The 115,343-nt window shown below is 35.6% G+C and carries 100 protein-coding genes, 1 tRNA gene and 2 pseudogenes (2 of these 103 running past the window's edge); 56 read left to right on the plus strand and 47 right to left on the minus strand.

All coding sequences use genetic code 11. From position 1 onward, the window contains the following. The 17 genes and pseudogenes from GM921_RS00710 to GM921_RS00785 all read left to right on the plus strand — a co-directional run. Positions 1 to 1,399, plus strand: the 3' portion of a protein-coding gene (locus tag GM921_RS00710; RefSeq protein WP_182920693.1) for an ATP-dependent nuclease. 605 nt of this gene lie to the left of the window's left edge; only the last 1,399 of its 2,004 coding nucleotides appear in the window; its start codon lies off the left edge, out of view; the stop codon is at positions 1,397 to 1,399. Beyond that, positions 1,396 to 3,375 carry a UvrD-helicase domain-containing protein gene (locus GM921_RS00715; RefSeq protein WP_182920694.1) on the plus strand — a complete coding sequence of 660 codons (1,980 nt, stop codon included), beginning with the start codon at positions 1,396 to 1,398 and terminating at the stop codon, positions 3,373 to 3,375. The genes GM921_RS00710 and GM921_RS00715 overlap by 4 nt, the downstream gene beginning before the upstream one ends. A 34-nt stretch (positions 3,376 to 3,409) precedes the next feature. Then, positions 3,410 to 4,318, plus strand: a complete 909-nt coding sequence (locus tag GM921_RS00720; protein ID WP_182920695.1) for an HNH endonuclease — start codon at positions 3,410 to 3,412, stop codon at positions 4,316 to 4,318. Between the two features lie 40 nt (positions 4,319 to 4,358). Beyond that, positions 4,359 to 5,279: a hypothetical protein gene (locus GM921_RS00725; RefSeq protein ID WP_182920696.1), complete on the plus strand. Its 921-nt coding sequence runs from the start codon at positions 4,359 to 4,361 to the stop codon at positions 5,277 to 5,279. 1,098 nt (positions 5,280 to 6,377) lie between these two features. Beyond that, a complete protein-coding gene (locus tag GM921_RS00730; RefSeq protein WP_182920697.1) occupies positions 6,378 to 6,794 on the plus strand; it encodes a type IV pilin protein in 417 nt (138 codons plus the stop codon). 1 nt (position 6,795) lies between these two features. After that, positions 6,796 to 7,323, plus strand: coding sequence for a hypothetical protein (locus GM921_RS00735; RefSeq protein WP_182920698.1), 528 nt, complete (start codon positions 6,796 to 6,798; stop codon positions 7,321 to 7,323). A 1-nt stretch (position 7,324) separates the two neighbouring features. Next, positions 7,325 to 8,752 carry a GspE/PulE family protein gene (locus GM921_RS00740; protein WP_182920699.1) on the plus strand — a complete coding sequence of 476 codons (1,428 nt, stop codon included), beginning with the start codon at positions 7,325 to 7,327 and terminating at the stop codon, positions 8,750 to 8,752. After that, the gene (locus GM921_RS00745; protein ID WP_182920700.1) at positions 8,749 to 10,689 is read left to right on the plus strand and encodes a type II secretion system protein GspD; all 1,941 of its coding nucleotides are present in this window, start codon (positions 8,749 to 8,751) and stop codon (positions 10,687 to 10,689) included. Before GM921_RS00740 ends, GM921_RS00745 begins: the two co-directional genes overlap by 4 nt. A gap of 1 nt (position 10,690) precedes the next feature. Continuing rightward, positions 10,691 to 11,881: a PilN domain-containing protein gene (locus GM921_RS00750; RefSeq protein WP_182920701.1), complete on the plus strand. Its 1,191-nt coding sequence runs from the start codon at positions 10,691 to 10,693 to the stop codon at positions 11,879 to 11,881. Positions 11,882 to 11,883: 2 nt separating this feature from the next. Further along, positions 11,884 to 12,417: a hypothetical protein gene (locus GM921_RS00755; protein WP_182920702.1), complete on the plus strand. Its 534-nt coding sequence runs from the start codon at positions 11,884 to 11,886 to the stop codon at positions 12,415 to 12,417. Between the two features lie 134 nt (positions 12,418 to 12,551). Then, the gene (locus tag GM921_RS00760) at positions 12,552 to 16,037 is read left to right on the plus strand and encodes an RHS repeat domain-containing protein (protein ID WP_182920703.1); all 3,486 of its coding nucleotides are present in this window, start codon (positions 12,552 to 12,554) and stop codon (positions 16,035 to 16,037) included. 7 nt (positions 16,038 to 16,044) lie between these two features. Further along, positions 16,045 to 16,554, plus strand: a pseudogene (locus GM921_RS17600) (DUF6443 domain-containing protein); the annotation flags it as partial. 141 nt (positions 16,555 to 16,695) lie between these two features. Continuing rightward, positions 16,696 to 19,329, plus strand: a complete 2,634-nt coding sequence (locus GM921_RS17565) for an RHS repeat domain-containing protein (protein WP_182920704.1) — start codon at positions 16,696 to 16,698, stop codon at positions 19,327 to 19,329. 30 nt (positions 19,330 to 19,359) lie between these two features. Further along, positions 19,360 to 19,833 carry a hypothetical protein gene (locus tag GM921_RS00770; protein ID WP_182920705.1) on the plus strand — a complete coding sequence of 158 codons (474 nt, stop codon included), beginning with the start codon at positions 19,360 to 19,362 and terminating at the stop codon, positions 19,831 to 19,833. Between the two features lie 757 nt (positions 19,834 to 20,590). Then, entirely contained in the window at positions 20,591 to 20,851 is a 261-nt protein-coding gene (locus GM921_RS00775) for a hypothetical protein (RefSeq protein ID WP_182920706.1), read from the plus strand. A 320-nt stretch (positions 20,852 to 21,171) separates the two neighbouring features. Beyond that, on the plus strand, positions 21,172 to 21,555 hold the full coding sequence (locus GM921_RS00780) for a response regulator (protein ID WP_182920707.1): 384 nt from the start codon (positions 21,172 to 21,174) through the stop codon (positions 21,553 to 21,555). 12 nt (positions 21,556 to 21,567) lie between these two features. Further along, a complete protein-coding gene (locus tag GM921_RS00785) occupies positions 21,568 to 21,999 on the plus strand; it encodes a LytR/AlgR family response regulator transcription factor (protein WP_182920708.1) in 432 nt (143 codons plus the stop codon). On the opposite strand, the gene GM921_RS00790 is transcribed toward GM921_RS00785, so the two are convergent. The 7 genes and pseudogenes from GM921_RS00790 to GM921_RS00820 form a co-directional block, all read right to left on the minus strand. Further along, positions 21,996 to 23,141 carry a type II secretion system F family protein gene (locus GM921_RS00790; protein WP_182920709.1) on the minus strand — a complete coding sequence of 382 codons (1,146 nt, stop codon included), beginning with the start codon at positions 23,139 to 23,141 and terminating at the stop codon, positions 21,996 to 21,998. The genes GM921_RS00785 and GM921_RS00790 overlap by 4 nt on opposite strands. A gap of 2 nt (positions 23,142 to 23,143) precedes the next feature. Continuing rightward, entirely contained in the window at positions 23,144 to 23,608 is a 465-nt protein-coding gene (locus tag GM921_RS00795; RefSeq protein ID WP_182920710.1) for a prepilin-type N-terminal cleavage/methylation domain-containing protein, read from the minus strand. Beyond that, positions 23,595 to 23,957, minus strand: a complete 363-nt coding sequence (locus GM921_RS00800) for a pilus assembly FimT family protein (RefSeq protein ID WP_182920711.1) — start codon at positions 23,955 to 23,957, stop codon at positions 23,595 to 23,597. The genes GM921_RS00795 and GM921_RS00800 overlap by 14 nt, the downstream gene beginning before the upstream one ends. Then, positions 23,945 to 25,189: a hypothetical protein gene (locus GM921_RS00805; RefSeq protein ID WP_182920712.1), complete on the minus strand. Its 1,245-nt coding sequence runs from the start codon at positions 25,187 to 25,189 to the stop codon at positions 23,945 to 23,947. The genes GM921_RS00800 and GM921_RS00805 overlap by 13 nt, the downstream gene beginning before the upstream one ends. Further along, on the minus strand, positions 25,186 to 25,818 hold the full coding sequence (locus tag GM921_RS00810) for a toxin-antitoxin system YwqK family antitoxin (protein WP_182920713.1): 633 nt from the start codon (positions 25,816 to 25,818) through the stop codon (positions 25,186 to 25,188). The genes GM921_RS00805 and GM921_RS00810 overlap by 4 nt, the downstream gene beginning before the upstream one ends. After that, positions 25,790 to 26,275, minus strand: a complete 486-nt coding sequence (locus GM921_RS00815; RefSeq protein ID WP_182920714.1) for a hypothetical protein — start codon at positions 26,273 to 26,275, stop codon at positions 25,790 to 25,792. The genes GM921_RS00810 and GM921_RS00815 overlap by 29 nt, the downstream gene beginning before the upstream one ends. A gap of 1,487 nt (positions 26,276 to 27,762) precedes the next feature. Next, positions 27,763 to 28,116, minus strand: a pseudogene (locus tag GM921_RS00820) (sensor histidine kinase); the annotation flags it as partial. 368 nt (positions 28,117 to 28,484) lie between these two features. On the opposite strand from GM921_RS00820, the gene GM921_RS00825 reads away from it, so the two are divergent. The 10 genes from GM921_RS00825 (at position 28,485) to GM921_RS00870 (ending at position 37,053) form a co-directional block, all read left to right on the plus strand. Beyond that, entirely contained in the window at positions 28,485 to 29,084 is a 600-nt protein-coding gene (locus tag GM921_RS00825; RefSeq protein WP_182920716.1) for a TPM domain-containing protein, read from the plus strand. A 180-nt stretch (positions 29,085 to 29,264) separates the two neighbouring features. After that, positions 29,265 to 29,816, plus strand: a complete 552-nt coding sequence (locus tag GM921_RS00830; RefSeq protein WP_182920717.1) for a hypothetical protein — start codon at positions 29,265 to 29,267, stop codon at positions 29,814 to 29,816. 85 nt (positions 29,817 to 29,901) lie between these two features. Next, a complete protein-coding gene (locus GM921_RS00835) occupies positions 29,902 to 30,399 on the plus strand; it encodes a cupin domain-containing protein (RefSeq protein WP_182920718.1) in 498 nt (165 codons plus the stop codon). 154 nt (positions 30,400 to 30,553) lie between these two features. Then, complete coding sequence (locus GM921_RS00840; protein ID WP_182920719.1) at positions 30,554 to 31,282, plus strand: acyl-CoA desaturase; 729 nt, start codon at positions 30,554 to 30,556, stop codon at positions 31,280 to 31,282. Positions 31,283 to 31,383: 101 nt separating this feature from the next. Further along, on the plus strand, positions 31,384 to 31,716 hold the full coding sequence (locus tag GM921_RS00845) for a DUF1475 family protein (protein ID WP_182920720.1): 333 nt from the start codon (positions 31,384 to 31,386) through the stop codon (positions 31,714 to 31,716). Positions 31,717 to 31,769: 53 nt separating this feature from the next. After that, positions 31,770 to 32,567 carry a DUF1295 domain-containing protein gene (locus tag GM921_RS00850; RefSeq protein WP_182920721.1) on the plus strand — a complete coding sequence of 266 codons (798 nt, stop codon included), beginning with the start codon at positions 31,770 to 31,772 and terminating at the stop codon, positions 32,565 to 32,567. Between the two features lie 68 nt (positions 32,568 to 32,635). Beyond that, positions 32,636 to 33,664 (plus strand): SAM-dependent methyltransferase, encoded by a 1,029-nt coding sequence (locus GM921_RS00855; RefSeq protein ID WP_182920722.1) that lies wholly within the window; start codon positions 32,636 to 32,638, stop codon positions 33,662 to 33,664. A 3-nt stretch (positions 33,665 to 33,667) separates the two neighbouring features. Continuing rightward, the gene (locus GM921_RS00860; protein WP_182920723.1) at positions 33,668 to 34,912 is read left to right on the plus strand and encodes an NAD(P)/FAD-dependent oxidoreductase; all 1,245 of its coding nucleotides are present in this window, start codon (positions 33,668 to 33,670) and stop codon (positions 34,910 to 34,912) included. A gap of 86 nt (positions 34,913 to 34,998) precedes the next feature. Beyond that, complete coding sequence (locus GM921_RS00865) at positions 34,999 to 35,805, plus strand: DUF1365 domain-containing protein (RefSeq protein ID WP_262890398.1); 807 nt, start codon at positions 34,999 to 35,001, stop codon at positions 35,803 to 35,805. 9 nt (positions 35,806 to 35,814) lie between these two features. Further along, positions 35,815 to 37,053, plus strand: a complete 1,239-nt coding sequence (locus tag GM921_RS00870) for an SAM-dependent methyltransferase (RefSeq protein ID WP_182920725.1) — start codon at positions 35,815 to 35,817, stop codon at positions 37,051 to 37,053. Positions 37,054 to 37,198: 145 nt separating this feature from the next. Here GM921_RS00870 and GM921_RS00875 read toward each other — a convergent pair whose 3' ends face one another. From GM921_RS00875 to GM921_RS00885, 3 genes are all read right to left on the minus strand, one after another. After that, positions 37,199 to 38,557, minus strand: coding sequence for a DEAD/DEAH box helicase (locus GM921_RS00875; protein WP_182920726.1), 1,359 nt, complete (start codon positions 38,555 to 38,557; stop codon positions 37,199 to 37,201). A 412-nt stretch (positions 38,558 to 38,969) separates the two neighbouring features. Continuing rightward, entirely contained in the window at positions 38,970 to 40,307 is a 1,338-nt protein-coding gene (locus GM921_RS00880; RefSeq protein ID WP_182920727.1) for an MFS transporter, read from the minus strand. Positions 40,308 to 40,316: 9 nt separating this feature from the next. Continuing rightward, the gene (locus GM921_RS00885; protein ID WP_182920728.1) at positions 40,317 to 41,672 is read right to left on the minus strand and encodes an APC family permease; all 1,356 of its coding nucleotides are present in this window, start codon (positions 41,670 to 41,672) and stop codon (positions 40,317 to 40,319) included. Between the two features lie 263 nt (positions 41,673 to 41,935). Between GM921_RS00885 and GM921_RS00890 the strand changes: the two genes are divergently transcribed. Together GM921_RS00890 and GM921_RS00895 are read left to right on the plus strand one after the other, a co-directional pair. Next, positions 41,936 to 43,840 (plus strand): DNA topoisomerase IV subunit B, encoded by a 1,905-nt coding sequence (locus GM921_RS00890; RefSeq protein ID WP_182920729.1) that lies wholly within the window; start codon positions 41,936 to 41,938, stop codon positions 43,838 to 43,840. A 124-nt stretch (positions 43,841 to 43,964) separates the two neighbouring features. Further along, a complete protein-coding gene (locus GM921_RS00895) occupies positions 43,965 to 46,088 on the plus strand; it encodes an ATP-binding protein (RefSeq protein ID WP_182920730.1) in 2,124 nt (707 codons plus the stop codon). 3 nt (positions 46,089 to 46,091) lie between these two features. Here the strand turns inward: GM921_RS00895 and GM921_RS00900 are convergent, their stop codons facing one another. From GM921_RS00900 to GM921_RS00910, 3 genes are read right to left on the minus strand one after another with little or no spacing between them, the layout of a single operon-like run. Continuing rightward, positions 46,092 to 47,075 carry a YihY/virulence factor BrkB family protein gene (locus tag GM921_RS00900; protein ID WP_182920731.1) on the minus strand — a complete coding sequence of 328 codons (984 nt, stop codon included), beginning with the start codon at positions 47,073 to 47,075 and terminating at the stop codon, positions 46,092 to 46,094. A gap of 4 nt (positions 47,076 to 47,079) precedes the next feature. Further along, on the minus strand, positions 47,080 to 49,398 hold the full coding sequence (tamL, locus tag GM921_RS00905) for a translocation and assembly module lipoprotein TamL (protein WP_182920732.1): 2,319 nt from the start codon (positions 49,396 to 49,398) through the stop codon (positions 47,080 to 47,082). After that, complete coding sequence (locus GM921_RS00910) at positions 49,382 to 54,367, minus strand: translocation/assembly module TamB domain-containing protein (protein ID WP_182920733.1); 4,986 nt, start codon at positions 54,365 to 54,367, stop codon at positions 49,382 to 49,384. The genes tamL and GM921_RS00910 overlap by 17 nt, the downstream gene beginning before the upstream one ends. A 155-nt stretch (positions 54,368 to 54,522) precedes the next feature. Here GM921_RS00910 and GM921_RS00915 point away from each other — a divergent pair, with 155 nt between their 5' ends. Further along, complete coding sequence (locus tag GM921_RS00915) at positions 54,523 to 55,011, plus strand: cytidine deaminase (protein ID WP_182920734.1); 489 nt, start codon at positions 54,523 to 54,525, stop codon at positions 55,009 to 55,011. A 229-nt stretch (positions 55,012 to 55,240) separates the two neighbouring features. Then, a complete protein-coding gene (locus GM921_RS00920) occupies positions 55,241 to 58,111 on the plus strand; it encodes a DNA gyrase/topoisomerase IV subunit A (RefSeq protein WP_182920735.1) in 2,871 nt (956 codons plus the stop codon). Positions 58,112 to 58,177: 66 nt separating this feature from the next. Here the strand turns inward: GM921_RS00920 and GM921_RS00925 are convergent, their stop codons facing one another. The 5 genes from GM921_RS00925 to GM921_RS00945 form a co-directional block, all read right to left on the minus strand. Continuing rightward, positions 58,178 to 59,551: a thioredoxin domain-containing protein gene (locus GM921_RS00925; RefSeq protein WP_182920736.1), complete on the minus strand. Its 1,374-nt coding sequence runs from the start codon at positions 59,549 to 59,551 to the stop codon at positions 58,178 to 58,180. A gap of 79 nt (positions 59,552 to 59,630) precedes the next feature. Then, a complete protein-coding gene (locus GM921_RS00930; RefSeq protein WP_182920737.1) occupies positions 59,631 to 60,665 on the minus strand; it encodes a hypothetical protein in 1,035 nt (344 codons plus the stop codon). 126 nt (positions 60,666 to 60,791) lie between these two features. Then, positions 60,792 to 61,679 carry a class I SAM-dependent methyltransferase gene (locus GM921_RS00935; protein WP_182920738.1) on the minus strand — a complete coding sequence of 296 codons (888 nt, stop codon included), beginning with the start codon at positions 61,677 to 61,679 and terminating at the stop codon, positions 60,792 to 60,794. 14 nt (positions 61,680 to 61,693) lie between these two features. After that, positions 61,694 to 62,446, minus strand: a complete 753-nt coding sequence (locus tag GM921_RS00940; RefSeq protein WP_182920739.1) for an ABC transporter ATP-binding protein — start codon at positions 62,444 to 62,446, stop codon at positions 61,694 to 61,696. After that, positions 62,443 to 63,177 carry an MlaE family ABC transporter permease gene (locus tag GM921_RS00945; RefSeq protein WP_182920740.1) on the minus strand — a complete coding sequence of 245 codons (735 nt, stop codon included), beginning with the start codon at positions 63,175 to 63,177 and terminating at the stop codon, positions 62,443 to 62,445. Before GM921_RS00945 ends, GM921_RS00940 begins: the two co-directional genes overlap by 4 nt. 143 nt (positions 63,178 to 63,320) lie before the next feature. On the opposite strand from GM921_RS00945, the gene GM921_RS00950 reads away from it, so the two are divergent. The 5 genes from GM921_RS00950 (at position 63,321) to ispG (ending at position 68,527) form a co-directional block, all read left to right on the plus strand. Beyond that, positions 63,321 to 64,010: an SDR family oxidoreductase gene (locus GM921_RS00950; protein WP_182920741.1), complete on the plus strand. Its 690-nt coding sequence runs from the start codon at positions 63,321 to 63,323 to the stop codon at positions 64,008 to 64,010. A gap of 25 nt (positions 64,011 to 64,035) precedes the next feature. Further along, a complete protein-coding gene (locus GM921_RS00955) occupies positions 64,036 to 64,701 on the plus strand; it encodes a PspC domain-containing protein (RefSeq protein ID WP_182920742.1) in 666 nt (221 codons plus the stop codon). Positions 64,702 to 64,794: 93 nt separating this feature from the next. Continuing rightward, positions 64,795 to 65,760, plus strand: a complete 966-nt coding sequence (locus GM921_RS00960) for a LiaF transmembrane domain-containing protein (RefSeq protein WP_182920743.1) — start codon at positions 64,795 to 64,797, stop codon at positions 65,758 to 65,760. 122 nt (positions 65,761 to 65,882) lie between these two features. Then, positions 65,883 to 66,485, plus strand: coding sequence for an RDD family protein (locus GM921_RS00965; RefSeq protein ID WP_182920744.1), 603 nt, complete (start codon positions 65,883 to 65,885; stop codon positions 66,483 to 66,485). Between the two features lie 47 nt (positions 66,486 to 66,532). After that, positions 66,533 to 68,527, plus strand: a complete 1,995-nt coding sequence (gene ispG / locus GM921_RS00970; RefSeq protein ID WP_182920745.1) for a (E)-4-hydroxy-3-methylbut-2-enyl-diphosphate synthase — start codon at positions 66,533 to 66,535, stop codon at positions 68,525 to 68,527. Positions 68,528 to 68,686: 159 nt separating this feature from the next. Here ispG and GM921_RS00975 read toward each other — a convergent pair whose 3' ends face one another. Then, the gene (locus GM921_RS00975; RefSeq protein WP_182920746.1) at positions 68,687 to 69,019 is read right to left on the minus strand and encodes a cupin domain-containing protein; all 333 of its coding nucleotides are present in this window, start codon (positions 69,017 to 69,019) and stop codon (positions 68,687 to 68,689) included. A 77-nt stretch (positions 69,020 to 69,096) separates the two neighbouring features. Here GM921_RS00975 and GM921_RS00980 point away from each other — a divergent pair, with 77 nt between their 5' ends. Then, complete coding sequence (locus GM921_RS00980) at positions 69,097 to 69,417, plus strand: hypothetical protein (protein ID WP_182920747.1); 321 nt, start codon at positions 69,097 to 69,099, stop codon at positions 69,415 to 69,417. A 7-nt stretch (positions 69,418 to 69,424) separates the two neighbouring features. Here the strand turns inward: GM921_RS00980 and GM921_RS00985 are convergent, their stop codons facing one another. Further along, the gene (locus GM921_RS00985; protein ID WP_182920748.1) at positions 69,425 to 70,249 is read right to left on the minus strand and encodes an alpha/beta hydrolase family protein; all 825 of its coding nucleotides are present in this window, start codon (positions 70,247 to 70,249) and stop codon (positions 69,425 to 69,427) included. 175 nt (positions 70,250 to 70,424) lie between these two features. Between GM921_RS00985 and hemA the strand changes: the two genes are divergently transcribed. The 14 genes from hemA to GM921_RS01055 all read left to right on the plus strand — a co-directional run bounded on the left by hemA (position 70,425) and on the right by GM921_RS01055 (position 84,424). Then, positions 70,425 to 71,651 carry a glutamyl-tRNA reductase gene (hemA, locus tag GM921_RS00990; protein ID WP_182920749.1) on the plus strand — a complete coding sequence of 409 codons (1,227 nt, stop codon included), beginning with the start codon at positions 70,425 to 70,427 and terminating at the stop codon, positions 71,649 to 71,651. An 82-nt stretch (positions 71,652 to 71,733) separates the two neighbouring features. After that, complete coding sequence (hemC, locus tag GM921_RS00995; RefSeq protein WP_182920750.1) at positions 71,734 to 73,305, plus strand: hydroxymethylbilane synthase; 1,572 nt, start codon at positions 71,734 to 71,736, stop codon at positions 73,303 to 73,305. A 104-nt stretch (positions 73,306 to 73,409) separates the two neighbouring features. Further along, complete coding sequence (gene hemB, locus GM921_RS01000) at positions 73,410 to 74,375, plus strand: porphobilinogen synthase (protein ID WP_182920751.1); 966 nt, start codon at positions 73,410 to 73,412, stop codon at positions 74,373 to 74,375. Positions 74,376 to 74,464: 89 nt separating this feature from the next. Further along, positions 74,465 to 75,835 (plus strand): glutamate-1-semialdehyde 2,1-aminomutase, encoded by a 1,371-nt coding sequence (hemL, locus tag GM921_RS01005; protein WP_182920752.1) that lies wholly within the window; start codon positions 74,465 to 74,467, stop codon positions 75,833 to 75,835. Further along, entirely contained in the window at positions 75,835 to 76,701 is an 867-nt protein-coding gene (locus tag GM921_RS01010; protein ID WP_182920753.1) for a sensor histidine kinase, read from the plus strand. Before hemL ends, GM921_RS01010 begins: the two co-directional genes overlap by 1 nt. A gap of 1 nt (position 76,702) precedes the next feature. Further along, the gene (locus GM921_RS01015; RefSeq protein WP_182920754.1) at positions 76,703 to 77,410 is read left to right on the plus strand and encodes a response regulator transcription factor; all 708 of its coding nucleotides are present in this window, start codon (positions 76,703 to 76,705) and stop codon (positions 77,408 to 77,410) included. Next, a complete protein-coding gene (locus GM921_RS01020) occupies positions 77,410 to 77,928 on the plus strand; it encodes a hypothetical protein (protein WP_182920755.1) in 519 nt (172 codons plus the stop codon). Before GM921_RS01015 ends, GM921_RS01020 begins: the two co-directional genes overlap by 1 nt. A 6-nt stretch (positions 77,929 to 77,934) precedes the next feature. After that, positions 77,935 to 78,960, plus strand: a complete 1,026-nt coding sequence (hemE, locus tag GM921_RS01025) for a uroporphyrinogen decarboxylase (RefSeq protein ID WP_182920756.1) — start codon at positions 77,935 to 77,937, stop codon at positions 78,958 to 78,960. A gap of 35 nt (positions 78,961 to 78,995) precedes the next feature. After that, complete coding sequence (locus tag GM921_RS01030; protein ID WP_182920757.1) at positions 78,996 to 79,547, plus strand: CopD family protein; 552 nt, start codon at positions 78,996 to 78,998, stop codon at positions 79,545 to 79,547. A 79-nt stretch (positions 79,548 to 79,626) separates the two neighbouring features. After that, complete coding sequence (locus tag GM921_RS01035) at positions 79,627 to 80,754, plus strand: hypothetical protein (protein ID WP_182920758.1); 1,128 nt, start codon at positions 79,627 to 79,629, stop codon at positions 80,752 to 80,754. Between the two features lie 341 nt (positions 80,755 to 81,095). Further along, positions 81,096 to 81,665, plus strand: a complete 570-nt coding sequence (locus GM921_RS01040) for an RNA polymerase sigma factor (protein WP_182920759.1) — start codon at positions 81,096 to 81,098, stop codon at positions 81,663 to 81,665. After that, positions 81,655 to 82,377, plus strand: coding sequence for a hypothetical protein (locus GM921_RS01045; RefSeq protein WP_182920760.1), 723 nt, complete (start codon positions 81,655 to 81,657; stop codon positions 82,375 to 82,377). The genes GM921_RS01040 and GM921_RS01045 overlap by 11 nt, the downstream gene beginning before the upstream one ends. A gap of 93 nt (positions 82,378 to 82,470) precedes the next feature. Then, the gene (locus GM921_RS01050) at positions 82,471 to 83,274 is read left to right on the plus strand and encodes an outer membrane beta-barrel protein (protein ID WP_182920761.1); all 804 of its coding nucleotides are present in this window, start codon (positions 82,471 to 82,473) and stop codon (positions 83,272 to 83,274) included. Between the two features lie 157 nt (positions 83,275 to 83,431). Further along, the gene (locus GM921_RS01055) at positions 83,432 to 84,424 is read left to right on the plus strand and encodes an ABC transporter ATP-binding protein (RefSeq protein ID WP_182920762.1); all 993 of its coding nucleotides are present in this window, start codon (positions 83,432 to 83,434) and stop codon (positions 84,422 to 84,424) included. A gap of 9 nt (positions 84,425 to 84,433) precedes the next feature. On the opposite strand, the gene GM921_RS01060 is transcribed toward GM921_RS01055, so the two are convergent. The 18 genes from GM921_RS01060 to atpD all read right to left on the minus strand — a co-directional run bounded on the left by GM921_RS01060 (position 84,434) and on the right by atpD (position 103,882). Further along, positions 84,434 to 84,841, minus strand: coding sequence for a hypothetical protein (locus tag GM921_RS01060; RefSeq protein ID WP_182920763.1), 408 nt, complete (start codon positions 84,839 to 84,841; stop codon positions 84,434 to 84,436). 99 nt (positions 84,842 to 84,940) lie between these two features. After that, the gene (locus tag GM921_RS01065) at positions 84,941 to 85,582 is read right to left on the minus strand and encodes an HPP family protein (protein ID WP_182920764.1); all 642 of its coding nucleotides are present in this window, start codon (positions 85,580 to 85,582) and stop codon (positions 84,941 to 84,943) included. Positions 85,583 to 85,595: 13 nt separating this feature from the next. After that, on the minus strand, positions 85,596 to 86,843 hold the full coding sequence (gene ilvA / locus GM921_RS01070) for a threonine ammonia-lyase IlvA (protein ID WP_182920765.1): 1,248 nt from the start codon (positions 86,841 to 86,843) through the stop codon (positions 85,596 to 85,598). Between the two features lie 245 nt (positions 86,844 to 87,088). Next, positions 87,089 to 88,249 carry a 2-isopropylmalate synthase gene (locus tag GM921_RS01075; RefSeq protein WP_182920766.1) on the minus strand — a complete coding sequence of 387 codons (1,161 nt, stop codon included), beginning with the start codon at positions 88,247 to 88,249 and terminating at the stop codon, positions 87,089 to 87,091. Between the two features lie 4 nt (positions 88,250 to 88,253). Then, positions 88,254 to 89,348, minus strand: a complete 1,095-nt coding sequence (gene leuB, locus GM921_RS01080; RefSeq protein ID WP_182920767.1) for a 3-isopropylmalate dehydrogenase — start codon at positions 89,346 to 89,348, stop codon at positions 88,254 to 88,256. Beyond that, a complete protein-coding gene (locus tag GM921_RS01085; RefSeq protein WP_182920768.1) occupies positions 89,348 to 90,823 on the minus strand; it encodes an ATP-binding cassette domain-containing protein in 1,476 nt (491 codons plus the stop codon). The genes leuB and GM921_RS01085 overlap by 1 nt, the downstream gene beginning before the upstream one ends. Next, positions 90,823 to 91,407: a 3-isopropylmalate dehydratase small subunit gene (leuD, locus tag GM921_RS01090; protein WP_182920769.1), complete on the minus strand. Its 585-nt coding sequence runs from the start codon at positions 91,405 to 91,407 to the stop codon at positions 90,823 to 90,825. Before leuD ends, GM921_RS01085 begins: the two co-directional genes overlap by 1 nt. A gap of 27 nt (positions 91,408 to 91,434) precedes the next feature. Beyond that, on the minus strand, positions 91,435 to 92,196 hold the full coding sequence (locus tag GM921_RS01095) for a class I SAM-dependent methyltransferase (RefSeq protein WP_182920770.1): 762 nt from the start codon (positions 92,194 to 92,196) through the stop codon (positions 91,435 to 91,437). A gap of 80 nt (positions 92,197 to 92,276) precedes the next feature. Beyond that, positions 92,277 to 92,579 carry an antibiotic biosynthesis monooxygenase family protein gene (locus GM921_RS01100; RefSeq protein ID WP_182920771.1) on the minus strand — a complete coding sequence of 101 codons (303 nt, stop codon included), beginning with the start codon at positions 92,577 to 92,579 and terminating at the stop codon, positions 92,277 to 92,279. 2 nt (positions 92,580 to 92,581) lie between these two features. Next, entirely contained in the window at positions 92,582 to 93,985 is a 1,404-nt protein-coding gene (gene leuC, locus GM921_RS01105) for a 3-isopropylmalate dehydratase large subunit (protein ID WP_182920772.1), read from the minus strand. A 56-nt stretch (positions 93,986 to 94,041) separates the two neighbouring features. Next, the gene (ilvC, locus tag GM921_RS01110; RefSeq protein ID WP_182920773.1) at positions 94,042 to 95,523 is read right to left on the minus strand and encodes a ketol-acid reductoisomerase; all 1,482 of its coding nucleotides are present in this window, start codon (positions 95,521 to 95,523) and stop codon (positions 94,042 to 94,044) included. A 171-nt stretch (positions 95,524 to 95,694) separates the two neighbouring features. Then, positions 95,695 to 96,075, minus strand: a complete 381-nt coding sequence (locus tag GM921_RS01115) for a glyoxalase superfamily protein (protein ID WP_182920774.1) — start codon at positions 96,073 to 96,075, stop codon at positions 95,695 to 95,697. A gap of 21 nt (positions 96,076 to 96,096) precedes the next feature. Next, complete coding sequence (gene ilvN, locus GM921_RS01120; protein WP_182920775.1) at positions 96,097 to 96,732, minus strand: acetolactate synthase small subunit; 636 nt, start codon at positions 96,730 to 96,732, stop codon at positions 96,097 to 96,099. Between the two features lie 23 nt (positions 96,733 to 96,755). Further along, positions 96,756 to 98,507, minus strand: coding sequence for a biosynthetic-type acetolactate synthase large subunit (gene ilvB / locus GM921_RS01125; protein ID WP_182920776.1), 1,752 nt, complete (start codon positions 98,505 to 98,507; stop codon positions 96,756 to 96,758). 44 nt (positions 98,508 to 98,551) lie between these two features. Then, the gene (ilvD, locus tag GM921_RS01130; protein ID WP_182920777.1) at positions 98,552 to 100,237 is read right to left on the minus strand and encodes a dihydroxy-acid dehydratase; all 1,686 of its coding nucleotides are present in this window, start codon (positions 100,235 to 100,237) and stop codon (positions 98,552 to 98,554) included. 58 nt (positions 100,238 to 100,295) lie between these two features. Then, positions 100,296 to 101,186: a branched-chain amino acid transaminase gene (locus GM921_RS01135; protein WP_182920778.1), complete on the minus strand. Its 891-nt coding sequence runs from the start codon at positions 101,184 to 101,186 to the stop codon at positions 100,296 to 100,298. A gap of 831 nt (positions 101,187 to 102,017) precedes the next feature. After that, positions 102,018 to 102,263, minus strand: coding sequence for an ATP synthase F1 subunit epsilon (gene atpC / locus GM921_RS01140; RefSeq protein ID WP_182920779.1), 246 nt, complete (start codon positions 102,261 to 102,263; stop codon positions 102,018 to 102,020). A gap of 116 nt (positions 102,264 to 102,379) precedes the next feature. Then, positions 102,380 to 103,882 (minus strand): F0F1 ATP synthase subunit beta, encoded by a 1,503-nt coding sequence (gene atpD / locus GM921_RS01145; RefSeq protein WP_182920780.1) that lies wholly within the window; start codon positions 103,880 to 103,882, stop codon positions 102,380 to 102,382. A 467-nt stretch (positions 103,883 to 104,349) separates the two neighbouring features. Between atpD and GM921_RS01150 the strand changes: the two genes are divergently transcribed. The 5 genes from GM921_RS01150 to obgE all read left to right on the plus strand — a co-directional run bounded on the left by GM921_RS01150 (position 104,350) and on the right by obgE (position 107,721). Beyond that, positions 104,350 to 105,258, plus strand: a complete 909-nt coding sequence (locus GM921_RS01150; RefSeq protein WP_182920781.1) for an SDR family oxidoreductase — start codon at positions 104,350 to 104,352, stop codon at positions 105,256 to 105,258. Between the two features lie 106 nt (positions 105,259 to 105,364). Beyond that, entirely contained in the window at positions 105,365 to 105,829 is a 465-nt protein-coding gene (locus GM921_RS01155) for a redoxin domain-containing protein (RefSeq protein WP_182920782.1), read from the plus strand. Between the two features lie 110 nt (positions 105,830 to 105,939). After that, a tRNA-Arg gene (locus GM921_RS01160) sits at positions 105,940 to 106,016 on the plus strand. Positions 106,017 to 106,079: 63 nt separating this feature from the next. Further along, the gene (locus GM921_RS01165) at positions 106,080 to 106,649 is read left to right on the plus strand and encodes an adenylate kinase (RefSeq protein WP_182920783.1); all 570 of its coding nucleotides are present in this window, start codon (positions 106,080 to 106,082) and stop codon (positions 106,647 to 106,649) included. A gap of 73 nt (positions 106,650 to 106,722) precedes the next feature. Then, positions 106,723 to 107,721, plus strand: a complete 999-nt coding sequence (obgE, locus tag GM921_RS01170) for a GTPase ObgE (protein ID WP_182920784.1) — start codon at positions 106,723 to 106,725, stop codon at positions 107,719 to 107,721. On the opposite strand, the gene GM921_RS01175 is transcribed toward obgE, so the two are convergent. The 9 genes in view from GM921_RS01175 to GM921_RS01215 are tightly spaced (at most 20 nt apart) and all read right to left on the minus strand, a layout consistent with a single transcriptional unit that may run on beyond the window. Next, the gene (locus GM921_RS01175) at positions 107,722 to 108,276 is read right to left on the minus strand and encodes a WcaF family extracellular polysaccharide biosynthesis acetyltransferase (protein WP_182920785.1); all 555 of its coding nucleotides are present in this window, start codon (positions 108,274 to 108,276) and stop codon (positions 107,722 to 107,724) included. Next, a complete protein-coding gene (gene xrtY, locus GM921_RS01180) occupies positions 108,269 to 108,871 on the minus strand; it encodes an exosortase Y (protein WP_182920786.1) in 603 nt (200 codons plus the stop codon). The genes GM921_RS01175 and xrtY overlap by 8 nt, the downstream gene beginning before the upstream one ends. A 20-nt stretch (positions 108,872 to 108,891) precedes the next feature. Further along, on the minus strand, positions 108,892 to 109,752 hold the full coding sequence (locus GM921_RS01185) for a glycosyltransferase family 2 protein (RefSeq protein WP_182920787.1): 861 nt from the start codon (positions 109,750 to 109,752) through the stop codon (positions 108,892 to 108,894). A 3-nt stretch (positions 109,753 to 109,755) separates the two neighbouring features. Beyond that, positions 109,756 to 110,379 (minus strand): class I SAM-dependent methyltransferase, encoded by a 624-nt coding sequence (locus GM921_RS01190; protein ID WP_182920788.1) that lies wholly within the window; start codon positions 110,377 to 110,379, stop codon positions 109,756 to 109,758. Beyond that, entirely contained in the window at positions 110,380 to 111,534 is a 1,155-nt protein-coding gene (locus GM921_RS01195; protein WP_182920789.1) for an XrtY-associated glycosyltransferase XYAG1, read from the minus strand. It abuts the gene before it with no gap. Beyond that, on the minus strand, positions 111,497 to 112,954 hold the full coding sequence (locus GM921_RS01200; protein WP_394354289.1) for an exosortase Y-associated Wzy-like protein: 1,458 nt from the start codon (positions 112,952 to 112,954) through the stop codon (positions 111,497 to 111,499). The genes GM921_RS01195 and GM921_RS01200 overlap by 38 nt, the downstream gene beginning before the upstream one ends. Further along, on the minus strand, positions 112,941 to 114,104 hold the full coding sequence (locus GM921_RS01205) for a glycosyltransferase family 4 protein (protein WP_182920791.1): 1,164 nt from the start codon (positions 114,102 to 114,104) through the stop codon (positions 112,941 to 112,943). Before GM921_RS01205 ends, GM921_RS01200 begins: the two co-directional genes overlap by 14 nt. Further along, complete coding sequence (locus tag GM921_RS01210; protein WP_182920792.1) at positions 114,097 to 114,918, minus strand: FkbM family methyltransferase; 822 nt, start codon at positions 114,916 to 114,918, stop codon at positions 114,097 to 114,099. Before GM921_RS01210 ends, GM921_RS01205 begins: the two co-directional genes overlap by 8 nt. 1 nt (position 114,919) lies before the next feature. Then, a protein-coding gene (locus tag GM921_RS01215) for a glycosyltransferase (protein ID WP_235969755.1) crosses the window boundary here: on the minus strand, positions 114,920 to 115,343 show its final stretch. 863 nt of this gene lie beyond the right edge of the window; only the last 424 of its 1,287 coding nucleotides appear in the window; the start codon falls outside the window, past its right edge; it ends in the stop codon at positions 114,920 to 114,922.

The raw sequence follows: 115,343 nt of genomic DNA on the forward strand, positions 1-115,343 counted from the left end.
CTCCGGAGGCAGGCGCACCGCCCTTTCCGAACTGGCAACCGACTATTTCAATAGCGAGAACAAATTCGCAAGGGAAGCCTTCGGAAAGATCAATGACCAGATGCTGGAAATGGACGCCAGCCTGAACGAGACCTACGAAAAGCACTTCTCCCCATACTTCGAAAATGTGAGGCAGTTCGTAGACGGAAAGCTGAATGTCATCTCCAACCTGGAATCCAAGGCCATACTAGCCAATTATTCCAAGGTCATCTATGGGGAGACCGACGGCTACCTTCCCGAAACGATGAACGGGCTGGGCCACCTGAACATTCTTTTCTTGCTGCTGCAGATCGAGGTCAAGCGAAAGTATTTCGAACAGGAGGCACGCAGCATCAACATTCTTTTCATCGAGGAACCAGAGGCACATACCCATCCGCAGATGCAGTACGTCTTCGCCCGCAAGATCAAGGAAATACTCAAACTGATCCCGAATGTACAGACCTTCATCACCTCGCACTCCTCCCACATCGTCTCCCAATGCGACTTCAAGGACCTGCGGTACTTCAGGTTGAAGGAGGGGAATATCGAAGTAAAGAATTTCCACCAGGCGCTGAGAAAGAAGTACGAAGGGGAGGAGGAACATTTCAAGTTCCTCAAGCAGTACCTTACATTATATGCGTCCGAACTTTTCTTTGCCGAAAAGATCATCTTCATCGAGGGAACTTCAGAAAAGATACTTCTGCCGTACTTTATCAAACAATATGATATTTCTCGGGAGTCCGAACCTGATTATGTTCCCCTGACCTCGCAGAACATCTCCATTTTGGAGGCCGGCGCCAATGCCAAGGTGTTCCGCCATTTCATCGAATTCCTGGGCATACGCACCCTGATCCTTACCGATCTTGACGGCACCGAAATCGTGCAGGGGGATAAGAAGCGCACCTGGAGCGCATGTCAAACCGACAGAGCATTGAATACCAGCAACGTGACCATCAAATATTTCTTTGCCGCACCGGAGCTTCCGGCAATGGATGAGAGGGAGACCGAAGCCGAAAAGCTGAAGAAGTTCGACGGTTGGTTCAAAACCATCAAAGCTTGCACCGCAGAAACGATCAGCCCGGATATAGCGGTCGCCTACCAGTCTCCTGAAAACGGCCACCATGCCAGGAGCTTCGAGGATGCGTTTATGAGTACGAACCTCGATCAGATCGTGGTAAGCCAAGATGACATCAATGGACTTGAGAACAAATCAGGACTCAAGGCCGATCGCAAGGACTACTACGAGCTGACTGGCAAGGTGCTCAAAAGCAGCGGCAAGTCTGATTTTGCTTCATCCATCCTCTACCTTGCGTTGACAAAAGACATCAAGTGGAATACGCCCAAGTACATTTCAGAGGGGCTTAAATGGATCGCACAATGAGCCAGGCGATAACAACCATCAAACAGATCATCGACGCCAACCATTTAAAGGCGGATGATTTCACCAACTTCGTCCTGCAGGGCGGAGCCGGCAGCGGGAAGACCGAATCCCTTAAGGAGATTATCGGCTATATCTCCTCGACTTATCCCGACAAAAAGATAGCCTGTATTACCCATACCAATATCGCCGTCGACGAGATCATTGTAAGAGTGGGCGATTACTATGAAATCTCTACTATTCACTCTTTCCTTAACAAACTGATCAGGAACTACCGCAAAAACATCAAAGAAGTGATCGGGCAGATCTTCTACCTCCAGCAGCCGACAGTTCCGGGACACGAAGAATACAAGAAAGTCTACACCAAGTACGCCACAAAACTGTTCTCAATCACAGGAGAGACCGCTGCGAAAGTGACCGGTAAAAGGGAATATGACAAAAGCCCCGCCAGCTTTGATGCACAACTGCAGGACGACATCCAAGCCCTGAACCAGGTCATTGCGAACATCATAGAAGCTCAGCACCACAGCCAGATACACTATAACGAATCAAGGTTCGATTCGCTAAAGGAGCTTAGCTTCTCCCACGATTCCCTGCTTATCATTTCCTGCGCGCTGTGCGAAAGGTTCCCATTGCTCCCAAAGATCATCAGCGACAAATATGATTTCATCTTCATCGACGAATACCAGGATTCCGCGCCCGAAGTAGTCCGCATCTTTCTGGAATTGCTGCCAAAGAACCGCAACACAACAATAGGTCTGTTCGGCGATTCCATGCAGGGCATCTATGATGACGGCATAGGCGACGTTCAGTATTATGTTGACCAAGGACTACTCAGGAAAGTGGAAAAGGAAGATAATTTCAGGTGCTCGCAGGGCGTGGTGGACTACATCAACATCCTGCGCAACGATGGTATAGAACAGGAAGTCGCACTAAAGGACGGCGAAACAGCCGAGCAGCGAAAAGGAGAGGTAAAAGTATTTTTTCGCGGTTACGGTGCCAAGCCCGGACCCTTCTCACCTGGTGACCAAAAGGCGGCCTATGCCGATGCCCTAAATGAACTTATCGCCCAAAGCCTGGCTCAGTTCGACCATCCAGATACCAAGGTACTGATGCTCACCAACAAGTCCATATCTTCCGAAGTGGGATTTAAGAAGCTTTATAAACTCTTCGACGATCGTTACACAGAGGTAAAGGAGGAGATCGAGAAGGAACTGGCGAAGATCCAGGTTTCCGAACTTGTCGAACTTTGCCGGGCATACTCGGCGCAGGCATATAATCCGCTCATGGTCGCACTGAAGAAAAGGGGATTTGTTATCCGCTCGGTCAAGGACAAACAGGTACTCAGTGACCATTTCAAATATCTACTGGAAAGTGGGCTCAGTATGCAGGGGGCTTTGGCCTATGCCCTCGAAAAAAAGCTCATCAGAAAATCCGAACGCCACACGAACTATCTTGTAGCGCGAATACAGCTTCTTGCCGAGCTGGAGGCGGACGGAGATTTTAAAGTATTAGAAAATCTCTATAACGGTGGATCGAATACCCGTGCCAGACTCTTAAGTAACCATGATATTGCCATCACAGACGAAGAATTCGACAATTTTCATCAACAGTTGAAAAGGAAGAATTTTGCGATCGGTTTCCTTTCAGATGACATCCCCTTCGAGGAGGTGCTCAACTATTACAGCTACCTGAACGAGGAGACCGGATACATTACGATGCACAAGACCAAGGGCTCTGGCATCAAAAATGTTATCGTGGTACTTGATGAATATCTTTGGAACAAGTACAACTTCAAAAGTGTATATGATACCCATACAGACCCGAACGCCAGACTTAGGAACCAGAAACTCTTTTATGTCGCCTGTTCAAGGGCTATATCCAACCTTGCCATCGTGAGGATGATAGTTGACCAAGAAGAAGAGGAACTGATGAAAGAATATTTCAGCCACTGTGACTTCATTCCGTTACCACAATAGAACCTGATGATTTTTCAAAACTACCGAACCCGTTATGCAAGAATACAATTTCCACGACCTGATTTGGACTAAGAATATCACTCGTGACGATGGCAACGCATGGGCATACATGGAACACGAAATCGGAGCTGTCTTCGAATTGAACTTCTCATCGAAAATGGGTGCCTCCAACGCAAGGCTGGCAAAAAAAAACGATCTGATCCTGCTCGTCCAGAGCGTAAGGAGCCCCAACAGCTCTAAGAAACCTACCTACCTCACGCACATCGTCGCACCCATCAATGACGAGCTCACCTTTGATGATCCGCCGGGCAGCCACGCGATCAAAAGACTTGTAACTGTTGTTGCAAGGAATCTTAGGCCTCTAGTCAAGCCGGAATCTCTGGACTTCAAGAGACCAAATCGGGGCAAGGTATGCACCATCGACCTGATCATCCCTTTTCTGCGGACGGGACTTGTTATAGATCTTTCCCAGAAACAGCGACTGCTATGGGAACTGTTCACCGTAAAGGACCTATCGGTAAAGGAGATCATCTCCGAACTGGATGAAACCCTAAAAGATCCTAACACCCAGGCCGAGGAGGGTAAGGAACTCTACTGGGAGGGGAAACACAAGTACTATGAACGCGACCGCAAGCTCATCGAAAAAAAGAAGAAACAGGCAATTCAAAACGGTAAACTCTTCTGCGAGGTATGCAACATCGACTTTGAGAAAAAATACGGCCCGATCGGCGAAGGATTTATGGAATGCCACCACCTGTACCCGATTGCAAAAAGCGGAATAAGAACGAACACTTTGGATGATCTCGCCCTGGTCTGCGCGAACTGCCATCGGATGCTGCATAAGAAAACGTTGGATGGCCAATACCTTTCCATTCGGGAACTGAGCGACCTACTAGTTCAACATGTGAAAAAATCTAGCAAACTTAGGATATCATCCCATTAATCAACCAGAACAACATTAAATATTAAGTTAACACATGCCCATGACAACAGAAGCTACGAAACCGCGATATGAATTTTCACAGAATACTAAGGACAAGATCAAGATGGCTGCTGCATTCATCTGCGCAAACCCGGACTGCCACTTGGTAACAATCGGGCCATCCGGATCCGATGAAAACCGGATCCAATACAACGGCAAGGTATCCCACATCTTGCCCGCTTCGGTAGGCGGACCGCGTGATCGTGAAAAGGTAACGCCGGAGGAACGCATGGCGATCGAAAATGCCATTTTCCTGTGCAGCAGCTGCGGAGACCTGATCGATAAGAACAACGGCATCGACTATCCGGAATCACTTCTGAAAAAATGGAAGGAGGACCACCACCAGTGGACCAAATCAAACCTCAACAAACCCTACAACGGCAAACAGACAATCAACATCGGAGCAATTCTGAACAATTCTCCCGTAGCCGTGCAGAACATCTACACTGGACAGGTTCCCGAAGACAAAGAAATCGCGCATGACCTAGAAATCTTCAAAAAGCTGGAAGAAATTGCCGACGAACCCCTGTTGATGCTCATCTGGAATTCACTAAAGGACTATTTCAGGCTGATGAGCAGCCAGCAGCATAAGCTCGACGATGTCAGGGATTTTTTTGAGCTTTCCAAAAATGATTTTTTGAACGATAACATTCAGCAGGCCGCATTAAACTATAAGGCCAGCCTTGAAAAACTGGATGTCATCCTAAGTTACGATTTCGACAAATATCCAGCCAATCAGGGAACAAGGGATTATCGACTGGAACTACTGCCCTACAGTATCCATTATACTGGAAGGGAGCTCAATGCCACCGATCATGCCAAATTTGAAAAAGGAGCAGAAAAGATGAGGACCATTATGCCGGAACTAATCGACAATTACCGGAAGTTCAGGCTCGAAATCAAAAGAGCATTGGCCTATTGATCCCAATTCCTATCATAAAGACCCCATTGCCAAATGTGCAAGGGTGATCGCTATAATTTGATCATCGATCATATCCTTAACATTGATGTCTTATAAATTTCGCTCAGATGTATAATCTCCACTAGGGATGTTTTATTTTGGAACGTCTCTAGTGGGGACATTGAATGCATCCATAGTGTACATTTCTTGAGAAATAAGGATTATACAACACCCGCCAATTTCTTCAAATCATACATAAAATATTTTGAGAATTGTTCAGTTAAGACCACTTAAACACATAATAGATTGATCATCAAATTGTTATGTGTTTTTTTTTGTTTAATGTTGTGGCTGAGTCATGACTTTTTCTAACTGAAATGGCCTTTTATTCTATCTGTGACTGCGAAAATCATAATGTTGTGGAGAATATTGCATTTCGCTCATTATAGATTAATGGATTGAACAGTAATGTTAAACCTTCATCTCAACATTTAAATCAGCCGAAACTCAGCCTCCCTCATATTTTGTCAAAAATAATTTGGATGCTAATAATTATACCATTCACCAGTATCGCGTAAAGGTAGAGTTCAGATGACTTGAATATGATGTATCAGCTTCAGCAAAATCGATCGAAGATAGTCCACTTCCTAATGAATTTGGCAATGCGCTGAAAGAGGCTAAGTAGATGATTCTAATGAATTTTTTCATTAAATTTCCATTTTTTTTAATGGTTTAACTTAATAGCTGCATTATTCTAAATCATTTTCGCCAATCCTTGAAATTCTCGTAAGGTCGTCGATTAGGTTTCTAGAAAAGTAAATAGGCTCGGGAGCAAATTGAAAGCCTTACAGTAATGTAAGGCTTTTTTGTTCTAGTAGATTCTATGGTTTATTTATATATTCTGATAAATTATATTATCAACATTTTTTACAATAACATTTCGGCTCAACCTAAAAAAGAGAAGTTTTTTGTCAACTATTCATATAATCTTAATTCGTTCAGCCTTCCAAAAACCTCTTTCATCCATCAGTTTATGTTGTTCACCAATTTAATTACGATTAAAAAATCCTTTACCTAATTTCAAATCCAAAGAATTGCTATTTAAGCTAATTTGAAGAAATGAAAAAGATATTCAACCATAAATTTAAGGCTTATACCCTCACAGAAATTTTAGTCGTATTGGTCATCATTGGTATTTTGGTATTATTGGCACTTCCAAACCTGATGCCACTTATTACAAAGGCTAAAACAACCGAGGCTAAGCTACAATTAGAACATTTGGCCAAACTGGAACAGACCTATTTTTTTGAGCATTCCAAATATACAACCGACCTCTCTGAACTGGGCTTTATCCAGGAAAAACTATCTTCTGACGGTAAGGACGGTAAGGCCAATTATAAGATTGAGGTAATAAGTGCCAATAACAACACATTTAATGCAAAAGCCACTGCCATAGCTGATTTTAATGGTAACGGGGTGTTCAATGTTTGGCAGATTGATCATGACAAAAATTTAAAGGAATTAACGGCAGATTAATATGGACCTGCTTTTAACCTTTACGCTTCTAGTAATGCTTTTTATCTTTATCCAAGATATTAAGTATAGGGCTGTTTATTGGTGGCTGTTTCCTCTTTTATTTATACTGCTTGCATTGCTGGGGGGTGGCTTGCACCAATTGTCAGAAACAACAGAAAAATTTATTTCTAATCTTGCTTTTCTTACATTACAACTGTTCTTATTAATGATCTATTTTGCCATTAGGCACAAAAAAATTATAAATATAACCAAAGCCTATCTTGGCCTAGGTGATATCCTCTTTCTTCTGGTCATTGGTATCTATCTTTCATTTCTCAACTTCGTGCTTTTTTATGTGGCTAGCCTCATGCTAATCATAATTTTTGAATTGATTAAAAGCAAGCTGTTAAGCTCTCGAAATAAAAAAATTCCGTTGGCAGGTTACCAAAGCCTATTCTTATGCGCTTACATTTTAGTCGACCAGTTCACAGTTCGCCTAAACTTAACCAATGATTTATGGCTCTTGCCTTTTTTAAATAATATAGTCTAATATGGGAATAGAGCTTACTAGTGAACTGGTCCATGCATTGCCAAATGATTTGGTCATTAGCTACAGGGTTATACCAAAGGCAATCAATAATGACATATATGAATTGTATTGTGATCAAAATATAGCCCAACATCTACTCGTTGATGAACTCACCATTATATTAGGTAAAAAAATATGTCTGGATGTAATCGATATTATAGAACTTGATCGCCTGCTTTCGACCTATTATTTTTTGGATAGCAAAAACGAGAAAAGCCACGAACAAAAGGCACTAGCGGTTGGTGAGGACTTTTTAAATACACTTATTAATGAAGCGAAATCTTTAAAAAGTAGCGACATCCACATCGAAACCTATGAACAGAAATGTAGGATTAGGATCAGAATAGATGGGATGATGGTTGAAAGATACCTGGTTGCCAAGAGTGATTATCCAGCGCTGATCAATAAGGTCAAAATTTTGGCCAATCTGGATATTGCCGAAAAACGCTTGCCTCAGGATGGGCGCATCCACCACCGCCAGAATAAAAACTCCGCTTTTGACATTAGGGTTTCTGTGCTGCCCACACTACATGGAGAAAAAGTAGTTCTAAGATTGTTGAATAATAGTTCGGTAGGTGTTGAATTAGATGTACTCGGACTTTCACCAGCCGACTTAAATAATTACCTACAGGGCGTAAAACAGCCAAATGGTATTATTTTGATTAGTGGTCCAACTGGCTCTGGCAAGACCACTACTTTATACGCAACTTTAAAGCTGCTCAATAAGGCAACCCGCAATATCCTTACCATTGAAGATCCGATAGAATACACTTTGGAAGGAATTAACCAGGTGCAATTAAAGGAAAGCATTGGACTGAGCTTTGCTTCTGCTTTGCGCACCTTTCTCAGGCAAGATCCAGATGTGATTATGGTAGGTGAAATCCGTGACCCAGAAACTGCAAACATGGCAATTAGAGCAGCATTAACTGGCCACCTTGTACTTTCTACCATCCATACCAATTCTGCGTGGGGTACAGTCTCAAGGTTAATCGATATGGGAATTCCAAGTTTTTTGGTAGCCAATACACTCAATACTTCGGTAGCACAACGTCTATTGAGAATGCTTTGTCCGGCTTGTAAAGCGGAAACCTCCTTTGATGAAACTACTTACCCAAGTCAGTTTTCAGCGCCATTTAAAGTGGCCAAACAATTTGTGCCCAATGGCTGTGCACATTGCTTCCATACGGGCTATAAGGGTAGAAAAGCAGTTTACGAGGTGATTCCGATCGACCGAGAACTGGCCTACGCAATTAAACAGGGCAATATGGAAATTTCCGAACAGCTGAAAACAAAACATATCAGTACGCTCGGCGAAAATGCCTTCGAACTTTTTGCCAGTGGCGAAACATCGTTGGAAGAAGTGTTTCCTTTATTATTAAGTAACTCATGAAAATATACATCCGCTCTTCATTCTTGCTCCTCCTTTTGATTTTCGGCCTGATGTCGTTTGTATTTGGTCAGGCTAATCCTGCCGAACGTATCAAACAGATTGATGAACGGCTCAGAAATTTGGCAGTTACTGTTCCCGGCTTAGGGCAAAAGGTAGAACTGACCATGTCTGGTGCAAATGCACAGGAATTTTTGAGGGCATTGGCACAATCCAATAACCTCAACATCAATATCGATCCATTGGTAAATTTTAAGGTATACAACAATTTTAGGAACGAAACTGCTGCCAATGTACTCCTATTTGTAGCCAAAGAATATAATCTAGATATCAACATGATCGGCTCTATCATGTCAATTACCAAAGCGATCGAAACAAAAGCAATAATAGCAGTAAAAGAAATCAACGTAAAATATAATGCTGATCGAAATAGACTAGGTTTTGAACTCACCAATGATTCACTTAGTGCCGTTGCCCGAAAAATCTCCATGGTATCTGGCAAAAATGTGGTAGTACCTGTTTCATTGATGGGCAAACGCGTAACTTCCTTTATTGCTGATGCCAATTTTGAAACTGCGTTGGAAAAATTGGCTTATGCCAATGAACTTAAATTGAATAAAACTAATGACGGAATCTATATTTTTCAACCCTTGGCTGAGGGAGAAGAACTTTACATCAATAACGATAACAGCACTGCAGTCAAAAAGAATAATAAAATATTACCTAATGGTGGCACTGTAGCTGGAAATTACAACATCGCCGCAAAAAAAGATAATACTGGCAATAAGCTCATCAGCATCAACGCCGTAAATACACCAATTCTTGATCTTATTAAATCGTCTTCGGTAGAAGCCAATGTCAACTACTTTATTTATTCTGATATCAAGGGCAGTATTACAACCAGACTTAATGACATTAGCTATGAAAATTTTTTATCTGCATTATTGCAGGGAACAGAATATACTTACAAGTATGAGGCTGGCACTTACCTGATCGGCGATCGAAAATTGGAAGGATTACGTTCACATCGAATTGTAAAACTCCAGTATCGCTCATTGGACACCATACAGATGATGATTCCCGTTGAATGGAAAAAAGGAGTTGAAATCAAGGAATTCCGTGAACAGAACACGCTCTTGTTGTCTGGTGCCGCACCACAGGTTAACGAAATTTCAAATTATATTGCACAGATCGACAAAGTTGTACCCATGATTCTGATTGAAGTTACACTGGTCGATATCCGAAAGGGAAAAGTAGTGAAAACAGGGATTTCTGCAGGAATGTCTGATAGCGTAAAAACTGGTGGCTCAATTTTACCGGGACTCGATTATACCTTTGGTGCCAATTCAATTAACGATTTCCTTTCTCGTTTAGGCAGCAATAACTCGATTAATTTAGGTAAGGTAGCACCAAATTTCTATGTGAAGCTGAGTGCGCTGGAAAACAATAACAATGTAGAAATCAGATCGGTTCCCAAACTCTCTACCTTAAATGGACATACCGCTAATCTAAGTATTGGTAGTTCAAGATTTTACAGTACACAAACCCAAAATGTAATTCCTTCACTCAACGCACAAACTGTAATAACACAACAATTTACCGAAGTAAATGCCAATCTGGAAATAGAGATCAGACCAATTGTTTCGGGCGATGACCAGGTTACGCTAAATATTAAAGTCAATATTTCCGATTTTATTGGCAATCCACCGCTCAATGTACCACCGCCGAAATCAACAAGTAAGTTTCAGTCTATTATAAGGGCAAGGAATGAAGATATGATTGTATTGGGTGGGCTGGAACGTACCGAAAGTTCAGAAGCGGGCTCTGGCATACCGCTTTTGTCTCGTATTCCCATACTAAAATGGCTGTTCAGTAGCAGGGAAAAGGCAAACAATAAAGTGGTTACCCTCGTGTTTATCAAACCCATTGTAATGTATTAATATGGTATTTGGCACTGGATTGAAGGAATGTTTAGGTGTTGAACTTAAGGTGCTGGTAGATGATAGCTACAGCTGCCGCTACCTGCAGGTTTCATTAATTAAAAATAATCTTGAACTCGGAAAGGAATTTAGCCTTGAGGGAGGGATCAAGACTATACTAGAAGCATTGCCAAAAACAATTCCAATTGCATTGGTAATGACTGGGGCAGGTATTTTGCTTAAAAAGAGTACCATTGATAACGGAGACGAACATGAACAGCTTTTATTCAAAAGGGCATTTCCAAGTTTAGAAAGAGATGAGTTTTATAATCAAATTTTGGTGCAGGGAGATATCTGTCATCTATCTATTAGCAGAACACTTTGGATTGATGAGTTGTTGCTGCGGTTTGAGCGTGCGGAACTAAATGTATTACAAGTTAGTATTGGGCCTTTGGTTGCTACGCAAGTATTTGGCCAACTCAATCGATATGGGAATGAAATTTTGTTTGATCGGCATCATTTTACCATCAATGAACAAAAAGACCTTATTAGTTATCAGGTTAACTCTGGAAGTGAAGATATCCACGAGCTAAAGATTGAAGGACATATTATTTCCGCAAAAAGCATATTAGCCTACGCTGCTGCTTTTCAATTTTTGCTGCATGAAAAAATCAGATCAATAACTGCAAATGTTGCCAGCGTCCATAATGCGCTTGATAAATATTCAGCTCATCAGCATATTAGGCGATACGGACTATTGACGCTATTTTCAAGTTTTGGCCTGTTGCTGGTGAGTTTTATCCTCTTCTTTTATTATAACCAGCAGAACGCCGTTTTATTACAACAAGTGGGTGCAAAAGCCAACAGTTTAAGCGATGTAGAAATGCTCACAGCAACAATTGCCAGAAGTGAGCAACAATTAAAACAGTTGCGATGGAATGGAGGTTATGCTCCAGCTAACCTGATAGATGAAATGGTGATAGACCTGCCCAAGCAGTTGCAATTAAAAACGATAGAGATCAAAGCTTTGCAACAAGAAAATAGCCTAACGAATCAGATTAGGGTTACAGGTTCAACCAACGATCTGCAAGCCATGAACAATTGGATGTTCCTGCTCAAACAGCATGCCTGGGTTAAAGAGGTTAAACTCATCAATTACGAGTTGCCCGCGGATGAAAAAGACCATCAGTTTAACCTATCAATCAGTTATTAACTATGATAAAAGAAGTGATTTTTAAACACCAGAAAGCCGCCACACTTATTATCATTGCTGCATTGATTTATTTTTGCTACCAGTTTTCGTTTAAAAAAACAATAGCTGCAATGCTATTGCATCAAAAGCTGAGCAAGGAAGTAAATGCACAAGACACTGGAGTACAATCTACACTCTCTATAATGGAGCAAAAGCAAATTGCCTATACAAAAATCATAAAAAGCTATGTAGTAAAAAAAAGTAGCCGAGAAAATACAATGTGGCAAACTATTTCAGGTTTGGCCTTGCAACATCAAGTATCCATCTCTTTTCAGCCACCAAAATTAGAAACGGACACTAGTTTGTCAAAGAGCCAATTTAATCAAGAATACCACTTCAATAGTAGCTATTCCAATCTGATCAGGTTGTTGGATACATTACACCATGTACAACAGATTGGTAAGGTGACAAGGGTTAAGATTTTTAAAGATCATAGAGATACTGAGAGCAATGATGGGCTAATTATGGAACTCGGTTTTGTAGGTCTAGAAAAATAGTCTGATAGCGTAACTCATTTAAAGCACCAAAATAGCAGTTGAACTGAGCCAAAATCAGCAAATTTTCCCATTCGCAGTCTTCGTCTTTTACCTTTCAAAAAACCATTCATCCTTTATTTTCTATCGTTCAGCCTTTGGTAGCTGTTGTAGGCAAAAATACTTCATTTTGGTGTAAGGCAATCGTATGTTGCGTTATCAAAATAGTTTTTTACCATCTATTCGCAATCAAAATGAAACGAGTTAAACAATTGTTGCTATTTATGTTAACATTGGTGTTTAGTCTGCAGATAAACGCCCAAACTACTGCAACTGCACCCGAACTTCCGAAGGTATTACCTCCTTCACCAAATGCCTCTGCTTTAGGTATCGTTGGAAACATCCCGGTAGGCCTGAGCACTGGAACACTCAATTTTGGCTTACCGCTACTTCAACTTTCCGTAGGAAAGGTATCACTTAACGTTACAGCATCTTACAGTGCGAGTGGCATTAAGGTAGATCAAATCGCTTCAAGGCTGGGCATGGGATGGATATTGGATGCAGGAGGTATGATCAACAGAACCGTACGTGGAAACGCTGATGAGTCAGCGCTGTATGCTTCGCCGCCCGCCGACATCAATCTCACTACGCCAGCGGTGAAAGAATACCTAAAACGCGTAAGCCTTAATAAAGACCATTACGACGCCGAACCCGATATATTTAGCTTCAATTTTAATGGCTATTCGGGTAAGTTCGTATTAAGGCCCACCAATAAAACACAAGTTGTTTTTTTAAACAAATCTACCCTTAAAATAGAAACAGATTTTAGTGTAAATAGCCTTAAACCATATACACTTAAGGTAACAGACCCCGACGGAATGGTTTACTATTTCGGAGGTGCCGGCGCAACAGAAAAATCACGAAGCACAAACTCCGGCGGAAACAATTGCGGTAAAACCTATGATACAGGAGTTGAAACCGCGTGGTACCTTACTAAAATCCAGGACCTGAATGGAGATTATATTTCCTTTAGCTACCTTCCGTGTGATATTTATTACGATACCAGTGCTTCGCAGAGCATCCTGGCCATGAATCCAGAAACCGTTGGTCAAAGTTTATATGATGACGACTCGAAAGGTTATTTATATCCAGCACCAGGTTATTCGTCAACATGTATCAATAGTATTATAAGCAACGCCGTATACCTTAATGAGGTTACAACTTCTAAGGGTGCGGTGTTGAAGTTCAGCTATGCTGGAAGGAGCGATCTTGATGGCGACAAGCTTGTGAGCAAGATTGAATATGGATTAACTGGCGCTACGCCACTAAAAACGTATGACTTCATTTATACCTATGGTATCAGTTCAAGCGGATTTAATGGTGCATACAATAGTAGCTATAACCCAACAATATTTAGTAACCGTCCCTATCTCTCAGGTATCACCGAAAGTTCGAAAGGCTTAACGGAGACGAAGAAGAACAAGTTTAATTATTACAATATCAATGACCTGCCACCACGTCTGGCATTTGCACAAGATATATACGGTTACTACAATGGGCAGAATAACTCTGGTTTCATTCCTGGGCCGGTTTCTTCTATTTTCTCCTACACCCCCGCAGATCGGTATACCTACGGTGCTTATGCGAACTATGGTATGTTAAGCAAGATTTTTTACCCGACAGGAGGTACAGACAGTTTAATTTATGAGCCTCATGGCGTTGCCTCAGAAATGGGTACGGGTCCAATACCTACATCGTACGTAGACGCAGTAGGCGGCGCCCGCATCGCTCGTATTATTAGTCATGATCCTATTGCGAATACCGACAGGATCAAAGCCTATCGCTATAACAAGTTTAGTAATCCAACCTTGTCCTCAGCATTTGTTTTTAGCATCTCTCCAACTTATTTTACGCAAGTTGAGCGAAGGATCACCAACTTGGTTGGTACTGCTGCTATGTTTAATACCTATACGCTGGCAAGTGCGGGTGGGGATATAGCGTCAGGGCAATTTGATGGGAGTCATATCTATTATACTGATGTATGGGAAAGCGATGGCGCCGATTTTGGCAATGGAGCAACATTGCATCAATATGAAATCCTAACGGGCAGGCCAGGCCCCGATTTGTTGAGAGGCGCTGGATACCTCGGTATGCCATCAGGTTTAAGCGGCGCAACTGCCATCCATGAAAAATATCAGCAGGTATTTAAGCAGGATGAACTTGGAAATAGAACAAAGCTTAAAGAGGTGTTCCTCACGCAGAAAAGCATCCCTCTTGAGGTTGTTACCAGTGTTGTAGGGCGAGAAAACTATGATATTGATCTTGCAGGTGGATCCAATCCATATGATATTTCTTCATATACCTTTGAAAGTTACTGGAATTACAATGATTCTACCAAAGTAATCAACTATGATACCAATGGATTAAATCCGGTCACAGAAATTACCGCTACAAGCTACGGAAATATTTTGCACTTGTTGCCTACCCAAACGGTAAGTGAAGATAGTTATGGGCGTAAGATTTACCGAACCATGGAATACCCGCATGAGATGGTGGCAACATCGAATGATCCTCAGGGTGTGTATGCAGCAATGATTGCTAAAAACAAGATCAGTACAGTAATCCGCGAAAAAGAATTTGTGCAAACACTGCAAACTGGAGAAAAGTTGACTTCTTATTTCCAGCCCTTTACAAATATCTTTGTGCCTCAAACCGTAGCGCTTTATAACAATGCTTTAACATCCTTAACAAACAGAATTCGGTTCCACAAGTACGATGCGTTCGGCAATCTGCAGAGTGTTTCGCTTCAAGATGGCGCAAAAGTTTGTTATCTCTATAGCTATAACAACCAATATCCGGTAGCCGAGATTAAAGATATGGATTACACGGTCATTGAGTCTACGCTCACAGCCGCTGCAATTACCAGCTTCAGTCTTTCCAATCCGACCAAAGTAGACATTGCCAATTTTCTTTCTCCATTAACTACCGCGTTTCCGAAAGCACAGGTTAGTCAGTTATCTTATGAGCCTTTAGTTGGGATGCGCAGCATGACAGACTCAAAGGGAATGAGTAGTTTCTACGAATATGACGACTTCCAACGCCTGCTGAATATCAAAGATCAACGCGGGGATATTGTAAAGAACTATAGATACAACTATGGAGCGAATGTAAACACCACCCCAACCTGGACCGATACCAATGTAAAAACCTGTGTTGTTGTTGGCGGGAGTTACACTGGCGAAGAACTGATGCAACAGGTTGATTCCAATCCGTACAGTTTAACCTACAACACTAATCGCACACGGAGCCTGGGCACCACGGGCAATTGCCAACCAGTAATTTATGCAAAGGTTTTTGAGGAAAATCTAACTGTGGCGTTAAGGCGTACAAAGGCCGACATTGTAGTGCGGTTTTTTAATGATGCCGCCTGTACCGTTCCCATTTCTGTAAGTGGGTTATCGGTTTCCTATCAGGAAGTTGATGATGTGTATAATCTGATCAATTCCGCCTCTATTGTTGCCAATGGAACTTCTGGCACCATTGCCACTCAAGCCATCATACAAGAAAATAATCCCTTCGGTGTGCCTGTTTCCTATTATTATTTTCTGCTGCTAAATGTTCCAGGTTACACTATTGTCTATTAACTTTAATATGAAAAGCCATATAAAAAAATTATACAGCCTGTTTCCAATACTGCTGGTGGCAGTAACAGGCCTTTGTCAATCGCCAAGTCTTAACCGCAACTTCACCATTGAAACCATCGTAAAAGAAGCGGGACATCAAACTGCATCTAGTCTTGCAGTCCTGCCTGTTAATTTAGCTAATCGCACCGTTACTTATTTAGATGGTTTGGGTCGGCCGTATCAAACCGTACAGTGGCAGGCAAGCCCTAGCCCTAATAAAAAAGATATTGTTAGTTTCAATGTTTACGATACTTATGGTCGCGAAACCACTAAATATGCGCCGTATGCCGAACAGCTTAGCGCTGATCTTAGCTCAAAAACAAATCCACTTAGCATGCAGGGAGCCTATTACGGAGTTGGAAGCTGGGATGCTCAGGTGGTTAAGAACCCTTACCCCTTAAGCGTAACCAAGCCCGAAAACTCACCCCTCGGACGTATACTGGAGCAGGGAGCTCCGGGTGCCGCTTGGCAGCCTGCTACTACGAGTATCGCCGGATCAGGCCATACTGTAAAAACAGACTATACGGCCAATGTTGCAGCTGAGGTAGCCATTTGGATCCCAACCAGCCACGGAGCATCTACTTCTGGTACCTTCCCAGCTGGTGTGTTATACAAAAACGTGATCAAAAATGAGAACTGGACGAGTGGAAATGAAAACACAATCGAGGAATTTAAAGATAAAGGGGGAAAGGTGATTTTAAGAAAGACATGGGAAACTGCAACCAAATCACTTTCTACCTATTACGTTTATGACGATTTTGGCAACCTTCGCTATGTGTTGCCTCCCGCTGTTACAGAGAATGGAATTCTCAGTTATGCCAATACCACCGTATTTACTGAAACTGATCCAGTTTTTGAAAGGTACATTTATGGTTATCACTATGATGGACGGAGAAGACAAACGGAGAAAAAGATTCCGGGTAAGGGTTGGGAATACATGGTCTACAATAACCTCGACCAGCTTATTTTTACACAAGATACCCTTCAACGGGCTGTCGGGCAATGGTTGTTCACCAAATATGATGCCTTGGGAAGAACAATTATGAGCGGCATTCATAATAACGGCAGCAGCAGGGCAACATTACAGGCCGCTGCAGATACTGAAACGGTATTTTGGGAGCAAAGGGATAATGCAAATACGCTGACTGGATATACCAACCTCAGCCTACCAAATGTTACGGTTAATCTTTCTGCCCTGCTTTCCATCAATTATTACGATGATTACCTTTTTAACGGAAATACCTTCACGCCAACATCGATTACGGAAAGTACGAAAACTCTGGGCCTGCCCACCGCAACAAAGATCAATGTGATGGGCAGTAGCACCATGTTACTTTCGGTAATGTATTATGACGAAGATGGTAGGATAATACAGAGCAAGAGTGCCAACCATTTAGGGGGATTCGATTTGGTAAATAATACCTACAACTTTCCAGGAGAACTTACGGCAACTACACGCATGCACGTTGTTGGCGCAAATACCACCACCATTGCAAACAGCTTTACCTATGATCATGTGGGTAGAAAACTCAATACCATAGAAAATATAGATAACCAAGGGGCAGTAGTGTTGAACCGCTTGGAATATAATGAAATTGGGCAGTTAAAAGGTAAAAACCTGCACAGCACTAACAACGGTGCCAGTTTTTACCAGCATACCGACATGACCTACAATGAACGCGGATGGCTTACCAATGCTACAAGCCCTCAATTTAGCTTCTGGCTTCGGTACAATGATGCCGAAGGTAGCACTACCGCGAATTTTAATGGCAACGTGAGCAACCAGTACTGGGGAGCAGGATCATTGGATGCGAGCACGCCCAATTTTTTCAGGTATAATTATGATGCGCTAGGCAGACTGCTCAATGGCAAAACAGCAACGGGAAGTACAGTAGCTATGAAAGAGGAAATTACCTATGATGTAATGGGTAATATCCTTTCCATGAACCGCGATGCGGCAGGTGCATCTACCTATACTTATATCGGGCACCAGCTGCAGGGCATCAGTGGCGGTTCGCTCAACACCGGAACCTACCTATATGATGCCAATGGAAATGCCAAAACAGATGGGAAAAAAGGGATTTCACTCAACTATAACCTCCTCAACCTTCCTGTTACAGCAAGCAAAACAACGGGAACGCCGGTAGATCTCAGTTATACCTATAATGCTGTAGGGCAAAAACTGAAAAAAGTGGATGTTGGTACGCTCACCACTACAACCGATTATGTTGGCGGGATCCAATACCAAAACAATGTAATCGATTTTATACAGACCGAAGAGGGAAGAGCAGTTAGGAATGCAACCACTGGAACTTATACCTACCAATATAATTTAACAGACCACCTTGGAAATGTGAGATATAGTTTTGATATTTATAGCGGAGCGATCAGGAAGTTGCAGGAGGATAATTATTACGCCTTTGGGAAAAGGTTAGGGGTTGCCGGAGGCACCAACAAATACCTGTACAATGGTAAAGAGGAACAGGACGGGCTGGACCAGCTCGACTACGGTGCAAGGTTTTATGATGCCGAGATAGGGAGATGGAACGTAATTGATCCCTTGGCAGAGGTTTCAAGAAGGTTCAGTCCCTACACTTACGGGTTTAACAATCCAATCAGGTTTGTAGATCCCGATGGTATGGCATCTAAGGATATGGTATTCAGGGGGAGGGATTATGATGATCGTAGTTCGGATGATTATCAGGCGTGGAAAAGAGCTAATGAGGCACCACCTGAATGGTATCGTCCTGCAGATAAACTGACTGGAAAAGAGCCTGATGACAGTGGCGAGCAGAAAGTATCTAATAATCCTGGTGACCCAGATCCTAAACCAAAGAAAGGGGATGCTAAGGAAGCTAAAAAGGGGCGTGACCCTCATCCGAGAGGTGCAGCAAAAGGGCCTGTACCATGGTACGGTAATTTTTTAGGCCCAGGGCCACCGGATAACCCTTATACACTGAAGGGCTTTAATGGCAAAACCTTAAAACCAATAAATATGTTGGACGAAGCAGCTCAACGACATGATTATGCTTATTTTAAAGCTAAAACTGGTGGGATTAGTGGAGCTTTATTTAACAAATCTGTGAGTGATGCAGATTTAGAACTTTCAGCCGGAGCTCAATGGACAATAATTTACAGTTTTTTAGGAATCAATGATCCAGTTTCAGGAAAGCCTGTAAGCTCGGCTGAATTAAGATGGGCATGGGCTGTAACAATCTCATTTACTGACTTAGGGACTTTAAAGAAGTTTTAATAAGGAGGTTTAACTATAGCAATTATCAAAATGAAAAAAACAATATTAATTACAATAGCATTAGGCTTTATACTTTTCACTGCCATCTTTATATATTTTGTATCAGGAGTAAGTTCAGTATCTCCCCCGATAAAAAAATATCAATATTTCGGGAGTGTTAATCAATTACTGTCAGGATTTGAAAAATATTCTTCTAATCATTCAGATATGACGTTTAAAATTACAGACACGGTTGGTGGTATTGAGAATGGTTATGCTTATTATATGACTATTGAAATAATGAACAATAAACATAATATTACGTATCGTATAATGTGTGAGCAAAACAAGGATGATAAAAACATCAAGACCAACGTTAATCTTATACTTGCATTTGATGAAACTAATAAAACTGGAGGTTATCAGATGAAAGGTAAAGTCGTTGAAGTGCTGGTAAAGCAATTTGATTTGGGTGTTTTAAAGCCTTTAAAAGATAAACAAAACATTCAAATCAATCCTTTGTAATTAGAAATCAACATACAAGTCTGGCCACCCAAGCTGGACTTTTTATCTTTTGGGATTTAAGGATAAGAAAGCAATCAGGGGGCTCATCCAAGAGGTGGGATCGACATATAATGTAGGGATTAACAGTTAATGAAAGAATGCGAGATATAGATTTAATGGTTAATTTAACAGAATTAGGTAAACAATTCTATTCAGATTTAGAAAAAAATTATAATAATCGATTATAGTTCATGTGATGACCCACATTAGCGCAAGTATGTCGCGTTGGCCTTACTTGCTTTATAGTTCGATAACTAAAAATTGCTGAGCTTTTTTAGTTATCATACCAAATTTTGCTCCTAGTTATGTAGGAAATTGTTCCATACAGCACATAGTGAAGGATTGGAAATGTGAGCTATAGTTTTGATATTTATAGCGGAGCGATCAGGAAGTTGCAGGAGGATGCGTATTACGCCTTTGGGAAAAGGTTGGCGGTTGCCGGAGGCACCAACAAATATCTGTACAATGGCAAGGAGGAACAGGACGGACTGGACCAGCTCGACTACGGTGCAAGGTTTGTAGCCTGCCCAGAACGCAGAGAAGGGATGCCGAGATAGGAAGATGGAACGTAATTGATCCCTTGGCAGAGGTTTCAAGAAGGTTCAGTCCCTACACTTACGGGTTTAACAATCCAATCAGGTTTGTAGATCCGGATGGGATGGCATCACGTGACGCCGTATTTAGAGGCAGGGGATAAATGACTATAAACTAAAAAAACATGAACAAAGATCTCTTTTCTTTCAAAAAATTATTTTTTGCTTATCTATTTGCTATGATTCCATTCTCATTGCTCGGAGGTATACTATCATTATTCAATATAGTGCCTGTAAATTTTAATGGAAACCCTACATATGGTTTTAAAGGGTTTATAGTTGCTATCCTATTTACCCCTTTTATTGCACTTATGTTTAGTGGTCTGAATTGGCTATTCCTAAATTTAGGAGTTTTGATATATAGGCTTTTTTCAAAACAGAGATAACTCATCTTGCGCAAGGATCCACTTGTGCTTTTAAAAAAATATAGTTCGGTAACTGAAAATGTTGCCGAACTTTTTAGTTTTCATGCCTGGCATATATGCCTACTTATTAATTTCAGCATGCGAATTTACTTGTTCAGCATTTGAAAAGCATCGTTTACAAATAAATTCTTCAAACAAAATATTCTACTTTAAATTATGGAACGATAGGTTGATTAACATCTAACGTTAAAAAGCTATTGAGCAGTAATTAGATAGCCGATAAAAATTGAGCTAATTGCTATCAAATTAAATTTCTCCATTATTTAACGCCCCAGACTCACATGCCAACCTGCTTCATTTTTGCCGAAAACTTATCTATTAATGCTATTGCACCACACATAGAACAGTTATCTTTGCCGATCATCGGAACCGCCACTACTTTTGACGAAGGCTTTCGACTAATCATGGGATTTAAACCAGAAATCGTATTCATCGACATGATCTTCGTACAGCGTTACAGTGAAGAACTTCAGTTATTGAAACATAAAACCTCATTTGTTGTCATTTCAGATACTACTGCTGATGCCTTTGCAGCATTTGAATTTCATGCATTAGATTATCTACTCAAACCAGTGAAATATACGCGTTTGATCAAGAGCATTGAAATATATCAATCTATTGAAGCGAGATTTGCACTCGGTCAAAAAATAAATCCCGAAATCTAGGATTATTTTTACATGAAAACAGATACCAAAGGAATCAAAGAGGTCAAGATTTTTTACAAGGATATCGTTTACATTGAGGCCCAGCACAACCATGTAATTGTTTATCTGGAGAACAATAAACAGCATGTGGTCTTTAACACCATGAAAGATATGGAAGAGAACCTGCCTTTTGCATTGTTTTCAAGGATCCATAAATCGTTTATCATCAACGATGATAAGATCAGTTATATTGAAGGCAATGCTGTAATCCTGAACGATAATACCAAGCTCAAAATTGTAATCGGAAATACGTTTAGGAAGGCATTTATAGAAAAAAAGAATAAACGGGTAATCAAGGGTAATAAATCTAAGATCAAAGAAGAAATTATGGTAGGCCTATTGTTGCCATTAACCTTGATGCTCACAAATCTTGTTAATTTGGTGAATGAACTCAACTTTTTTTAAAAACTGTTGCTCATCTGGAACATGGGTAAATACATGGCAATCAGGATCACACCAACGACCAGGCCGAGTACAATAATAATCAAGGGTTCTAACAGGCTGCCAATAGCGTTAGTCTGGTATTCAACTTCTTCGGTATATTGATTGGATAACTGTTCGAAAAAATGTTCGAGTTGATTGACTTCTTCCGCAATCCTAATTAATTGGATAAATTTGCTTGGATAAAAAGTATGCTGACCCAAACTTACTGAGAGGCTTTTGCCATGCATAATGTCTGTTTCTGCCTGTTGCAGAGAAAAAACGATGGGATAGAAATTGATCATCTGTTTAACCAAGGTCAACGATTGCAACAAAGGCGTATCTGTACCGACTAATAAGCGCATGGTATTGGCAAATCTGGCTAAGTAAACCTTTTGTACAATTGAACCTATAATTGGTATTTTAAGCGTTAGTAGCGCTGCCTGTTTTTTAAATCGTGCAGTACTTCGCTGTGTAAAATAAAATATGGCCGCGAGCAACAACAAGATGAGTCCAAAATAGAAATAATGATCAAAACCTTCAGAAATATTGATAATGAGTTGTGTAAGATAAGGTAGTTTACCACCAAACCTTATAAACACATCGCCAAACATTGGCACCACAAACTTGACCATAAAAAAAATAGCGCCAAAAGAAGTCGATAGGACAATAATTGGGTAGGTAATGGCGCTGGTAATCTTTCTTTTTTGGGCAATCTTTCTTTTAAAATATAGGAAAAGCTCTTGTAGTATTTCGGCGCTTCGACCAGTTTCTTCGCCTATACGGATACTGTAATACTCGTAAGGACTAAATTTATTGGTTTTTTCTAAGGTTTCTGAAAGAGATTGCCCTTCAATTACCTGGTTTTTTATTTGATTGAATAATATTTTATCTGCTTCCTTCTCAAAAGATTCGCTTACCAAATCTAATGAGGTTTTGATATCAATGCCTGATTTGATCAAGGTGCTCAGTTCACTGTAAAAAGCAACCTTCTTTTTGTCGGGTAGCTGATAATTATCGCCAAACCGGATATCGGTATTGAACAGCTCGAAAATACTCTTGGTTGTGTCTTGTTTATTTGAAGGTTTTTTTTTCGTTTGGTAAGCTGAAATATCTATGCTTGGCATAATTAGTTGAATAAATTGGTTGCACTATATATCTTTTGGAAACGAATGTTATTTTGTTTGTTTTTTAAGGAATAGTTAAAGGTAAGCTCATCTACTAATCCAGAGTCTATTGCTAGCTTTTCAAATTTGAAAACCAGGTTTGTGATTGCCATTTTTACCGTATCATTTTTGAGCTGATACTGGTTTCTTACCATGCATTCTGGTTTGAACTGATACTCGATGGTTCCATGTGCCATTTCGCAGCTGATGCCAAATTCGGTTTTGTTAATTTTGCTTGCTATCTCAAAATCATGCTGTAACACCTGTTTCATCAGTAGTATATTCCCCACTTCGTCCTTTCTTGATTTGATCTGGGCATAATATTGGTTAGTAAGGGTAAATGCGGTATAGCAGATGCCGATGCAAATCGCAGAGAGGAGCATTGCAACGGTAACTTCCAATAAGGTAAAAGAGTTAATTTTGTTCATCTATATGAGGGATAGCTATGAGTCCTTTTATTTTTGAGATTATCTGTTGTTCTTGTGTTGCTGTAATTTCAATCAGCTTTAATCCATCAATTTGGCTTTCACTGATCTCGTAGTGGTAAACAATCTCATCAATTGTTACTTCATCTATAATTGCTATTTCTCCCGCTTGGATCTGTTGCAATTGATGCTCCAGTTGTTGGTTAACCATTAATTTGGTGTAGGACGGTATCTGCATAAAACTATTGAGATATATCTTACTTGCGATTGCAAAAACAATCATGATAATCAACATGGCTACCAATACTTCAACCAAAGTGGAGGCGCTGAGTTTTTTGTTTAGTTGAGCCATTTCAATACTTTTTGCGAGTTTGTATTGCTGGTAAAAAGAAAAGAGCTCAGATAATAGCTGCTCCGCTCCATGGAATTAATCTTTGCACTTACTAGGAAATTTTCATAAACTGTACTTTTCAATTGCATTAATAACTTATTGCAGCTTATTTTTCCAAAAATGTTTACATTTTCAGCAAATTTGATGGTGCCCTCGGCGTATACTTCACCTTTGATAACATTATTCTTGCCAATGCTGATCAAGGTCTGTAGAGGCGTTCGGTTAGTTTCATAAGAGAAGATAATACCTGAAAAGTTTACATTTTCTCCAAGGGTGATAATTGGCTGCGGGTTCGATTGAGAGGTTTCATCCCGTATAATGCCCAAGCATGAAGGATAGCTGAAAGTTGCCTCTTTTTCTACAACAATAGAATCCCTTGCAAACAACTGAAGGCTACCAGTAAATCCTGCAGCAACCCTGATTTCACGGGCGTAAACTTGGATGTCTTCCAGCTTTGCATCGGAAGTAATATAAACCGTAGTGTCAGAAGTGATAACAATGTTTCCTATGAGATGGTTTGATAACGTGATGGGCTCATGCGTAGAAAGATAAATTGTTTCTTTCTGAAATGATCGGCTGCTATTATTGTCAAAAGATGAAGCGCTTGTGTAGGAGAATTTTTGGAAGTTGGCATTGAGCAATTCGATCCATTTTTTTTGAAGCGATGGAAGCTGTTTCTCACTTTCTTTGATGCTACCATAAACTAATTGTTTGCCGGTGTAAGGCTTGCCTTCTACATATGATGGTTTAATGCCGGATTTGGGCAGAATAGCAGTGCCAATAATTCTAGCTTCCTGACTAATGCTTAGTGGTCTATCTTCATCACTCAGATAGATGGCAATTTGGTCTTTGCCCGGCTCGTTTCCAAGTAGGTATGGTTTTCGTAACGTGTCGGTTTGGATGTGGCTTTGTAGTTTGATAAGCTTAAATATTCCCCATTGTTGGTTTTGAATAAGGATACTGTCTGTCTGGTCGCCATATAGATCGATATATTGCAGGGTATCGATCAATAATGGCTGATGTAGGCTAATCAATATCCCAGCATAGATATGGTCTTCCAATCTCTGCTGCCGTTGCGCCTGTAAATAATATAGCTTAAAATAGAAAGATACTACGATGAGTGAAGAGCAGATCACTCCGATGATTAACGCAATGGTAATAGATAAATATAGCGCACCCGCATTTATTTTCATTGTTGTGCTCTATGTCTAGGTTTAAAGCTTCGCTCAATCCAGCTGAGGTATTCGGCTTGTTGTACAACTTCGCCATTGCGGTACAAGATATGCTGTATGCTGTCGGGTCTAATGTAACGTACTACTTTGCCATTAATTTTACCGGCACTATAATTACCAGATTCTTGCAATTCACCTTTCGCAAAAAGTTGATATTTCCCCTCAGGTAATCCATTTTGATAGGTTTTTTGACTAAGTAAAATTCCATCTTCGTTCCATACTTTCCATATTCCCTGTTTAAGCCCATTTTTAAATAATCCCTGTTCCTTTAGGTTACCATTTAGGTAAATCGCCGTATACGGTCCATCTAATAATTTGCCACTAAAGCCACCTTGGGTAGCATGGAGCTGATTATTGCTGTACCAATAATAATGTGCTTTATTATCTATCAGTTTTGATTGTTGTTCTTTTGCAGTCAGAAAACTCTCTTTGTAATTGGTATAGGTGATGGTATGGTGATATGTCGCAAGTGCTGATGCATAGATTTTATCCTGAGCATTCGCAATAATTGTAAAACTGCAACACAACACAAAAAGAAGAAATTGTTGATAGGTCCGCATATTATTTGATACTGATGTATTTGGTTTCATGATTGAAAAGGATCTTAATGCTATCACCCATATTCTTGAGTAACTGAATGCCCTGATGTTTTGATCCTTCGGTTATCATTAGTTCTTTTGCATTGATAGAAATGATCGTTATTTTTTGCCGGCTTTTTCGATTGTTGATATATCCTCGGTAGCTAATGGTTGGCCATTGTATTATTGGTTTTGCTACGATAGGTTTTGTAGTTTTTGCTGGTTGCGGTGATGTTTCATTATAGACTGTAGCAATAAAATTATAGCTACTAAACGGGTCTCGCTGTAGGTGCAGTTCGTGCTTATCTTCAGTGTGGTCTACAACTGTAATGCCATTGAGTTTTGGCTGATATTTGGGAAGTATAGGCTCTTCATCTGTTGCGAGCGACGAATAAATTCGATAAATAATTAATCCCCAAACAATGGTTACGCATCCAATCAGTAGATATACTGCTTTTTTATTTTTCATTTTATCTAAGCATTGCCAATCCCTAAATATACCTTGTCCAAATTGTTGATTAAAAAATCTGACAGTCTATTTTTTTAGCGGATTTAGGAATTTCAATTTCGTCACTGATTCAAGAGTGTTCAGCTTGGAAATGGAACTGTTCGCCCTAAAAATATTTAGGATAGCTGCTTGAGCCTATAGATAATTTCTACAATGGCATCTGTGTTTTTGGCCTTATTTGAAAACCAAAGACAAAAATTGCTAAATAAAATCCAGCAATTTTTCTGCAACTTCCTTCTTAATCTTGCTTTCAAAGCCAGCCCAATATTTCTGCGTGATAAAGCTAATCCTACTCATCCGCAATATAATGCATGCAGTGATACTAGAAGATCGAACAGATTAATATTTTGTAGAAATGTCAAGAATTATCTTAAAATCTTAAGTTATTCCCAATAATCTTCATCAATCTTTGAAATTCTTGTTAAGTCATCAAGCAAATTTCTAGAAAAGTACACAGTCTCTGGAGCCATAATGGGCAGGCTGGGGGCTACACCAAAAGTGGCCACATATTACGCTCCAAACTGGTCACTCCGTTTCGCTTGAAAGTGGTCAGTCGGCTGATTTTAGGGCTTTTTAAGGCTCTAAATCCGTGTTCTGGACTGATGTATCGGATGAGTGTATGATAAAGAATCTGTGGGCTTAAAATTGTCCAAATCCGATAGTATCCCAGTGGTTTTGTTGACCTGTCTGTTGAGGTCCGGATTGGATGTGCTGAGAGGTATGAAAATGGGCTTTTGCGGAGCAAAAGCGTGATTGGTGATGGAATGTTGGAATATCTTTAGGCTGCTGCTGCAATCAGGGAATCGAACTGGGTGGATAAGGTGCTAAGCGCAAAGTCCAGCTTCGGGGTGGACAGTTTGGAACGGAATGATGTGGCTACTTTCACCGAAATACACACATAGCTCTAGTAAGACCATCAAGTATGCTTTCCAATGCAAACAACTCAGCCAAAACTCAGCCAAATTATAGAAAAGCTTCGGAAAAATTGCAGTTAAAAATTTTCCGAAAAAGATGAAAAAAACAGCTTATTTTAAGATGGAATTGATGATTTAAGGAAAAAAATATTTGTTGATAATAATGTGATTGCCACAAAATAGATTTAAAATATGTCTTTAAAGTGGTTTAAGTGGCTATTTTTGTTTATCTTTATTTTAAATAATTGATTAAAAACTCAGCCAAAACTCAGCCAAATTACCCAAAATGACAGATAAAAAACCCCTTTTAGAGCATCAAAAACAGCGTTTAGAGCTCGCAATTGATGAAATATCCACTCCGATATTCTCCACAGTAATCCGCAATTAATTGCTTATCGATTGATTGCGGATTTTTTATGAAAAATCCTGTTCAAATTTAAATACTACGACAGTCATAATTAATTATTCCTCAACATAAAACCCGACTTTTTGAGGATCCTACACAAACTAATTTAGTAATGTTGTTGATGTATTCTAACTGGTATGTGTTCTTCCATAAAAATTGAGCCTTTGTAATAGTCTGCGCTTATGCTTAAGGCGATTAATGAGCACCCGAAGAGAAATGCGATCATAAGGGATAGTCAATAGCACCTGAGTTCCCCCAACAGTTAAACTTTTAATTTCAAAGCTTCCTTTCCATTTCTCTGCACGACTTTTAAGGTTCAACAATCCGTTGCGTTTTGGAGAAACTTTTGAAGCATCAAAGCCAACACCATTATCAGTGATTTTAAAAAGCAGATGACCTCGGGAATAGTCTAAGTCTATATCAACAATATCGGCATTAGCATGTTTACGAATGTTGTTTAAAATTTCCTTAAACATCAGAAATAAGTCTCGCTGAGATTATATGGAATGGTTGATGAAAAGTACAGTCCATAGTGAGAATAAATTGCTTTCTTCAAAACAACAGTATACAAAGGACACTCAAGGTAGAGTTATTTCAATTACCAGTAGTTATCCTAATCAGGGAGGGAAGCCTGAAATCATACGCTTCAAATATGCGCCGGTATCTTAGCTCAATTAGTCCGCCCGAGGCATCCATTTACCTTCCATCGGCAGCTTTTCTGAATAACAGAAAATTGTGGAATTCTTGCTGGAAAAGGACTTTGATGTTAATATACGATAGGATATAAATTACTGAGCAATATAATTTCATTTACACCATGCCAGGATGCTATCAAAACATTAATACTCTTATGTTCAAAGTTACTTTCGGAATATTAGTCCTAACTATTTTAATCTATGCCTGCTATTTAGAGTGCTATACTTTTGATGGATTTTATCAGAGAAATGAAAGTACAACTGTTGAGACTGAAAATATCAGTTCGGGGAAGAAGGTACACAAAAGGAAGATGGAAAAACTCATCTTTGATATGGAAGAGATACTTTCAGCGCCTGAAATAAAGCATTTTGACAGCTTGTTCCGAGCGCATGAAAAACTTACTGGAAATGAGATCGTGCTCGTTACCACTAGTGATTACGGAGGCTATCCAACTATGAAGGCCTATGCTCGAGATTTTCTTAATAGCAATGGAATCGGTAAAAAGGGACGTAATAATGGCCTTGGTATTTTTTTTAGCAGAACAAAAAGAGAAACAAGAATTTCTACAGGTACGGGAACGCAAAAGGTTTTAAGTGATTTTTTTGCAAAACAAATTATTGATAGTCTGATGATACCAGCATTTAAGGTCGGAAGAAATTACGAGGGCATATTGGCAGGTGTAAATGAAATAATCAGCTTTCTGGAGAGACCCGAGAATAAAATCCTTGCCATAGAAGACAACAGGAAATTTTAGTTGCACATTTAGAGGAATCTTTAATCTGCCGAGCCCGCACCTTTAGAGGGAAGAGACCCAGTCCAGCAATTACTGGGTTTTATTGGTTAGGAATTATTCAAAAAGAGAATAACAACTTTGTCTAGCTAATTCCTAAAACATTTTTTCTCTTTCTGGATAAAAAACTTTTATCTTCATTTTATGAAAAAGATCATCTTTACGCTAGTAAGTTTAAGTTTTTTTATTGCTGTTCAGGCTCAAAAAACTTTACCAGAAATTAAAGCAGGTACTGTAATGAGTGCAAGTGCTTTTTTACAAGGTCAAGAATATCCTTTAATTATAACAGTTAAAAGCCTAACGGCTCCAATTACACTTGCTTGGTCGGTAGATGGTTATGGAGATGGTGCTTTTGAAATTAACGAAAAAGGAATGCAAAGTGGAACAGCCTTGTTCTTGGGACAACCAGGATTGGGACTTACCAAATTAGGAGATAATGAAACTTATTGTTTAATCTCAAAAGCTGCTTTTAAATCTTTGACAGATACTAAAACCTTTACGTATAATGGAGTGAAATTTAAAGTTAAAACAGCAGATTCTACTCCTATGAAATATGGGGGGAAAGAAGCAGATATTATTCAAGTAATAAGTGAAGATGGTAAAATGCAACTTTGGATTTTAAATAACCCTAATTTGCCGTTTATTGTACAAACGGTAGGCTTGCCTATTGATCTTTTAATTAACGATATTAAATAGGAATTAGTAAGGTTTTACCAATTTACTATAAAAAATAGAGCCCGATTGGGCTTTTTTCATTTGTAACCCGTATTTTTGCAACAATATGGAAACTCAGAAGAAAGATATATTCGATACCGTTGCCCAACGTTTACAAATAGAAGGCTTTAATGTTGTAAATCGTGATGAAACCCGTCCTTGGGGTGGCTTTTTTGTAATTGATGAAGAACAAGCACAACAATTTGCAGATACTTATTTTGATGGTTTGGATGTAAATAGTTTAAAAATTGGCGGGAAATTAAGTCCTAAAGTTTTAATTGTTGCACCAAATACACGCCTTTCTTGGCAATATCATCATCGCAGAGCGGAAATTTGGCAAGTAGTTAGTGGTACGGTTGGCATTAAAACTAGCGAAACTGATGTTGAAGGAGAAGTGAAAAAATATCACCCTAAAGACCAAATTAAATTACAACAAGGCGAGCGTCACCGCTTAATCGGTTTAGAAGATTGGGGAGTTGTAGCAGAAATTTGGCAACATACCGATGCTACAAATCCATCAGATGAAAGCGATATTGTTCGCGTTCAAGACGATTTTGGAAGGTAGTTTTAATTACAAACAAAAACTGAATCACTCTCCAATTCGTTTATAATTGAAGGCTTGTCATCCAGAACGTAGTGAAGTATCTCACCAATAAAATTCAAAAATGAGATTCCTCGCAAGCTCGGAATGACAAATTACTAACACACACAAATCATACATGATAATTCTAATATTCTTTTTAGCTCACTGGTTCTTATCTCTTTTCAGTCAAACCTTTTTTCTACACCGTTACTCATCACATAAGATGTTTAAAATGGAGTTATTTTGGGAACGATTTTTCTATCTCATTTTATTAATTTCTCAAGGTTCTTCATTTTTAAATCCTAGAGCATATGCTATTTTACATCGTATGCACCATGCTTATAGTGATACAGAGAAAGACCCACATTCTCCACACTTTTTTAAAGATGTATTTGGGATGATGATTGCTACGAAGAATATGTACATGAACTATCTTCAACATAAAATAGAACCTGAACCAGCTTTTAGAGGGAATTATCCTGAATGGCCATTGGTTGATAAAATTGGAAATTCATGGATTTGGAGAATTTCTTGTGGTTTATTTTACATCGGTTTTTATATTGCTTTTGCAGAATATTGGTGGATGTTTATTTTATTGCCAATTCACTTTTTAATGGGACCATTGCATGGTGCTATTGTAAATTGGTGCGGACATAAATATGGTTACTCAAATCATGATAATGATGATCATAGCAAAAACTCATTACCTTGGGATTTCTTGTTAATGGGCGAATTGTTTCAGAATAATCACCATAAAAAACCGAATAGCCCAAATTTTGCAACCAGATGGTGGGAGTTTGACCCAACGTATCCGATGATGAAAGTTATGCATTGGATGAGAATTATTAGGATTAGAAAGGTTTAGATTTATTTAAATTATACTATAACATACTAAAGGTTGGTGCTTGCACTAACCTTTTTTTATTTATAAAAACCTGCAATACTCTTTTTTCGTTTATTGCATATATGATTACAACCTTAAAGATTATTTTTTCTGCACTATTAGTTTGGGTTACTTATATAGTCGTCAGTACAAGCTTAGAAAGTTCGTTGTTTAAAGAATGGGATTTTCTCGGTTCAATACCTTGGATGCGAGCAACATTATGGGATTTTTATGCGAATATATTTATCATCACCTTATGGATGTTTTACAAAGAAAAATCTTTTTTCCTTAAAATCGTTTGGGTAATTTTATTCGTATGTTTAGGTAGCATTGCCACTTGTGCTTATGTTTTAATTAAATTATTCAAACTAAAACAAAGTGATGGTGTTAAGGAATTAGTGGGGAATAGGGGTTGATAGACAATGGTTTATAGATCATTAGCTATAAACCATTGACCATTTTTAAAATTATGGATTACAAACATCTACTTTTTATCGCTCTTATCTCTCTCATTGCCTGTTGCATCATTATGTTTTTGGTTTGGCTTTGGGCAAAGAAAATCGAAAATGCTGGTGTGGTAGATGTCTTTTGGGCGCTCAACTTTCCAGTAATTACTGTGATTACTTTTTTCCTGTCGGAAGGTTTTGGAACACGTAAACTTTTGATTTGTGGTATGTTTTTAATTGCTGAATTAAGATTGGGAATTCATCTCTGGCGAAGAGTAATTGGGCATTTAAATGAAGAAGAGGGGAGATATGAACAGCTTCGAAAAGAATGGGGGAAAGATGCAAATAGAAACCTCTTGTTTTTTTTTCAGTTCCAAGCGATATCTAATGTGATACTAGCTTTTCCATTTTTTATTATTAGTGCAAATAAATCTACAGCAATTTCGATTTTAGAATATATTGGATTAGCTATTTGGATCATTTCTTTCTTTGGTGAAATGATTGCTGATAATCAATTGGCAGCTTTTAAAAAAGACAAAAATAATAAGGGGAAAGTTTGCGATAGAGGTTTGTGGTATTACAGTCGCCATCCCAATTATTTCTTCGAATGGTTAACATGGATGGCTTATTTCGTATTTGCTTTGGCAACTCCTTGGGGCATTTTGGCAATCATCAGCCCTGCGATAATTTTATACTTATTACTAAAAGTTACAGGCGTACCAAATAACGAAGAACAAAACTTACGTAGCAAACCATTGGCTTACAAAAAATATCAAGAAACAACCAGTGCCTTTTTTCCTTGGTTTAAAAAGGGCAGATAGCTAATGGTTAATAGACCATAGACTAAAAACCCAAACCATTAACAATTGTCCATCAACTCTCTTAAAAAATGTGGTACGATAAATTAATAGAAAACGATAAACTTCCAGACCCTGTTTTACGAGCTGGAATTAGAAAACTCTTAAAACAACGCTTAGCTGATGAAACTTTAGGCGATGAAGAATTGCAACAACGAAAATTTATCAGTTTGGTGAATGAATTGAAAGCCTCGCCAATTGCAGTAAACACAGCAGATGCTAACGAACAACATTATGAATTACCAACGGAATTTTTTCAATACTGCTTAGGCAAAAATCTAAAATATAGCAGTGGATATTGGAATCCTGGGGTAAAGGATATTGATACTTCTGAAGATGATATGTTGGCTTTAACCTGTAAAAGGGCTGATTTGCAAAGCGGACAAAATGTTTTAGAATTGGGTTGCGGCTGGGGTTCATTGTCGTTATATATGTCGGCTAAATTTCCAGAAAGCAAGTTTACAGTAGTTTCTAATTCAGCAACACAAAAGATTTTTATTGACGAAACTGCTAAGCAAAGAGGTATTCAGAACTTAACTGTTTTAACTGCAGACATGAATACTTTTACAATAGCAGATAGCTTTGATAGAGTGGTTTCTGTTGAAATGTTTGAGCATATGCGCAATTACAAACTATTGCTGGCTAAGGTTTCATCACTCTTAAAACCCGACGGAAAATTGTTCGTTCATATTTTTACGCACAAAAATTTAGCGTATAAATATGAGGTAATTGATGAAAGCGATTGGATGAGTAAATACTTTTTTACTGGTGGAATAATGCCATCCAACCATTTGTTTTTCTATTTTAATGACGACTTAAAAATTACCAAACATTGGGTAGTAAATGGAACTAATTATGGCAAAACTTCTGAAGCTTGGCTAAGTAATATGAACAAACATAAAAAGGAAATTATGCCCATTTTAGAAAATACTTATGGCAAAGATCAAGCTGTGAAATGGTGGGTTTATTGGCGTTTGTTTTATATGGCATGTGCCGAATTGTTTAATTACAATAAAGGAAATGAATGGATGGTTTGTCATTATCTTTTTGAGAAGAAATAAGCTATGCAGAAACTAGCAATAATAGGAACTGGAATAGCTGGGATGGGTTGTGGACATTTTCTTCACAAGAAATATGATATTACACTTTTTGAAGAGCTAAATTATATTGGTGGTCATACGAATACAGTTGCCGTAGAAGAAGATGGTAAAACTGTTTTTATAGACACTGGGTTTATGGTTTTTAATTACGAAACCTATCCAAATTTATGTAAGTTATTTAAAGAAATTGATGCACCAGTTAAAAAAACAGATATGTCTTTTAGTGTACAGTATTTACCAAGCGGATTAGAATATTCTGGTTCGAGCATGAAGCATCTTTTTGCACAAAAGCGAAATATATTCAACCCTTCTTTTTTAAAAATGTTGATGCAGATTAATCGTTTCAACAAAGAAAGTGTGGCCGTTTTAGACGATCCAAAATATGCAGATTATTCTCTTGGACAATATGTAAAAGAGTTTGGTTATGGGGAAGATATGGTTTGGAAATACCTTATACCAATGAGTTCTGCGGTTTGGTCTACACCGATGGAGCAGATTTTAGATTTCCCTGCAGTATCGTTAATTCGTTTCTTTAAAAACCACGGCTTTTTAGGTTTAGATACTCAACATCAATGGTGGACTTTGCATAATGGAAGTCAGGCTTACCGAGAAAAGCTAATTGCACCATTTAGAAATAAAATCAGAATAAGTACTAAAATTACCAGTGTAGAACGATTGGAGAATGGAAAAGTTTTAGTCACAACTTTAAAAGGCGAGGAATTGGAGTTTGATAAAGTAATTATGGCTAGTCATGCTAACCAAACACATCAAATAGTTAAAAGTAAAACTGAAGATGAAGAGCGATTGCTTTCTAAATTTAAGTATCAATCAAATACCGCTATTCTTCATACAGATAAAAGCCAAATGCCGAAGAAAAAATTAGCTTGGAGTAGTTGGAATTATAGAGTAGAAAAACAAGGAAATATTTTAGTGCCAAGTACTATTTATTGGATGAATCAATTGCAAGGAGTTTCAGATAAAGTAGATTATTTCGTATCGATTAATCCATCAGCTACACTTGATAAAAGTAAAATAATTAAAGAAATTGCATATGAACATCCACTATTTGATGTGCCAGCAATGCAAGCGCAAGAGGAACTTCACAAACTAAATGAAACTGGCCCTGTTTATTATTGTGGAAGTTATTTTAAATATGGTTTTCATGAAGATGCTTATAAAAGTGCAGTGGATTTGTGTAAGTTGTTATAGACCGTCATTGCGAGGAAGAATGACGAAGCAATCTATCTAGCAGGAAAGATTGCTTCACTGCGTTCGCAATGACGACAAGATGAAAAATGAAATTAAACTCATCAATATATTCCGCTAAAGTTATGCATCATAGGTTAACGCCTAAGAAGCATAGTTTTTGGTATGATGTATACCTATTTTATATTGATTTGGATGAAATTGAAAAACTAGATAAAAAGCTACGTTGGTTCAGTTATAATCGTTTTAATTTATTCAATTTTAGAGATAAGGATCATGTGCAATTTCCTAAGGAAAATCCCGACCAAACTAAAACAGTTAAACAACAAATCACTACGTATCTAAAATCCCACAATGTGGAGATTGGAAATGGCAAAATCAAACTATTAACTAACTTGAGTGTTTTAGGATATAACTTTAATCCTGTTTCATTTTACTTCTGTTTTGATGAAAATGAAAACCCACTTTGTGCAGTTTCAGAAATTAGTAATACGTACCATGAAATGAAAATGTTCTTTTTTGGAAAGGAAGATTTGGAGAACAATGTATTTAAGCAAAAGGCTGAAAAATTATTCTATGTATCACCATTTATAGATTTGGATACGTTTTTTGATTTCAAACTTACCATTCCAACTCAAAAATTAGACATTAAAATAGACGACTATGATAAAGAAGGGAACAGGTTTTTTATCAGTACATTAAATGGCGATAGGAAACCATTAACTAATAAAAATATGTTGCGTTATTTCTTTTCAATCCCCTTAATTCCTTTACAGGTTATGGGATTAATCCATTGGCAAGCATTTAAATTATGGATCAAGAAAATAAAATATCATCCAAAAGCTGCAAACCAAGATTTGCAAAAAGACGTATATAAACCTTATAAAACAAATTAAGATTATCACATGTCATCACTCTCTCTAACCAAATCGAAATCAGGATTTTACGAAAATGCAGTTGTGAACGCACTTTGTAAAATGGACAAAGGTTTTTTGAACTTGACTTTGCCTAGCGGAGAAAACTTGCAAATTGGTAATACAAATTCTAGCTATTATGCAAATTTAGAAATAAGAGATCCTAGATTTTTTAAGTGTGTGGTTTTATATGGAGACATTGGTTTTGGTGAAGCTTATGTAAATGGGTTGTGGGAAACTGATAACATAACTAATCTCATCAAATGGATTATCCTCAATATCGAAAATGCACCATCAGTTTCTGGCAGCAAAGTGAAAACTTTAGGGTTGAATTTATTCAAGTGGTTGAATAGAATTTACCATAATAATCGCTCGAATAGTATTACGGGCTCTCAGAAAAATATAGCTGAACATTACGATTTAAACAATGATTTCTTTGCCACTTTTTTAGATCGTTCAATGACTTATTCTGCTGCGTATTTTAAAACACCAGAACTAACTTTAGCAGAGGCACAAGATGAAAAATACCGTCGACTTTGTGAACAATTGTATTTAAAACCTTCTGATCATGTTTTAGAAATTGGAAGCGGCTGGGGTGCAAATGCTATTTTTATGGCAAAAAATTATGGTTGTAAAGTAACAACGGTCACCATTTCAAAAGAACAACAAAAACTTGGACAAGAAAGAGTTGCAGCTGCTGGTTTATCTGATCAAATAGAAATCATCATAAAAGACTACAGAAATATTCAAGGACAATTTGATAAGATTGTTTCTATAGAAATGTTAGAAGCAGTTGGTCATAATTATTTGGAAACTTATTTTTCTAAATGTGCAGAGGTTTTAAAACCTAATGGAATTTTCGCGTTTCAAGTAATTACAAGTCCAGATAATAGATATGATAGTTTACGACGAGGGGTGGATTGGATTCAGAAACACATTTTCCCAGGTTCTTTGCTGCCATCGGTTGCGGTAATCAATAAAGCAATTAACAATACTAGCGACTTAACATTAGTCGACTTGAAAGATTTAGGCTTAGATTATGCTAAAACATTAAAACTTTGGTATATCGAATTTAACCATAAAATCAACGAAGTAAAAGCATTAGGTTTCGATGAACGTTTTATCCGCAAATGGAATTATTATTTAAACTATTGCGAAGCGGCATTTGAAATGAGGAATATCAATGTAATGCAAATGGTTTATGCTAGACCCAATAATACAGAGAGATAAAACAAAAATGGTCCGTATTACTACGAACCATTTTTTATAATATTTGAGCGTCATTGCGATACCGATTTTTCATTGGGAGAAGCAATCTTTCCTACAAGATAGATTGCTTCGTCATTCTTCCTCGCAATGACGATAGAGCTAAAATTTAATCCCTTCTTCTGTTACCACCACCGCTAAACCTGCGGTTGCCACCACCAGCGTTTGCACCTGCAGTGCTACCTGTATGGTTTGGTTTTCTAGCACCACCTTGATGCGGTTTCTTTTTTGCACCACTTAAGTTTGGCTCACGTTCACGAGGCTCACGTTGGTTCCCTTTTTTCTTTCCACCACTTTTGGCAGCAGCAGCGGCTGACATTAAACTTTGCCAGCTCATTGCGTACGGATGATCTTCGTTTACTGGAACTTTTATACCAATCAATTTCTCAATATCATCTAAAAATTCTTTCTCTTCGCCATCGCAAAACGAGTAAGCAATTCCGCTTAAACCAGCTCTTCCAGTTCTACCAATTCTATGTACATACGTTTCAGGAATGTTTGGTAATTCGTAGTTAATTACGTGTGCTAATTCATCCACATCAATACCACGAGCAGCAATATCAGTAGCTACTAAAACACGAGTTGTACGAGCTTTAAAGTTTGTTAATGCTCTTTGACGGGCATTTTGAGATTTATTTCCGTGAATAGCTTCAGCCTTCACATTAATTTTCAGTAAGTCTTTAACCACTTTATCTGCACCATGTTTGGTACGCGTAAATACCAAAACAGTTTCAATCGCTTTGTCTTTTAATAAGTGAGCCAATAAGCTTCTTTTATCATTTTTCTCAACGAAATAAACTGCTTGTGTAATTTTTTCTGCTGTAGAAGAAACTGGAGTAACTTCCACTTTTACAGGATTGGTTAATATCGTGCTAGATAATTTCTGAATTTCAGTTGGCATCGTAGCCGAGAAAAACAAAGTCTGTCTTTTTGCAGGCAATTTGGCAATTACTTTTTTCACATCGTGAATGAAACCCATATCTAACATACGGTCAGCTTCATCCAATACAAAAATCTCGATATCACGTAGGTTCACAAAACCTTGGTTCATTAAATCTAATAAACGACCAGGAGTTGCCACTAAAATATCAACACCTCTATGTAGGGCATCAGTTTGTGCTTTTTGTCCGACACCACCAAAAATCACCAAGTGCTTTAAAGGTAGGTTTCTGCCATAAGCCTTAAAGCTTTCTTCAATTTGGATGGCTAATTCTCTTGTTGGCGTTAAAATTAAGGCTCTAATTGGTTTAGGTCCTTTTGTGTTTGTATGAGGTTTATCTAATAATTGCAACATCGGTATAGCGAATGCTGCGGTTTTACCAGTACCAGTTTGAGCGCATCCCAATAAGTCGCGTTTTTGTAAAATAGAGGGTATAGATTGCTCTTGTATAGGTGTAGGTTGTGTATAACCTTCGGTTTCAAGCGCCTTTAAAATAGGGGCTATGAGGTTTAATTCTGAAAATAACAAAGTATAATTTTTAAATGTAAAATATCGAAGAAGCTAGAACAATCATTGCTGGAAGGACTAACTTGCGAGTTGCTTTAAATGATAAAGAAATTCTGCTTCGGCACAAAGGTAAGTAAATTTATTAAACAATTGGTTAATGGCTCATTGTTGATAGTCAATCGCTATGGTCTATTAGCCATTTGCCTTTTTGAAAATGTTTGTCAGTGCTTTTCGGCAATTACAATCCTGCCCTCGCTACAATCTTTTTTGTACTTCGACAAGCTCAGTATGACAAAAAAGTATTTCCGCTAAGTCAGGTTTATAGAACGAAGAAAGAAAGTTATGGGGAAATTTTTAAGACTTGGCATTCGAAAATATATAGGTTAAAACATATAAGCTATCAACTATTGACCATTAACTATCAATCCCTCTTCTACTTTCTCTCCTTAAATCGTGTGAAAAATAATAGTGCCAAAACACAAAGTGCAAAACCAACTACACCATTTAAACGCAAACCATAGTCATTGCCTGGATCTTTTCCGTAAATAGTTAACATCGCAAAAATGGCAATTCCAATCGTTTGACCAAGTTTTACAAAGAGATATTTTACAGCGAAGAACATTCCTTCGTGATTTTCACCAGTTTCTAAAGTATCTTTTTGAGCTATGTCTGCTAAAATTGCGTTTGGCAAAATGCCTAATGCAGCTAAAGGAAAAGATGCGCAAATCACCAATAAATACATCTGATTACTCGGAGTAAAAGGTAATTTCCCTAAAAAGAAAATAGTAACGAAAATTAAGCTTAAAACGCCAAATGCCAATAATACCAAAGGTTTCTTGCCAAACCTCTTAGATCCATAATTGATAAATGGATAGAAAACCAACGATAAAACTACCATTAGCCCCATAAATTTACCACCATCCGAATCGGGTAGGCCAAGTAATACAGTTACAAAAAATAGCAATCCACTACTCATCAGGCTCAATGCCGTATAATAGGTAAAATCTGATATGAGATAATACTTGAAATTACTGTTTCTGAACGTATTTTTAATCGCGGGCAATAAAGGAATGTGGGTAGGTTTACTTTGCACATATTCCTTTTCATTGATGAAAATAATAGGTAAAATCATCACTATACCTGAAAAAATACTTAACCCCCAAATGGTGTATTGCAAGGCTTCAAATCGTTCAGTAACATGAAATACAGTTTGAATTAAATCGGCAAAATTATTGCAAAGCGCTCCTAAAATCATTCCTAAAACAAAACCAACTTGCTGAAAAGTAGAAAGTTTTACTTTTTCTTCGGGAGTATGTGTTAATTCAGCTAATAGCGCATTATAAGGAATAATATAAGTAGTTACAGAAACGAAAAATCCGGCTAAAACTAGGGTTAACCACCAGGCATTGCTTATACTTTCTCCTTTTACTAGCGGAGTAAAAACCAAACCACAGCAAATCACCGCAGGTAAAATTGCCCAGCGCATAATTGGAAAACGCCTGCCTTTTGGGTTGTTACTACTATCACTTATTGATGCAATAAAAGGATCGTAAGCAGCATCAAATAATCGGCCAGATGCCGCAATTAATGATAGGATATTAAAAGCTCCAAAAACCAAAAGCTGTGGTACCAAAGGTGATAAACCAGAATTAGTTGGCGGCAAATAAAAGTAAGGCAGCATCACAATAATTAGATTGGTCATAATACTCCAACCCATCATGCCAGATGCATAAATTAATTGTTTTTTAAAAGGTAGGGCTTGTATTGGCATTTATTCTGACTAAACCTGACTGCTTTCTTTTTTGTTATTAAAATATCTGATAATGAAGTAAATAACAATAAATCCTATAAAGATATATAAGCCATTTAACGCTGCATTTGGATCATCGCTATAAATACTGAAGGCTACAAATAAATATGCGGCAATAAATAAGAGCGGCAAAATTGGACCCAATGGAACAGTATAAATATCTTTTTTAGCTAAATGAGCAGTTTTTTTACGCAAAATGAAAATGGCAGCAGCCGAAGTTGCAAAGCCAATGCAATCTAAAAATATAGAGTAGTTTAAAATTTTATCGAAAGTTTGGGCGTAAAATAGTGTGAAAATGGAAATAATGGTAAAAACAGTTAAACTGACTATCATTACACCATGTTTTTTAGTGGTTTTAGTAAAGATTTTAGGCAATGCTTTTTCCTCGCCCATGGCATACATTGCTCTCGGATTGCTCAATAAATTCACATTCACGTAGCCTAAAACAGATAAATAAATTAAAACCGATAATAAAGAAAATCCGATTGGACCGAAAATTTTACCAGCTAATATAGCAGCAATACTTTCGGCAGTTTTAAGCTGTTCAAAACCAATTACTTTTACATAAGCGTAATTTATAGCCATGTACAAAGTGATAATTATGGCCAAACCAATGATAATGGAACGCGGTACAATCTTTTTTGCTTCTTTTACTTCGCCACCAAAATTGATCGTTTGCTGATAACCACCAAAACTAAAAGAAACAGCAATTAAACATAGGCCGAGCGCTTTTCCATAATCACTCCAAACTGGGGAGCTTCCAGTTACACTTTTAAAAATAGGGGTAATGCTTGTGGTTTGTTCGCCAAAAAACACTGCACATATTAAAGTAAGCACCATTACAATTTTAATAACGGTTAAAACATTTTGAGTTTTTGAGCTCGCTTTTAATCCTAATAAGTTAATTGCATAAAATATAATAATGCTAATGGTTGCAATGAGAATTCGGTATTCGCCAGTTTGCATTTGCGGATCAAGAATAATTTTACTCAAATATTCGGCACCAATTAATGCTATACCAGCAACAGATGCCGCGTTGGAAACTACGATGATACAATTGATAGCGAATGCAATAGATGGGTGATAACAAACGGAGAAAATCTTATAATACCCACCTGTAACGGGATAACGAGAGCCAATTTCGGCATACGTTAATGCACCACAAACAGCTATAATTCCACCAATAATCCATGCTAAAAAGAACAGTTCTGGAATTTGGGCTTTAGCAGCCACGCTAACAGGAGTTTTGAAAATTCCCATTCCGATTACTAAACTAACCACAATCATGGAAAGATCGAAAAGAGAGAGCTGTTTTTTAATTTGCATGAAGTTTAAATTGATTTTGGAAGATACAGTTTTTTAGTCTTGAGTCAAAAGTCAATAGTCTTGAGTAACTAGCTTGTGGCATAAATTAAAAATGTTCATTTGTGGAAACTTTGTAATTGATTTCCATAGAGATTAAATTAAATTTGTAATGCTGAGTTATTCCCCGTCATTTCGACGGAAGAATAATGGAGAAATCTGTTAAATAGTATTTCAATCTACCGATTCTTCGCTACTCTCTTAATACCATCTAAAATATACGAATTATGGCAGAACCGATTTATAATGACGATAGTATACGTTCCCTCGATTGGAAAGAGCACATCCGTTTACGACCAGGTATGTACATTGGTAAACTTGGCGATGGTTCTGCACAAGACGATGGAATTTATGTTTTGCTGAAAGAAATCGTAGATAATTCTATCGATGAATTTGTAATGGGATCGGGTAAAACTATCGAAATTACACTGTCAGAGCATAAAGTTAATATTCGTGATTATGGTCGTGGCATCCCTTTGGGTAAAGTTATAGATTGCGTTTCGAAAATAAATACAGGCGGTAAATATGATAGTAATGCTTTTCAAAAATCGGTAGGTTTAAATGGAGTAGGTACAAAGGCGGTAAATGCGTTATCAACCAATTTCGTAGTACAATCTTATCGCGATGGCAAAACGAAAAAAGTAGAATTTAGCAAAGGTGAAATTGTTTCCGATCAGCCAATAATTGAAACTACACAACGTAATGGTACGGCAATTACTTTTTATCCTGACGATACCATCTTTAGAAATTACCACTACATTCCGGATTTTGTAGAGAGCATGATTTGGAATTATGTGTTCTTAAATACAGGTTTAACCATCAGTTTTAATAATCAGAAATATTTCTCGGAGCGAGGATTATATGATTTGTTAAATAAAGTGGCCGACGTAGAAAATATTCGTTATCCGATAATTCATTTAAAGGGAAACGATATAGAAATTGCGATGACACATGGTCAACAATATGGCGAAGATTACCATTCTTTTGTAAACGGTCAGCATACTACGCAAGGCGGAACACACCAAGCGGCTTTTAGAGAAGCGGTGGTGAAAACTATTCGTGAGTTTTATAAAAAAGAATTTGATGCAAGTGATGTTAGGGCATCTATTATTGCAGCAGTTTCGGTTAGGGTGCAAGAACCTGTTTTCGAATCGCAAACTAAAACAAAATTAGGTTCTCAAAATATGGGTCCAGAAGGGCCATCAGTTCGTACGTTTATTATGGATTTTGTGAAGAAAGAATTGGATGATTATTTGCACAAACATGCTGATGTTGCCGATGCTTTGCTGAAGAGAATTATCCAATCTGAAAGAGAACGAAAAGACATTGCTGGCATTAAAAAACTAGCAAATGATAGAGCAAAAAAAGCTTCTTTACACAACAAAAAACTAAGAGATTGCAAGGTTCATTTTAATACTCCTCACGATAAAAGATACGAAACTACTTTGTTTATCACCGAGGGAGATTCGGCTTCTGGTTCGATCACAAAATCTCGTGATGTAGATTGTCAGGCAGTTTTTAGCTTAAAAGGAAAACCTTTAAACTGCTACGAACTTACCAAAAAAGTGGTGTATGAAAATGAAGAGTTTAATTTGCTACAACACGCTTTAAATATTGAAGATGGTTTAGAGGGTTTGCACTATAATAACATTGTAATTGCAACAGATGCTGATGTAGATGGAATGCATATTCGCTTATTAATGATGACTTTCTTTTTGCAGTTTTTCCCTGATTTGGTAAGAGCTGGACATGTATACATTTTGCAAACACCATTATTTAGGGTTCGTAACAAAAAAGAAACTATTTATTGTTATAGTGAAGATGAACGTCGTGATGCGATTGAAAAATTAGGTGGCAAACCAGAAATTACTCGATTTAAAGGTTTGGGAGAAATATCACCAGATGAATTTGGTTTATTTATAGGTAAAGATATTAGGCTTGACCCAGTAATTTTGAAAGATCAGACTATAAAAAGCTTGCTAGAATATTATATGGGTAAGAATACCCCAGAAAGACAGCAGCACATTATTAAAAATTTAAGAATAGAAAAAGACGAAATTAAAGAAGAAGAAAGAGAAAGAAATGATGCAAATACGAATACTGAAGAACCAGAAAATTTGGAGGTAGCTTAATTTTGTAAATTAACTTACAAGCAATACTTATTTTACTGTATGTTTGTGTACTCCTCTACTTGTTATTAAAAAAATTGCCCTAGACTTAATTTTTGGGCATTTGTAATTTTAATTAACGAGTATTATGCCTTTTTCTTCTGCCAAAAATCCTTCAACACGTTATAGTCTTGTCGTTTTTTTAATAATAGCCCTATTTTTATGTGCTATTTTTTTCTACGTTCGAAATAATAGAACTACTGTTTTATTAAATGATATTCATCAACTTTCTGAGTTAAAGGAAGATTACAGTCAGATAGATTCGTGTATAATCGTATTGTATAATGCAGATAACAATTGCCGATTATTTGCTGTTACAGGTCAGAAATACTACATCCAACGGTTTACGAGTGATATAAACTTTGTTTCAAACATTTTAGATAAGATTAATAGTAAGGCGGACGAGAATGAAAAAACTAGTCCCAAAAACATTAAGACATTAGTTAATCAAAAAAGAAATAGAACTGAACTCTACTTAAAGTTAAGATTATTAACTGATAGCTTAATTAATATTTCTTCAGGAGTGGACACGACTCGAGTTCAGGCTGATACCCGTAATAATCTTACGTATAAAAATATCAAAAAAATGGTTAAGGTTGATACTATCAGCACTGCTGCTAAAACCCAACCAAAGCGAAAGTTTTTTGAAAGATTAGCTGCTGTGTTCTCCAAAAGAAAAAATGAAGTTAGAGATACTTCTTATAAATTGGTTAGAACGGAAACCAATTTCGACACTTTTTCACAAAATAAAAGTTATAGCATAGCTCAATTACCGAATGTAAATAATTTGTATGCGGCTAATAATATGCTCAAAAAAAATGAAATAGCCATTTTACAGATTAACAATAAAATAATTACGGAGCTGGTTTCTCTACTGCAAACCTATAAAAAGCATGAAATGGGTTTTGCTTCACAAAATAGAAAAGAGCTGAATACTATTATTAAAGATAATTTTAAAAGCATTGATGAAATTTTTATTTTAAGTATCATGGTGCTTTTAATATTGGTTTCTGCCATTTTGTATAATATTTGGAAGATTTATAGAAATGAAAATGAGCTAATTAGTTATAGCAAGAAAGCATCTCAATATGCGATTTCTAAAAGTAGATTTTTAGCAAATATGAGCCATGAGATACGCACACCATTAAACTCGATTATCGGTTTTTCAGAACAATTAAGTCATAGTAAATTAAATGAACAACAAGTAGAACAATTAACTGCAATAGAAAATTCATCTATCATGTTGTTAGATGTTGTGAATGATATTCTCGATTTTTCTAAATACGAAACTGGTAAAGTTAGCTTTGATAAAATTTCATTTATCCCGCTAGATGCGATTACTGAGGTATTTAATAGCATGAGTATTTTGGCAAGCAAAAAAGGAATTGAATTAAAAAAGGATATTTCTTTTGAAGAGAATATTTGCTTTTCAGGAGATTCACTTCGTTTAAAACAGGTGGTAATGAACTTGTTAAGTAATGCAATTAAGTTTACCACTAAAGGTTCAGTTACACTAAAGGCAGATATTAGTTTAAACACGAAAAAACAAGGAATATTAAAAGTACATATTATTGATACTGGTATTGGCATTCATCCCGGAAACTTAGATATGATATTTGATGAATTTGCCCAAGTATATTATTCATCAGCTAATGTAAAACAAAAGGGAACGGGCTTAGGTTTAGCGATTTGCAAAAAGATAGTGGAGTTTAAAAATGGGCAAATAAAAGTAAGTAGTAAGCTGGGAGTCGGTTCTATATTTAGTTTTGAAATTCCGTACGAATTATGTAGTAAGAATGTGGTAATGCGTAAAGAATCTACTTTTGTTAGCTTAACTCATTTAGAAGGGAAGCGGGTTTTATTAGCTGATGATAATAAAATGAATGTTTTATTGATACAAACGGTTATTAAAAAATACAAAATGCTGAGCGATGTTGCTTATGATGGCAAACAAGCTTTTGAATTGTTTGCAAATAATACGTATGATTTGATTTTAACAGATATTCAAATGCCTGAAATGGGAGGAGTGGAGTTAACACGTAAAATTAGATTACATGCTGATGCTACTAAAATAAATATCCCGATTTTAGGAGTTACTGCAAATGTTTTACAAGAAGATCGTGAAAAATATATCGAATCTGGGATAAATGATTTGGTGTTAAAACCGTTTTCGGAAAAAGAGTTGATGGATAAGATTATAGGTTATATTTAAACTTTAGGGTTGTTCAACGGTATCTTCTGGATGTTGAGGAGGTAAAATGGTAACTTTCTTTTCTACAATTATTGTTTTTAAATGCACTGCATATTTTGTTGGCGCAATACTTTCATCGTATTTTTCGGCGTAAACTTGAGTAAATTCAGCTCCAAAATACAAAATGATAGCGGTATAATAAATCCACACTAAAATAATAATAACAGAACCTGCTGACCCAAATACTAATCCTGGGTTTGATTTTTCTAAATAAAGTCCAATTAAATATTTTCCTAATCCAAAAAGTAAAGCAGTAAATGCAGCACCAATCAAGGCCGATTTCCATTTCAAAATTACATCGGGCAATACCTTAAAAATAACAGCAAATACGCCTGTTACCACTATAAAAGTTAACACATTGTTTAAAATTAGAATGATAAATGCAGTGGTATTTGTAATTTCTGGAATAAACTTAGATAGTTTATCGCCAAAACTTAAAACTACACTATTCACAACTAAGGAAACCAAAAGCAAAAACCCAAGGGAAACGATTAGTGAGAACGAAAGTAAACGATTGGTCAGTAATTTTTTCCATCCTTTTTTAGGTACGGCTTTTACTTTCCAAATTAAATTTATGCTATCCTGTATTTCGGTAAACACCGCTGTAGCTCCAATTACGAGAATAATAATTCCTATTACTAATGCGAACGAACTTTTGCCAGATAAACTCGCATTTGCTACAAAACCTTGAATTTGTACGGCAGCGTCATGCCCAACCATTTTATTAATTTGAGAAAAAAGCTTGTTTTCAATCGCATCTTGACTGTAAATTAAACTGGCGGATGAAATAACGATAATAATTAATGGCGATAAGGAAAAGATAGTGTAATAGGCTAATGCAGCGCTTAGTTTCGTAACTCTATCTTCCGAAAACCCTTTCCCAGCTGCTATAAACAAATGCACTGTACTTATTAAAAAGTTTTTCGCCTTCTTTATTAAATTAGTCATGTTATTAAAACGGGTATCCGATGCCAATGTTTAAAATAAAATTTTCTTTACGCCAAGTTTTACTGCCAAAATCTACTTGATCCAATACCCAACGTTGTCCACTTGGTAAATAAGGTTTCCGAATTGGGAATGCACCATCTAATCTAATCACAAATATTTGAGCATCAATTCTTAAGCCTGCACCAGTACCAACAGCTAATTCGCTTAGTGTGTTTTTGAGTTTAAATCCTGAACCTGGTCTTCCACTTCCTGGAATTGCAGGATCTCCTTTATCTTCTTTTCGAAGCCAAACATTACCAGCATCAACGAATACAGCACCATATAAAACGCTTACAATCTTAAACCTCAACTCTGTATTTAACATCATTTTTATATCGCCACCTTGATCTGCGAATTTTGCATCAGGCTTAACTTTAAAAGTGCCTGGGCCTAATGTTCTAGCTCTAAATGCTCTAATATCATTACTTCCGCCAGCAAAAAACTGACGTACAAAAGGCAAAGAAGTGCTATTGCCGTAAGCGTAACCATAACCGAAGTTTAATCTGCTTGCCCAAGTTACATTTCTGTTGATTTTGTAATAGTCTCTTAAATCAGTTTCAAGTCTAACAAATTGAGTAAGTGGAGTATTGAAAAATTCTCGTTTCCCTAAATCATTTTTCTGTACAAATAATCCCCATAAATTACCGCCAGTTTCTATGCTGCCAAAAAAGTACGTATTATTTCTACGCTTATCTTCCATTTGATTGGTGTACGTGAAGTTGTAATTGCTACCAATTATAAATTGTCGTTCTAAAGCACTTCTTAAATAAGGATTTTCCAAATAAAGGCTTTTCTCTACAGAATCTGAAGGGAAACTAGGCTGAACATAATTGACAGAAATTGGGTTTAAATTATGCTCTTTATAGATATTTTCTTTAAAACTATAACCAAATTCTGCCTTAAATGCATTTAAAGAATATTCTGAGCCTCTACTTAATAATTGATAAGAAAGCGATGCAATAGTTTTAGGAATAAATGCATTTGTAACTCTAGGTTTATAAAAAGGAACTATAAATTGAGGAAAAGTTAATTTGCCTTCTGCAGTAAAAGAATAAGAATTTAAACCTCGAGATTGTCCGCTAACTTGTGTTTCAAAACCACCACTTAGACTTACATCTAACTGCTCTGCACCTCTAAATAAATTTCGTGTGGTTTGAGTTAATTTAACTTCAGAGCCTACAAAATTATTCGATTTACTTGTTCCAGTAACTGAAAAAGTTAATGAGTTTTTCTTGAGTGGAGTGAGATAAATGTTTAGGTTTAATTGATTGTTTTTGAAACTATCGATTGGTAAAAATTCTGCTCTAACATCTTGAAAAGCGCCAATGTTTACCATCCTATTTAAAGATTGATTATGGTCTTTTCTGTTGTAATTTTCTCCTTTCTTGAAGAAAACTAATCTGTCGAATAATTTAGGTTTGAAAGTGTTTCTATTATCGTAAATATTGAAATCGTTATACTGTAAGGGCATTAAACTTCTTAATAAACTATCTCTACGTAAATTATAATTTGGATAAATATTGATGTTTTTAATAGTGTAAGGTTTTAATCCAGCATCTGGAGAACTATTTTTAATGTTTACATTGATATCAACCAAATTTTTGCCAATTGTACTATCTACTTGTAAAATCAAATAATCTGGACTGAAATAGAAATAACCACTTTCTTTTAAATCGTTATCAATTCTAATGCGCTCATTTTTATAGGTATCTAAATCGTAAAAATCACCAATCTTTAAAAGTGTTTTATCTTTATTTAAATTGATGATATGCGTTAAATTTCCTGTGTCTTTTGGGAAAGTTATGCTGCTAATTTTATACCTAATTCCTGTATTTACAGTATAAACAGCTTTCCCTTTTTTACCTTTTATAACCGTATCCCCGGTAACATCAGATTGTAAATATCCTTGGCTAATCAAATAACTTTTTAAAACATCGTTATTGTATTTAATTTTTACCTCACTCAATAAAACTGGAGGTTCGCCAATCTTGTTTTTTAACCAATTGCCAATGCCTTTTGGCTTCACGGTATCAGGAGCTAGATTGTGAATCAACAACTTATATTTAATTCCTAATATCGATTTATTTGGAGTTGGTCTAGTTTTGCTTTCTAAAGTTTTTTTAACCTCTTTTTGGTCATCAATTCTTGCAGATGAATCCGGATTGATATTTATATCCGCCCCAGTATACAAATATTGCCCAGGTTTTAATCTGCTGGTTGTACTACAGCTAGTCACAACCAAACAAGCCAATAAAAATAATATCGATTTAATTAGTTGTTTCATTTTTTGTTTTTTCTTCTATTTGTTTTCTTATTTTTTTCTTGCGGGATTGGAAAATCTCTCTAAACTTATTGTAGTCTACAACTAACGTAAATCCGAGGCCAGTTTCTATAATCTGCCCTTCAACTATTCCTTCATTTTGGTTACGGCGATAAAATCTTAATCTATATCTTCCATCAGCAGAAAGTGCGTAATCTATATTTACATTTCCTGCAATATTTGATGAACTTTGTCCAGGTGTTTTAGGGCCTTCTAAACCAAACGAACTTCCTACAGTTACTGTCAATCTATCGCTCAATAATTTTTTAGATAAACCGATTTCTAAATCTGTTTTTTGTTGTAATGCTCCAGTAGAATAATCTTCAGAAGAGTTAACACCAAAGTCCAAATCTACACCTTGAATTAAATCAGATGCTAAATTATTCAATTGCTCAGTTAATAATTTGCTTACACTAGATCGAGCTAAAGTAGAAGCACCACCACCACCACCAGCTAAACTTTGGAAAGGATTATTGGCAATAAATCGGTTTAAAGCAAGTAATGCAAAAACTTGTTTATTCAGTTCATTTTCATCTCTATTTACATTTTGTAATTTGGTGTAAACGGTTCCTTCCAATGCGCCACGTTCGTTTTCTGGTAAATCAATTTTGAAAGAAATGGTTGGTTTTAGTAACTCATCTTTCATGTATAGATACACTTGGAAAGGTAATTTCGTTTTTGCTCTAATATTATCTGGTTCGTTAATTAAATCAATTGGAGCGGCATTAACTTCATATAATGCGGTTAAATTAACAGTTGCTGCGGTTGGCTCACCTGTCCAAATAATAGTGCTTCCTTTTACAATTTTAAATGGTCGTTTACCCAATGGTGCAACAGTTAAACTATAAGAACCTTCGTCAACTTCATAACGTCCAGTTAAACTAATTTTTCCGCTAGGATCTATTGTTGCGTTCAAATTGGCATTGCCTTTTATGCTTAAATTATCTCCATTTTGAGGATCGACAACTACATTCAATTCAGCATCTGGATCAACAGTTATGTCAGCAACGAGATTTAAACCTTTAAGCGGAGATTTACTTATGCTATCTGCTTTTAAGTCCTTTTTGCCATTAAATGGAGGCGTATCTTTATCAATAAACTCCACAATTCCGTCTTGTTCAATTACCGATGGATCACTTATTGGTAAAGCATAGAAGAATTTTGTTCCTTTGTTAACTTTCACGTTCATGTTAACATCTGGTTGATTTAAATCTCCGCGAACTTTTATCGTACTGGTTAAAAATACTGTACCATAAATCATATCATTATCAGCTGCGGTAGAATTTAATGCTCTAAAATTATTCGTTCTAATGTCTAAACCAAATCTTACATTTTTAAAATCTGTGGTGTAAATATTTCCATCGATAATTGCTTTTTTCCCTAATGAATCAATTAACGTGAAGTCGTCAAACCTAATTCCTTCATTTGTAAACGCAATTTGCTGATCAGGCATAGTAAAGTACGAGTTGATGTAGGCCACGTTAAATCCAGCATTGTTAAACTTAAGCGCACCCAATATTTTAGGCGCCGTTAATTCTCCTTTTACAGAAAATTGACCTGTTAATGTCCCTTTTCCATTCCTTATTTGACCTAAACTAACACTTTCTATTTCTCGTAAGTCTATTTTGTCAATATTTACAACTAAGTCTAACGCACTTTGTGGCGCTGTGTAGTAAAACCCTTTTGCACTTAATTCATGAACGCCTTTTAATCTCGCATCAACTTCAAAAGCATTCTCAGTATTATTATTGACTAATAAACTCAAATCTCCAAGTTCATCTTTTTGATAACGTAATTTATTCACAGTTAAATTGGCTTCGAATTTAGGATTTGATACTAAGTCTTTGACATCAATTTTTCCGTTAATTGTACCGCCAACCAAAGTCGTATCAGTTTCTGCAAATTTGGTTAGCGTTTCTATTTGGAAGTTTTTAAACTCTACTTCTAAAGGTGAGTTTGGAGTATTGTTAGTGCTGTTAATGCTTAGTAATTGCGAACCTTGACTTAAATTAAATTGATTGGCCAAAATACCAGATTGACCAAATTGTATATAATTTTTTGGATCAACAGTCCATTTTTCGTAATCCAATAAGAGCTTGTTGGGATCTAAACTAAATCTGAAATCTTTATTAAATGAGTTGAAAATCCCTGCAATTACGTATTTATCTTTTCGTTGTCTATCTCGAAGAAATACATTTGCATTTAGCTGATTATTTGCTGCATTGCCCGAAATTTCACTGTTAAATAAAACGATAGTAGGACTTTGAATACTCTTGATTGTGAAATTGTAATTTAATTTTTGATTGTTGTTATTTACTACAATTCGAGTGCTATCTATAGTATAATCGCCATAAACTATTTTTGGAAAAGAAGCATTCATCAATAAGCTGTCCTTTTGTGTGTCTAACAATCCATTAATAGTTGATGGTACGAAAGAGGTCAATTCTGGCACAAAATCTTCTAAGAATTTAGGATTGTAAATATTGATAGCAAACCGAAATCGCTGATCTGGAATGGGAGTAACTTCACCAAATTGATAATATTTATTGATCTGATTAATTACTGCATTTCCGATTTTACTCAATTGATATTTCCCATCAATTTTTGCACTTAATAATTCAGATTTTAAAGAAAGTCTATTCTCTGTTGCGGTAGAAAGTGCATGTAGCTCAACAGTATCTACATTAAATTTTTTGCCTTCTTTTACCAATTGCAAACCAGTGGCAAAAACATCACCATTTAAATAATCTATGTCAACAGTGCTGATATTCGCTTTAATATTCCCTGCAACTTTAAACTCTGTTTTACTAAAATTTAGTTTCTGCAAATCAACTTGTTTCAAATCTACATTTGCTTTTAAAGCAAGATATTTTCCTGCTAAGTTAATTTGTGCGTTTAAATTAAAGTTCGCATTACTATCAGGCATATTACTTTTGACATTTACTAGCTGATTAGCGTAAGTTCCACTCAAACTCAAATTGCGATAATTATATTTATTGTACGTAGCACTTAAAACTTTCGCATTAAACTTCGCATTGATTTTTTTAGGATCTAAACCCGTTCCAACTACATCAGCTTTAGCGGTAATTTTGCCCAATGTTGCTTGTTGTTTTAGCAGTTTTCCTACATTAAAATTGTTTAAACTGATATTCGCTTTGTAACTCTCTTTACCTTTTGGCCCTTTCATATTTGCAACAACTACAGCACCACCCATATCTGTTTGTACATTTAGGTTGGTGTTGAAATCTGTCATTGAACCCTTGAAATTCCCTTTCGCATCAATTACATTTGGTAATTCTATAGTAGGGGGTAACGATTTTTTTGGAACGATAACTAGAATATCACTTTTAGTTAAATGAAGTTTCTTAATAGTTAAATCGAGATAGGTTTTATTAATATCAGGTAATCCTTTTGCCTTACCGCTAATGTCAATTTGTGTGTTTTTTAAGCCGCTAATTTGCAATTGAGGAATATTCAAATTGTTTAAATATCCGTTTACATTCGCATTGATTTTAATTTTTTCATTTCGATAATTTGCAGGAATTGCATCACTGAAAAAAAATGCATCCTTTAAACCTATGGTTGTGTTTTTAAAGTTTAAACTCAATCTCACTTTTTCAGGATGTTTGGTTAAATCATCTAACGAAGTAAAGTTCAATTCAGTTGCGTTTTCTATGGTCGTATTTGGAGTTTTTAAAATGAAGTTGGCTAATTTAATTTGCTTGTCATTATAAATCGCATTGCCTTTTAAATCGTTTAAAATGAAACCACTTTTATCTTTTAAAGAGCTATTATTTACTTTAACTGTAATTCCGCCATTACTAAAATTCAAATCATTAGCTCCTAAATTTAAATTGGTAATGTTAAGATGATTAAAATCTAAACCTTTTGTTGGTTTTGCGGCTAAATTATCAAATTGTAGTTCATTGTCATTAAAATCAACTTTCTTTAAAAATAAAGCCAAAGGCGATGTTTCTACAACAACTGTATCTTTTACTTTTTTTAGATTATTACTCGGTGCAGGTTTAAAAGCAAGCAAAATTTTCGATTTATTTAATCTGGCTTCATCGGCGTTGTACTTGCCATTTGTTAAATCTACTTTTAAATTAACCAAGCCTAAATCATTTAAGTTTGCAATTGCTTTTGTAGTTGATAATTGATCGTCGTAGTTGATTTTTACATTGCTAAATGAAAAATTTTGTACAGTTATCGTTGGTAATTTTCCGGTTTCTTTTTGTGTGCTGTCAACACTATTGGTAATATGTTGCACCAATTGCGTTAAAGGTTTCTGCTGAAGATAATTTAGCGACGTGTTTTTTAAACTTAATTCTTTGATAACGTAATTCTGTTTAGCTAAATCAAAATCTTTAATCCTCGATTTAAATTCGCCAAGATGTAATTTCACATCGTTACCTGCAACATCATCCCGATAGGTAATACCAATATCTGTAAATAAAACTTTATCAATTCTAAACTTAAGCGGGGCAGAAGCGGTATCAGTTTCAGGATTTTTTTTCTCCTCAGTCATAAAAGCATCTACCAAAAAAGAAAAATTGAAACTCGTATCCGGATTAATCCGTTTTACATTAGCACGTATGTTTTTTAGCTCAATATTATTAATCTCAACTGTGTTTTTGAGCAATTTAAAAAGATTAATATCTACCGCTAGCTTTTCAGCATACAAAAGTGTATCGCCCTTTCTATCTTCGATATAAAATTTACTTAAGATTACATCTTTAGGCAGAGCGATTTTAATACTTTCTAGTCTGATTTCTGTCTTTGTTTTGTTTTTGAGATAGGAAATAGCTCTATTTTTAACAAAATTTTGTACTGCTGGAATATTTAGGGAAACCGCAAGTAGCACAACTAGTAAAATTAAACTAGCTATAACCCAGAGGGTAATTTTAAGGCCTTTGCGTAAATATTTCTTCAAACGAAAATTAGTTGAGGTGATTAATAAATTTGGTCGCTAAAACCATGCCATCAAAATAACGTTTTTAAAGCAAAAAGGTTCTGAAAAGTTCATTAGAATTTAAAGAAAAAATAGCTTAGGTTTATATCCCGCAAATAATTTGTGGAACTAAGTATATGAATACACAAAACTTTACAATCAGCTACGAGACTTTTGATGGTTTAGAAGAACTTTCTGAAACAGACCAAATGTTATGTAATAAAGCAAAAGAAGCATTGGCTTCTTCACACTCACCATATTCTAAATTTAAAGTCGGAACAGCAGTTTTGCTGGCTGATAATCAGGTGGTTTTAGGGAGTAATCAAGAAAATGTTGCTTACCCATCTGGACTTTGTGCAGAGCGAGTTGCACTATTTACAATTGGGTCAAATTATCCAAATGCGATTATAAAATCGATGGCAATTACGGCACAAACTGCAAATTTTAAAATAGAAAACCCAGTTACTTCTTGCGGCGCATGTTTACAAGTAATGGCAGAATATGAACAAAGACAAAAATCGCCAATTGATGTTTTGTTTTACTGTATTGACGGCAAAATTATTAAAGTAAGAGGAGTGAAGAGTTTATTGCCTTTCGGTTTTGTTGAGGATAGGTTGGGTGGGTAAAACCTCAAATAGTTGTACAAACCTGCGTTGACTAAACCCGATGGCAGCGAACACGAAGTAAAGTGAACAGCGGGAGTAACATTAATAGGAATTGGATTTTAGCTTTTCAAATTCAATCTAAAATCTAAAATCCAACATCGTAAATTTATTTCACAACGTGTTCAAAACTTCTCTCTAAAATTCTGCCAACAAGCGTTATATTTACGCATCCCAAATACTTTAATAGCGAATGAGTGACGAATTAGAAAACAACTTAAACGAAGAAAATAAACATACAATTACCCCAATTAATGGGCTTTATGAAAATTGGTTTCTCGATTATGCTTCTTATGTAATTCTAGATAGGGCGGTTCCGCACATACACGATGGTTTAAAACCTGTGCAGCGCCGTATTATGCATTCGCTTAAGGAAATGGACGATGGACGATTTAATAAAGCGGCCAACGTTATTGGGAATACGATGAAATATCATCCGCATGGAGATGCCTCAATTGGCGATGCGATGGTGCAAATTGGTCAGAAAGATTTATTAATAGATTGTCAGGGCAACTGGGGCGATCCTGTTACAGGAGATAGCGCTGCGGCACCTCGTTATATCGAAGCACGTTTATCGAAATTTGCAAACGATGTTGTTTTTAATGCTGATACTACCATTTGGCAATTAAGTTACGACGGTAGAAACAGCGAGCCCGTTACGTTACCAGTTAAATTTCCCTTATTATTAGCGCAAGGAGCCGAAGGTATTGCCGTTGGATTGGCGACTAAAGTTATGCCGCACAATTTTGTGGAATTATTGGATGCGTCGATAGAAATTTTAAAAGGAAATAGAAGCAACATTTTACCAGATTTCTTTACGGGTGGGATGGCCGATTTTTCTAACTACAACGAAGGCATGCGTGGTGGTAGAATTAGGGTTCGGGCAAAAATTACAGAAAAAGATAAAAAGACTTTGGTGATTACCGAAGTTCCATATAGTACCACAACCGGATCTGTTATTGATAGTATTTTAGCGGCCAACGATAAGGGCAAAATCAAAATCAAAAAGATTGAAGATAATACAGCTGCTCATGTAGAAATTGTAATTCAACTAGCACCCGGCATCTCGCCAGATGTTACGATTGACGCATTGTATGCCTTTACTTCTTGTGAGGTTTCAATTTCGCCAAATACGTGTATTATTAAGGATGATAAACCTCATTTCTTAACGGTTAATGATATTTTAGAACAGAATACCAAGCACACTAAATTTCTGTTAAAACGTGAATTGGAGATCCGTTTGCACGAATTACAAGAACGAATTTTCTTTAGTTCATTGTTAAAGATTTTCATTCAGGAAGGGATGTATAAAAATCCTGAATATGAAAATTCAACTGATTTTGACGGTGTTGTTACGGTTTTAAATTTATTGTTTGACCCTTTTAAAGCCTCATTATATAGAGAAATTTTACCTGAAGATTTTAAAAAGCTAATTGATAAACCAATGAGTAGCATCACTCGATTTGATGTGAAAAAGGCAGATGAGCAAATGAAAGCTTTGGAGGATGAAATAAAAGTAGTTAAAGGCCATTTGCGTCATTTAACGGATTACGCCATTGCTTGGTATCAGAAATTAAAAGATAAATATGGCAAAGGCCGAGAACGTAAAACGGAAATTCGTCTGTTCGATAAAGTGGAAGCTAGTAAAGTGGCGCTGGCAAATGTGAAATTGTACATGAACCGTGAAGATGGTTTTATTGGTACGGGTTTACGTAAGGATGAGTTTGTGGCAGATTGTTCTGATATAGATGAAATTATCGTTTTTAGAGAAGATGGGAAATGTATTGTTTCCAAAGTAGCCGATAAAACTTTTGTTGGTAAGGGAATTATCCATGCACAAGTATTTAAAAAAGGCGATGATAGAACGGTTTATAATCTCATTTATAGAGATGGCGCTAACGGAACGAATTACATTAAACGTTTTTCGGTTTTGGGCGTTACCCGCGATAAAGAATACGATTTAACTAAAGGAACAAAAGGCTCTAAGATTTTATATTTTACCGCCAATCCGAATGGTGAAGCGGAAGTAATTACCGTACAACTTAAACCACATTCTAAACTTAAAAAACTACAATTTGATATAGATTTTGCAGAAACTGCGATAAAAGGTCGTGCATCACAAGGTAATATCATTTCTAAATATCCGGTTAAAAAGGTTTTATTTAAAAGTAAAGGTGTTTCTACATTATCAGGATTAAAGATTTGGTACGATGAATTATTGAAGCGGTTAAATGTAGATGGAAGAGGAAAATATCTTGGTGAGTTTGATGGCGATGATAAGATTTTGCAAGTTAATGTCGCAGGTTGGTATGAATTGACTTCATTCGACTTAAGTAATCACTTTGATCCAGGAATTGTGTTAATGCAAAAATTTGATCCTGAAAGAGTTTACGGATTGGTGCATTACGATACCAAAGCGAAAAACTATTTTGTAAAACGTTTTGTGTTCGAATTACAACCTGCAGGTAAAGAAGTCAGCATAATAAGCGAAGAACCTGGTTCTAAATTGATTTTAATTACCGGAAAATCAGATGCTCAAGTGCAAGTTGATGTAGAAAAAGGAAAATCTAAAACTCCAGAAACTTTGTTGTTGGATTTGACAGGATTAATTGATGTTAAAGGGCTAAAAGCAAATGGTAACCGGCTTTCGCAACACGAGGTAAAAAATGTGAGTTTAGTTAATGCGGAATCTGAAATAGGAACAGAGCTTGTTGAAATTATAACTGTTATAAAAACAGATTCTAATGTATTGTTGGATGAGGAAGAAGATTTAGTCGAAAACTCAATAGAAGTAGTTGATGAAATAACTATTGAAGAAGAAATAATAGAAGATGAAATTTCAACTGCTAATTCGGAGAGTGTTGAAATTGTTGAGGTAGAACCTGAAGAAGAAATCGAACAACCTATTATAGAAACTCCAGCCGTTAAAGTTGAACCAAAAGTTGAAAAACCAGAAGAAGAAGTAAAACCAGAAGAACCTAAACCTGCTAAAAAAGTAGATTTCGAAATCACCAATCCAGATGATATAAAGATTGACGATAAAGGGCAGTTAGGGTTTTTTTAATAAAAGAGAATAAATTAAAAAGGCTTCTAGATTTCTCGAAGCCTTTTTAATTATATAATTAATGATTTAAAGTGACTTAGCTTTCATTTTTTTTAACTCCTCCTGAAGATTTTCATAAGATCTCCCTTCTATTTTAGCTTGATTAATAGCAGTTTGTTGTGTCTTAACAGCCTGTTCAAAATAACGTAGTTGGTAAAATAAATGGGCTAAAGTATCATAATAACTAGCACTTGGATTTAATTCAATAGACCTTGTACTCCAAGTTACGGCTTTAAGAAGATAATTTATGTTTTTTGTGCCAGTTTCATAAAAACTCCAAGCAGCAGAATTCAATGAATTTGCATAAGAATTGGATAAACTAGCTGATGATGTTATCGCTGAAATTGTTTCTTTCTTAACTATGGTATTTGGGCTTGATTTTATACTGTCGATCTTTGCTTGAGATAATGTTGTCTTTGGAGAATACAGAGCTTGCTTATTCCTATCTAAGGCAATTTGTTGTTGCTTAGCTTCTAATTTTTTAATCGAATCTGCACTAATATTCATATATCTCGAATCGTAATAGAAGGTTGCATTCCTTAAGTAGTTGGCAGTATCCTTTACAGATTTATAATACCTCAACATATAAAAACTATAGTTACTATTAGCGACTCTCGAAGCAGCTTGAGCTTGATTTACATTTTTATCTCTTATGGCCTTTGCCATTGTATTTTCGATTATTCCATTATTTATAGCGGCTCTAACCTGTAGTGGTTCATTCTTATAAATGCTATCAGTTATCTTTTTGTTAGAAAAAGCAAATTTATAGGCAGACCCATCAGCAAATGGACCAGCCTCGAGAATAAATAAAACGATCTCATAGTTGTTAAAATTATCAATCTTAAGATTTGTGACATATTTTTCAATTAGTTCAGCATTATCAGTTATTGAGTTTCTTTTTCGTAGTTCTATTAGTTTTTTTAATGTTTCATTATCAGTTTTATTGGCAGAATAATCTGCGGCTAATTCAGTAATAGATTTTTCTTTGCTCAAAGCAATTGCTCTTTCCAGCATTAAGAGATATCGATTTTTATTGCTCATATTCCCAAATTCAGAATGAAAAGCGTCCCCGTTTGGGTGTAGAAAAAGGAAAGTCGGATAAATTCTGATTTTATATTTTTCAATTATTGCATTCATGGTTGTATCAGATCTATCCGAATTAAAAACAACAAAGTTATCCTTCATTTTTTTGAGTACATCGGGTTCTTTTAGAGCAAGATTTGGAGCAACCTGAATGTTAACATTTTCAGGAAGTTTGATGCTAACAATAATTAATAAAGGTTTATGAGTTTCTTCAGCTAGCTTTAAAGCTTTTTTGTAGCTATTGGCATCACTTAAATTTTGCGCACAAACACAAAAGGGCATCAATAAAAAGAGAATAATTCGTAAGCTGTTTTTCATAATAGCGTTTAATTTCTCTAATATAAAAAATCCCCATCCAAAAAAGATTGAATGAGGATTTAAAAGATTTTGAATCTAATTATTGATATTGAATATAACTAGGCAATGGTTTTAATTTCATTAACTCTTCTGGCGTCATCATGCGATTAGGTGCCTTTTTAATATCGTTTTTGTAAAATAATTTAAATCCTGTAAACTGTACTGGTTCTCCAAAAATGAAGTGACGATATGTTCCTAATTTTAAATCAGGTTCACCCCAACCATCCATGTGCATTACTATTTGCACTTCTGGTCTTAATTTAATATTTTGACTATTAGTCACCATCTTTTTGGTAAAACGGTGCAATACAAAAACTTTCGGAGGAAGGTTATATTTTTTAACTAGATCAGCTAAATATCCAGTTACGTAATTAATATCAGCTGCATCATAAGTCCCGATTTTTTTGCCTGGCAATGAACCATCTTTCATAGAAAACTCTGGGTCGATACCTAAATGTACATTAGGCATCTCCAAATACTTTTCAATATGAGGAAGCTCAGCTTTTATAGTACTTAAAGCAACTTGTAAATCTAAAAACACAATGGTATTTGGGCGCATTTTAGCAATCGTTAAAACTGAATCGATTTGCTTATTTGCCATTCTATTAATATATTTTCCGTCTTTACCAGGTGTACCACTCGCTACTGCTGCAATATAATGCAAACCAACTTGCACAGGGGTAGAAGGATCTACTTTTTCCCATTTTTTAACTTCTGCATTTAAACGTTGCCACATTTCTTTAGGAGCATATTCTCCTAATGCGCCCATTTTTTTCGAATGTAAATTTCCGTAATAAACTACAATACGTTTAAATGGTAAAATTGCTCCAGCTAATGGGTAAGGCTGATTTTTTACTGGCCATTTTCCAGTAGTATCACCATTGGCTAATTTTTTAATTAAAGCATTATACTTCGCAGTATCAACTGGCGCACGTAAGTTTTCCTCTTCAACTTTGGTTGAATCTGTACTTGCAGTTTTACCTTTAGCCTTTTTAGCATCAGAAGTGCAATAAGAGAAGGTGCTAATTGTAGCAATTCCGATTAAGAATATCCCCGCAATCTTGGTTATTTTCATAAGTAGTATTTATTTTTAGTTTTCTAGTTCGTCAAAAATACATCAATTCAGTTTTGACGTATCTTATACTTATCAACAGATTAACATTCTGTTAAAAAAGCTGATTTTTTATTAAAATTTAATCGATTATTTTTTGAAAGTATTGAATTTGCCAAAAACACCCAAAGGCAATTTAATGCCAGATGTAGCCTGTAAATAAAGCTCTCCTGTCTCTAAGTTTTTTACCTGTGGAAAAGAGGTTTTAATTAGGTTTTCTACAATTACCGATGAAAAACCTAATGAATACGTGTTTAAAATAAGAAAATGCTCATCTTCATCCAATAATTGAACAACATCTTGCATCATTTCTTGAATATGATCTTCTAGTTTCCATTTCTCGCCATTTGGGCCATGACCAAAAGCAGGTGGATCTAAAATAATACCGTTGTACTTTTTACCACGTTTTAATTCTCGTTTTACGAATTTAAGTGCATCTTCAACTACCCAACGTACATCCTTTAAATTAGATAATTCTTGGTTTTCGTTAGCCCAATTTACCACTTGTTTAATCGAATCAACATGTGTGGTATCCGCACCTGCGGCCTTAGCCACCAAAGACGCAGCACCTGTATAAGCAAATAAATTAAGCACTTTTGGTACTGGATTTTTAAATTTTTTAATTGATGATGAAATGTAATCCCAATTTACAGCTTGCTCTGGAAAAACACCAACGTGTTTAAAAGAGGTAAGTCCTAATCGCAGATTAATACTAATATCATCGTTTTTATAATTTACATTCCAGCGGTCTGGAATACTTTTTTCAGATTTAATCCATTCTCCAGATGTTGCAGAGCGGCCTTTAAAATTAATGTGCGTTTTTTTCTTCCACTCTTGTGGAGATAATACTTTTTTCCAAACTGCTTGCGGTTCCGGACGAGAAAGTACAAGGTTGCCAAAGCGTTCTAGTTTTTCGAAATCTCCACAATCCAATAATTCGTAATCTTTCCAGTGTGTTGGGGTTAAAAGGCTTATCATAATGGTATAGTAAATTAAAATTTGCCTTTGGCGGCTTTCATAAAACGGCTGGCAAATACAAAATCGTTAAGTTCTTCGATATCAGTTTTAGCAATTTCTTCTTTAGAACCTTCCCAGAATTTTTTTCCTTCGTGTAAGAAAATAATATAATCGCCAATTCCCATTACCGAGTTCATATCATGCGTAACCACAATGGTTGTAGTTTTGTATTCTTCCGTAATTTCTTTAATTAACTCATCAATTACAATAGAAGTTTTAGGATCTAAGCCCGAGTTAGGTTCATCGCAAAAAAGATATTTTGGATTCATTGCAATGGCACGAGCAATACCAACACGTTTTTTCATCCCACCAGAAAGTTCTGCCGGAAATAATTTGTTTTTATCCGCAAGATTAACTCTTTCCAAACAAAAATTAACTCGATCTAATTTTTCACTTCGTGGTTGGTCGGTAAACATATTTAAAGGAAACATGATATTTTCTTCAACTGTCATCGAATCAAATAATGCCGAACCCTGAAATAACATGCCAATCTCTTTTCTAATTTCTATACGTTCTTCGAAATTAAGTTGCGTAAATTCCCTTCCATCATATAATACGGTTCCTTTATCAGGCTGATGTAAGCCAATCATGCATTTTAATAAGGTTGTTTTTCCAGAACCAGAACCGCCAATAATTAAATTGGTAACGCCTTCTTCGAATTTTCCAGAAATTCCTTTTAAAACCTCATTATCACCAAACGATTTATAAATGTCTTTAATCTCGATCATAATAATAATTGAGTTACAATATAATCACATGCTAAAATACTAATACAGCTTACTACAACAGCTCGTGTACTTGCTTGTGCAACCTCTAAAGCGCCACCTTTTACATAAAAACCTTCGTAAGCTGGTACTGATGTAATGATAAAACCAAAAACAAATGCCTTAACCAAAGCTACTGTAATGGTATACGGATTAAAATCTGTAGTAATACCTTGTACGTATTCTGCAGCAGAAAGCGCTCCGGAAAGTGTTCCACCTAAATAACCACCAACAATACTTAATACCATCGAGATAATTACTAAAACAGGAACCATTGTAATACCCGCTATAATTTTTGGTAAAATTAAATAACCAGGTGCATTGATACCCATAATCTCTAAAGCATCAATTTGTTCGGTTACCCTCATGGTACCAATTTCTGATGAAATGGCCGAACCAATTTTACCAGCCAATACAATTGCACTAATGGTAGGACTTAACTCTAAAATACTCGAGTCACGGTTAACAGAACCGATAATAGTTTTAGGAATAAAATCACTCACCAATTGGAAAGCAATTTGTAAAGTCATTACGGCGCCAATAAAAGTAGAAATAATACTAATTAAACCTAATGAGCCTACGCCTATAAAATCCATTTGCTGAAAAATGGCCTTTAAATATATTTTAGTTTTTTCGGGTTTCCTGAACGCTGCTTTTAATAGCAGGATATACTTGCCAAAATTGGTAAAGTTCATTTAATAAAGATTAGCTGTAGTGTAAATACAATATTATGCAAAGAAACAATAAAAAATCTTGAGGCTTTGCGTATTTATTAAAAAATATTATTGTTTCCCAATATTAATACCCTTTTTTGTGTTAAGCAAACTATATTTTAATTATGAATGCAGTAATTACAGGTGCCACCAAAGGAATTGGAAAAGCTATTGTTTTAAAATTAGCTCAGCAAGGATATAACCTAGCAATTTGTGCCAGAACAGAAACTGATTTACAGCTACTCAAAAATGAACTAGCACAATACAAGGTTAAGGTTATTGCCATCAAGGCGGATATGGGCAATAAAGACGAGATCTATAATTTTTGTACTGAAGTGAAAAAAATCTATCCAAAGATTGATGTTTTAGTTAATAACGCAGGAGTTTTTATACCTGGAAGTTTGTTAGATGAAGAAGATAAAACCTTCGAATATCAAAGTATGGTAAATGTAAATGCACCTTATTATCTATCCAAATATTTTGGGAAAATGATGAGAGAACAACGCTCTGGTCATATTTTTAATATCTGCTCTATAGCAAGTACCCAAACAATTGATAACGCAGGCAGTTATAGTGTAACAAAAGCAGCGATGTTAAGTCTTAATAATGTATTGCGGAAAGAGTTATCAGCATACAACGTAAAAGTAACAGCAATTTTGCCAGGTTCTACACTAACAGCTTCATGGGCAGGCACAACAATAAGCCCAGATAAATTTGTACAACCAGAAGATATTGCCAATTCTTTATACTCCATTTTAAATTTAAGTAATGGTGTAAACGTTGATGAAATAACACTGAAGCCATTAAAATTTTAACACATAAATAGAAGGAGATAGCGTTATGGAAAAGAGATTGTTTAGAAACGAACACAACAAAACCGTTGCAGGTGTTGCATCTGGTTTGGCAGATTATATGCAAGTAGACATTACAATTATAAAAGTGTTATTTGTATTAGCTACTATATTTTTAGCGGGCACAGGTTTACTGGTTTATATTGTAATGTGGATTGTAGTTCCTGTTAATAACGACCCAACTGCACGTTATGCAAAGTTTAACGAGTATTTTGAAAAAAACAAGCAAGATGCATCTATGTTTAATTCGCCAAATGCATTTAATAACCCTGCAAATTCTGGAGATCAAACCAAATGGAATACTCCAAATGCAGGGCCAGATTTTAAAGACCCAAATAATATAAATCAATTTCCAAAAGGGAATGACACTGGTCGTACAATTGGTGGTTTAATCTTATTAATACTAGGTTTTTACTTCCTGCTAAGACAATTTGATGTGATCCCTCATTGGTTTAATATTTTTAAAATTTACAAATTATGGCCTTTAGCAATTGTTGCCTTAGGAGTAAGCTTAATTTTTAGAAATCAGCGAAAAAACGAGTGGGATACCTTTAAAAAAAATACTGAAGATGCACAAAAAACAACTACAGAAAAACCTGTTGAAGATGCAACTATAGTAGAAGAAGATAAAGATTCGGCAACACCAAATCCTTAACCAATCTTACCAAATAAGCATGATATATAATTAATTAAAGGTTGGATAGTTTTCATGCGAACTATGCGCCAAGCACAAAATAATTTTGACAAGATGAAATTAGATAAAGTAATATGGGGTGTGCTGCTTTTATTTATAGGTGGCGTACTATTGTTAGATAACTTTAACGTTATTGAGTTTTATTGGCGTAATGTGTGGGATTTTTGGCCAGTATTTTTAATCATATTAGGTGTAAATATCCTTTTCAATAGAAACAATTCCCAAACAGGAAACATCATTTCATTAAGTATTTTAGTAATAACCTTATCGGTTTTGTTTGTAAAAGGACAACAAAGACCCGAGCGTGGTTTTTGGTGGAATGATCGTGGAAACCATGTTAATATTGATATGGATGACGATGATAATGACAGCGACTCTAATTATAGCAAACTGAATTTTTCTGAACCTCTTATAGCTGGTGATACCCTTAAAAAAACAATTTTAAATATTTCTGGCGGAGGTACTTCGTTCAATCTAAAAGGAGAAACAGACAGTTTGTTCTCAGCTGATGTTAAAAAAAGAAACGGAAATTTTGCATTAAACAAAACAACTACTGATAGTGTAAATACCCTAACCTTTAAAATGCAAAACAAAAACAATCGCAGAGGATGGTCGATTGGTAACGGAGGAAACGATGTAGATATACGCCTAAACACTGCGCCAATTTGGGAAATGCATTTTGGAATGGGTGCTGGTCAAATAGATTTTGATTTAAGCAATTATAAAGTAAGAACTTTCAATTTTGATGGAGGTGCAGCAGAGCTGGATATTAAATTAGGAGATTTACTGCCAATTACCGATGTGAACGTTAAAACTGGTGTAGCCGATGTAAAAATTAAAATCCCGACAGGATCTGGTTGCCGTATTAAAACCAAAACTGGTTTGTCTTCTAAAGATTTTACAGGCTTTATCAAAGTTAGCGAAGGTCTTTACGAAACACCAAACTATCAATCATCAACCAAAAAAGTGTTTATTAATTTTGATGGTGGTTTAAGTAGCTTCGAAGTAGATAGATATTAATATTAGGTTCTACAGTTTTTAGAGAGGTAATGAGTAAAAATTAATTGTAGAAAATTTTTACTCATTACATTTGTAAAGTAGTAAGTAAAATGGATGCTTAATACATAGAACTTAAAACCTCAATGGAGTATACAGTAGTTATTAATGGTAAACCAGAAGGTCCTTATAGCTTAGCGGAACTAAAAAACCTAAATATAAAGCCAGGTACTTTTATTAGAACACCCAGCATGGACGACTACAAAGAAGCTCACGAACTACCAGAGCTACGTGAATGGTTAGGCTTTCGTCATCAACAAACGGCACCACAATATTTTGCTTCTTTTGATCAACGCTTACTTGCTTCTGTTATCGATTATTTCTTTTTAATGATGGCCTATGTTGCGGTAGTTCTAATTACATTCATATTTATCGATCAAAAAGCTATTCGTGTTACAACCGCCTTAGTATTTTTAGCACTCGTTCCAATTGCTAAATTAGTGTACGGCAGTTTTGCAGAAGCATCGATTAAACAAGCAACAATTGGCAAACGCTTATTAGATATTAAAGTAACCGATATGCTGGGCAATCGTATCCCGTTAGGTGTTTCTTTTAGTAGAAATTTGGCGAAAACTATTTCAGTTATGCCATTGTTTTTAGGCTATTTGTATAGTTTCCTCAATAAAAAACAACAATGCTTGCATGATGTAATTGCAAACACACTCGTTATTAAACAGCGATTAATTTAACACTCCATCAATATAACAATTGAACATTTACATTATCTTTGCATCGCATGCAAGAAGTAGCTAAACCATACCAATTAGAAGGCGGTTATTGTAACAGTTTAACCCAATATTCGAGGCTTTTAACTCGCGAAGTTACAATAGGAAATATCCCAATGGGAGGTTTAAATCCTATCCGCATCCAATCCATGACGACTACTGATACGATGGATACTGTCGCGACGGTAGAGCAAACTATTCGCATGGTAGAATCGGGTTGCGAGTATGTACGCATCACTGCTCCAAGCATTAAAGAGGCCGAAAATTTAGCGAATATTAAAAAAGAATTACGCTTACGCGGATACGATGTTCCTTTAATTGCCGATATACATTTTACGCCAAATGCAGCCGAATCTGCTGCTCGTATTGTAGAAAAAGTTCGTGTGAACCCAGGTAATTACGCCGATAAAAAGAAATTTGAAAGTTTAGAATATACAACAAGCGCATATCAAGCGGAGCTAGAACGTATTAATAAAAAATTTACACCACTAGTTAAAATCTGTAAAGAATACGGTACCGCGATGCGTATTGGCACAAATCATGGTTCGTTATCAGATAGAATTATGAGCCATTATGGCGATACACCACGTGGAATGGTAGAATCGGCAATGGAATTTATCCGCATGTGCGAAGACTTAAATTTTTACAATTTGTGTATTTCTATGAAAGCCAGTAATACGCAGGTAATGGTGCAAGCGTATCGCTTATTGGTAGAAACGATGGTAAAAGAGGGTATGAATTATCCTTTGCATTTAGGTGTTACCGAAGCCGGTGATGGAGAAGATGGACGTATTAAATCTGCTGTAGGTATAGGAACTTTATTGGCCGATGGATTAGGAGATACCATACGGGTTTCTTTAACTGAAGATCCAGAATTTGAAGCGCCAGTAGCTAGAGCATTGGCAGATAGATTTGAAAGAAAGTCATTAGTCATTAGTCATGAGTCGGAAGTCCAAACTCACAACTCGCAACTCGTAACTCGCAACTCAATGTATTCTCCTTACCAATATGCTCGCCGCATTACAACTCCAGTTCAGCAAATTGGCGGTCATTTTCATCCAGTTGTACTAGTAGATGTTACCCAGCAAAATTTAAAAGACCCTTACTTTTTAAGTGCTTTAGGTTATAATTATAGCGCTGGATTAGATAAATATAACCTCACAGATCAAGCATGTGATTTAGTTTACTTAGGTGATAAACTACCTTCTTTCTCTTTTCCAGGGAATTTAAAGCAAGTTTATAACTATCAAACTTGGCTTAATTTAAAAGACAAACACAATTGTTATCCGCTGTTTAGCGAAGCAGAATTTAACACAGTTGATGTTAAAGATGAAGTATTGAATTTTGTAAGTATTAACGCTGATGAGTTTAACTTATCGGACTTACCGACTTTCGGACTTTCGGACTCTAAAACAGTTATTATTCTCGAGACTTCGAAAAATTTAGGTATGCAACAGCAGAGAGCATTTTTTGTCGCTTTGCAACAGCAAAACAGTCAAGTTCCTGTTATCATTAAAAGAACGTATACCAATATAGATGCCGACCAATTGATGTTATATGCAGCTAGCGATATGGGTGCATTATTGACAGATGGTTTTGGTGATGGAGTATGGATTGATGCACCTTCAACTATTGGTTTGCCTTTAATAAACTCTACAAGTTTTGGGATATTACAAGCTACACGCACTCGTATTTCTAAAACTGAATATATTTCTTGCCCAAGTTGCGGACGTACGCTATTCGATTTACAAGAAACTACACAATACATTCGTTCAAAAACTGATCACCTAAAAGGGATTAAGATTGCCATTATGGGTTGCATTGTAAATGGTCCAGGAGAAATGGCTGATGCTGATTATGGTTACGTAGGTACAGGTCCTGGGAAAATTACTTTGTATCGTGGTAAGGAAGTAGTAAAGAAAAACGTAAACACGCCATCTGCTTTAAATGAACTCATCGAGATTATTAAAGAAGATGGGAACTGGGTGGAGACGGTAGCAAATTAGAAGTCAGCTCATCTTTGCGAAGGAGGTTTTTCGTCGAATGTGGCAATCTCCACCTTGTTCGTCATTCCCGTGAAAACGGGAATCGTAAAGCGTATTAAAGCCTCCTATTGTATTAGAATTCCCATTTTCACGGGAATAACGAGCAGAGCAAAACCTATTTTAATACTTAAAATCTTCTCTTCCCGGACTAAAAACATCTAACAATGTACAATCTGTAATTGCTTTTCCACCATGTGGTACATTCCCAGGAATTAAAACAAACTTACCCGTATCTAAAATCTGAGTTTCCTCACCAACAGTCATTTCAAACTGACCTTTTAAAACAAAAGCGCATTGGTGGTGCGGGTGACTGTGAATAGGAGAGTCGCTACCTGCTTTTATATCAATAAAATTGATGGTATTGTTATCGGTGTGAATGAGTTTTGAAAAGAAACCTGGGCTCATTTCTTTAACTTCGATATCGGCAAATTGACGGAATATTTCTTTGTTCATATGAGTTCTAATAGGTTATAAAGATACTATTTGTCATTCAGAGCGAAGCGAAGAATTTAGATTTTGCATTTTAGCAGGTGCTAGGTTTCTACTGGCAGGTGCTAGGTTTCTACTGGCAGGTGCTAGGTTTCTACTGGCGGGTGCTAGGTTTCTACTGGCAGGTGCTAGGTTTCTACTGGCAGGTGCTAGGTTTCTACTGGCAGGCGCTAGGTTTCTACTGGCAGGTGCTAGGTTTCTACTGGCAGGTGCTAGGTTTCTACTGGCAGGTGCTAGGTTTCTACTGGCGGGTGCTAGGTTTCTATTGGCGGATGCTAGGTTTCTATTGGCGGGTGCTAGGTTTCTACTGGCGGATGCTGGGTTTCTATTGGCGGATGCTAGGTTTCTTTCTATATGAATGAGATTACTTTACAACCCATTCAAAAACAATAAACTCTTTTCGCAAACCAGTAATAAAGTTGCGGGCAAAGTTTCTTTATCATACGGATGCGATGCGCCATACACATGATTAGCCCCTTCAACTTTTATTAATCTGCTATTCAAATTTGCATCTGCCAGTTTTTGGGCGGTTTCAAATGGAACGTTTACATCATCATCGCCCTGCACAATTAACCACGGAATATTTATCAGCCTTGCGCTATTTATTATATTTAGTTTTTCTTTATTTGCTTCAAAATCTGTTAATAGGGTAACATTTAGTGGCATTTTTTTTTTAGTACGAGCGTTCATTACATATATTTTGCCTTCCGCTTTCCATTCTTTTTCACGTTCTTTTCCCCAAAGACTACTAAAATCTGAAATGGCGCTCCATGTAATTAAACCTTTAATATGTGGGTTGTTTGCAGCTTGTAAAATACTTAATCCGCCCCCGCGACTATGGCCAATAAGAAAAACCTCTTTAACGCTCAAGTTTTGTAAGGCATAATCGATTACTAAATCAACATCTAACATTTCTTTAGAAACCGTGTTGGCAGCAAAAGCATCCATATCACTCACGTCATTTGGCTTTTCTGGTGTTACTCCACTATGTGATAAATTAAATTTTAAATAACGATACCCGTTTTGAGCAAAGTAACGAGCAACTAAATTATGAGCGCCCCAATCTTTAAATCCTTTAAAGCCGTGAACAAAAATTACCAATGGCGCTTTTGTATTCTTATCGTCATAAGTTATATCTCCAACAATAATTTTTTGATCTGCGCCAGCTAATGAAAACTCTTCTTTATGTATCATAATCTATCTTAAACTTAGTATTTTAAACAAAAATAACAATTTTAAAAAGACATGGTTTGTTAATTCAAAGTTAATTTAAAACCTTTCTAAATTACCCTAAATTACAGCATAATGACAGATATGCGGGTTTGCGTATTTACTTTTGTTGTGCTAAAAATAATACGCTGAACCTATTTTGGAATATTTAAAGATTATTGCATTTACGCACAAACAGATTGACCTAAAAGCGTTAGGGAAATTAGTTATATGTGAGCATACGTTGGACGATAGGTTGAGAAATATCCAATCTGAACTAAACATAAAAGAGATTTTTTATGTTGGTACTTGCAACCGTGTCGAGTTTATATTTACCTCATCGGCAGAACTTGATAAAACTTTTATTAGTCGTTTTTTACATGTATTAGATATGGGTTTGCCCGAAGAATACATGGAACAATTTATAGCAAATGTTTCGGTATACGAAAAAGAGCATGCTTTTAATCACCTATTACGTACCTCTTGTTCTTTAGAAAGTTTAGTGGTTGGCGAGAAAGAAATTCTTGCTCAAATACGTAAAGCTTACGAAGCATGTCGCGTAGCTGGGTTTACTAGCGATTACATGCGGATGATTATGAGCCGAGTTGTTAAAACCGCTAAAGAAGTTTATACGCATACTAATATCTCCAAAAATCCAGTTTCAGTTGTATCATTGGCTTATCGCAAATTGCGAGCATTAACCATGTGTACCAATCCACGTTTGTTAGTTATAGGTGCTGGCGAAACCAATAAAAACATTGCTCAATACCTTAAAAAGCACAAATACTCTAACTTTTCTGTGTTTAACAGAACTATAGAAAAAGCAGAGTGTTTAGCTAAAGATTTAAACGGAAAAGCATATCCGCTTTCGGCATTGGCCGATTTTGAGCATGGTTTTGATGTAATTATTACTTGTACCGGTGCAACTGAACCAATTATTACTGAAGAAGTTTACACCAAATTACTAAACGGAGATACTGGTAAAAAGATAATTGTAGACTTAGCGATACCTAATGATATAGCACCAGAAGTGGTGAAAAACTTTCCAATACATTACATCGAAGTAGAATCATTAAAAGAAACTGCCCGCAAAAATATTCAAGAACGTTACGATGAATTAGTTAATGCAGAGCATATCATCGACGAAAATATTAAAGAATTTGAATCCGTTTTACGCCAACGCAAAATAGAAATTGCGATGAGCGATGTGCCTAAAAAGATTAAAGAAATAAAACATACGGCCATCAATGGTGTTTTTGCAGATGAAATAAATACTTTAGATGATAATTCGAGAGCAGTTTTAGAACGGGTGATGGACTACATGGAGAAAAAATGTATTACCATTCCAATGGTGATGGCAAAAGAAATCTTAGTAAAACATAGCTAAGTTTTATTGTCGTTAGTCCGTTTAATTCGGGCTCTCTCTTGCAGAAAAATTAATTAAATTTGCGGAAACAACTAACATAAAGGTGAAGAAAATAATTATTGGTACACGCGGAAGCGATTTAGCATTATGGCAAGCTAACAATACAAAAGATAGGTTAGCGGCTATTGGTATAGATGCAGAATTGAAAATTATTAAAACGCAGGGCGATAAAATATTAAATCTTAGACTTGATAAATTAGAAGGCAAAGGTTTTTTTACCAAAGAGTTGGAAGAAGAATTGTTAGGTGGAACGATTGATATTGCCGTTCACTCTCATAAAGATTTACCAACTACTAATCCAGAGGGATTAATTATCGCCGCAGTTACTGAACGCGAAGATCCATCAGAATTATTATTAATTTTAAAAGACTGCGTAGATGTTAGTCAGAAATTATCCTTAAAAAAAGGAGCAATGGTTGGCACATCTTCTAATCGTCGTAAAGCACAATTATTGGCGTTGCGCTCTGATTTAAACATTGAAGATTTACGTGGAAATGTGCCAACACGTATTCAGAAATTACGTGATGAAGATTACGATGCTATTTTACTAGCAAAAGCTGGTGTAAATAGATTAAATATAGATTTAAGTGAGTTCCATGTAGAAGTTGTAGATACAACTGAACTAGTTCCTGCACCCGCACAAGGAGCTTTAGCTATTCAAATTCGTGAAAATGATACAGAGCTATTTACTGCTTTACAAAAAATACACAATTCGGCAACTGCCGAAGAAATTGCTGTTGAACGTAAAGTATTAAATCTTTTTGAAGGTGGTTGTCACATGCCTTTGGGTTGTTACTGCAAAAAGGAAGATGGTGAGTTTGAAGTTTGGACATCAAAAGCAGAAACTGATGAGGATTTTCCAGATCGCTTATTTTTAAGGTCATCAACTACCGAAGGTTTAGCAGAAAAAATTGTAGCTAAGTTTGATAAAGAACGAAAACTTCCTGCTAAGGTTTTTATCTCCAGAGAAATTGGTGAGCATAGTTATTTTAGAAAAGCTTTAGAAAAACACGATATAGAAATTGATGGACGTTCGTTAATTCGCACATTTCCAATTGTAAATATTTTAGATCCATTTTATTTAAGAAACTTAGATTGGATATTTTTTAGTAGTAGAAATGGGGTAGAATATTTCTTTAAACTAAATCCGGTTTTAGCTAAGAAGGTAAAGTTTGGTGTAGTTGGTCGCGGTAGTGAAGATACGTTGAGAAAATTTGGGCATTTAGCAGATTTTGTTGGCGAAAGCGGAGATATTACAGAGGTAGCAGAAGAATTTGCAAAGCTAGTTACAGGTAAAATAGTGATGTTTCCAAGAGCGCAAGATTCTCTATTGAGTATTCAGAAATCTCTAGGTTCAGATACAAAAATTGTCGACCTACCTATTTATGAAACTGTAATTGAAGATAAAATTGACGGTACAACTGCCGAAGTATTGATTTTTACAAGTCCAAGCAATGTTGATGCTTATTTTATTGATAATTTATTAGACCCAGAACAAAAAGTGATTGCCATTGGTAATTCGACAGGTAAAAAATTTGAAGAAATGGGTGTGAAGTATACGCTGCCATATTCTCCAGATGAAATTGGTTTGGCAGAAGCTGTTTTTGGAATATAAAAAGTTGTGGGTTGTGAGTTGCGGGTTGCAGGTCATGATTCATAACAATTGAGTTTAATATAGGGTTTTAGACCCACAACACGCAACCCACAACTTGTAACAATATGCAAAGACCACGTAGGTTAAGAAAAAATCCAGTTGTAAGAGAAATGATTGCTGAAACGCGATTATCGAAAGATATGTTTATCTATCCTTATTTTGTGGTTCCTGGAACTGGAGTAACCAAAGCAATTGATGCGATGCCAGGTGTAAATCATTTTTCTACAGATACTTTGTTAAAGGATGTAGAGAAAGGATTAAAGTTAGGTGTAAATAAAATTATGCTTTTTGGCGTAGGTGATGAGAAAAGTGAAGATGCAAAATCTGCCTATGATTCACATTCTTTAGTGCCAGTTGCAGTTAGGGAATTGAAGAAAAACTTTGGTGATGATTTATATGTTGTTACCGATGTTTGCGTTTGTTCTTATACCACTCATGGTCATTGCGGAATTATGAAAGATGATTATATCCAAAATGATTTATCGGTAGAATTAATTGCGAAAATGGCTTTAAACCATGCAGAAGCGGGTGCAGATATGTTAGCGCCTTCGGATATGATGGATGGTCGTGTGGCGGCAATTAGACATAAATTAGATGGAAGTGGTTTTGTAAATACGGCAATCATGAGCCATGCTACCAAATTTGCTTCGGCTTATTATGGTCCGTTTAGAGAAGCTGCAGATTGTGCGCCAAATAAAGGCGATAGGAAAGCGTATCAAATGGATTTCAGAAATGGAACAGAAGCAGTTAGGGAAGCGTTGTTAGATGAAAGTGAAGGCGCAGATGTGTTGATGGTTAAACCAGCTTTGGCTTATTTAGATGTGATTAGCAAATTGAAACAAAACTCTGATTTGCCAATTGCTTGTTATAATGTTTCGGGAGAATACTCGATGGTTAAAGCGGCCGCACAAAGAGGTTGGATAGATGAACAAAAAGTGGTTATGGAAACGATGCATGCCTTTGCCAGAGCAGGAGCAAGTATTATTACCACGTACCACATTAGAGATATAGTAGAGAATAATTGGATGTAATTGAGGTGGAAGGTAAAAGGTATAAAGGTTGAGGGTTTAAGCGCTCAGACCTTATGCCTTCTACCTTCTAGCTTTCAGCCTTAAATAAAATGTTAGAACAGTTAAAGAAAATATTTTCGGGAACCGAAGAAGAAATGCCGACAAATACAGGGAGTAAGCCTGATATCAGTCGTGAGAAATCGGCGGAGTTGTATGAGAAATCGAAAACCTATTTTCCTGGCGGAGTAAACTCTCCAGTTAGGGCTTTTAAATCTGTTTACGGAATACCATTATTTATTCAAAAAGGTGATGGTTGTTATATTTGGGATGCCGATGGAAATCAATTTATAGATTTTTGTGCTAGTTGGGGCCCGCTAATTTTAGGTCATAACAACGCTAAAATCAGAGAAAAAGTTATTGAAGTAATGCAGAATGGAATGAGCTTTGGCGCACCAACTGCACTAGAAAATGAATTAGCAGAGCTGATTATCAAGAATAACAGTTATGTAGAGAAAATCCGTTTTACGAGTTCTGGAACTGAGGCTGTAATGTCGGCGATTAGATTGGCTCGTGGATATACTGGGAAAGATAAAATCATCAAATTTGAAGGTTGTTACCATGGTCATAGTGATTCACTTTTAGTAAAAGCAGGTTCAGGATTAGTAACTTTTGGAGAAACTTCTTCGGCTGGTGTACCTAAATCTTTCGCTGATGAAACAATAGTTATTCCTTTAAACGATAAAAATGCAATTTCTGAAGCTTTTGCACAGTTTAAAGATCAAATTGCTGCGGTAATTATAGAAGGCATTCCAGCAAATAACGGATTGCTATTACAAGATCAAGATTATATCGAATTTTTAAGAGCAGCTTGTACAGAAAACAATGCCTTATTAATTTTTGATGAAGTAATTACTGGTTTTAGAGTTGGTTTTGAAGGTGCTGCGGCACATTACGGCATCAAGCCAGATATAGTAACCTACGGAAAAATTATCGGCGGAGGTTTGCCAGTCGGAATGTACGGAGCTTCTGCAGAAATTATGGGTCATATTTCGCCCGATGGCGGAGTTTACCAAGCGGGAACTTTATCTGGAAACCCAGTAGCAATGGCTGCGGGTATTGCCACTTTAACTGAACTTTTGCGCTCTGGATTTTATAAGGATTTAAACCAAAAAACGAAAGAGTTTGTAGATAGTATTCAGCGTTTTGCAACTGCTAAAAACTATAAATTTAAAGTGTTTACTGTGGGTTCTATCTTTTGGTTCGCCTTTACAGATAAAGACATTAAAACTGCTGAAGATATTGATCCGACAAGTATGGATAAATTTAAAGTATTGCACCGTGAGTTATTAAACAGAGGCATTTATTTAGGCCCATCTGGTTATGAAGTTGGTTTTGTTTCTGCAGCGCACACTAAAATAGAATTAGAGAAAACAAAAAGAGCTATTTTTGATGCGTTGGATTTAGTTTTTAGAAAAGGATAATGAAAAAATCAATTCTCATATTTTACTTTTTATTGCTCTACGCATTATTAGAAATGTTTTGGTGGGGCTCAGTTGTAATCGATTTACAGCCACAAAAAATGGGAATGATAATGGGAGAGGGCTCGATTTTTATATTCTTACTTTGCGTTGGTGCTTATTTTATTCACGCTTCTATTAAAAAGGAAGATAGGTTAAAAGAGCAGCAACAGAATTTCTTAATGTCGGTTACTCATGAACTGAAATCGCCTTTGGCTGCTATAAAACTAAGTTTGCAAACTATTATAAAACGAGATTTAGAGAAAGCCATGCAGACATCTTTACTAAATAATTCGCTAAAAGATATTGAGCGTTTGGATGATTTGGTAGAGAATATGTTATTGGCTACAAAGATTGAAAGTCGTACCTATTCTTTCCCAAAAGAAGAATTTGATTTCTCTGAAATGGTAACTAAAATTACTGATCGATTGCAAGTTCATTCGTGTGGAAACCAACAGTTAATCAACACAAAAATAAAAAAAGGCATTAAAGTGATGGGCGATAAATTTGCTTTATCATCGGTGGTTACCAATTTGGTAGAAAATGCTGTTAAATATTCTGGTCCGTGTGCCGAAATTGCAGTAGAGCTCTGTCAAAATGACGGTAAGCCCTTTTTAACGGTTTCAGATAAAGGTCCGGGCATCCCAGAGGGAGAAAAAATGCTTATTTTCGATAAATTTTACCGCGTTGGCGATGAAAATGTGCGCAAATCTAAGGGCACTGGACTTGGCTTGTTTATTGTTAAAGAGGTATTACAAAACCACGACGCTGATATTAGCGTTAAAGATAACGTACCGCAAGGTGCAATTTTTGAAGTAACATTTAATTGATATGCCACAAAAATTAAGAATACTGTTGGTAGAAGACGAAGATCATTTGTTAGACGCCATTAAATTAAACCTCGAATTAGAGGGTTATAAAGTCCACGCTGTTAAAGACGGCAAAACCGCTCTTAAAGTTTTCAAGGAAGAACGTTTCAACTTGATTATTTTAGATGTAATGCTGCCAGAAATGGATGGTTTCCAAGTTTGCGAAACTATTCGTTTAGAGAATACTGAAGTTCCGATTTTGTTTTTAACTGCTAAAAACACAAGTGAAGACCGTGTAATGGGTCTTAAAAAAGGAGCTGATGATTATTTAGTAAAACCTTTCAACTTAGAAGAATTAATTCTACGTGTTGGAATTTTAGTAAAACGTAGCTTAAAAGCTGATGATTTAAAAGAATTAAACTCTTATAAAATCGGCGATAAAACTATTTATTTCAATTCGTTTGAGTTAAAACAAGATGATGGTGTTGTTGTGCCTTTAACTAAAAAGGAAACCATGTTGTTAAAACTGTTAATTGAACGTAAAAACGAAGCTGTTTCTCGTGAGCAAATTCTAGAAACAGTTTGGAATTACGATGTGTATCCGTCAACAAGAACAATTGATAATTTTATTTTAACGTTCCGTAAATATTTCGAACCAGATCAGAAAAACCCGGTGTATTTTCACTCGATTAGAGGTGTAGGTTATAAATTTACAGATAGCGCACATTAATGTACAATACTTGGAGTAGATATGCTTTAATGGCAACTTTTGCCCTTTCTGCATTGGTAAGTTTATATTTCAATCAATACCAGCTGGCTGCAATAGCCGGCTTTCTCTTTGCCTTTATTTTGTGGAGTCACTTTAAACATAGTTCTGTTTTATTGGCTTCTAAACATTTTAAAGATGCAGATTATGATAAGACCGAAAAGATTTTAGCAGAAGTTAAAAACCCTGATCGATTGGCTAAAAATCGTCGTGGATATTATGAGTTCATGAAAGCGAATATCGCCCTGCAAAGAGAAGATTTTGAAACAGCAGAGTTTCACTTTCAAATCGCTAGTCGTTTCCCATTGGGAGGAAAAAATGATAAAGCGTTTGTGATGATACATTTGGCTAATCTCGCTTTGCGGAAAAAGGATGGTGAGAGAGCAAAAGCATATATAGAAAAGGCGAAGGAGTTGGCGACAACATCAAGAGCGCAAGAAATTATAAAAATTATAGAGAAAGAAGCCAGCAATTTGGCCTAATACAAGATGAAGAATAACTTATTTTTAGACGCTGCAAATTCAACAGCTACAGAACGGCCACCAGTTTGGATGATGCGTCAAGCAGGTCGTTTTATGCCACAATATTGGGAAATTAAAAACAAATATTCGTTTTTAGAAATGTGCAAAAACCCAGAAATTGCTGCTGATGTTACGATGTTGCCAGTTGATTTATTGGGAATTGATGCTGCTATTTTATTCTGCGATATTTTGGTAACAGGCGAAGCAATGGGTGGAGATTTAAGTTTTACTCAAGGTGTTGGACCGAAATTTGCAAATCCTGTTCGTACTGCTGCTGATATCGATAAATTAGAAACTGATGTTGTAGATAGATTGGAATATGTTGCTGATGCGATTAAAGTTATTCAGCAACGTTTAGATGGTAGTATTCCTTTAATCGGTTTTGCAGGTGCTCCATTTACGGTAATGAGTTATTTGGTGGAAGGTGGTTCTTCAAAAGATTTTAAGTTAACGAAGTTGTTAATGCACAATCACCCTGAATTGGCGCATCATTTATTGGCTAAAATTGCAAAAGTAACTACCGATTATTTGAACTTACAAATTGCCGCTGGTGTAAATGCTGTTCAGTTATTTGATAGTTGGGCTTTGGCTTTATCTTGGAACGATTATCAAGAATTTTCTCATCAATATAACCAACAAATTATTGCTGGATTAAACAGAACCAATGTCCCTGTGATTTCTTTTTGCAAAGGAAGCTCGGTTTTTGCGCCAATTATGGCTGAAGCAAAACCAGATGTAATTTCTGTTGATTGGAATGCAGATTTATTAAATATTAAAAATGCTTTACCTGCTGGAATTGCTGTGCAAGGTAATTTAGACCCGCATATTTTATACGCAGATCAACCGGTTATCAAAAAACACATTCACCAATTATTTGAAAGAATGCGTGGTACAGAAGGTTTTATCTTTAACTTAGGTCATGGTATTATGCCCGATATTCCTTTTGATAATGTAAAATATGCAATTGAAGTGGTAAAGGAATTTAGATATTAAACCCCTAAATCTACTAAAGGGGACTTGATTTAATAATGGAAGAATATTACAAATACTTTTTAGCGGTTCACATCATCTTCGTCGTAAGTTGGATGGCTGGACTGTTTTATGGTGTTCGTTTGTTTATTTATCATACTGAAGCTAACGACAGACCAGAGTTAGAAAAAAATATTCTTCAAAAAGAATTCACAAAAATTGAAGGTCGTTTGTGGAATATTATTACCATTCCGGCGATGTGTTTAACTGTTTTGGCCGGTGCTTTAATGTACTATACTCATTTCGATTTCTTAGTTACTCAAAACTGGATGTGGGTAAAACTCGCATTTGTAGTTTTATTACTTATTTATCATTTCATTTGTCAAAATATAATGAAGCAGTTGAGAAAAGGTATTTTCAAATATTCTTCTAATCAGTTGCGTTTGTGGAATGAAGTAGCGACTATTTTATTAGTTGCCATTGTATTTACGGTGATTTTAAAAAGTGCAGTTAACTGGATTTATGGTTTATTAGGGCTAATTGCTTTTTCAATGATTATTATGATGGCTGTGAAGATTTATAAGCGTTATAGAGAGAAAAAGGGAGAATAGTTTAGCGATAAAGATTGCCACGTCGTTCCTCCTCGCAATGACGAATTGGCTAGGAAGTTGCGAGAATTTAAAATTAGATATGAAGAAACAATTACTCGCAATCTTAATTACTTTATTTGCTTTTTCGGCAAAAGCTCAATTCAACAATGAGGCAATTTTTAATCGTATTCGTCCTACAGATAGTTTAGATAAAGAATTACATTTTAATTTTTACAATTTCAATTACGTTCGTAATTACGAATATTCGAATAAATTCCACGACGGCTATACTTTATACGGTACGCAAATAGAACCGCAATTGGTGTATTATGCAAATCCGAATTTGGCGATTGTGGCTGGCGCTTATTTGCGTAAGGATTTTGGTAATGAAGGAATTTACGACGCTAAACCTTTGTTTAGCTTAAAATACCATAAAAGAAACTTGACGTTAGTTTTTGGAAGTCTAGAAGGAAACATTCAGCATAATTACATTGAACCGATTTACGATTTTGAACGAAAAATTACAACGCCAATTGAATACGGAACTCAATTATTAATTGATAGAGAGAAATTCAAATTAGATAGTTGGATTTCTTGGCAAAAAATGATTTATAAAGGTGAGGCTGCAAAAGAAGAAATTGTTGGCGGCTTAAGCACGGAAAGTATTTTGTTAAATACTGGAAATTGGAAGTTGAGTATTCCCGCTCAATTTTTAGCATTTCACCAAGGTGGACAAATTGATGTGTTGAAAAATATTCCGATTAGCACTTTATTTAATGGTGCTACTGGTTTTAAACTACACAAAACTGTTGGCGATAAAGTAAAAGAAGTTTTTACGGATAATTATGTTGCGGTTTACAAAGATTTTTCGCCGACAAAAAGAAGGGCTTACCAAGGCGGTTTCGGGTTGTGGTTAAATGCTGGTATGGATACCAAATGGGGAAGTTTAGTCGCTTCGTATTGGAAAGGAAATAATTTCTTAACGATTAAAGGAATGCCTTTATATCAATCGATTTCTGAAACTTTGTATGATGCTGGTTTTAAACAAAGCAGCAGAAGTATTTTAGCTGTTAGGTATGTTTATCAGAAACAGTTGGTTCCTAATTTATATTTAGATGTTCGCTTTGAGCCACATTGGGATTTAGGAACTCCTGACGCAGATTTCCAGTTTAATCATTCTTTATTTTTAACTTATAAGGAAGATTTTAGGATTTTTAAGAAGAAATAAGTCCGAAAGTCTGAAAGATTTGGCGTTCTGCAAATTTCCCTATGAAAAAGAGGTTTTTCTTAACTAAACCCGATAGTAGTGGAATTTTTTTTGTCATGCTGAGCTTGTCGAAGCACAAAAAAAATGTAGCGAATAGTGGGGCTACAGAATCTATAAAACACTAACATTCGTTTTCAAATCATTTTTTTACCATTAAGATATTACATTAATTAAGGATTACTTCATTTTTCTTAATTCCTTAATGTTGTATTTTTAGACTGTGAAATTAACAAATAAAAAAATATTTGCAACCTCGTGCAACCTTTTACTTCTAGGGCTCATCTACCCTATACAAACAACAAATGAAGGTGACTAAAACATATACGATTGATGACTTACTGGAAGGCTGCAAGGCTGGTGACAGGAAAATGCAAGAGACGCTGTACAAGCAAACTGCATCGAAAATGTTGGCCGTTTGTATGCGTTATGCCAAAGACCGTATGGAAGCCGAAGATGTTTTACAAATGGGATATGTTAAAGTTTTCCAGAAAGTTAAAGACTATCGTGGTGAAGGATCTTTTGAAGGTTGGATTAGAAGAATAATGGTAAATACTGCGATAGAAAGTTATAGAAAAAACTTGCGTATGCTAAACGTTGTGCCGATAGAAGATGCTTATGAACAACCTTCTCAAGGGTTTGATTTTAGCAGTTTAGGTATGCAAGATTTAATGAAAGTGATACAAAAACTGGCCGACGGTTATCGCATGGTGTTTAATATGTACATTATAGAAGGGTATTCGCACAAAGAAATTGCAGAAACATTAGGCATCTCAGAAGGTGCTAGTAAATCTCAATTAAGTAGGGCGAGAGCAATATTGCAACAAGAAATTATTAAAATGGAGGGCTTTGGTTATGCAACACATGCCGGATAAAGAATTCGATAATTTAATTAGAAATAAATTTGAAGATGCGGAGATTGAACCATCTGCAAATTTATGGGCTAACATAGAACAACAGTTAGCGCCAAAACGTAAACGCGTTATTCCGATTTATTGGATGGCGGCTGCAAGTGTGCTTATTGCAATTACAGCATTATTGGTTTTTCAGAAAACAGAAAAAATACAATTGCATGGTGATGATACTGTTGCAACTGTAGTTACGCCAACTGAACAAGATGCAGTTATCGCAACTACCGAATTGCCAGTTGCAACTATTTCGGTAAAAGAAAATAGATTATCGCCTTCGGTTAAAAAAGTACAATTAATAGATCGTACTCCGTCAGAAAATAATACGAAAATTATTTTTGCAAGCGTGCAACCGAATACAACAACTGATCGTCTACTTATTAAAGCAGCAGATGTTAAACCACTTGACGTTGTAGAAAAAGAAGTTCCTGTAGAAAATAATGCAGTAGTAATTGCTCAAGTTGAACCTCAGAAAGAAGATCAAGTAATTACTGAAACAGAAAATAATTCGGAACGTAAAGGAATTAGAAATGTTGGAGACTTGGTAAACTTTGTAGTAGATAAAGTTGATAAGAGAGAGAAGAAATTTTTAAAGTTTAGCACTGATGATGATGATAATTCATCGCTAATTGGAATAAACATTGGCTTTTTAAAATTGAATAGTAGGAAGCATAAATAGGATCAGGATTTTAAGATTTGCAGGATAAGGCAAGATGATTGAAGGATAATAGGATTAATATAAAACACACATAAACCAAACAAATACACACAAATGAAACATTTAATTTTAACAGCAGTTTTGGTAAGCGGACTTACCTTTCTGGCAGGCTCAAGTGCGAGTGCACAACAAGATAGCGTAAAACGCAAAAAATTTAATATCAACTATGGAGTAGGAATTACTTTAGGAGGAAAAAAAGATAGTACTGGTAAATGGGATCAAAACAAAGGTCGTTTTGTTGGAGGAATTACTTTTACTCGTTTAGATATCGGTTTCTCTAAATTAATTGATAATGGAAGTTTCTCTTTATCGCCTGCAAATGACTTTTTAGATTACAAAGCTGGAAAAACTAGTCATCTTTCATTTGATGTTTTGCAAATGGGATACAGATTTAACTCGAACTTTAAAATCTACGTAGCTGGTGGTTTCGACTGGACTTTAATTCGTTTAAAAAACAACATTACAATGGTTAAGAATAGTCCAACATTGACTTATACTACAGAAACTCCTGAAGTTCTATATAGCAAAAATCGTTTCTCTAGCAGTTATGTTCACGTTCCTTTAAACTTTGAATTAAGAACTAAGGAAAGTCATAAAGGTAGACGCTGGTATCTAATTGCTGGCCCAGAAATAGCTTTCTTATTAAACGGTAAAGTAAAACAGATTAGCGATGAACATGGTAAAGTGAAACAAAAAGACGATTATAACTTTGCTCCATTCCGCTACGGTGGTACAGTAAGAGTTGGTACTAACGGATTAGCTTTATTTGCTAAATATTATGCAAGCGATATGTTTGATAGTGCTCCGCAAAAAGGATTAAAAAATATGGCATTCGGTTTAACATTTGGATTAAACTAATTAACAGTTTTCAGTTTACGGTTCGCAATTGAACTAGTAAACCAAACACACACACAACACACAAATAAACCCAATCCTGCAGACGAAAGTTTGCAGGATTTTTTTTGCGTTGATCTTTAGTCTTTTCAGCTTATCGCTTTATGCTTATATTTACCGTGTGAATGAGCAGATAATCACCGTTAATAAGCTAACAAAACAATACCAGCAAACACAAGCTTCGGGTATAACAGACATTAATTTTTCTATAACAAAAGGAGATATTGTTGCCATTATTGGCGAAAGCGGTAGTGGAAAATCAACTTTGTTAAAATGTATTTATGGTTTGCTTAAACCAGATGCCGGTGAAGTTTTAATGAATGATAAAAGAGTGAAAGGGCCAGACGAACAACTCATTCCTGGTAATGCTGAAATGAAAATGGTTACCCAAGATTTTTCCTTGAATATTTATGCTAAAGTTTATGATAATATCGCTTCTATGCTGTCTAACACAGATATAAAAGCGAAGGAAAGTAAAACTTTAGAAATGATGGAGCATTTGCACATCACAAAATTAAAAGATAAAAAAATTATTGAGCTTAGTGGAGGAGAACAACAACGTGTTGCAATTGCAAAAGCATTAATTAGTGATACTAAAGTTTTATTATTGGATGAGCCTTTTAGTCAAGTAGATTCATTATTGAAAAACCAGTTACGAGCAGATATTAAACGTTTAGCAAAAGAAACTGGATTGACTATTATTTTGGTTTCTCATGATCCAACAGACGGATTATTTCTTGCTGATCAATTATTGATTTTAAAACAAGGACAGCTTTTACAAAACGATAAACCAGAAACAATTTATCAAAATCCTTCAGATTTATATACTGCACAAATTTTAGGAAATGCGGTTATTTTAACTAGAGAAGAAGCATTGCAATTAGGTATTAAAACTGCAAAACAACATGTAGTTTTTTATCCCGAGTGGGTAGAACTAAAAAGTACTTGGCAAAGCCGACGATTTGAAGTAAAAGAAGTTTATTATAAAGGTTTTTACGATGAACTTTTGCTAGAGCGCAACGGCGTAAAAATTAGAGCTTTGCAGCTTAACAGTGGAGAGCACAAAAAAAATGACCACATTCAAGCGAATATTGGTCATTTCTTAGAGTTTTAATCAATTTTTTTATTGAGAAGATTCGATAAGAACAATTTTAACTCTTGTTCTTGTAGTTGGTTTATCTGGTATTGCTGATTGAAAATCTGACGATTGAATATCTATATCGATTCTACCTTTACTTACTGTATAGCTATAAGACTGAACATCATAAACAAAAGGTAATTGTTCGTAAAAATTTCCATCATTTCTAGAGATATAAACTAAAATCCCATCATCTTCAAAAGTTCTATCATCAATTCTATTATCGGATAATGATGCAGATAAAGTAAATCCATCGGCGCTTGACTGCCATTGATTTGCTTCAATGTATTTAATAATTGTCAAATTGTTGGCACTTTGAACAATAGTGTCTTTTTTGCAAGACGCCAGACCTAGTGAGGCGATGCAGATTAGGATTAAGGTTAGCTTTTTCATGTTGTGTGTGTGTTTTGCAATTTATAATACAAAACTATTGCCAACTTTTCAGGATGAAAGATGTTAGAATGCGTTTAACCGTTTATCAAACAAAAAATGTTATAAAAGGTTTGATTTTTTTCTTCTCAACCGCCTTTCTATTCGTCGCTGTTTTCTTTTAACCATCATCTTTAAGATAACGTTAGTGAAATTTTTATTGGTCGGATAACTTCTTTCGGAGGTAATATTATTGAAAATTAGTGCAATAATATAAAGTATCAAACATCCTGTTAAAACAGGAGAAAAAATGTACATGTATCCTAGTGCTTTAATTTTATCCGAACCAATTACTGCAATTAACGCAGTTGCGCCACCTGGCGGATGTAGGGTTTTTGTAACCTGCATACCAACAATAGAAAGTGCAACGGAAAGTGGAGCTGTTAAATAAATAATATCAGGGAAAGTTTTGTAAATAACAACGCCAATAAATGCTGAAATGAAATGACCACCAATTAAGTTTCGAGGCTGAGCTAATGGACTTTGAATGGAACCGTAAACTAAAACACTTGAAGCGCCAAATGAACCTATCAAAAAGATGTTTTCTTGTTTTGTTAAGAGTTGACTTTGAAAAAAAGCAATTATTCCAATGCCAATAAATGCACCTAAAAACGACCAGAAATGTTCCTTGTAATCAACTAAAGTTTCCTTATAGATAATATATTTTGAAACCCTTATTCCCCGCCTTATCCTCTTTTTAATCATTAATGAACCTTATTTATACTAAATATTCAAACAAAGTTTGATCTTGATTCAGTTCAATCATATCGAATTTAAAGGTTTTCATTCTTTCCAATAATCCTGCATAATCCTCTCTCTCTTTTAGCTCAATACCCACTAAAGCTGGACCATTTTCACGTTCAGTTTTTTTAATAAACTCAAATCGGGTAATATCATCATGTGGACCTAAAACCTCATTTACAAAAAGCTTTAATGCACCTGGTCTTTGCGGAAAACGAACAATGAAATAGTGTTTTAATCCTTCAAAAAGTAAAGATTTCTCTTTAATTTCTTGCATCCGTTCGATATCATTATTGCCTCCACTTACAATACAAACCACTTTTTTGCCTTTAATCTGGTCTGCACATAAATCTAAAGATGCCACAGCCAAAGCACCCGCAGGTTCAGCAACAATTGCATCTTCATTATATAATTTTAAAATGCTTGTACAAACTTTTCCCTCTGGAATCAGCATAATTTCATCTAAAACCTCCCTACAAATAGGATACGTTAATAAACCAACAGATTTTACAGCAGCTCCATCAATAAAACGATTAATTTGATCCAATTTTATTGGCCTACCTGCTTTAAAAGCGGCATCCATAGAAGGAGCACCCTCAGGTTCTACACCAATTAAAAGAATATTTGGGTTAGTTTGTTTTAAGTAACTTCCTGTCCCAGAAGCTAAACCACCGCCACCAATAGGCATAATTACTACTTCAGCATCCGGTAAATCTTCTAAAACTTCTACGCCAACCGTTCCTTGTCCTTCAATCACATGATAATTATCAAATGGCGGAACGAAAGTCATTTTGTTTTCTGTAGTAAATCGAAGTGCTTCTGCTAAACAATCATCAAAAGTATCGCCAACTAAAACAATATCTATCCAACCATTACCAAATAAAGTAGTTTGACTTACCTTTTGCTTTGGCGTAATTTCGGGCATAAAAATAGTACCCTTAATTTTCAATTTATTACAAGAATGAGCAACACCTTGCGCATGATTACCCGCACTTGCACAAACTACCCCATTTTTAATTAAATCTGCAGGAATTTGGCTCATCATGTTATAAGCTCCACGCAATTTATACGAGCGAACTACTTGTTTGTCTTCGCGTTTTAAATAAATTTCTGCTTGATATTTTTCAGATAATCGCTGATTAAACTCTAAAGGAGTGCGTAAAACAGTACCTTTCAGCCTTTCAGCCGCTGCTAAAAAATCAAATGTATATGTTGTATTAGTCATTTTCTTGTTGTTCGTATTCAGTTATTCGTCATTCTTTTTGAGCTTTTTCACTTTCTTGAAAATGAAAGTCAGCAACTCTTATCTGCTGTAGTCCCGCTATTCGCTATAAATTTTAGTGTTTGGTCTTCGACAAGCTCAAACTGACAACACTAAAATTTTTCGCTGCTATCGGGTTTATTTAACAATGGACTGTGTTTCAAACCAGCATTTCGCTTTAAGCTTTAGTCTTTTACCTTTTCGCCCTCTTAAACTAAATTTAAAGCCACTAATTGGTTTAAATCATGGTCGTCAATACCTTGTTTGCTATCTGCCAAAACCAAGAATTGTTTATAAACGATATCTAAATTGTCCTTATCTAACGTATGACCTAGTCTATCTAAGTGGTGTTTTAAAGCGTGACGGCCACTTCTTGCAGTTAATACAATTGCAGCAGATGGGAAACCAACATCTTCAGGTTTAATAATCTCATAATTTTCGCGATTTTTTAAGAAACCATCTTGGTGAATACCAGAACTATGTGAAAATGCATTTCCACCCACAATAGCTTTGTTCGGTTGTACTAGCATATTCATTTGCTCACTTACATGTCTGCTAATGTTGTAAAAACCTTGCGTATTGATATTAGTATGAAGATTTAAGCTTTTATGCGTTTTTAAAATCATCACCACTTCTTCCATCGAAGTATTACCAGCACGTTCGCCAATACCGTTCACAGTACATTCCACCTGACGAGCGCCATTTTGTAAACCAGCGATAGAATTAGCCGTTGCTAAACCTAAATCGTTGTGGCAATGAACAGAAATAATTGCTTTATGAATGTTTTTAACGTTTTCTTTTAAATATAAAATCTTTGAACCATACTGATCAGGCAAGCAATACCCATTTGTATCTGGAATATTTACAACTGTTGCTCCAGCAGCAATTACAGCTTCAACCATTTTGGCTAAAAACTCGATATCTGCTCTGCCTGCATCTTCAGCGTAAAATTCTACATCTTCCACATATTTTTTAGCATATCTTACCGCTTCAACTCCACGTTCTAAAATATCTTCACGAGTACTATTGAACTTTGTTTTGATGTGCATATCACTTGCTCCAATTCCAGTATGAATTCGAGGTCTTTTTGCAAAACGTAAAGCATCTGCAGCAACGTCGATATCATTTTTATTTGCACGAGTTAGCGCACAAATAATAGGATCTTTTACGGCTTTCGATAACTCGATTACACTATTAAAATCGCCAGGACTTGATACCGGGAAACCAGCTTCAATTACATCAACCCCTAAAAACTCGAGAGATTTTGCGATTTCGATTTTCTGATTAGTATCTAATTGGCAGCCTGGAACCTGCTCTCCATCACGCAAGGTGGTGTCAAAAATGTAAACTTTATTAGGATCGTGTATCATCGCTTTATGAATTTGTGGTAACGGTTTGTGATAAAAATTTTAATACTAATTTGCCCATTTCTTGGGTGCCTAATACCTTGTATCTGTTGGTGGTGCTATCTGCAATATCATTGGTTCTAAAACCTTCTTTTAACACTCTATCTACTGCATCAACCAATGTTTTTGCTTCTTCTTTCAGTCCAAAACTAATTTCAAGCATCAGCGCAGCTGATAGGATAGAAGCAAGCGGATTTGCCAAATCTTTGCCTGTAATATCGTGTGCAGAACCATGAATTGGCTCGAAAAATCCAGTTCCATCGCCTACAGAAGCTGATGCCAACATGCCCATAGAACCTGCAATTTGCGATGCTTCGTCTGTTAAAATATCCCCAAATAAATTGGCGGTTAATACCACATCAAATTGTTTTGGATCTTTAATTAATTGCATGGCAGCATTATCAATAAACATGTGCGTAGTTTCTACATCAGGATATTGTTTTGCAATTTCTTGAACAGTTTCTCGCCATAAACGTGAACTTTCTAACACATTTGCTTTGTCTACCGAGCATAATTTTCCACGACGTTGACGAGCTGCGGCATAGGCTTTATGGGCAATTCGTTCTACTTCATATTTGTGGTAAATCATTAAATCTGAGGCAGTTGTTCTATCTTCTGAGCGAGTTTTCTCTCCAAAGTAAACATCGCCTGTTAATTCTCTGAAAAACAAAATATCCGTACCTTTTAAAATAGCAGGTTTAATACTAGAAGCATGTAAAAGCTCATCAAATAATAAAATAGGGCGAAGGTTAGCATACAAACCCAGCTCTTTTCTAATTTTAAGTAAACCTTGTTCTGGCCTAACTTTTAAGGAAGGATCATTATCATATTTCGCATGACCAACAGCGCCAAACAGTATTGCATCACTTTTTTTAGCTTTTTCTAAGGTTTCATCTGGTAATGGATTTCCTGTCGCTTCAATTGCAACGTGGCCCATTAAGGCTTCGTCAAATGTAAAATCATGATCGTAAGTTGCTGCAATATGCTCCAATGCCGCTTTTCCCCATTGGGTAACTTCTGGTCCAATTCCATCTCCAGGAATAACTAATATATGCTTCTTCATTATGCTAATTCTTTTTGTGTGTGGTACGCTTTTATATTTTCTATTACTTCGCCGTTATTTAACAGCAGTTTATGAGTGAGACAAGCTGGTAGTTGTGTTTCAAAATGGCCAACGTAAATTAATGTCATCCCGTTAGTACACAGCTCATCTATTAAGTGATTAAAATGTTCTGTTTGTTGTTGATCTAAACCTTGGCAAGGCTCATCTAATATTAATAATTCGGGATTTTTGATGATTGTCCTAGCCAATAAAACCAATCTTTGTTTGCCAAGGGGAAGTACTTTTAGTAACTCATTTTTATATTCATTAAGCTCGAAATAGTCAATTAATTCTTCTACTTGAGCCTGTTTTTCTGCTCCAATTGTTTTAAATAAACCCGAACTATCAAAAAAACCAGAGGCGATACTTTGAAAAACTGTTGCTGTTGCATCAAAATACCAATGCAATTCTGGCGATATTAAACCAATGTGCGCTTTAATTTCCCAAATGCTTTCTCCACTTCCTCTCTTATTGCCAAACAGGTGAATGTTATTCGCATACGCTTGAGGATGATCGCCATTTACTAAACTTAATAATGTTGATTTTCCTGAACCGTTATGACCTTGCAACAACCATTTTTCGCCAGTTTTAACTTCCCAATTAATGTGTTGCAATACCTTTTTCTCGCCATAACTAATATTTACATCAGTCATGCTGATTAAAATTTCAGTACTAGAAATAGGGGCTTTACTTAAGAAATTCGGAATGGTTTTCACGATTTTTTTAGGCAAAACTGAAATAGATTCTACTGATTTGGAAATAGTTAAACTTCCATTTTTTATTTCCGCAAAGCGATTAATACATGTTGGTAATTCACTAGGGTCAGTAATCATAATCAATTGCACACCTTCTGCAGAAATCTCGTTCAATAATGCACTTAGGTTTTTACGCGAAAGCACATCTAATCCTGTATAAGGTTGATCTAAAATTAACAATTGTGGTTTTAGCCATACTGCCTTAACCAATTGCAATTTTTTATGTTCTCCACTTGATAATTGAATTAACTGAACATCTTTCAATTCAGAAAATCCTAAAGCACTTAAAATATTTTCAAGTTCATCAAACCGAAGCTGATTTTCCTTGCCGTAGTTTAGTAATTCTGCATAAACCGTATGTGTGCGATGTGCTTGTTGACTATTGTAACGTTGCTGATAATAGAAATTAGATTCGCCCTCTAAATCTTTAAATTGATACCAGCTTGCAACATACAATGCTTTTGCAGGTAATTTATGAGTAGAATCAAATTCAATTGTGATATCTCCAGAACCACTTATTAATCCAGCAATTAGTTTGACTAATGAAGTTTTTCCGCTACCACTTTTGCCACTTAACAACCAGTTTTCTCCACGATTTATTGTCCAATTCAAATCCGCTAACACCAATTTGTGTTGGTATTTTAAGTTTAAATTTTCAATATGGACGACTGGTTGTATCATTATTTTGTTTGTTCGAATTCTGCTATTAATTGTTTTTGGTTTAAGATGAAATCGATATCATCATAACCGTTAATTAAACATGATTTTTTGTAAGCATTAATCTCAAAATTTTCTTGCTGACCAGTGCTTAGTATCGTAATAGTTTGTTTTTCTAAATCAATTTCAACTTCATTTTCATGATTTTTTGCTACTTCGATAAAAATTTGATGCAAAAAATCATCACTCACTTGAACTGGTAAAAGACCATTGTTTAAGGCATTTCCTTTAAAAATATCTGCAAAAAAACTACTTACCACAGCATCAAAACCAGCATCTTGTATTGCCCAAGCCGCATGCTCACGACTACTGCCACAACCAAAGTTTTTACCAGCCACTAATATTTTGCCAGCATACGTTTTATCATTTAAAACAAAATCTGGTTTCGGATTACGATTTTCATCATATCGCCAATCGCAAAATAAATTTTCACCAAAACCTTCTCGTGTAGTTGCTTTCAAAAACCTCGCAGGTATAATCTGGTCGGTATCAATGTTTTCTATGTTTAAAGGCACTATTGCCGATGTTAATTTTTCGAATTTTTTCATTCTTTTATTAATTACTGTCTTCTAGGCTTATTTCTTCCAAGCTTTAATTCTCAATCTTCTATAATCTGCAACCCATTCTCCATTCTTAAAATAATTGGGTTTTAGTAGTTGTACGGCTAAATTTTTGACTTCTTCAGCCTGTATTGTTGTCAGTTTTTTAAATGCATGTTGCGCAAATTGACTAATCCAATCATACATTCCATTTTCACCATTTAGTGGTGTTGGTCTGTCAAATAACCAAGCTTGTTCAACTTCAAAACCTTGTTTTTCCAATAAAGTAGTATAAGTGCTTACCGATGGAAAAAACCAAAAATTTGTAGTAATCTGATCGATTAAACCCAATTGACCGGCTGCTGATTCAATAGCATCTGTTATACTTTTAACATTTCCTTTACCACCAAACTCTGCTGCTAATCTGCCACCAGTTTTTAAACTGTTATATAATCCTTTGATTAATGCATCTTGATTTTCTATCCAATGGAAAGTTGCGTTGCTAAAAATAGCATCAAAAGCATTTTCATACGGCAACTTAGTCGCATCAACTACTTCGAAATCTAAATTAGGATGAGCGGATTTTGCACTATTAATCATCTCAAATGAAGCATCAACTCCAGTTACATTAGCACCAGTTTCGGCAATTTGAGCAGCTAACTGACCAGTTCCACAACCTACATCTAAAATATGTTCGCCAGTTTTTGGAGCAAGCCATTGCACAACATCTGCTCCGTAATCAGAAACAAAATGATGTTGTTTGTAGTATAATTTGCTATCCCAATATATTTCTGGCATCTTTTTTTAATTTTTACCATCTAAGAAATCTTAGAAAACCTAAGTTTTAAGATGATGTTTAGTCCTTAATCTTTGTTTCTTTATCCTTGCTCTTCCATCAGGTTTATATAATGCTCAACCGTTGGAAAGGGCTCATAAAAATGATGCAGTAACTTTTTCCAATCTTGGTATTCCGAAGAGCCTCTAAAACCTTCGGTATGTGCCTCCAATGTTTTCCAGTTTACGAGCAAAATATACCTGTCCGCTGTTTCTAAACACTTTTGAAGTTGATGTGAAATGTAACCTTCCATTGAAGAAATGATTTTTTGAGCCTCCTTAAAAGCTTTTTCAAAATCAACTGATAAACCAGCTTTTACATTTAATATGGCAACTTCTAATATCATTTTTATGCTTCAAGCAATTCTCTAACATCTGTAATTCGTCCAGTAACTGCTGCAGCTGCAGCTGTAAGTGGACTAGCCAATAATGTTCTTGCATTTTGTCCTTGTCTTCCTTCAAAATTTCTATTCGATGTAGAAACACAATATTTTCCTGCCGGAATTTTATCCTCATTCATCCCTAAACAAGCACTACAACCAGGTTCTCGTAATTGAAAACCAGCGGCTTCAAATATTTTGTCTAAACCTTCGGCAATTGCTTGTTGCTCAATTTGTTTAGAGCCAGGAACAATCCATACGGTAACGCCTTCAGCTTTATGTTTTCCTTCTACAAAATGTGCAACTTCTCGTAAATCTTCCATTCTAGAGTTGGTGCATGAACCAATAAAAACATAGTCGATTGATTTTCCCAATAGGGGAGAATTATCGGCAATGCCCATATAATCTAATGCTTTTTGATACGATAATTGCTCAGGAACAGCCTGTTTATCAGTTGCAGGTACATTTTGAGTAATCCCCATTCCCATGCCTGGGTTTGTACCATAGGTAATCATCGGTTCTATATCAGCCGCATTAAAGGTTAAAACTTTATCAAAATGAGCATTAGCATCACTATATAAAGTTTTCCATTTTACCACTGCTTTATCCCATTCTTCTCCTTTCGGACTAAATTCTCTTCCTTTTAAGTACTCAAAAGTAGTTTCATCAGGAGCAATTAATCCACCACGAGCACCCATTTCGATACTCATATTACAGATGGTCATTCTGGCTTCCATACTTAAAGAAGTAATTGCCGAACCTGCATATTCAATAAAATATCCAGTTCCGCCAGCTGCAGAAATTTGCGAAATAATATAAAGAATAATGTCTTTTGCGCTTACACCAACACCAGTTTCACCATTCACTTCGATTTTCATGGTTTTAGGTTTTTGCTGCAACAAACATTGTGTTGCCATTACCTGCTCAACTTGAGAAGTACCAATGCCAAAGGCGATGCTACCAAAAGCGCCATGTGTAGATGTATGACTATCGCCACAAACTATAGTTGCTCCAGGTTGAGTAATTCCTAATTCTGGTCCAATTACGTGAACAATACCTTGAAAAGGATGTCCTAAACCATATAACTCAACGCCAAATTCAGCACAATTTTTCGTTAGCATATCTACCTGATACCGAGAAAGCTCTTCTTTAATCGGCAAATGCTGATTTACAGTCGGTACATTATGATCTGCAGTAGCAATGGTTTGTTTTGGTCTAAAAACAGGCAATCCCCGTTTACGTAAGCCATCAAAAGCCTGCGGACTGGTTACCTCATGAATGAAATGTGTATCAATGTATAAAATATCAGGAAACCCTGCTTCACTTTTTACTACGTGAGCATCCCAAATTTTTTCTACTAATGTTTTTGACATCTTGTTATATTGTTTTAACCTTACAGGTTTTTAAAACCTGCAAGGTTTGTTGTTTTTTATGCTGTTTTAATTGATTTCATTGCTGTCATCGCTTTGCGTAAAGTAGCACCAATTTGTTCTACTTCATGAGAACGAATAGCCTCATTTACTGCAATTAGCGTTCTATTATCAACTGCACCATCTTTACCATCGTTAAAGTTTTTACCAACTAAATCAGTATCTACTTTTTTCATAAAATCAGCTAATAATGGTTTACAAGCTTGATCGAATAAATAACAACCGTATTCTGCAGTATCAGAAATTACGCGGTTCATTTCGAACAATTTTTTACGAGCAATTGTATTTGCAATTAGTGGCGTTTCGTGTAATGATTCGTAATATGCAGATTCTGGTTTAATACCTGCCTGAACCATAGTTTCGAAAGCTAATTCAACACCTGCTCTCACAAAAGCAACCATCAAAGTATAGTTATCGAAATACTCTTGCTCACCAATTTTCACATCGCCAGCTGGAGTTTTTTCAAAAGCAGTTTCACCAGTTTCAGCTCTCCAAGCCAATAAATTTTTATCACCATTTGCCCAGTCTTCCATCATGATACGGCTAAATTCACCGCTCATAATATCATCTTGGTGTTTTTGAAATAACGGACGCATGATATCTTTCAATTCTTCCGAAATTTCGAACGCTTTAATTTTTGCAGGATTACTCAATCTATCCATCATGGCAGTAATACCACCTTGTTTTAAAGCCTCAGTAATTACTTCCACACCATATTGAACCAATTTAGAAGCATAACCAGCATCAATTCCTTTCTCAACCATTTTATCGAAAGATAGGATAGAGCCAGTTTGCAACAAACCACATAAAATAGTTTGCTCGCCCATTAAATCAGATTTTACTTCGGCCACAAAAGATGATTTTAATACACCCGCTTTATGTCCGCCAGTACCCACACAATACGCTTTTGCTTGCGCTAAACCTTTACCTTGTGGATCGTTTTCTGGGTGCACAGCAATTAAAGTTGGTACACCAAAACCTCTCACATATTCTGCTCTAACTTCACTTCCAGGACATTTTGGTGCAACCATAATAACCGTTAAATCTTTACGGATTTGCGTACCTTCTTCTACAATGTTAAAACCATGCGAGTAAGATAATGTAGCACCCTCTTTCATCAATGGCATTACCGCATTTACCACCGAGGTATGTTGTTTATCCGGAGTAAGGTTAATTACAACATCTGCTGTCGGAATTAATTCTTCATATGTACCAACAGTAAAATTGTTGTCAGTAGCATTTTTCCAAGAATCTCTTTTGCCTTCGATAGCTTCCTTACGCAATGCATAAGCAATATTTAAACCGCTATCTCTTAAATTCAAACCTTGGTTTAAACCTTGTGCACCACAACCTACAATTACCAGTTTTTTACCTTTTAAAGCGTTTACGCCGTCTAAAAATTCAGAACTGTCCATAAAATCACAAACGCCTAATTGGTTTAGTTTTTCTCTAAGTGGTAATGTGTTAAAATAATTTGCCATTGTTTTTTAGTTATTTCTTTATTAGTTTAATGTTTTAATTTTATTTTGAAAAGCGTGTTCAGCTCTTTTCGGCTTCTTAAGCCCCGCTTTTCATTTCAAGTCCTCGCTACGCTGTGGGCTTTTCATTTCAATCGGGTTTAATTAACTATTTTCTGTTTTTCATTGGTCAGGTTACAATTTCTCTACCTTATCAATATCCTCATTAAATGAAATTTTATTATAAAAAGGATCGTTTACGGTTACGCACCAACTGCAATAAAAAGTTTCTTCCAAACCTGGGCGATTGTATTTATATTTCTTTGCAATTAATTGTTTATGAAACTCTTTTACACCTTCGCAACGAACAAAAACATTTCCACCTGGTGATGCATCACCATGATGCTCACTTAAATGCAAAATAATATCGTCTAACGAAACTTGCATATAGACGGGTGTATTTTCCTCAAATCTGTGTTCCCAATCTATTTTAAAGCCTAACCAATTCACATAGAATTCAATCGTTTTATCGTAATCGAATATTCTTAAAACTGGTACAACATTTATAAGTTTCATATCTCTTAATCTTTTAGAATATTACATTGTAAATATTTTTGCGCCTTTTTCTAAAAACTCATTTTCTACCAATTCTTCACCTGGCTCAATAGCTTCAAATTCCTTCAATTTTTCGTGGAAACCTGCACTATCTTTTATAATTGCAATTCTTGCACTACGTACAAATTCAATTAATTCGTAAGGTTCTAATGCTTTTATTAAAGCATCTGTTTCTTCTTTATGACCAGTTACCGCAAAAACAGTATAATCTTTACGAATAACTACCGCACTTGCACCATATTGTCTTAACAAACGCTCAACAGTTACTTTTTCTGCAATTTCATCTGTCGATACTTTGTAAAGTGCTAGTTCTTGCCAAATAATTTCATCGTTCGTATTAAAATATACTTTTAACACCTCAATTTGTTTTTCAATCTGACGAGCCAATTTTCTAACTACTTCGTAACCTTCGTGAATCACAATATTAAAGCGGTGAATGCCTTCAATTTCAGATGGAGAAGTATTTAAACTCTCAATGTTTATTTTCCTTTTAGAAAAAATAATAGCAATTCTGTTTAATAAACCAATGCGATTTTCTGCATAAACGGTTATAGTATATTCTTCTTTCCCATCAATTAAAGGGGCACTTTTATTCTCGAAATGATCTATTGTACTCATTTTATTCTCTTTTAATTGCTCAATTATTTCAACCTTATTTCACTTACGCTGCAACCTTGTGGTACCATCGGGAAAACGTTGTTTTCTCTTCCAACCATTACTTCCAGTAAGTAAGAGCCTTCGTGATTTATCATCGTTTCCAAAGCTGTTCTTAGGTTTGCACGTTCGTTAACCATTTGCCCATCTATATAATAAGCTTTTGCCAATGCTACAAAATCAGGACTGGTAATGTTCACAAATGAATAGCGTTTATCGTGAAATAATTGTTGCCACTGACGAACCATTCCTAAAAAGCGATTATTTAAAATCAGAATTTTTACAGCTGCACCGAATTGCATAATCGTACCTAATTCTTGTGGTGTCATTTGGAAACCGCCATCGCCAATTATAGCAATAACTGTTTTGTCTGGTGCGCCATATTTAGCGCCAATTGCTGCAGGTAAACCAAAACCCATGGTACCTAATCCACCAGAAGTGATATTACTACGTGTGTTGTTAAATTTAGCATAACGGCATGCAACCATTTGGTGTTGACCAACATCCGTAACAATTACGGCATCGCCACCACAAATTTCGTTGATGTTGCGCAATACTTCGCCCATGGTCATTTCATCTCCAGTTGGGTAAAGCTCTGGCGTAATTACTTGATCTATTTCTTGTTGATTGTAATCTCTAAATTTAGCTAACCAATCTTCGTGTTTATTTTCATTTACCAAATTGGTTAATAATGGCAAAGTTTCTTTACAATCGCCCCAAACGCCAACATCTGCTTTCACATTTTTATCAATTTCGGCAGGATCAATATCTAAATGAATAACTTTGGCCTGCTTCGCATATTTATCTAAACGACCAGTTACACGATCATCGAAACGCATTCCTATAGCAATTAAAACATCGCATTCGTTGGTTAAAACATTCGGGCCATAATTTCCATGCATGCCCAACATACCCACATTTAAAGGATGAGAAGTTGGAATTGCACCTTCGCCCATAATTGTCCAAGCAGCTGGAATTCCACTTTTATTAATAAACGCTTTAAATTCTTCTTCGGCTTTGCCTAAAACAACTCCTTGACCAAACAATATAAATGGTTTTTTAGCAGAATTAATTAATGCTGCCGCTTCTTCAATATATTGTATTCTAACTTTTGGTTTTGGACGATAACTGCGAATATGATTGCACTTTACGTATTCAGGAAACTCTTCGATTTGTAACTGTGCGTTTTTAGTAATGTCGATTAAAACAGGGCCTGGTCTTCCACTTTTAGCGATATGAAATGCTTTTGCTAAAACTTCTTGAATTTCATTTGCATCGGTAACTTGATAATTCCATTTGGTAACGGGCGTAGTAATATTAATTACATCCGTTTCTTGAAAAGCATCAGTTCCTAATAAATGAGCAAAAACTTGTCCTGTAATACAAACTAGGGGAGTACTGTCAATTTGAGCATCTGCTAAACCGGTTACCAAGTTTGTTGCCCCTGGGCCGCTAGTTGCAAAAACAACACCAACCTCGCCACTTGCTCTAGCAAAACCTTGAGCCGCGTGAATTCCACCTTGCTCGTGACGCACCAAAATATGTTTTAATTTATCTGCATAATCATATAATGCATCGTAAATTGGCATAATTGCACCACCTGGATAACCAAAAATGGTGTGTACACCTTCTTCAATTAATCCATTTAGAAGAACTTGTGAGCCAGTTCCCTTGAAAATTTTTGTTGAGGTTTCTGCTTTAGCCTCAGTTGTTGGTATTGTTTCTTGTGCAGTTTCCATAGTCTTTATTCTAAATTCTTTAGCTTCTTAATTCCTTTTGTGAGTTATAAGTATTCGTCTGTAACACAACCATTTGCTGCGTCTGAAACTGTTTTGGCATATTTATAAAGTACACCTTTAGTAACTTTTAAGGCAGGTTGTTTATATTTCTTTCTTCGCTCTGCGATAATTTCTTCACTCACTTGTAAGCTGATGATATTATTCACAGCGTCGATTAAAATTGGATCATCATTCTCTACTAAACCGATTAAACCACCTTTATAGGCTTCAGGGGTTATATGGCCAACAACGAAACCATGAGTACCGCCAGAGAAACGGCCATCGGTAATTAGCGCAATTGATTTACCTAAACCAGCACCGATAATCAGCGAGGTTGGCTTTAACATTTCTGGCATACCAGGAGCACCAACTGGCCCTTCATTTTTAATCACTACTACATCACCTGGTTTAATTCTGCCAGAAGAAATTCCCGCAACTAAATCACGCTCACCATCAAATACACGAGCTGGCCCTTCAAATTTCTCTCCCTCTTTTCCAGATATTTTTGCAACTGAACCTTTTTCTGCCAAGTTTCCATAAAGGATTTGTAAATGGCCTGTAGCTTTAAGTGGTTCGCTTAATTTTTTAATGATTTTCTGGTCATAATCCATAACCGATTTCACATCAGCTAAATTTTCCGCTACAGTTTTTCCAGTTACGGTCAAACAATCGCCATGTAATAAACCCTCATTCAATAAATATTTCATCACAGCTGGAATACCACCATATTGATGTAAATCTTGCATTAAGTATTTGCCGCTTGGTTTAAAATCGGCAAGAACAGGTGTTACATCACTCATTTTTTGGAAATCATCTTGCGTAATTTCTACGCCAACCGATTTTCCAATCGCAATAAAATGTAACACCGCATTTGTACTTCCACCTAAGATAATGATAGAACGAATTGCATTTTCAAATGCTTTCCTCGTCATAATATCAGATGGTTTTATATCTTTTTCTAAAAGGATTTTAATGTATTTTCCAGCATCCAAACACTCTTGTTTTTTCTCTTCACTTACTGCCGGATTTGAAGAAGAATAAGGCAAGCTCATACCTAAAGCTTCAATTGCAGCTGCCATTGTATTTGCAGTGTACATACCACCACATGCACCTGCACCCGGACAAGTATGCTTAATAATTCCTTGATAATCTTCTTCAGAAAGGTTGCCACAGATTTTTTGCCCTAAGGCTTCAAACGCAGAAACAATGTTTAATTCTTCTCCTTTATAATATCCTGGAGCAATTGTTCCTCCATAAACCATAATCGAAGGACGATCTAAACGAGCCATAGCCATAATTGCACCTGGCATATTTTTATCACAACCTGGAATTGCGATTATGCCATCATAATATTGACCACCACAAATAGTTTCGATACTATCGGCAATTACATCACGACTAACTAATGAATAACGCATACCATCGGTACCATTGCTCATACCATCACTTACGCCAATGGTATTAAAAACCAATCCAACTAAATCATTTTTCCAGACACCGGCTTTCACATCTTTAGCTAAATCGTTAAGATGCATATTGCAGGTGTTACCATCGTAACCCATACTTGCAATTCCAACTTGTGCTTTTGCCATATCCGCATCGGTTAATCCGATTCCGTATAACATGGCTTGTGCTGCTGGTTGGGTTGGGTCTTGTGTAAATGTTTTACTGTATTTATTGATTTCGTTCATTTCTATTTATTCAATTGGTTCATTAGTTCACTTGTTCATTAGGTCGCCTGTCTGAAACCTAAATTATCACCTCGTAATTTACTTTTTCTAACACTAAATTTTTATAAGCTCGTTGTATTGTAGCGCCAATACTATCATTCCATTTTTGTTTATAAACTACATCATCAATGGTATGAATGCCGATAATTTCAGTTGCTGTACCACAGAAAAATGCACTATCTGCTTTTTTTAATTCAGCAACGCTGATGGTTTTTTCTATAACTTCGATATCTAACACATTACATAATTCGATAACTGTATTGCGTGTTATTCCTGCTAAGATATTTCCTAAACTAGGGGTATATAATTTTCCGTTTTTCTCAATGAAGATGTTAGCTCCTGGAGCTTCGGCTACATTTTCATTCATATCTAATAACAATGCTTCATCAAATCCTTTGCTTTTTGCATCTGTAGTAGCCAAAATGGAGTTTACATAATGCCCGCTAATTTTAGCTTCAACAAAAGTTGATTTGGGATTTGGTCTTTGAAAAGGAGAAACGCAAACTTTTAATTGTTTGTTGCCTAAATAAGCGCCCCATTCCCACGCACAAATCATAATTGATGCTTCTTGTGGAGCAATCAACGTCATGTTTGGCTCGCAATACACTAAGGGACGGATATAGGCATCCTTCAAATTATTCAATTCTAATAATTTATAGGTTTGTTTAATTAGTTCATTTTTATCCCATGGAAATGGAATATTAACTAACTCGCAAGAACGTTGCAACCTATCGTAGTGTTCTTTTATTTTAAATACTCGAGTAGCGTTATGAGTTTTATAAGCTCTTATGCCTTCAAAAGCTGCAAAACCATAATGTAACGACTGACCGTATAAGTCTGTTTTCATTTCTTCGGCTTTTTCAAACCGGCCGTTTACATAAATTACTGTGTTAGAATTGTAGTATTGCATTTTAATTTTTTTATTTAAAAAAAGCGTCCCTTTTAATTGGGACGCTTTAGGTATATTTTGAGTATTAAATATTCATTTTATAGCGACCCCTGCTGCTTACTTAGTAGCAGAATAATAGCAATAAGAATGACATATAAAGTAGACGTATTGTCTGCTCTATTTGCTAAACTTAAACTAAAATATTTAGGGTTGTACATTGTCATTGTTTTATAAAACCAATTTAGTTTTTGGTTCATAAACTAGCAATAGCAAATGAAAAATAATTAAAAAAAAATATTATTTTGATTTTTATAATAATACGGAATTAAATATCTATTTATTATACTAATTCGATGTATATGGTGGTGATAGGTAGACTAAATATGATTTCGGTATTCGGTATGTTTATTATGCTTGCATTGTAAATTGATGATTTTCTGCTTAAAATTCAAAAAATACTAGAAAAACTACTCAAATTTATCTCTTTTGAAGCGCAAATTCCTGCAATTATTTTAGACAATCCTGCCATTCACTTTACGTCGCTTCGCTAGTGTTCGTTTCTGTCAGGGCTATATAATTGGGGTTTGTGTAAGGAAACTTAAATAGTAGCACAGCATTAGGTGAAATAAACCTCATTGCAGCGGTATACTTTTCGTGTCAGGGCCAACTTTGTGGAAGGAACGAAAAGATTTAGCGGAAAGGAGGAGTGTCGTTAAAATGAAATACTAGTTTTGCTTTTCAAATTATAACATTAAGAGATTAAGAAGTACTAAGGTTAATTTTCTTAAAGTTGAAAAACAAAAAAAGCCTTTCCGAATTACGGAAAGGCTTTTAAGTTATTTTGATAAAAGCTTAAGCTACTACTGCTTCTGCTAAAACTATAATTTTATTGTCCAGAACTTCAACTACACCACCTTTAATATTAAAGGTATTTTCGCCGTTAGCATCTTTAATAATTACTAAACCATCTTCTAAAGTAGAGATAATAGGAGCGTGGCCTCTTAAAATTTGAAAAGAACCTAAAGTTCCAGGAACGGTAACTGAAGTTACATCGCCTTCGAAAACTTTTTTATCTGGAGTTAATATTTCTAAAGTCATTCTTTTAGTAGTTAGTATTTAGTAATTAGTATTTAGACCAATCCACCAAATAAATTAATGAGATAGTACTTAGGCTAGAGAAACTTATCTTTATACTAAGTACTAACTACTATATACTAGTTAGATTCTGCTAATAATTTTTTACCTTTTTCGATAGCTTCTTCAATGCTACCAACTAAGTTAAATGCAGCTTCTGGATATTCATCAACTTCACCATCCATAATCATATTAAATCCTTTGATGGTATCTTTAATGTCAACCAACACACCTTTTAAGCCTGTAAATTGCTCAGCTACGTGGAAAGGTTGAGATAAGAAACGTTGAACACGACGAGCTCTTGATACCACTAATTTATCTTCCTCAGATAATTCGTCCATACCTAAAATCGCAATGATATCTTGTAATTCTTTATAACGTTGTAAAGTTTCTTTCACACGTTGAGCTGTATTGTAATGCTCATCGCCTAAAACAGCAGGAGAAAGGATACGTGAAGTAGAATCTAGAGGATCTACCGCAGGATAAATACCTAACTCAGCAATTTTACGAGAAAGTACTGTAGTTGCATCTAAGTGGGCAAAAGTTGTAGCCGGTGCAGGGTCAGTTAAATCATCCGCAGGTACGTATACCGCTTGTACTGAAGTAATTGAACCACGTTTAGTTGAAGTAATACGCTCTTGCATTAAACCCATTTCGGTTGCCAATGTTGGTTGGTAACCTACCGCAGATGGCATACGACCTAATAGTGCCGATACCTCAGAACCTGCTTGAGTGAAACGGAAGATGTTATCAACGAAGAAAAGGATATCTTTTCCAGCGCCTTCGCCATCACCATCACGGAAATATTCTGCAACTGTTAATCCTGATAAGGCTACACGAGCACGTGCACCAGGAGGTTCGTTCATTTGACCGAATACCAACGTTGCTTTTGATTCTTTTAATTTTTCTGTATCAACGGTTTTTAAATCCCATCCACCTTTTTCCATTGAGTGTAAGAATTCATCACCATAGTTAATTACACCAGATTCGATAAACTCACGCAATAAATCGTTACCCTCACGAGTACGCTCACCCACACCAGCAAATACTGATAAACCAGCATAAGCTTTAGCGATATTGTTTACCAATTCCATGATTAGTACAGTTTTACCTACACCAGCACCACCGAATAATCCAATTTTACCACCTTTTGCATAAGGCTCTAACAAATCGATAACTTTAATACCAGTAAATAGTACTTCAGTTTCTGTAGAAAGATCTTCAAAACGAGGAGGAGCATTGTGAATTGGGCGACCACCAGTTTTATCAACCGCTGTGATACCGTCAATTGCATCTCCAACTACGTTAAACAAACGACCTTTAATTTGATCTCCAACAGGCATTTTGATAGGTGCACCAGTATCTACTGCATCCATACCACGAACCAAACCATCTGTCGAGTCCATCGAGATGGCACGTACACGGTCTTCACCAAGGTGTTGTTGAACTTCCAAAACGATCTTTTGTCCGTTTTCTTTTGTAATCTCTAATGCAGAGAAAATTTTAGGTAAATGAGCATCGTTAGCAAAACTTACGTCAACTACCGGTCCTATAATCTGCGCTATTTTTCCAATGTTAGGCATATACTGTTTTTGATAAAATTATAAAAATCAAAATGTTAAAGGCGTTTTTACACGCTTGTATTTCGGTCTGCAAAGCTATGATTTTTCAACTTAAATTTTATATATAAATAAAAAATTTTTCAACAGAATTTTTGCGTATTGTTTTTAATAGTAAAAACGATATGAAATCGTTTAATCAAGCGCCTAATTTATTGCTCAAGATGGCTACTTCTTTAAATCATATTTAATTCGGGTTTCAGTCGTACTTAGTTCGGATTCAATTGTCACAAGTCCGAACCAACCCCGAACTAACTCCGTCTAAAGCGCGTTTGAACAATTACCATTTTACGACATTTTTAGGATGTCTTATTAATGGAATTAAGGTTACAATAAGAAATTATATTACTGCTTGTTTATAATTAAGTTTGAAGTAATTTGAATATGAATGTTTGGATAGCGTAATTTGTGGCAAGAATAAAAAACGATTCATGAAAACCATATTAGTAACAGGGAGTAATGGGCTTTTGGGGCAAAAAATTACTGAGAAAATTTTAAAAGAAGGTGGCGTAAATTTGATAGCTACTTCAAAAGGAGAAAACCGTTTTCCTGTTAAGGATGGCTATATATATGCCGATATGGATATCTTAAATCCAGATGAAGTAAGAAAGGTTATTGAAAAATATAAACCTGATGCAATTATTCATACAGCTGCAATGACAAATGTGGATACTTGTGAAGATCAAAAAGAGTTGGCATTCGCATTAAATGTAGAAGCGGTAATCACTTTAATTGCAGTTTGTGAACAACATGATATTCAGTTAGTGCATTTATCAACCGATTTTATATTTGATGGAGAGGATGGGCCTTATGCTGAAGAAGCGGCACCAAACCCATTAAGTTATTACGGAGAAACGAAATTACTGGCAGAAGAGGCTATTAAAAATTCGCATTGCAAGTGGGCAATTCTTCGTACCATTATTGTATACGGTATTGTAAGTGATATGAGCAGAAGCAATATTGTGCTTTGGGCAAAAGGAGCATTAGAAAAAGGTCATCCTCTAAATATTGTTAACGATCAATGGCGCATGCCAACTTTGGCTGAAGATTTAGCCGATGGTTGTTTGTTAGCAGTTTCACATCATGCTCAAGGCGTGTATAATATTTCTGGAAAAGATATGATGAGTATTTCTGAATTGGTTGCTCGCGTAGCGGATTTTTGGAATTTGGATAAAAGTTTAATTAATGAAATTAGTGCAGCTACTTTAAATCAAACTGCAAAACGACCAGCTTGTACTGGATTTATTTTAGACAAAGCAATGACGGAATTAAATTATCAACCGCATAGCTTTGAGGAAGGGTTGGTGATTTTGAATCAACAGCTAAAAGGAAGAAATTAATTAGTCATTAGTTCAGTAGCGTCATTAGTTCATTGGGTCTAACTTTGAATACAAATGAGCAAATGAACCAATGAACAATTTAATAAATAACAATTAAACAAAAGATATGTCATTAAAAGTTGGCGATAAAGCCCCAGATTTTAAATTAGTTAGCTCAGAATTAAAAGAGGTTTCATTAAGTGATTACAAAGGAAAAAAATTGGTTTTGCACTTTTTTCCCTTAGCATTTACTGGAACCTGTACAACGCAACTATGTACTATGAGAGATAGTTTTGGTTATTATGAAGGTATGAATGCTGCCGTTGTTGCCATATCTGTTGATTCTCCTTTTGCTTTAGGTAAATTTAAAGAAGAACAATTTTATCAATTTCCTTTGTTATCTGATTTTAACAAGGAAATATCTCAAGCCTATGGTACATTTTATGAAGAATTTGTGCTTAATTTAAAAGGTGTGTCTAAAAGATCAGCTTTTGTAATTGATGAAGAAGGAATAATTAAGTATGCAGAAGTTTTAGAAGTAGCAACAGATTTACCTGATTTTGAAGCAATTAAAAAAGTAATAGCTGGTTAGTTAACTAAGTGCCGAAAGTGTTAATTTCAATTATTCAATAAAAAAATTGTTAAATTGAATTTCAAGCGTTACTTTTGCAATCCGTTAACCACACGGAAATATTAACTTTCGCATTTGTAGCTCAATTGGATAGAGCATCTCACTACGGATGAGAAGGTTTGGGGTTCGAATCCCTACAAGTGCACCAATTTTACATGAAGCCTTGCAGCCAACAGGCGGTAAGGCTTTTTAAATTTTAAAGCCATCCTTAATGCTGAATTTTGTTCTTTTTGGCCCTCCAGGTGCAGGCAAAGGCACCCAATCTGAGAAACTGATTAACAAGTATCAGTTAGTACATATTTCTACTGGAGATCTTTTTAGAGCACATATTAAAAATCAAACTGCTTTAGGTAAAAGAGTAAGTAAATTGATTGCCGAAGGAGAATTAGTGCCAGATAAGATTACTATTGACATGTTAGAGGAAGAAATTGATAAAAATCCAACTGCAAAAGGATTTGTATTTGATGGTTTTCCTAGAACTATTCCTCAGGCAGCGGAGTTGGATAAGTTTTTAGAAGAAAAAGGAAGTAAGATTGATGGTGTTATTGCATTAGATGTTGATAAAGATGAGTTGGTTAAACGTGTAGCTTTACGTCAAAAAGAAACAGGTAGATTAGATGATCAAGCAGAGAAATCTCAAAAAAGAATTGATGAGTATTTTAACAAAATCATTCTAGTTTTGCCTTATTATGATGAGCAAAAAAAGTTAACCAAAATTAACGGTATTGGTAATATCGATGATGTTTTTAACAACCTTTGCGCTGTTATAGATAAGTATTAAAATATAAAATAGATAAAGATAGCGGGAAAGATTGTTCAGTTCTTCCCGCTTTTTTGTTTTTAAATAAATTGTTATGTCACAGGGATCAAATTTTGTAGATTACGTAAAAATATGTTGCCGTTCTGGTAAAGGAGGAGCTGGTTCTGCACATTTGCACCGTGATAAATTGACTTCAACAGGTGGACCAGATGGTGGAGATGGCGGAAGAGGTGGACATATTATTTTAAGAGGAAACTCTCAGTTTTGGACTTTACTTCACTTAAAATACCGTAAGCATATTATTGCTGAGGATGGATTGAGTGGTGGAAGTAGTCAAAAAACTGGAAAAACTGGGAAAGACGAAATTTTAGAAGTTCCACTTGGAACTATTGCCCGTGATTCAGAAACTGGAGATGTTTTATTCGAAATTACTGAAGACGGAGAAACAAAAATTTTAACTCCTGGAGGAAGAGGCGGATTAGGAAACTGGCATTTTAAAACTCCGACTTTACAAACTCCACGTTTTGCACAACCCGGTGAAGCAGGAAAAGAAGAGTGGATGGTTTTAGAGTTGAAAGTATTGGCAGATGTAGGTTTAGTAGGCTTTCCGAATGCTGGAAAATCAACTTTGTTATCTGTTTTATCAGCAGCTAAACCAGAAATTGCCGATTATCCGTTTACTACTTTAGTGCCTAATCTGGGTATTGTTTCTTATCGTAACGGAAAATCTTTTGTAATGGCCGATATTCCTGGAATTATTGAGGGAGCATCGAAGGGAAAGGGATTAGGATTTAGATTTTTACGCCATATAGAACGTAATTCTGTTTTGCTTTTTATGGTGCCCGCAGATACGAGTAGAAGCATTAAAGAAGAATATGAAATTCTGAAAAATGAATTACAACAGTTCAATTCAGAGTTAATGCAAAAACCTCATTTGTTGGCTATTACAAAATCAGATATGTTAGATGAGGAGTTGAAAGCTGAGATGAAGGCAGATTTACCTAAAATCCCTACGATATTTATTTCGGCCGTTGCCCAACAAGGTATTACCGAATTAAAAGATATGTTGTGGAAGGCGATTAATGAAGAATAATTAGTCTATAACTCTATCTTTCACTTTACTAGCTGGATTACCCTGATAAATGGAATAGGCTTCCAAATTTGTGGTTGCTACCGAGCCAACTGCAAGAACTGCATGTGATTTAGCAATAACACCTGGGCAAACTGTAGCTTTAGCACCTATCCAAACGCCATCTTCTAAAACAATTGGTTTTGTAATTAAATCAAACCCTGTTGTTTTATAATTATGATTGCCAGTTAATAACATTGCTTGTTGCGACACACATGCATTTTTGCCAATGTTAACCTCAGCTAAATTTTCAATTCTACATTCTGCCAACCAAGAATAATCGCCAATGGTTAATTTCCATGGATAATGAATATAAATGAAAGGTTTTATTCTTACATCTTTTCCAATTTTTGCGCCGAAAATTCTCAAAATAAATACTAAAACTGAGCTAAAAGGGATTAAACCAGATCGAAAAAAGAACATACTTGTAAAATACCAGCATACAATTTTTAACGAAGAAGCACCAGGATTAAAATCCTTTTTATCAAAATCCTTTTTAAGTTGGGTTTCTTTAGTCAATTTTTGTTTCAGTTTCTGATTTAACAATTGGAGTGTTATTCTGTTTTACCCAATAATAAAGTAGTATAAATACGATGATATAAACTAAAATATTGAATACTTCGTGATGGTATGCGAAATTTTCTCGTTGCGATTCAAAATAGCCTAATAGTACACCTAGTGCAACTATTCTTAACATATTCAGAATATAAATCATCATTAATCCATAAATAAGGAGTTTAATTTTCGATTTTAGTTTAGCAGGAAATGCAATTACAAAAGCCGCTAAAAAAGACATTACACCTAAACCTAAACACGAATAATTAATCCGTAAATGAGGGCCAGCTACAACCATTACATCCATTTCGTTGTGAATGGCGTAAAAACCAAATAATTTGATAATCCATACTGCTGGCACAATAAGTGCAGTTTTTAATCCTTGAATGTAATTGAAATGAGTGGAAATATATGCATTATAATAGCTACTTCCTTCATTCATCATGCTATTCATAAATAAATTGCCCTGACTAAATAGGAAATAAAAAAATAAGAGTTTTATTACAAAAAATATGGCGGTTTTATTAGCTTCTTTTTTGTTGTCGAGAGATTGATTCATACTTTGAGTTAATTTATAGCCTAATTTACAGTTTTAGATTTTATAATTTCTTTGATTTTCACATCAACAATTAACCTAAACCAAAAGCCTTGTAAAAAGTGAAATAATATACCTGTTGAACCATCTAAAATACCGAGTTTGTAAAACAATCGATAACTAAAATATAAAAAAGGTCTAAAGCCTAAAGGAAGTTTCCACCACAATCTTTTTAACCATGCATTCCTCTCATCTGGGCTACCCCAAAAATTAGGTTTTATAGTTTGATTACGCAAATTATTTAATCGCTCTACTTCTTCTTCAGCAATTAAATCACTATATCTGTTGTGTTTTGTTATCCAAAAACTGATTTTATTTTCCTTTAAATTTTCTTCTATAATATGGCCCTTTTTCCAAATTTCGGTTCGACCTGGAACAATAAAGCGATGATCCATATTTTCATTAAGATCTGAATATCCGATATTGGTTCTAAACATTTTGAGTAAATATTTAGGATAAAAACCTCCATGTTTAATCCATTTACCTTTAAAATAATTTTTTCGGTTGAAATAGATACCATTAATATTCGTGTAATTTTCGTCTTTGAAATTTTGCAACGACAAAAATAGCTCTGGAGTTACCATTTGATCAGCATCCAAACCGATAATCCATGGAGTTTGGATATCGAAATTTTTTAAGGCGAAATCCCATTGTTTAGGGTGATTTTCGAAAGGATTGATTTTAACGAACACTTGATGTTGTTTTGCTATATCCAAAGTTTTATCGGTACTACCTGAGTCTAAAATATAAATGGAAGCATTTAGCCCAGAAATTGAATCGAGCAATCTTGGAAGATGTTGTTCTTCATTATATGTTAAAATAATAAAACTGAAATCTATATTCATCAATTAAATGGTTGCTTTTATTACCATTGACATCCAAACATAAGGAATTCGGCCGCAGCCAACAAAATCTGTTACTTTAAAATCTTGTTCCACTAACAGTTGGCTAATTGTATTTTTAGACCAAAGTTTAATATGTCCACCATCCCAAAGTGGATTTGCATGCTGATCCCATTTTCCGGTTATGGCCAACAATAAATTTTTTATATACCCATGATAAGGTGTACTTAAAATAAGTTCGCCACCACCATTTTTGACTAAAATCTTTTTACAAAATTGAATAAATTTTCTAGGATCGTATAAATGCTCAATCACTTCTGTCGAAATAATGGTATCAAAATTGAGGTTAGCAAACTTCTCTGGGAGTTCATCTGTTGAAAGATCTTGAACTGCAAAACGTTCTTTAGAAAATGTTGAAGCTATTTTTATTCCTGTTTCAGAAGCATCGGTTCCATAGGCATTAAAACCAATTTCACTTAATTGTTTAACCAAAGCTCCATTACCACAACCTAAATCTAAAATAGTTTGATTGGTGTTTTTGTTTAATAACTTAATAATAGGTTGGGCAATGTATTGATGCGCATGAGTTGCATTTGCACTATGATAACCATAATCTTTGTAATCTGCCATTTAAATAACTTGTTTGTAAAACGTTATATACTTTTGAATTAGATTTTTTGGATCAAAATCTTCTGAAATTATTTTTGGTGCTTCTGCTCTAATTTTCAATCTACGATTAACATCATTATAAGCTAAAAGTAGGTTGTGCCTAATATCTTCTCTAGTTAAACTAGTTACCCAACCTAATTTTTTTTCTTTTACATAATCTGATAAACCAACCTCATTAGTAACTAAAACTGCTGTTCCAACACTTAAACTTTCAATAACTATATTGGCAAAATTTTCATTATATGAAGTTAAAACTAGTAAATGATGATCTGCAAGTAATTGAAATTTATCATTATTTGTTACTTGACCAACCCAGTTAATGTTTTTATCAAGCCTTAAACTTTCTGCTATAGTCTTTAAGCTTTTTACATATTCTTCTTCTCCAGATCCAGCTATAGTTAGCGTCCAATTAATTGTTAAGCCAACTAAGGCTTCAAGAAGTAATTCTAGCCCCTTTTTCTCTTCAATTCGAGATAAAAAAATGAGTTTAAAAACACTTTCTTGTTCTTGCATTTGAAAATCATTGCTTTCGGATAATTCTACAAGATTTGGAATTATGGCGATACTTTTTGGTGTTATAAATTGCAATATATCATGTTTTTCCTTTTCACTAGTTGCATGAATATGGCAATAGGCTAGTAGTTTTTTGCCCGTTGCAGCATGAATAATCGATTTAAAACCTGAATTTCTATTACCTAAAGTATAATTTGTAAGCATTCCTCGTGGTGATAAAATAACAGGAATATTATACCATTTGGCTATTTGGCAACTAAAAATGGAAACCAAGTTCCACCATGCGTGAATGTGTATTACTAGTTTATTGTTGTTTTGATTTTGTAGGATGATTTGTCTTAATTTTCTTAAAAGACTTGGCGAAAAATGAGTATGATCTTTGGTTAATCTTTGAAAATAAGTAACATTTACACCATTAACTTTTTGAGTTTTATTTGTGGCAACATTTAACTCAATTTTACCATTGGCAGTAGTTGTTAAAACTTCAATTTCTACTCCATTTTCAGTTAGTGCCTCACATAATTTAGCGACAGACATGGTTGGTCCACCGTAAATGTAGGCAGGCTTATACGCTGCTGTTATCTGCAGTATCTTTATAAACATCCAATTCTGTTATAGTATTTGACCTTTTTAATACCCAAAAAATGGCATACATAGCTATGTAGCCATAAAATATATTATTAAATAAAAATTCGAAGTTATTGCCTCGCCATAAATTTTGAAAAATAGCATTGAACATGACAATACAACCTAATTCATATCCACCAAACCATTCTTCGGCCTTGTTGCAAAGCCATTGGGTTAACCATCCATATAAAAAAATAGATATAAATACACCAATTAAACCTGCACTTACATATCCATCTACAACTGGTCGTGTTTTTGCTGACACAGTAGAACCTCTGTTAGCAACTCTCGCTTCATATACTCGCTGCATAGATACGGTTTCGGTTATAAATTTATTTGGCCAAAGAAATCTTGGAATAATAGCTAAGATGGAATTCTTGAAAATCTCTAAACCATAATAATCTCTTTCTGCGGGAATATGTTTCACAAATTTCGTAAACATACTAATTTCACTCAAACGATTAGTCAAAAACCCCCAATTCGTTTCATCAATTACTGGAGCATTATTGGTTAATAATGTATTAAATGCTTCTTTTCTTGCTTCCTCAGCAGTTTTTTGTCCAGACCATGATTGAGATCTTACTATACTTGCGAATGTTGGTAGTATATATAACAGAATATAAATTGTAGGTAACGCAAGGGTTAGAATAATTTTTTTATAGTAGGGATAGAGTAAAAAACTAATAATAATTACGTTGAGAATAATACTTTCTTTGTAACCAGTTAACGTTGAAGCTAAAAAATTAAAAACAAACAATCCTCCTCCAAAAATTATATAACCTCTTTTTCTTTGTACAATACCTCTTACAAACACTAAGGCGCTACAGGTAATTGAGATGTTAATTAAACCGTAAGAAAACTGTGAAATACTTGAAATTCGAGAAGCTGCGCCGCCTAAAAGATAACAAATGACACACAACCAGATTAGAAAAAAATCTAAATTTAGATTTAGCTTATGCTTGATAATTGGGAATTGTTTAATTTGAACAATTATACCCGTAACCAATGCGGCATGCGCCAATAATGACATGCGTTGACATTTGGCAATAAAATAAGTTTGTTCATTTACTCGAAAAGGTAGAAAACTTACTTTGTTAAAATATTCATACCCCATATGATCCATAAAGTAAAAAATGGAAGTAGTGCACATAAAGCCTGCAAAGATTAGCTGAATTAGCACTATTGGTCTCATTACCTGTTTGTTTAAAGGTAAATCATGAGGTATAAACTTTACTCTAGAAAACAGTGTCAGGTAAAAAATATAAAATGAACCTAACCATGCCACAAAATAAGAAACTACAGGATCTAGTTGGGTAATTACGGCCAAAAGCCACGGTACATAAACTAAAATGAGTACTTTTTGACGAGAAAAATTTGGGTATTTATCTGTTAACATACCTTACAATTGCGTTTACTTGTTCTTCAAAACTCCAATTTTGGATATATTTTAATGAATTTTCGCCCATTTTTTTTAACTCATATTTATCTTTTGTTAAAGCTATTAATTTTTGGATTAAATCTGTTAAATCTCTATGTTTAAACACACTTCCAGTTTTAGTTTGCACTAAATCTGAAGCACACCCTACTTTATCTGAGACTAATATTGGTTTTCCCGATGCCATTGCCTCATTTACTGCCAAGCCCCATGTTTCACTATTAGATGGAAGACAAAATAGATTGCAAGCTTGGTAAATAATTGGCATTTGTGTTTGGTTTTGAAAATCTAAAAAATGAATGTTCGCTGTTCTTTGGTCGCTGTTCGTTGTTTGGGTTTTTGCTCGCTCTTTTAAGTTCTCTTCTAGTTCTCCGTTACCTACAAATAATAAATGCACATTAATTAAATCTAGTCTTTTAATGGCTGAGAGTAATAGCTTTGGATTTTTAACAGGTTCTAATTTTCCTGCAAAAAGTATCAAAACTTCCTCTTCCTTAATTCGAAGTTGTTCCCTAAGTTTTAATGCTTCTTTATGCTTAAATTCCCCAAATCGTTTATTATCAATGGCATGTGGAGCAAAAATTAACTGTTCATCCTTTAGCCCATATTTTTTAAAATAAGCTTTATTCGCTGTACCTACATAAAATGCAGCATCAATGTGTTTATAAACCCAAGTTAAAAATAGGCTACGAAATAAATTTTTAAGACTAGATTTTTGATTCAATAAATTAGAATCTCCCCTAAAATAAACAGGAATCTTATTTTTAAAATATCGAATAATTTTTAAATGACTATTATACGCCCAACCGTAAATTAAAATTGCATCTGGCTGATAGTTTTTTATTTGTGCAATTGCATTTGGATTAACAATACCTTCAAAATGATGACTACCCTTATTTTTAGCCACATTTTCTAAAAATTCATACTCATAACCTTCCAATAATGGAATATCCCATTCAATTTTTTGTTTAAAACCGACATCATATTTTTCGAGAGAAGAATTACCAGCAGTATAAAATACCTTAATATCCGATTTTTTTGCAAGCAATTGAAATACAGGCGCATAATATTGGATAGGATGGGTACTGATAATTGCTAATTTCTTAGTCATTAGGTAGTGCTAAAATATTACCTGATTTAAGTTCATTAAAATTATCTAAAGCCATTGGGCCTTCTTGATAAATATGCATAAAGCGATAATTTAAGTCGGATAAAAGGGAGAAAATATAATCTTTAGCTAATCCAGTTTTTTTGTGATAATGAATGTCGTACTCAAATATAATTTTCGGTCTATTTTTTTTAATGGTTCCAAGCAAACCTTGAATCACAAAACTTTCATACCCTTCCACATCAATTTTAATAAAATCAACTTTTTCATCTCCAATAATTTCATCTCCAATGCAACACGTAATTAAGGTATCGCCACTTTGATCAAAAAGATTAAAAGTTCCAGGATTTGTGCTTTTTTCATCAACAACAATGCTAATTTGTTCGTTTTTATTTCCAAGAGCAATATTTTTAGTTTTAATATGATGAAAATTATTTAGGCTGATGTTATAATTAAGCGTTTTAAAATTATAAGGAACAGGTTCAAATGCTATAATTGAACCTTGCTCTCCAACTAATTCTGCAAAAAAAAGAGTATGAAACCCAATATTTGCACCAACATCTAAAACGCGATATCCTTTTTTGATTTGAGATTTGAATACATTTTTAAGAGCGGGTTCATAATTGCCAGTGTAAACTATTTTTGCACCAATCCATGTTGCAGTATCACAATTAATTTTAAAATTTCCTTGAATTGGTTTAACAGTACGCCATCCCTGATTTAGTTTATTTTTTTTAAATAGATAATTAAAAAGACGGTCTTGTCCTTTGAAAAATGGTCTTCTTAATATGATTCTAATTATGTTTTTTAATAACATTTTATTTATTAATCAATACTTCATTAAATAATTCAACTTGTGATTTTGTCAAAGATGAAGCCGTATAGAGTTCAAACGCTGTAAAGTTGGTTGGTATTGGTAGTTGTTTTTTTATGCTTGTAATATAACGATGTACTATTTGGTAAGCCTCATTTTGAGTGTCATTAAACGTAATTAAATCACCAGCATTACAATCTGTCATAATTCTTGCAGCACTACTCTCTTTATTAAAAATCCCTAGTAATTGCTTTTTTGCTAAAATATAAGGGTATAATTTAGAAGCGGTATAGCCACTGTCATTAGAACCGATTATAATTAAGCCATCAGCAGTAATCAATTGTTTAATACTTTCATAAAAACCAATCCGGTTTGTGTATTCTGTAACATAGTTAGAAATATTTGTTGCCTCCGCAATTGGGCTTATG

Origin of the sequence: Pedobacter planticolens (genome assembly GCF_014172375.1) — a bacterium.
GTDB lineage: Bacteria > Bacteroidota > Bacteroidia > Sphingobacteriales > Sphingobacteriaceae > Pedobacter > Pedobacter planticolens.

Coding starts and splice junctions, on each gene's coding strand:
- GM921_RS01045 (WP_182920760.1), top strand. CDS start 81,655: ATGCCGGATAAAGAATTCGATAATTTAATTAGAAATAAATTTGAAGAT.
- GM921_RS00950 (WP_182920741.1), top strand. CDS start 63,321: ATGAATGCAGTAATTACAGGTGCCACCAAAGGAATTGGAAAAGCTATT.
- GM921_RS01185 (WP_182920787.1), bottom strand. CDS start 109,752: ATGAATATAGATTTCAGTTTTATTATTTTAACATATAATGAAGAACAA.
- GM921_RS00815 (WP_182920714.1), bottom strand. CDS start 26,275: ATGAAAAATAAAAAAGCAGTATATCTACTGATTGGATGCGTAACCATT.
- GM921_RS00770 (WP_182920705.1), top strand. CDS start 19,360: ATGAAAAAAACAATATTAATTACAATAGCATTAGGCTTTATACTTTTC.
- GM921_RS01060 (WP_182920763.1), bottom strand. CDS start 84,841: ATGAAAAAGCTAACCTTAATCCTAATCTGCATCGCCTCACTAGGTCTG.
- GM921_RS00880 (WP_182920727.1), bottom strand. CDS start 40,307: ATGCCAATACAAGCCCTACCTTTTAAAAAACAATTAATTTATGCATCT.
- GM921_RS01040 (WP_182920759.1), top strand. CDS start 81,096: ATGAAGGTGACTAAAACATATACGATTGATGACTTACTGGAAGGCTGC.
- GM921_RS01200 (WP_394354289.1), bottom strand. CDS start 112,954: ATGTTAACAGATAAATACCCAAATTTTTCTCGTCAAAAAGTACTCATT.
- GM921_RS00730 (WP_182920697.1), top strand. CDS start 6,378: ATGAAAAAGATATTCAACCATAAATTTAAGGCTTATACCCTCACAGAA.
- GM921_RS00985 (WP_182920748.1), bottom strand. CDS start 70,249: ATGATACATAAAGAAGAGTTTTCATTAGCTGGCGCAGATCAAAAAATT.
- GM921_RS01205 (WP_182920791.1), bottom strand. CDS start 114,104: ATGACTAAGAAATTAGCAATTATCAGTACCCATCCTATCCAATATTAT.
- xrtY (WP_182920786.1), bottom strand. CDS start 108,871: ATGAATCAATCTCTCGACAACAAAAAAGAAGCTAATAAAACCGCCATA.
- GM921_RS01020 (WP_182920755.1), top strand. CDS start 77,410: ATGTACAATACTTGGAGTAGATATGCTTTAATGGCAACTTTTGCCCTT.
- tamL (WP_182920732.1), bottom strand. CDS start 49,398: ATGAAACAACTAATTAAATCGATATTATTTTTATTGGCTTGTTTGGTT.
- GM921_RS00955 (WP_182920742.1), top strand. CDS start 64,036: ATGGAAAAGAGATTGTTTAGAAACGAACACAACAAAACCGTTGCAGGT.
- GM921_RS00735 (WP_182920698.1), top strand. CDS start 6,796: ATGGACCTGCTTTTAACCTTTACGCTTCTAGTAATGCTTTTTATCTTT.
- GM921_RS00860 (WP_182920723.1), top strand. CDS start 33,668: ATGCAGAAACTAGCAATAATAGGAACTGGAATAGCTGGGATGGGTTGT.
- ilvD (WP_182920777.1), bottom strand. CDS start 100,237: ATGAACGAAATCAATAAATACAGTAAAACATTTACACAAGACCCAACC.
- GM921_RS00890 (WP_182920729.1), top strand. CDS start 41,936: ATGGCAGAACCGATTTATAATGACGATAGTATACGTTCCCTCGATTGG.
- GM921_RS00865 (WP_262890398.1), top strand. CDS start 34,999: ATGAAATTAAACTCATCAATATATTCCGCTAAAGTTATGCATCATAGG.
- GM921_RS01195 (WP_182920789.1), bottom strand. CDS start 111,534: ATGTTTATAAAGATACTGCAGATAACAGCAGCGTATAAGCCTGCCTAC.
- GM921_RS00745 (WP_182920700.1), top strand. CDS start 8,749: ATGAAAATATACATCCGCTCTTCATTCTTGCTCCTCCTTTTGATTTTC.
- GM921_RS00715 (WP_182920694.1), top strand. CDS start 1,396: ATGAGCCAGGCGATAACAACCATCAAACAGATCATCGACGCCAACCAT.
- GM921_RS01155 (WP_182920782.1), top strand. CDS start 105,365: ATGTCATTAAAAGTTGGCGATAAAGCCCCAGATTTTAAATTAGTTAGC.
- GM921_RS00855 (WP_182920722.1), top strand. CDS start 32,636: ATGTGGTACGATAAATTAATAGAAAACGATAAACTTCCAGACCCTGTT.
- GM921_RS01065 (WP_182920764.1), bottom strand. CDS start 85,582: ATGATTAAAAAGAGGATAAGGCGGGGAATAAGGGTTTCAAAATATATT.
- GM921_RS00795 (WP_182920710.1), bottom strand. CDS start 23,608: ATGAACAAAATTAACTCTTTTACCTTATTGGAAGTTACCGTTGCAATG.
- GM921_RS00915 (WP_182920734.1), top strand. CDS start 54,523: ATGAATACACAAAACTTTACAATCAGCTACGAGACTTTTGATGGTTTA.
- GM921_RS00960 (WP_182920743.1), top strand. CDS start 64,795: ATGAAATTAGATAAAGTAATATGGGGTGTGCTGCTTTTATTTATAGGT.
- GM921_RS00885 (WP_182920728.1), bottom strand. CDS start 41,672: ATGCAAATTAAAAAACAGCTCTCTCTTTTCGATCTTTCCATGATTGTG.
- GM921_RS00780 (WP_182920707.1), top strand. CDS start 21,172: ATGCCAACCTGCTTCATTTTTGCCGAAAACTTATCTATTAATGCTATT.
- GM921_RS00940 (WP_182920739.1), bottom strand. CDS start 62,446: ATGATCGAGATTAAAGACATTTATAAATCGTTTGGTGATAATGAGGTT.
- GM921_RS00775 (WP_182920706.1), top strand. CDS start 20,591: ATGAACAAAGATCTCTTTTCTTTCAAAAAATTATTTTTTGCTTATCTA.
- GM921_RS00800 (WP_182920711.1), bottom strand. CDS start 23,957: ATGGCTCAACTAAACAAAAAACTCAGCGCCTCCACTTTGGTTGAAGTA.
- hemL (WP_182920752.1), top strand. CDS start 74,465: ATGTTAGAACAGTTAAAGAAAATATTTTCGGGAACCGAAGAAGAAATG.
- GM921_RS01030 (WP_182920757.1), top strand. CDS start 78,996: ATGGAAGAATATTACAAATACTTTTTAGCGGTTCACATCATCTTCGTC.
- GM921_RS01135 (WP_182920778.1), bottom strand. CDS start 101,186: ATGCAATACTACAATTCTAACACAGTAATTTATGTAAACGGCCGGTTT.
- ilvB (WP_182920776.1), bottom strand. CDS start 98,507: ATGGAAACTGCACAAGAAACAATACCAACAACTGAGGCTAAAGCAGAA.
- GM921_RS01050 (WP_182920761.1), top strand. CDS start 82,471: ATGAAACATTTAATTTTAACAGCAGTTTTGGTAAGCGGACTTACCTTT.
- hemE (WP_182920756.1), top strand. CDS start 77,935: ATGAAGAATAACTTATTTTTAGACGCTGCAAATTCAACAGCTACAGAA.
- GM921_RS00975 (WP_182920746.1), bottom strand. CDS start 69,019: ATGAACAAAGAAATATTCCGTCAATTTGCCGATATCGAAGTTAAAGAA.
- GM921_RS00790 (WP_182920709.1), bottom strand. CDS start 23,141: ATGCCAAGCATAGATATTTCAGCTTACCAAACGAAAAAAAAACCTTCA.
- GM921_RS00930 (WP_182920737.1), bottom strand. CDS start 60,665: ATGAAAATAACCAAGATTGCGGGGATATTCTTAATCGGAATTGCTACA.
- ilvA (WP_182920765.1), bottom strand. CDS start 86,843: ATGACTAATACAACATATACATTTGATTTTTTAGCAGCGGCTGAAAGG.
- atpD (WP_182920780.1), bottom strand. CDS start 103,882: ATGCCTAACATTGGAAAAATAGCGCAGATTATAGGACCGGTAGTTGAC.
- GM921_RS01115 (WP_182920774.1), bottom strand. CDS start 96,075: ATGAAACTTATAAATGTTGTACCAGTTTTAAGAATATTCGATTACGAT.
- GM921_RS01150 (WP_182920781.1), top strand. CDS start 104,350: ATGAAAACCATATTAGTAACAGGGAGTAATGGGCTTTTGGGGCAAAAA.
- GM921_RS00725 (WP_182920696.1), top strand. CDS start 4,359: ATGACAACAGAAGCTACGAAACCGCGATATGAATTTTCACAGAATACT.
- GM921_RS00945 (WP_182920740.1), bottom strand. CDS start 63,177: ATGAACTTTACCAATTTTGGCAAGTATATCCTGCTATTAAAAGCAGCG.
- GM921_RS01190 (WP_182920788.1), bottom strand. CDS start 110,379: ATGGCAGATTACAAAGATTATGGTTATCATAGTGCAAATGCAACTCAT.
- GM921_RS00825 (WP_182920716.1), top strand. CDS start 28,485: ATGTTCAAAGTTACTTTCGGAATATTAGTCCTAACTATTTTAATCTAT.
- GM921_RS00755 (WP_182920702.1), top strand. CDS start 11,884: ATGATAAAAGAAGTGATTTTTAAACACCAGAAAGCCGCCACACTTATT.
- GM921_RS00740 (WP_182920699.1), top strand. CDS start 7,325: ATGGGAATAGAGCTTACTAGTGAACTGGTCCATGCATTGCCAAATGAT.
- leuD (WP_182920769.1), bottom strand. CDS start 91,407: ATGAAAAAATTCGAAAAATTAACATCGGCAATAGTGCCTTTAAACATA.
- atpC (WP_182920779.1), bottom strand. CDS start 102,263: ATGACTTTAGAAATATTAACTCCAGATAAAAAAGTTTTCGAAGGCGAT.
- GM921_RS00810 (WP_182920713.1), bottom strand. CDS start 25,818: ATGAAACCAAATACATCAGTATCAAATAATATGCGGACCTATCAACAA.
- ilvC (WP_182920773.1), bottom strand. CDS start 95,523: ATGGCAAATTATTTTAACACATTACCACTTAGAGAAAAACTAAACCAA.
- GM921_RS01075 (WP_182920766.1), bottom strand. CDS start 88,249: ATGATACACGATCCTAATAAAGTTTACATTTTTGACACCACCTTGCGT.
- leuB (WP_182920767.1), bottom strand. CDS start 89,348: ATGAAGAAGCATATATTAGTTATTCCTGGAGATGGAATTGGACCAGAA.
- ispG (WP_182920745.1), top strand. CDS start 66,533: ATGCAAGAAGTAGCTAAACCATACCAATTAGAAGGCGGTTATTGTAAC.
- GM921_RS00925 (WP_182920736.1), bottom strand. CDS start 59,551: ATGAAAAACAGCTTACGAATTATTCTCTTTTTATTGATGCCCTTTTGT.
- GM921_RS01085 (WP_182920768.1), bottom strand. CDS start 90,823: ATGATACAACCAGTCGTCCATATTGAAAATTTAAACTTAAAATACCAA.
- GM921_RS00785 (WP_182920708.1), top strand. CDS start 21,568: ATGAAAACAGATACCAAAGGAATCAAAGAGGTCAAGATTTTTTACAAG.
- GM921_RS00845 (WP_182920720.1), top strand. CDS start 31,384: ATGATTACAACCTTAAAGATTATTTTTTCTGCACTATTAGTTTGGGTT.
- GM921_RS01100 (WP_182920771.1), bottom strand. CDS start 92,579: ATGATATTAGAAGTTGCCATATTAAATGTAAAAGCTGGTTTATCAGTT.
- obgE (WP_182920784.1), top strand. CDS start 106,723: ATGTCACAGGGATCAAATTTTGTAGATTACGTAAAAATATGTTGCCGT.
- GM921_RS01010 (WP_182920753.1), top strand. CDS start 75,835: ATGAAAAAATCAATTCTCATATTTTACTTTTTATTGCTCTACGCATTA.
- GM921_RS01035 (WP_182920758.1), top strand. CDS start 79,627: ATGAAGAAACAATTACTCGCAATCTTAATTACTTTATTTGCTTTTTCG.
- GM921_RS00895 (WP_182920730.1), top strand. CDS start 43,965: ATGCCTTTTTCTTCTGCCAAAAATCCTTCAACACGTTATAGTCTTGTC.
- GM921_RS00935 (WP_182920738.1), bottom strand. CDS start 61,679: ATGATAAGCCTTTTAACCCCAACACACTGGAAAGATTACGAATTATTG.
- GM921_RS00830 (WP_182920717.1), top strand. CDS start 29,265: ATGAAAAAGATCATCTTTACGCTAGTAAGTTTAAGTTTTTTTATTGCT.
- GM921_RS00965 (WP_182920744.1), top strand. CDS start 65,883: ATGGAGTATACAGTAGTTATTAATGGTAAACCAGAAGGTCCTTATAGC.
- GM921_RS00840 (WP_182920719.1), top strand. CDS start 30,554: ATGATAATTCTAATATTCTTTTTAGCTCACTGGTTCTTATCTCTTTTC.
- GM921_RS01095 (WP_182920770.1), bottom strand. CDS start 92,196: ATGCCAGAAATATATTGGGATAGCAAATTATACTACAAACAACATCAT.
- GM921_RS00805 (WP_182920712.1), bottom strand. CDS start 25,189: ATGAAAATAAATGCGGGTGCGCTATATTTATCTATTACCATTGCGTTA.
- GM921_RS00720 (WP_182920695.1), top strand. CDS start 3,410: ATGCAAGAATACAATTTCCACGACCTGATTTGGACTAAGAATATCACT.
- GM921_RS00835 (WP_182920718.1), top strand. CDS start 29,902: ATGGAAACTCAGAAGAAAGATATATTCGATACCGTTGCCCAACGTTTA.
- GM921_RS01015 (WP_182920754.1), top strand. CDS start 76,703: ATGCCACAAAAATTAAGAATACTGTTGGTAGAAGACGAAGATCATTTG.
- GM921_RS00920 (WP_182920735.1), top strand. CDS start 55,241: ATGAGTGACGAATTAGAAAACAACTTAAACGAAGAAAATAAACATACA.
- hemB (WP_182920751.1), top strand. CDS start 73,410: ATGCAAAGACCACGTAGGTTAAGAAAAAATCCAGTTGTAAGAGAAATG.
- GM921_RS00850 (WP_182920721.1), top strand. CDS start 31,770: ATGGATTACAAACATCTACTTTTTATCGCTCTTATCTCTCTCATTGCC.
- GM921_RS00870 (WP_182920725.1), top strand. CDS start 35,815: ATGTCATCACTCTCTCTAACCAAATCGAAATCAGGATTTTACGAAAAT.
- GM921_RS01165 (WP_182920783.1), top strand. CDS start 106,080: ATGCTGAATTTTGTTCTTTTTGGCCCTCCAGGTGCAGGCAAAGGCACC.
- GM921_RS01210 (WP_182920792.1), bottom strand. CDS start 114,918: ATGTTATTAAAAAACATAATTAGAATCATATTAAGAAGACCATTTTTC.
- ilvN (WP_182920775.1), bottom strand. CDS start 96,732: ATGAGTACAATAGATCATTTCGAGAATAAAAGTGCCCCTTTAATTGAT.
- GM921_RS00750 (WP_182920701.1), top strand. CDS start 10,691: ATGGTATTTGGCACTGGATTGAAGGAATGTTTAGGTGTTGAACTTAAG.
- GM921_RS00900 (WP_182920731.1), bottom strand. CDS start 47,075: ATGACTAATTTAATAAAGAAGGCGAAAAACTTTTTAATAAGTACAGTG.
- leuC (WP_182920772.1), bottom strand. CDS start 93,985: ATGTCAAAAACATTAGTAGAAAAAATTTGGGATGCTCACGTAGTAAAA.